A 110,981-nucleotide genomic window follows, 5' to 3' on the forward strand; every position below is an offset into this window, starting at 1 on the left:
CGCCCTTGCTGGTGCCGCCACGCATGTAGGTGGCGGGGATGCGGCATTGGGGGAGATGGGTCATGGGAGGCCGGGATTGGGGATTGGAGAATGGGGATTGGGTGGCAGAACGACGGCAGGGGCCATGGACGCTAGTGCGCTTGCGGTGCTGATGTTGCTTTCAACGCATCTCGATTTCCGACTCCCGATTCCCGGCTCTCAAGAAAATCCTGCGCAAACCGTTGCAGCACGCCGCCGGCCTCGTAGATCGACGCTTCTTCGGCGGTGTCCAGGCGGCAGGTGACCGGCACCTGCACCTGCTCGCCGTTGCGCCGATGGATCGCCAGCGTCAGCGTGGCACCCGGCGTGCGCTCGCCGACCACATCGAAGGTCTCGCTGCCGTCGATGCCCAGCGTCTTGCGATCGGTGCCGGGCCTGAACTCCAGCGGCAACACGCCCATGCCGATCAGATTGGTGCGATGGATCCGCTCGAAGCCTTCGGCCACGATCACCTCCACCCCGGCCAGACGCACGCCCTTGGCGGCCCAGTCGCGCGAGGAGCCCTGGCCGTAATCGGCACCGGCGATGATGATCAGCGGCTGCTTGCGCATCATGTAGGTTTCGATCGCCTCCCACATGCGCAGCACCTGCCCTTCCGGTTCCAGCCGCGCCAGCGAACCGGCGGTGACCTTTCCATCGATCACCGCCATTTCGTTGACCAGCTTGGGGTTGGCGAAAGTGGCGCGCTGCGCGGTGAGGTGGTCGCCGCGATGGGTGGCGTAGGAATTGAAGTCGTCTTCCGGCACGCCCATCTGCGCCAGGTACTGCCCGGCCGCGCTGCCGGCCAGGATCGCATTCGACGGCGACAGATGGTCGGTGGTGATGTTGTCGCCCAGCACCGCCAACGGGCGCAGGCCCTGCAAGCCGCGTGCACCGGCAAGCGCGCCTTCCCAGTACGGCGGGCGCCGGATGTAGGTGCTGGCCGGCCGCCAGTCGTACAACGGACTGACGCGGATGCCCTGCCCCACGCTGCGCTTGAACATCGGGTCGTAGACGCTGCGGAAGTGCTCCGGCTTGACGCTGCGCGCCACCACCGCATCGATCTCCGCATCGCTCGGCCACAGGTCCTTGAGCGTCACCGCCACGCCATCGGCATCCACGCCCAGCACATCCTTTTCGATATCGAAGCGCACCGTCCCGGCGATGGCATAGGCGATCACCAACGGCGGCGATGCCAGAAACGCCTGCTTCGCATACGGATGGATGCGCCCGTCGAAGTTACGGTTGCCCGACAACACTGCGGTGGCATACAGGTCACGGTCGATGATTTCCTGCTGGATCGCAGGATCCAGCGCGCCGCTCATGCCGTTACAGGTGGTGCAGGCAAACGCGACGATGCCAAAGCCCAGCTGTTCCAGCTCGCCCAGCAACCCGGCCTCTTCCAGGTACAACTGCACCGCCTTGGAGCCCGGCGCCAGCGAACTTTTCACCCAGGGTTTGCGCGTCAATCCGCGTGCATTCGCATTGCGCGCCAGCAAGCCCGCGGCAATGACATTGCGCGGGTTGGAGGTATTGGTGCAGGAGGTGATTGCCGCGATGATCACCGCACCATCGGGCATCTGGCCCGGCACCTCGTCCCAGACGCCGGCAATGCCGCGCTCGGCCAGTTCGCTGGTAGCCACGCGCTTGTGCGGATTGGACGGCCCGGCCATGTTGCGCACCACGCTCGACAGGTCGAACCGCAGCACGCGCTCGTATTGCGCAGTGACCAGGTCGTCCGCCCACAGGCCGGTGTGGCGCGCGTAGGTGTCCACCAAGGCGATCTGTGCGTCCTCGCGCCCGGTCAGGCGCAGGTAATCCAGCGTCTGCTGGTCGATATAGAACATCGCCGCGGTGGCGCCGAATTCCGGCGTCATGTTGGAGATGGTCGCGCGATCGCCGATGGTCAGCGCGCTGGCGCCGGCCCCATAGAACTCCAGATACGCACCGACCACGCGTTGCTGGCGCAGGAACTCGGTCAGGGCCAGCACGATGTCGGTGGCGGTGATGCCCGGCGCCGGCCGGCCCAGCAGTTCCACACCGATGATGTCGGGCAGGCGCATCCACGACGCGCGCCCCAGCATCACGTTTTCCGCTTCTAGCCCGCCCACGCCCACTGCGATGACACCCAGCGCATCCACATGCGGGGTGTGGCTGTCGGTGCCTACGCAGGTATCGGGAAACGCCACGCCATCGAGCGTGTAGATCACCGGCGACATCTTTTCCAGATTGATCTGATGCATGATCCCGTTGCCCGGCGGAATCACTTCCATGTTCTCGAACGCGCGCTTGGTCCATTCGATGAAGTGGAAGCGGTCGGCGTTGCGACGATCTTCCACGCTGCGATTCTTGGCGAAGGCCTGCTTGTCGAAGCCGGCGTATTCCACCGCCAGCGAGTGATCGACGATCAACTGCACCGGCACCACCGGGTTGACCTGCGCCGGGTCGCCACCCTGCTCGGCGATCGCATCGCGCAGCCCGGCCAGGTCGACCAGCGCGGTCTGCCCCAGGATGTCGTGACAGACCACACGCGCCGGAAACCACGGAAAATCCAGGTCGCGCCTGCGCTCGATCAGTTGCCGTAGGTAGGCCTCCAGCATCTGCGGCTCGGCGCGCCGCACCAGATTCTCCGCGTGCACACGTGCGGTGTACGGCAGCGTTGCGTAGGCGCCGGGTTGCAGCGCATCCACGGCGGCGCGTGCATCGAAGTAGTCCAACGAGGTGCCCGGCAGGGGCTTGCGGTACTGGCTGTTCATGGCTGGCGATATCGAAGCGGGCGGGGGTAGTTCGGGAATCGGGAATCGGGAATCGGGAATCGGGAATCGGATTCAGGATTTCAGGCGTGTGGGGGGATTGCCATCTCTCGTTGCGGTTGCCATCGTCTGATCGCCTTCGTTGGATGAAGGCGACCGTGGCGGATCAAGCCAACCGCTGGCGCGTCCTCAGGAGCGTTGATCCAGCGGTACGAAGACCTGATCTTCCGGGCCGGTGTAATTGGCCGAGGGACGAATGATCTTGCCGTCCATGCGTTGCTCGATGATGTGTGCGCTCCACCCGGCAGTACGCGCCAGCACGAACAGCGGCGTAAACATCGCCGTCGGCACGCCCATCATGTGGTAGCTGACCGCACTGAACCAATCCAGGTTCGGGAACATCTTCTTGATGTCCCACATCACCGTCTCCAGACGCTCTGCGATGTCGTACATCTTGCGGCTGCCCTGCTCGTCGGAGAGTTCGCGCGCCACCTCCTTGATCACATTGTTGCGCGGATCGGACACGGTATAGACCGGATGCCCGAAGCCGATCACCACTTCCTTGCGTTCCACACGCGCCTTGATGTCGGCCTCGGCCTCGTCCGGGGTGTCGTAGCGCTTCTGCACCTCGAAGGCCACTTCGTTGGCACCGCCGTGCTTGGGACCGCGCAACGCGCCGATGCCGCCGGCGATGGCGCTGTACATGTCGCTGCCGGTGCCGGCGATGACGCGGCTCGCAAACGTGGACGCGTTGAACTCGTGCTCGGCGTACAGGATCAGGCTGGTGTGCATCGCACGCACCCAGGACTCCTTCGGCGCGAATCCGTGCAGCAGATGCAGGAAGTGCCCACCGATCGAGTCGTCGTCGGTTTCCACCTCGATGCGCTTGCCGTTGTGGCTGTAGTGATACCAGTACAGCAGCATCGACCCCAGCGAGGCCATCAGCCTGTCGGCGATATCGCGCGCGCCAGGATGATTGTGGTCGTCCTTTTCCGGTTGCAGGCAACCCAGCACCGACACGCCGGTGCGCATCACATCCATCGGATGCGCCGACGGTGGCAGCTGCTCCAGTGCGGTCTTCACTGCCGCCGGCACGCCGCGCAGCGAACGCAGCTTGGCCTTGTAACCGCGCAGTTCGCCATTGTTGGGCAGTTTGCCGTGCACCAGCAGATAGGCAATTTCCTCGAACTCGCTGCTGGTGGCCAGATCCAGAATGTCGTAGCCGCGGTAATGCAGGTCGTTGCCGCTGCGACCCACCGTGCACAGCGCGGTGTTGCCCGCAGCAGTGCCGGACAGTGCGACGGATTTCTTCGGCTTGAAGCCGGGATTGACGGTGTCGTTCATGCGATGCGCTCCCAAACGGTGTCGTGTTGCGGTGTCACGGATGAAGTGGCCAAACCTGCACGCAGCAAGGCGCGATCATGCGCCTTTGCGTGCAAACAACGCGTCCAGGCGCTGCTCGTAGCCGTGGTAGCCGATGCGCTCGTACAGCTCTTCGCGCGTCTGCATGGTGTCCAGCACGGCCTGCTGATGACCATCGCGCCGAATCGCGGTGTACACCGCCTCGGCCGCCTTGTTGGCCGCGCGAAACGCCGACAGCGGAAACAGCTGGATCGCCACGCCGGCCTGCCCAAGCTGGTCGCGCGTAAACAGCGGCGTCTTGCCGAATTCGGTGATGTTGGCCAGCACCGGCACGCGCACTGCATCGACAAACCGCTTGTAGGTATCCAGGTCGTATGCGGCTTCGGCAAAGATGCCGTCGGCACCGGCTTCCACGCAGGCGATCGCGCGTTCGATCGCCGCATCCACGCCTTCCATCTGGATCGCATCGGTGCGCGCAATCAGGAAGAACGCCGCGTCGGTCTTGGCATCGGCCGCCGCCTTGACCCGATCCACCATTTCGGCCTGGCTGACGATCTCCTTGCCCGGCCGATGCCCGCACCGCTTGGCGCCGACCTGGTCTTCGATATGGCAGCCGGCCGCGCCGGCCTTGATCAACGACTTGATGGTGCGCTCGATATTGAATGCGCTCGGCCCGAAGCCGGTGTCCACGTCCACCAGCAGCGGCAACTCGCAGACATCGGTGATGCGGCGCACGTCGATCAGCACGTCTTCCAGCGTATTGATGCCCAGGTCCGGCAACCCCAACGAACCGGCCGCCACACCGCCGCCAGACAGGTAGATGGCCTGATAGCCGGCGCGCTGCGCCAGCAGCGCATGGTTGGCATTGATCGCGCCGATCACCTGCAGCGGCGATTCGGCAGCCAGCGCAGCGCGGAAGCGCATGCCGGCGGAAGCGGTGGGTGAGGACGTCATGGCGATTCCTGGGTTGGGATGCGAGACAAGGCGCAAATGGCATGCCAACGCCAAGTCTTTGATTCAGCTAGGCGAGACCAACTCGAATGTTGCAAACATGTAACGCAACGAGCAGGATGCAACATCACTGCAACGCGGCACCACAGATGCGCAGCCCCAGGTATACCGAGCCGATGGAGACCGCTCCACCCGTCATCTGGACCGTCAGCGTCTCTCGCCTGACCGGCCTGCTGGCCGATGTCATCCCCGAGTTCGACCAGCGCGCGCGCATCGAGCAGGTCAACCTCGGCTTTGCCGAGGCGGTGGAGGTCATCGGCCAGCGCCTGCGCCGCGAGCGTTGCGACGTACTGGTCGCCGGCGGCTCCAATGCCGCCTACCTGCGCAGCCGGCTCGCACTGCCGTTGGCGCCGATCCAGGCCACCGGGTTCGACCTGATGGAGGCGCTGGCACGCGCACGCCGCATCGCACCGCGCATCGGCGTGGTCACCCATGCCACGGATGTGCCCTCGTTCCGCGCGTTTCAGGACAGCTTCGATCTCGCCATCGAGCACCGCCGCTTCGTCACCGCCGAAGACGCGCGCGACTGCATTGCCGACCTGCGTGCCAGCGGCATCCAGGTCATCGTCGGCACCGGCATGGCGATCGATTTCGCCGAGCAGGCCGGCTTGCCCGGCGTGCTGCTGTATTCGGCAGATTCGGTACGCCTGGCGCTCGAACACGCCATCGCGCTGGGTACCGCACCCGGCAACGAGCGCGCCGCGAGTCGCACCACCACGCACCGGGTGCGGCGCACCGACGCATTGCTTGGCGAAGACGCCGCAATCGCGCACGTCCGCGATCTGGTGCAGCTGTACGCCCCACATCCGGGCACCGTGCTGATCAGCGGCGAGACCGGCACCGGCAAGGAGCTGGTCGCACGCCAGTTGCATGCCGGCAGCCGCCGTCGCGGCCGCTTCGTGGCCATCAACTGCGGCGCCATCAGCGAGTCGCTGCTGGAGGCGGAATTGTTCGGCTACAGCGACGGCGCCTTTACCGGCGCACGCCGCGGCGGCCATGTCGGCCTGATCGAGGCCGCGCAGGACGGCACGCTGTTTCTCGACGAAATCGGTGAACTGCCGATGCCACTGCAGACACGCCTGCTGCGCGTCCTGGAAGAGCGCGAAGTGCTGCGGGTCGGCGCCACCCTGCCGGTCGCCATCGACGTGCGCGTGGTCGCCGCCAGCCTGCAACCACTGCAGACATTGGTCGAGCAAGGGCGCTTCCGCCGCGACCTCTTCTATCGCCTGGCAGCGCTACGCATCGCCCTGCCGCCACTGCGCAACCGCCCCGACGAGATCGCCTCGTTGCTGGCGCATTACTTCCAGCAGCTCGGCAGCATGACTTCACCCCTGTCATCGACAGCGCTGCAGCGGCTGCAGCAGCACCCCTGGCCGGGCAACGTGCGCGAACTACGCAACCTGGTCGAACGCCTGTGCATCCACTGGAAGGCACAACCGCACCACAGCCTGGGGCTGGATCGATTGGAGAGCTGGGCGCCAGAGCTGTTCGACATGCACATCGCCGACAGCGTGGCGGCACCCGGACACACCGATCTTGCAACCTCGCGCATGCAACTCACCGAGACAGCAGTCCGCGTAGCGCTTGATCGCGCGAACGGCAATCGCGCCCTTGCCGCACAAGCACTCGGCGTCTCGCGTACGACGCTGTGGCGCTGGATGCAGACGCACGTATCGGCATCGCGCGCTTGAGATGCGGGTACGGCCTTGACCTTGCCCGCTCAGGTCGCAAGCCCAGACCTTGGTTGCGCGTCCTAGAACGCAAGACGCGCGGTCAGCGGCGACAGGTCATGCGATGCGTTCCACACGACGCGGCCGCTGCTGCGCTGCTGGTGTAATGCCGCCGCACCCGCAGCGCCGCTACCCAGCACTCGCCCGCCGCGCGAACGCGCAGCGATCACTTGACCCGCGTGTATTCGGTATCGCCCGTGCTCAAGTGCCCGCTCGCCCGGTCGATCGCGTAATTGACCGTGCCATCGGTGCTGGACACCTGCAGCACGCCCTTGTTCAAGATCGCCGGATGATTCCTCGTCTTGACGCCACCGCCGAGCAGCTCCGGCGCGGTATCGCGAATGATGAAGCTCTCGCCGTTGTGCTCGATGATGAGCACGTTCTTTTCCGATTTCATATTGACCCACCTGCCGACGTACTGCTCGCCGACATCGCGGGCACAACCAGTCAGCAACACCATCGCAACCAGAGCACTTCCAAGCAGCGCCTTCATCGCCACTCCTTCTTCAACGCGGGGGGACTGCAGGATGGCGATTCGTTCCCCAGCCTGCAACAAGCAGACGCAAGCGGATGAACACGGCTGTCAGCGACTTGAACAATTCCTTGGGTCAACATTGCCTGCAGTTGGCTCGGTCGGATATGCGCCAGATGCCCAAGGCGTCGCTAGACCCTGCAGGACAACAAAAAAGCCGGCGCATGGCCGGCTCTTCTTCTCGCGCTGAAACCTTTGCTGTTGCTGGGTCTCGATGGTGGGCGGTACAAGGTTCGAACTTGTGACCCTTGCCGTGTGAAGGCGTTGGAGGGGGTTGGAAACAGTGGGCATTGACCCGTAAGTGATTGATTGATTGTTCTATTGTGTTTCATGTTGTTCCACAACACACTGCGTTTTGCAGGACCGTTGCAGGACAGCCCGATAATGCCCCGAATTTCCCGCGAGTCGCTGACTCGAAAAACGGTCGATGCGGCCAAGCCCACTGGACGCCTTTACCGGCTCCGCGATGCCACTGTGCCCGGCCTGGTGCTGCGCGTGATGCCCACCGGTGCAAAGTCGTGGGCGATCCTCTGGGGCCGCGGTCAGGAACGGATCATCGCCGACTACCCCGTCACCACGCTGGAGGGCGCACGCGACGCTGCACGCCGGCTGCTGGCCGAGGTTGCCGACCACGGCGCGCCGCTGGCGGTGATCGAGTCCAGGCGTCCGGCCAGCGCCCGACCGGCGACGCTGCGCGAGTTCGTAGACGGTGCTTACCGACAATGGGTCAGGCATGAGCTCAAGCGCGGCGACGAAGCGGCCGACCGAATCCTGACGGTGTTCGCAGGCATCGCCGACACACCGCTGCTGGAGATCGATCGCAAGGCGGTCGAGGTGGTGATCACGGAGCGCCGGCGCGCCACCGTGCGCAAGACCACCGGCGCCAGCGCGGCAACCACCAATAGGGATCTGGCGGCGATCAAGGCTGCACTGACAAAGGCCGTTGAATGGGGCGCGCTGCCGGCGCATCCGCTCGATCGCCTGCGCGCTTCGAAGGTGACCAGCGGCGGCGTGGTGCGGTACCTCACGAGCGATGAGCGCTGCCGGCTCCGCCAGGCGCTGCAGGCGCGCGAGGAGGCCCGCCGAGCAGAGAGGGCTTCTGGTAACGCATGGCTGTCCAGCAGAGGCCGGGGGACGCGCGTTGTGTGGCCAACTGACGGCTACACCGATCACCTGATGCCGATGGTGCTGGTGGCGATGAACACCGGCCTGCGCCGCGGCGAGCTGTTCGGTCTGACCTGGCATGACGTCAACCTGGCGGCCCAGCGGCTCACGGTGACGGCCAAGAGCGCCAAATCGGGCAAGGTGCGGCACATCCCCCTCAACCACGAGGCGCACGCCGTGCTCGCGCGCTGGCAGGCCCAGGGCGCTGCATCCGGGCTGGTCTTCCCCAACTCCGCCGGCGGGCGATTCGACAACATCCAGACCAGCTGGGAGCGGCTGACCGAGGCCGCGAAGCTGGAGGCGTTTCGCTTCCACGACCTGCGGCACGACTTTGCATCGCAACTGGTGATGGCCGGCGTCGACCTCAACACCGTGCGCGAGCTGCTGGGCCACGCCGACATCAAGATGACCTTGCGCTATGCCCACCTGGCGCCGGACAAGCTGGCCGAGGCCGTGTCCAGGCTCTGACCGCATCCAACCGCCGGCGGCGGACGGACCGATACCGGGATTCCGGTATCGGGAAACCGGGAATCCCCGGTTTCCTCAGATTGAGGATTCCGGAGAGCATCAATGGATTGCGCCTAATTACGGAATATCCCGCAATTACCTGCGCCGCAGGTAAAGCCCTACGCAGGGAATCTCCACCACCGGTGGAATTTCCGCCGCTGGCGGGAATCTCCTCAATGTGAGGACATTCGGCGTGCAGGGCTTTTCCTCAACGTGAGGAAAAGGGTTCGTCCGCCATGGGCGGGTGGACGACCATCTGCCAACAGCGGTCCACCCTCAGATTGAGGACGAGCCTTACAGCCACTCAACTGCCGGAATTCCGGCAGTTCCTGCTTTGCCACCACCGGTGGAGAAGTCCGCTCAGGGTTCGAATCCGTGCATATCCGACGCACCCGCCAATGGCAGAGAAGACGGGATTACTCTCCAGCTGTTGACCGAGTTGCAGCAGCTTTCTGATAAGCAGCCAGCAGAGGCCCTTTGCTGGCAACGCCAAGGATGTCGCGAATAGGGGCCTGCGCCGGTTTTCCGCCTTTCGAAGTCACCGCAATCACCTGCTCCCGAATCTGATCCCAGTGTGCAAACACCGGTTTCCAGTAGAGGTTATCGAGCGCCTCGTGTGCGGCGTCATGCGCCATCGTGCGACCCAGCTCATCCTCAAGCGCACCCGCGTCTCGATAGTGGAAAACCGCCTCGCACGTCATTGCGTCCTCGAAACTGAGGAGCGTTGGCGCGCTCATGAACACACGAAAAAGATTCTGCGGCTCCGTCGGCTCACCCTCTACGCCGGCAAGGATGTCGCTGATCGTTGTGCCCTCGTTGTCCACACTGAAAGAACTAAGGCCGACCTGTAGAGCCCATTCCATGGCTTGGCTCAGCGAGCGGTGCTGTGCCTTGGCCAACAGTTCCAAGCCGTAAAGCAGTGAGGGGCGGAGCGTCAGGTTCACACGCTTCAGCTTTTCACCCTCAACACGAGGAGGACGCCCCCCTTTCGACTTCGCCACAACTTGCGATTTTTCGCTTGACATATCTGTACCCGGCTAGTTCAATGTGTTTCATGGGTTTGATACACACAAACCTACACAACATGAAACAGGAAGGAACTATGTCACAGCAGACCCCAGCAGTGAAGCTCAGCTACACCGTCGAACAGGCAATGGCCGTGACCGGAATGACGCGCTCTGCGTTTTACAAGGCAGTCAATAAAGCGGGGCTTGTGACATTCAAGCTCGGCAGCCGCCGGATGGTTTCAGCCCGCGCGCTGCAGCAATTCATCGAAGCGCAGGAAGCAGAGGCCACCCGTCGGAGCGTGGCATGAGCGGCCTGGCGCACACCTACCCGACCAGCGGCGAAGTGCAGGCGATCGGCGAGGCCCAGCAGGACGTGCAGCGACTGGAAACGCGCGCTGCGGAGTACGCAGAGGAGCCGGACACGCTGGTCGGCATCAACGAGGAGCTGAGCCGTGCACGCGCACGCCTTGCCCGTCTTCTGGCGCCCTGGAGGCACCCATGACCCCGCAAATAGAAACGGCCCGAGCGCGCCAACGCCAGAGCCGTAGAAGCAATGCCCGAACCCTAACGAGGAACGACCAAGCCATGGCCACAACTGTACATCATCCACGCGCTGCTGCAAGCGGCAGTCACCCCGCCCTGCTGTCAGGGAATACCTACGCGACCAGGCCGACGTGGCGCGACCCGATCGCCTGCGACTGCTGCAACCGCTCGATCGGCTATTTCGAGAGCAGCAAGTCAACGCGGCGGTTCGCGTTCGGCGAGCTGTGCTGGATCCTGTGCAAAGAGTGCGACCGCACCAGTGCCGAGGCCCATCCGGAGGGCGAGCCGCGCGAGTTGATCCTGGGCTGGATCCTGACGCGCGCTGGTCGGTTTGGGCAGCAGTTCCGCGAGGCCGTGCAGGCGCAGCTGGGGTGGCAGGCATGAGCACCCAAAAGCAGCGGTCCTACCGCGCAGCCCCCGGTATGCAATCGAACCTCGAATTCGCCCTGCGCTTCGCCCAGTGGATGCAGGCCCGTCGGCGGCAGGCGGCGATCAGCGACATGATGGAACGGTGGGGGATGAGCCGCGCCACGGCCTACCGCTACAAGGCCATCTATGACTCGGTGAACGGCGGTGATGCATGAGCGCCATCCTCATCGCGTTCCCGCCGGCGCGCATCGTCCGGCAGCACCCCTCCCCCGCCCCCAGCCGTGTGGACGCCATCGTGGCAGCGCTGGAGCGGCTAGCAAGCAATCCAAGTACCCGAATCGCCGGCCTGCTCGCGCAGCGCCTCTGACTGGCCCGGCCAGCACAAAGGACATCGACCAATGAGAACCGACAACGACACCTGCGTGCACCTCTCCGCGTGGGAGCTGAGCTCTCCCGCACATCGCGCGCTGGATCCTGTGGCCCGTGCACTGCTGGTGGAGCTGCGCGCGCTGAACAGGCCCGGCCACGCAAGCGAAGTGTTTCTGAGTGTGCGGCAGGCTCGGCAACGGCTTTGCGGCATCGGCCAGGCCAAGGTCCAAGCCGCGTTCAAAGCGCTGCGGGAGAACCGCTGGATTGAGTACGCAGATGCGGCCGGGCCGGGCACCGTCGGGCTACCCCGCAAGATTTGGCTGAGGAGCTTGCTGCCTGATGGATCTACAGAGCCCTACGCGGATCACGTCCCGGCGGGTATGTGATGGGAAGGCGGCGCAAGGAGAACAGGTGGGACGACATCAACGGGGGCTCCGCCTTCGTTATTCCCATGACGTTGCTGAGGCATCCGAACTACACGCGTCTGAGCCCATATGCGCACAAGTTGGTGCAGGACCTGGCGCGACAGTATTCCGGATTCAACAACGGATATCTGTGTGCGTCGTGGGCACTGATGCAGGACGCACATTGGAAATCCGAAAACACCGTGCGAAAGGCAGCGAAGGAACTGGAGCACTACCACATCATCGAACGTACCAAGCAAGGCGGTCGAAATCAGCCGAACCTATATGCATTCACGTGGCGTCGAATCGACTACAAGAAAGACAGGCCACTGGATCGATCCGCAACCGCGAAGCCTTCGGACAGCTGGAAAAACGAGCGGCCCGATTATGTGCGCAGCACGGGGAAACGGAAAACCGCGAAGGTCAAATCAGAAGAATTAGTACAGCGCCCCGTGCTGTTACGTGACGCAAAAGAAGCTGCTTGAAAAGTAAAAACAGTACAGCGCCCCGTGCTGAACGCTGCAGCGCCCCGTGCTGTAGTCAGGAATATGTGGCAGCGCCCCATGCGGTACGAATCAACGACTACAGCGCCCCGTGCTGCAGTCAGCTCACTTTTCGAGCCATTTAAACAGCGCCCCGTGCTGACCTTAAAAGTATTACCAAGCCGGTAGGCGGAATTTCGCGTCAGCGAGATGGTTTTGATTCACCGCTTTGCTTCGCTTTTCGGCGTAGCGGCGGCACCTGATCTAGGAGATTTCCATGAGTACTGAGGCACTGGCCTGGGCATTCGGCCAACTCACACCCAGCCCTGAATCCAAGCTGCTGCTGGTGCTGCTGGCAGACAGCGCAGACCCCGAAGGCCTGGTTCATTCGCCAGACCAGGATCGGCTGGCCACGTACTGCTGCACCGATGCGCTCGGCGTGCAATGCGCACTGGCAGAGCTTTACTCAACCGGCCTGGCAAGCAAGCGATGGAACGGCATTTGCCTGCCTGTGCCGCCGATGGACTACGGACGTAAGGCATTGCGGAGGCGAGCATGAGCACCAGCACACACACACCAGCTGACAGGGCCGCATGGTTGGACACAGCGACGCGCGCTGCACTGACGGCGCACCTGCAACGCACCGGCGCCAGCAGCGAGGCACGCGAGGAAGTTGCATCGCTGCCGATCGCCACGGTGCTGCTGAGGCTCCCGCGCGCTGCACGCTCGATCCTGGCCGCTGCCAGCCTGCTGCAGTACGGCGAACTCGCGCATCCCGGCCTCGCTGAGCCGCAGCCGATCCACTGGCGAGCACCGCGCCGCACCTCTAGCACCACCCAGCGCCACGCCGGCAAGGTCGCCGCGTGCGGGCCTGACAAATGACACGACACGAGGCTGAAGAGGCGCCGGCATGGAGCCGGCGCCACGGTCAACGGCTAGCGACACTCCGGAAGCGAAAGCAAATTGTCGGGCGTGTCGCGATCTGCGGTTGTGCGCAGGTATTTCCTGCCCGACGCAGCCTTTGCAACAACCACGTCAACCTCATGATTCCCAACCTTCGTGTAGAAATTCCATTTGCCCCCTTCAATTCCCGCGATTGCTTCATCGAGAGTGAGCGACCAGGGCCGACCGTCTGGGTTTGCGCCGCCGATGCTCGAAATCCGCTCATACGGGCTCTGCCGGTCGCTCTTGCGGATGCAGCTGATCTGAACTCGGTTTGCCATCTACCTACTCCTTGGTGCGCCGCAGACCCGATGTCCACGGTCACGAAAAATGTAGGCGTAGTGCGATCTGCGCGCTATCTCAATCAATTGTGCAGCGCACCGAGCAAGCAACAGAAGGCCTTCCATGACTGCTAGCAAACGGACACAAGCGCTACCGGTTTCACTGGATGCGCTGAGACGAACCCTTGAGGGCAGCGGCTGCTATGTCACCGTCGATGGGCGGGTGAACGAGGACACCGCGGCCCAGCTGATCCCGTGCAGCACGTCCTGCCTGCGCCGCTGGCGGGCTGAGGGCAAGGGGCCGCGGTGCTACCGGCCTGCGAAGACGCCGTGGTACTACCTGGCCGATGTGCTGGCCTGGATCGAATCGGGCGACCCGCTGCTGTGATTTGACCAAATCGTCAAATCGCTGGATCGGGGCGTCTGCTCGGCGCGGAGGGAACATGCGGGAAAACCCCGGATGTAGGCAAAGCCTTAGGGGAGCCTAATGCAACCCGCGCAGGCCAAATGCTATGCGCACCAGTGGTTTCGCGGTTCCACACGTCTGAATCCGCGCGGCTTGCCGCAGGCAGTTAGGCAGACCCTTAAGAGCGCCTAACGCGAATTGGCACACGCCAAGTGCGCATACCTGCTCACTCCTGCTCGGCGTCTGGCCGGCGGCGATGGTCGAATGACAGGCATCGGCAACAGCCGCCATCGGACCACCGCCATGCGCACCTACCGGATTGACCTGCCCAGCCTCGCTGCTGATGCACTGGAAGATGCTGCGCGCCTGGCCGGCGTCGGCCCCGATGAGGTGATCGTCGATGCGCTGCGCACGCTGCCGCTGTTTCAGCGTGCCCTGCAGGAGCGCCCGGAATCGACCCTGGGCGCCCTGATCCTCACCGGAAGCCATTCCCATGTCTGACCCGACCCCCACCCAGCCCACGGCCGTGCCAGAGGCACTGGTGAAGCTGGAACGGCTGCGCATCCGCAGCATCGCCCACTACGCGACGGCTCGCGCGCTGCGCGAACGTAGCAACGACTTGCGGCAGTCACGGCGCGACATCGACGCGCGACTGCTCGAACTCGGCGAGTCCTACCACGCCACCGACATGCGCGTCATGCAAGGCAGTGGTCGATTCACCGAAAGCGGCCCGGCTCGCGTGCAGCACATTGCCAGGGAGCGAGCAAAGCTCGAGCGCCAGCGCGACGGCATTGATGCCATTGCCAGGGTGATCGATGAGGCCATCGAGCAGAACAAGCAGGAGAGCGGCGACGCCGCAGCATTCCATGCAGCCGCCGACCACCTGAAACAGACGCTGGCCGATTGGGGCCTGTCGCCTAACTCCTGACCGGACCCACACCATGACGACCGATTACCGCGCCGACATCGCCCGCTTGCGGGAAACCATCGGCCAGCTCAAGGAACAGATCGAAAGCCTCGCTGACGGACTGTTGCCCAAGGAGCGCGCACTTGCCCGCATGGAGAGCTCGATCGAGACCGCCGCCGCGAAGGTCAGGACCAATGTTTATCCCTTCACCCGGCCCGATGACCGTGATCGCGTTGATCCCATCCCGCATGGGGCGGACGGTGTATTCGCTTACCTGTGCAGGATCGTGCCCGACGCGGTGCGCGCACACCTCACCGAGGAGCTGGAAGCTGTCTACGCCAAGGCACCGGTGCAGGCCGACGACAAGAAGCGGGCCAAGCTGGAGCGCGAGCTGCTCAAGGCAGAGCAGGATGAAGAGCGGCTGATCAGCGCCGCTGCTGAGCAAGGCGTGCGGATCAGCCGACGTGCGGACGTCAACCCAGCCGTGCTGCTGGGGCTGTGATGCACAGGGACCAGCGGGCGGTGTCCCCAACAACACCCGCAGCCCGGGCCAGCAACGCGCACGATCCATCGCACCTCGCGCTGGTGACCGGGCAATCATTCGGCGATGCCCGCCCTGACCGCTGGGCACGCACGCAACCTGAACGAGGCGGGGCAAACCTGAACGGATCTAGCGTACCTGAACGAGGCTCATCTCATTCAGCTTCAGCCGGGGTCCCTGGCGCATTGGCGGTCCCACCGGGGGGAATTCGGACCCCGGTGCGCGACAGTATTTCGGCCCCCAGGGATGCTCCACCACAGGTAGGCCGATTTGGCCTTTTCTCCCGGGGAAAAGTGGCATTTCGGCGCTGTACGCGCTGTACATCGAAGCCCGCGCAAGCCCGGTCGGCATGTACAGCGACGCAGCCTGTGACCGACACCGCGCAGAGCCACGCTCTGGCGGGAGAAACCTCGCCATGAAGACCACGCACTCTCCGTGCGCTACTGCCGAGCTGGCGGCCATCGTGGCCTGCGAGTTGAAGCCAGACCTGCAGATGGCATTGATCCGGCGCGGCCCGGTCAACGGCCAGACACCTGAGCAAGCGATTGGATACGCGACAAGCGTGCGCGATCTCTGCGCCTCCGCCGTGCCGGGGGATGACGCCTTGGCAGCCACCTACGTCGCGGCGAATACCTCGCTAGCCGAGGTCGAACGGCAACTGCAGAGCGTCAGCGTGCTGTCGATGGCTTTCGGGCTGGCGCGCGACTACGACCAACAAATAACCGTGCAGGAGGGCGAGCTCGTGAACGCCTGTCCCCTCGCCTATCGAGACCCATCCCACCGATGAAGGAGTTCTGATGGAGCTTTCAACCACACCAGGCCAGCTTGTAGTGACGCCGCACCCGGTGACGCTGGATGGTCAGCGGCACATCCCGATGGACCTCTGCCCTGGCGAACACCTGTGTGACTTTCTGAGCCGTCACGTGTCCGACTTGGACGAGGGCAAGTGGCTTGTCTCGATCGGCGGTCGCGAAGTGCCGCGTCACCTGTGGCCGCATGTCTTCCCGAAGGATGGCCAGGTCATCGAAGTGCGAGGGGATGTTGGCCAGAACGCGCTCTACATCATCGCGCAGGCGGCGCTGTTGTACTTCACGTTCGGATTTGGGACGGCGACAGCGGGCATGTGGGGCGCTGGGGCTATAGCAGGTGCGGCCGGCGGCGTTGCTGCAGCAGCGGCGTATGTAGCTGGCTCAGCAATTGGCGGGCGGCAAATCCAATGAGCATTTGCAACGTGTACATCACTCAGTACCAGGCACTGCTTGGTGTGGACACCAAGGCATTGCTGATCTCGCCCTCTGGCCGCACCCGGGCGACGGAGAAACACAAGGCCTTTCAAGTCGGAAGGAATTGCGTTGTCGCAGCTAGGGGAAACTGCGGACTTCTGCCGTACCTGCGAGATTCCTTACCCGCTCCCACTACGGTGCGCGGGATAGACGCATTGTTGCCTCGCTTGGCAGAAACATGTCAGGCGGCATGGCGGTCGTTCGAGTCATTCCGCATGAGCACACTGGAAGGGGCGGAGGTGCCGGAGCTTGCAGCAGGATGCGAAGTGACAGTTGTCGGATGGTCTGATGCGTTTCAACGCATGATGGCTGCGGTCGCGACGCTCTCCTACGCGGACGGTGTCTTCCAAATCGATGCGATCCCTGCCTCCTGCGCAGCACCTGGCATTTGGGCCAGTACCGAAATACCCGACATTTCAACCCCCGAGCTGATGCTTACTGCAATGCACCAGCAGGTAGGCACCATTCGCAGCACCAATCCAGCCGCGCAGGACGTAATTGGCGGCCGTGCCCGGATCTACCAACTGTCTCCGACAACGACGTCAGTCGTTCTGGAAGAATCGCTGGAACAGACGTTGAGTGAGGAGAGCGAGCCGTACGTCAGGCACGCGCGCACCTGATTTGGTTATCTATAAGGGCCAATTTGAAGCACCCATTCCCGCGACGACTGAGGCCCAGGCTCTAGCCCTGTCGCCAGCAGCACATGCATGGCAAGACGCCAAGTTAGCAAGCAGCGGGGCCGTGGACTTGTGCAAGCAGACAAGCGCGCAGCTGTGCGTTCAACGGGCCGGTGAACATGCATGCGCAGGCTCCGGTGCCAGTGGCGTACGGCGACGCCCGGACTGGCTCGGCTGCCGAAAACCTCACTTCGAGACCGACAATGGCTGAGTTCGAGGGAAGCTACCGCGCAGGTGGAATGGGCAGGCGCTTGCGCCTCCTGCCGCCGGTGGTGCAGGGGCCGAATGCTGCCCTGGTCAACTTGCCTACGGTGCTGGCGCGCGCGCGGCACTTTGCACGCAATGACCCGTGGGCTGTCAGCGCGCTCAACAAGAGCGTGTCGAATGGCATTGCCACTGGCATCCAGGCGAAGCCCCTGTGGGGTACCAAGGCGTTCAAGGCTGCGACGTCCAAGCTGTGGAAGCGGTGGATCAAGTACAGCGATGCCGACGGCGTGCTGGACTTCTACGGACAGCAGGCACTGGCGTGGCGGGAGTGGAAGGAAGCCGGCGAGGTGTTCGCACGGATCCGCTTCCGTCGTCCGACAGATGGGCTGCCGGTGCCAGTGCAGGTGCAGCTGGTGGAATCCGAGCAGTGCCCGCGCGGGTACTACTCAGTGGCCAGCAACGCCAATGTGATCCGCGAAGGCATCGAGTTCGATGCGATCGGCCGCCGCGTGGCGTACTGGATGTATCGCGAGCACCCGGGCGACCAGACGATGGTGCCGAACGGCCACGAGCTTGTGCGTGTGCCGGCAGAGCAAGTGATCCACCTCTACCGTCCGAACCGGGCCGGCGCGCTGCGCGGCGTGTCCGCATCGGCGGCGGTGCTGCTGCGCATGTTCAATCTCGACCGGCTCGATGACGCTGTGCTTGAGCGTCAGGCCATCGCCAACTTGTTCGCAGGGTTCTACAAGGTTCCCGAGGCACAAGAGGGTGAGCCCGGCGGCGCCACGCCCATGACGGATGACATGCAGACGGGCATGGATGCCGATGGCACGCCGCTCGCTGGCCTGGAGCCGGCGACGATGCAGGAGCTGCCACCGGGCTACGAGGTCCAGTTCTCGACGCCTCCCGGCGCCGGCACCGACTACGCCGAGTTCCTGCGCGGGCACCTGATGGCGATCGCCGCCGGGCACGACATTCCTTACGAGGTGCTCACCGGTGATCTGCGGAACGTCTCCGACCGCGCGCTGAGGCTGATCCTCAACGAGTTCCGCAGGGTGATCGAGTCGGACCAATGGCTCTACATGATCCCGATGTTCTGCCAGCGCGTCCGTGACGCATGGTTTGACCAGGCCGTGCTGGCCGGCCTGCTTGCCGTGCCCGGCTACGCGGACCAGCGCGACGAGGTGACGGAAACGCTATGGGTGCCCGAGGGCTGGCCCTGGAGCCACCCGGTGCAGGATGTGGGCGCAGAAAAGGCGGCCGTGCGCGCTGGCTTCAAGTCGCGCGACAAGGTGATCTTGGGTGCAGGCGAGGATCCCGAGCAGGTGGATACCGAGATCAAGGCGAGCAACGACCGCGCCGACGCGCTCGGGCTGGTGCTCGATAGCGATCCACGCCGCACAAACACATCCGGCGCCGAGCAGTCTGTCGACAATTCTGAGGACGTTAATCCATGAGACCACTCACCCTTACCGGCAAGGAGCCGGCCATCACCAGCAGCGAGATTGCCGAGCTGGTCGAGAAGCGGCACGACAACGTCAAGCGGACCATCGAGACGCTGGTGCAGCAGGGCGTAATCGTCCGTCCTCAAATGGCGGAGAAGGCCGGTTTCGATTCAATGGGCCGGTCGCGACCGGTCCGCGTGTTTCACTTCGCCGGCGAGCAAGGCATTCGCGACAGTCTGGTGGTGGTGGCGCAGCTGTCACCGGAGTTCACCGGCCGCCTCGTTGACCGCTGGCAGGAGCTGGAGCGCCGCGTCGCCGTGCCGGCCGACCCGCTGGTGCTGCTGTCGGACCCGGCCGCGCTGCGCGGCTTGCTGGCGAGCTACACGGCGCGCAGCGAGGACAAAGCTAGCTTTGATTTGAGTTATTTGCGTTCGCACGACCCTCAATAACTCGGCGCGCATAGCCTCCAACAAGGCCAGAAAAAATTATAGTAGTGAGGATCGTTTGCACCGTGTCCAGCTGCTTTTCCGCAAGGAACCAGAGCTCCTCAGGCATCAATAGGTGCCAAGACCAAAAAAGAATTCCAACTGTCACGAGACACGCTGTCAGGATCAAGAACCACTTCGCAAGGTCGTTCACGACCGCGCGGAGCGACTCCATCCTGTGGTGATCATTCTTGCGCTCGACCTTTTCCAGGTCGTCTTCATCAGCTAGGGCATTACTTTCTTGGGTTGCGAGTTCATCGTCTAGCCCAAGAGCAAGCGCCTCTAATTCAGCAAAATAGTCAGGCCCACCAACCCGAAGCCCGCCAGTATTCGCTGACGAGCCAGGGCCCTGAGGATCAATGCTCGAGGGTGGCGGCATCCTTGCCTCTCGCTGCTTTTGCCTTGTAGAACGTCTCGATCAGATCGTTCGGGATTGCCGCGTTTTTACCGGCACGCTTCCAGGTAATTTCCCAGGGTGTGTCAGGGCGGTGAGTCATCGCTGACAGCTGGATCCCTGTGAATTTCCCGTAGATATCCACAACTTGGTCGAGGATGTTCTTTTCTTCTTGCGTGAAATCAACACGCGGCGCCTGAATCGAACGCACAGGAAGGCTGCGATAGTGCTTCACCTCATGGTAAAGCGAAGGAATCACCGGACCATATTGCCAAGCAGCAACCTGCTCGTCGATCAACGGTTTACCCGTCAGTCCCAGCATCCAAGCGTGAGCGACGTATGTGAGCTTGATAAGTTGCATAGGCGTGACTTCGCCATCGCCCTGCTGGGCGCACCTATCAAGGATGTATTTAGCAACCGCAGTTGCTGGAGCGGACATGGCAGACCTCCTGGTCTACATAACGGCATTTCTGACTGAAAACTGTTGGCCGCATTACAGCCACGCGAATATCGCATGGCTTGGTCTCACCGTTTGAGAGATCGCGACACAAGCTATGTAAGCGCCATTGGGCGCCCCCTCAAGGTCTGCCGCTCGTTTCTTGCCACAGCCGTTCATTTTGCAGGACGCTTGCAGGACAACAAAAAAGCCGGCCCATGGCCGGCTCTTCTTCTCGCGCTGAAACCCTTGCTGCTGTTGGGTTTCGATGGTGGGCGGTACAAGGTTCGAACTTGTGACCCTTGCCGTGTGAAGGCAATGCTCTACCGCTGAGCTAACCGCCCGGTGACGCGAGCCGCACATTATAGGGCAGCTGTGGCGATCGTCAACAGGTTCATCCGCGACGGCATCGATGCGGTCCAACACGTCTCGTTCCGGTGGCTGGGCGCGGCGTCGTGACTCCCTGGCGGCGCCACTGTGGTCATCGATTCGGCGTCGTTCAAACGCCGGCGACGCCGCTTCGATGACCCGCTTCCGGCACGACGGCGATCGCGCGACTGCACCGCATCGGAACGCGTCACATCGTATGCGTCGGCTTGTCCGAGGTCGTCAGACCTGCCAGCAACATCTCGATCTTGTTGCGCACGCCCTCGCCTTCCGGGCCGTCCGGGAACTGCACGCCGATGCCGGCGGCGCGGTTGCCCTGCGCACCGGCCGGGGTGGTCCAGACAACCTTGCCGGCCACCGGCAGGCGCTCGCTGGAGTCCGGCAGGGTCAGCAGCAGGAAGACCTCGTCGCCGAGCATGTAGCGCTTGGGCGTGGGCACGAAGATGCCGCCGCCTTTCACGAACGGCATGTAGGCGCTGTAGAGCGCCGGCTTGTCCTTCAACGCCAGCGACAAAATGCCCTGGCGTGCATTCATTGCACTCATCGAGTTCCCCTAGAACGTGCCGGACGCTCTCCCTCGCGCCAGGCCAGCAACAGTTCCGTCACCGCCAGATCGGCGCGGACGGTGGTGCGCAGCAGGTCGCGGGTGCGATTGGCAGCGTCGAACCAGGTCGCCAGCTTGTGCAACCGCGATGGATCGGTCAAGCCGGCCGATGCCTGTGCCAGCGCAAGGTCCGCAGCGTGGCGCAGACGTTGGTCGGCCTGGCCGTCGTTGGTCCAGCGCTGCGCAACATCCACTGCGCTGGCGCGCCCGGCGGCGACCTGCTCCAGGTCCTGCGCCACCGCGCGGCGCACCGCCAGGCCATCCTCGCGCAGCCACTGCGCCGCGAGTCCCGGATGACCGCGTGCGGCATCCAGCGCTTCCTGTGCAGCGCGCTCGTCGACGCCTTGCGACAGCAGCCAGGCCAGCGCCTCGTGCGCGGGCGGCAGCTTGAATTCCAGACGCTGGCAGCGGCTACGGATGGTCGCCGGCAGGCGCGCCGGCTGCGCGCTGATCAGCCACAGGTAGCGCCCCGGCGAGGGTTCTTCCAGCGTCTTGAGCAAGGCGTTGCAGGCGGCGCGATTGATCGCATCGGCCGGGTCGACGATCACGATCTGGGCGATGCCGTACTGCGGGGTCAGCGAGAGTTTTTGCGAAATCTCGCGCACCTGCTCGATCACGATCTCGGTGCGCAGCTTGTCGCCGGTGCGGTTGGGAATGAACGAGATCAGCTGCAGATCCGGATGGGTTCCGGCGGCGATCAGCTGCCGGCTGCGCTGCGCCAGCGCCAGGTCCGGCGAGCTGGCCAGCACGTGCTCGGCCAGCGCCAGAGCGACCGCACGCTTGCCCAGGCCATCCGGCCCGCAGACCAGCAAGCCGTGTCCGAGCCGGCCGGCATCCAGCGCCGCCAGCGTCTGGTCGTAGACGCGCTGCTGCCAGGGTGAGAAGACAGTGGTCATGGAGTGGGCTCCGGTTGCGGCAGGCGACGGCGCTGCAGGTAACGCGCCACCGCGGCATTGTGCTCGGCCAGGGTGGCCGAGAACGCATGCGCGCCGGTGCCATCGCCGACCGCGACGAAATACAGCGCCTGGCCGGGCGCCGGACGCACCGCCGCCAGCAAGGCCTCACGGCCGGGCATGGCGATCGGGGTCGGGGTCAGCCCGGTGCGGGTATAGGTGTTGTACGGCGTATCGGTGGTCAGGTCGCGGCGGCGGATATTGCCGTCGTAACTGCTGCCGATGCCGTAGATCACGGTGGGGTCGGTCTGCAGCTTCATACCCAGCTGTAGGCGGCGCAGGAACACGCCGGCAATCAGCGGACGCTCGGAGCCCAGCGCGGTTTCCTTTTCGATGATCGAAGCCAGGATCAACGCCTGTTCCGGCGAGCCGAGCGGCAGATCGGGCGCGCGCTGCTCCCAGGCCTGCGCCAGCGCCTTGTCCATGGCCAGGTGGGCACGCTTGAGCACGTCCAGATCGCTTTCGCCGCGCTGGTAGAGATAGGTTTCCGGCAAAAAACGGCCTTCCGGGTGCTGATTGGCGAACCCCAGCCGCGCCATCAACGCCGCATCGTCCAGCGCGGCGATGGATTGCTGCAGCGGCGTGGCGGTGGCGATCGCGGCGCGCAGCTGGCGGAAGTTCCAGCCTTCCACGATGGTGAAGCGGTACTGGATCACCCGGCCCTGGCGCATGCGTTCGAGCAGCGCGCGCGGCGACAGCGCCGGCGCCAGCGCGTATTCGCCCACCTTGAGCTTGCCGGCCGCATCGACCTGGCGCGCGAGCAGTTGCCATTCCAGATCGGTGCCCTGCGCCACACCGGCGGCGCGCAATTTACGCAGCGTAGCCTTGAGCGAATCGCCGGGCGCGATCACCACGCTGGGCACGCTCGCGCTCACCGGTGTCTGGGCGAAGTGCAGGTAATGCCGCCACGCCACCAGTCCCGCAATCGCCAGCAGCGCCACGAGCAACAGGGCCGTGCCCAGCACGGCCAGACATCCACGTTTGCCAGTCACCGCCACACGCACCTCGTCATTGCCGCTGCACCGCGCAGGATACCGCGCGCCGGTGATGTCCCGTTGAAGCGCTCATGCCTGGTCGACGGCGCGCAGCACGCCGCGCGCCTTGGCGCGGGTCTCGTCCAGTTCGCGCTGCGGGTCCGAATCCACCACGATCCCGGCGCCGGTGCGGAAATGCACCCGGTCCCCGTCCGCCTCGGCGGTGCGGATCAGGATGTTCAGATCCATGTCGCCGTCGCGATTGAGCCAGCCGAATGCGCCGGTGTAGGCGCCACGCGCGGTGCGTTCGAGCTCGGCGATGATCTGCATGCAGCGCACCTTCGGGCAGCCGGTGATGGTGCCGCCGGGAAACACCGCGGCGATCGCCTGGCCCGGGGTGACGTCGGCGCGCAGACGGCCGCGCACATTGCTGACGATGTGGTGTACGTGCGCGTAGCTTTCCACGCCCATCAGCTCGTCCACTTCCACCGTCCCCGGCGCGCAGATGCGCCCCAGGTCGTTGCGTTCCAGGTCGATCAGCATGACATGCTCGGCACGTTCCTTCGGGTGGCCGACCAGCTCGCGGATGCGTGCGGCATCGTCGTCACCGGCAAAGCGCGCGCGGGTGCCGGCGATCGGGCGCGTCTGCACCACATCGCCCTGCACCGACACCAGCCGCTCGGGCGAGGAACTCACCACCGCGCGTCCTGCCGCGACGAACAGGCCGGCAAACGGGGCGGGATTGGCCGCGCGCAGGCGCGCATGCAACGCCGCCGGATCGACGGCAGCGGCAAACGCCGCATGCCAGGCGCGCGAGATATTGGCCTGGAACACATCGCCGGCGCGCAGATACTCGAGCACGCGCTCCACTGCATCGGTGAAGCGCTCCGGCGGGTCTTCGTCAACAGTCACCGGCCCGACCCAGCTGGGCAACGGCGGCAACGCGGCGCAGGCGGCAATGTCCTCGACGATGCGAGCCAGCAGATCCTCGCGGCCCGGCTCGGCCAACGCGATGCAGCGGCCTTGCACCCGGTCGCGCAATACCGCGGCAGGCGCGCGCACGGCCAGTGCGCTCGGCACGCCATCGCTGCGCGTGGGCAGCTGCAGAATCGGTTCGACCTGCGCGGCCAGCTCGTAATCCAGCAACACCGCCCAGCCGCCGCGAAACGGCCAGGGACTGGCCGCATCGTGCGGCACGCGCTCGGCCTGCCACGCCGCATCCAGCATTTGCAGAAATGCGCCGTCCAGCACGCGTCCATCGCCGTCGCGCGTGCGTCCATCGGCGTCCAGCCGCAGGCTTGCGCCTTCTGCCAGCAGCAACACATCCCAGCGACCGTGCGCGGTGCCGGAGGCGGTGGATTCGAGCAGTGCCGGATAACGCTGCGGCGCCAGCCGATGCAGCGCCAGCAGGTCGAGGTCGGCGTGCAGGGGTCTGGTGAGCGTCATCGGCCTGGTTGGGCGTGGGGTGCTAAGAGGCGCCGCCCTGCAAGGGAGGCAGGGCACGCCTGATGAGAGCGATCAGCTCGCGGAGCGACGTCCGGCCGCGTACACGCGTCCTGCGCGGCGTCCATGACCGGCGTGCACCGTGGACCGCGAAGCATTGTTCGCGGTCCACCAGCGCAGTGACGTCAGACGCGCTTGAACACCAGCGTGCCGTTGGTGCCGCCGAAGCCGAAGCCGTTGGACATCACCGCATCCACCTGCACCTCGCGCGCCACGTTCGGCACGTAATCCAGGTCGCAGCCTTCGCTGGGTTCTTCCAGATTGATGGTCGGCGGAATGATGCCGGTATGCAGCGCCATCACCGAGAAGATCGCTTCCACGCCGCCGGCCGCGCCGAGCAGGTGGCCGGTCATCGACTTGGTCGAGCTGACCATGGTCTTGTAGGCGTAGTCGCCCAGCGCGCGCTTCATCGCCAGGGTTTCGGCCAGATCGCCCAGCGGCGTGGAGGTGCCGTGCGCGTTGAGGTAGCCGATCTGCTCGGGATTGAGCTTGGCATCGCGCATCGCCGCGGCCATGCTGCGCGCCGCACCCTCGCCGTCTTCGCTGGGCGCGGTCATGTGGAACGCATCGGAGCTGGCGCCGAAGCCGACCAGTTCTGCATAGATGCGCGCGCCACGTGCCTTGGCGTGTTCGTACTCTTCCAGCACCAGTACGCCGGCACCGTCACCCAGCACGAAGCCGTCGCGCTGCTTGTCCCACGGACGCGAGGCGCCGGTCGGATCGTCGTTACGGGTGGACATGGCCTTCATCGCGCAGAAGCCGCCCACCGAACTCGGCGAGGAACCGCGCTCGGCGCCGCCGGCCAGCATCACGTCGGCATCGCCGTGCTGGATCATGCGCATCGCGGTGCCGATCGAATGGTTGGAGGTGGCGCAGGCCGATACGGCCGAGAAGGTCGGTCCTTTCAGGCCCTTGATCAGGCTCACCTGGCCCGGCAGCATGTTGATGATGGTGCTGGGCACATAGAACGGCGAAATCTTGCGCGCGCCGCCCTCATGGAATTTGATGGTCTGCTCTTCGATACCGAGCAGCCCGCCGATGCCGGAGCCGAGAATGGCGCCAACGCGTTCGGCGTTGCTGTCGTCGATTTCCAGCCCGGAATCGTCCAGCGCCATGAACGAGGCGCCGACACCGTAATGGATGAACGAATCCATCTTCTTGACGTCCTTGGCAGACACAAAAAGCGTGGGATCGAAATTCTTGATCTCGCCGGCGATCTTGGTGGTGAACTGCGAGGCATCGATCTGCGTGATCGGGCCGATGCCTGAGCGCCCGTGGATGATTCCATCCCAGCTGGTGACCAGATCATTGCCCAACGGCGACACCATGCCCATGCCGGTAACGACAACACGACGACTCATTGCAGATCTCCTCACCACGGACCGGACGGTGCTTGCGGTTTACGATTGACGCTGAAAAACACAGGGCCGCATCAGCGGCCCCATGGAATGTCTGACGCAGCAGCGGCTTGACGCACGCCGCCGCAGTCAGGAACAACGCATTAGCTCTTGACGTGAGCCTTGACGTAGTCGATCGCCTGCTGGACCGAGGTGATCTTCTCAGCCTCTTCGTCCGGGATCTCGCACTCGAACTCTTCTTCCAGCGCCATCACCAGCTCGACGGTGTCCAGCGAGTCGGCACCCAGGTCATCAACGAACGATGCGCTGGTGGTGACTTCTTCTTCCTTGACGCCGAGTTGTTCGACGACGATTTTCTTGACGCGTTCTTCGATGGTGCTCATTGGGGATATCGCTCCAGATGGAGTAGTGGTGGTACGAAAAAAACGCCATCGCCGCTGCGATGGCCGCGTTGGATAGTGTAGTGGAAGCGACCGAGCCTTGCATTGCATCACAACTCCCGGCCGATCAGCCACTTAGCGCCTCCCGGCACCGCACGCTTACGGCATGTACATGCCGCCGTTGACGTGCAAGGTCTCACCGGTGATGTAACCGGCGCTCGGGCCGGCCAGGAACGCCACCGCGTTGGCGATGTCGCCCGGTTGACCCAGGTGGCCCAGCGCGATCTGCTGCAGCAAGGCGGTCCTGGCCTCGTCCGGCAGCGCCTTGGTCATGTCGGTATCGATGAAGCCGGGCGCCACCACATTCACGGTGACCCCGCGCGAACCGATTTCCTTGGCCAGCGACTTGGAGAACGCGATAATGCCGGCCTTGGCCGCAGCGTAGTTGGTCTGGCCGGGATTGCCGGTCACGCCCACCACCGAAGCGATGTTGACGATGCGGCCCTTGCGCGCCTTCATCATGCCGCGCATCACCGCCTTGGAGGTGCGGAACACGCTGGTCAGGTTGGTGTCGATGATCGCCTGCCAGTCGTCGTCCTTCATCCGCATCAACAGGTTGTCGCGGGTGATGCCGGCGTTGTTGACCAGGATCGAGATCGCGCCGAACTCCTTGCCGATCGCATCGATCAGGCCATCGACCGCCGCAGCGTCGGTGACGTCGAGCTCACGGCCGTGGCCGCCCTGGGCACCCAGGCGCGCGCCGATCGCCGCAGCGCCGGAGGCCGAGGTGGCGGTGCCGATCACGGTGGCGCCTTGTGCGGCCAGCGTGTCGGCGATAGCCGCGCCGATCCCGCGACTGGCACCGGTGACGAGGGCGATCTCGCCCTGCAGAGGCTTGCTCATGAATGCTGTTCCTCGAATGGGGAGCTCGCGACCGCAGCCGCGAACGGTGAGGGCTGCCGGCAGCGCCGGCAGGTGCGTCGAATCAGTGCGTCCACGCCTCGAGCGCACCGGCGTAATCGGCAGGCGTGGCCAGCGGGCGGGCGTCCAGGCTCTTGTCGATGCGCTTGATCAGCCCGCTCAGCACCTTGCCGGGGCCGCATTCGGCGATCCGAGTGATGCCCTGGGCGGCCAGCGCCTGCACGCAGCCGGTCCACTGCACCGGCAGGTACAGCTGCTCGGCCAGCGCCTGGCGGATCGCCTCGCTGCCGGTGTGCACGCGCGCATCGACGTTCTGCACTACCGGAATCTGCGGGGCGTGCCAGCTCAGCCCGGCCATCGCTTCGGCGAGCTGGTTGGCGGCATCGCGCATCAACGGGGTATGCGAAGGCACGCTCACCGCCAGCTTGACCGCCTTGCGCACGCCGCGCTCGGCCAGCAAGGCCAGCGCGCGATCCACCGCCGCCGCATCGCCGCCGATCACGATCTGACCGGGCGAGTTGAAATTGGCCGGCACCACCACCTGGCTGCCCGCCGCCTCGGCACAGACCTCCAGCACCAGCGCATCCTCGGCGCCCAGCACCGCCGCCATCGCACCGACGCCGGCCGGCGCGGCCGCCTGCATGAACTGGCCGCGCAGCCGCACCAGGTGCGCACCGTCGTGCAGCGACAGGGCGCCGGCTGCGACCAGCGCGGTGTACTCGCCTAGGCTGTGCCCGGCCAGGACCGCCGGGCGCTGCCCGCGCTGCGCATTCCACAGTCGCCACACCGCCACGCCCGCGGCCAGCAAGGCCGGCTGGGTGTACTCGGTGCGGTTGAGCATCTCTTCCGGGCCGCCCTGGGACAGGGCCCACAGGTCGACGCCGGCGCCTTCGGAGGCTTCGGCGAAGGTTTCGCGGATCTGCGGATGCAGCTCGGACAATTCGGCCAGCATCCCTAAGGACTGCGAGCCCTGGCCGGGGAACACGACGGCGAGAGTGGATTCGGTCACGCGTTGCTGCCTACAAAAATCGAGCCGGGATGATACGTGCGAAATCGCCCCGGCGTCTGTACTGCCGCGTATGCAAGGCCCGGCCAGTGCGAGCACCGGCGCGCACGCAGCACGGCGTTGGGCAGGTCCATTGCGCCATTGGCGAGCCAGTCCACGCGAATCACCAGCACCAGCACCACGGCCAGGGAGGTCGCCGCGTGGATGGCCAGGATGGCCCGCGCCGCGCCCCGGCCGAGCGCCCCAGGCGACCGGAGAACTGCGCAAACCGCTGCAATCGTCGGTCACCGGATGCGCATGCGCCGCCACCGCCGGGCCGGCCGCATCGCTGGCGCGCGTCATCAACCGTTGTCGCTGAGCGCCCGGGCTGCCTGCCCGTAACCGACCACGTGCGGCATATTCACCGCTAGCGCCTGCAGTTCGCCGAGCGGCGCGCTTCCTGATCGCGCGCGGCATCGCCCTCACGGTGCGGCGGTGGACGCAAGGCGTCCAGGCCCCGGCGGCGGGCGAAGAAGTTGAGCGCTCCGAGCGAGACCGCCCGGCTGGCGCGGCGGCACTGCCTCAGCCAGATGCGCTGTCCGGCGATGACGATGGGTTCTGCCATGACGGAGGGGTCCTGCCACTGCCAGGCATCGCAGACCGACGCGGCGCTGCCTGCCGGACTCAGTAGCGCAGCAGCGCCGAGCCCCAGGTAAATCCACCACCGAACGCTTCCAGCAGCAGCAGTTGCCCCCGCTGCACGCGGCCGGAGCGAACCGCTTCGTCCAGCGCCAGCGGTACCGAGGCCGAGGAGGTATTGCCGTGGCGATCCACGGTGACGACCACCTGCTCCATCGGCAGATCCAGCCGCTTGGCGGTGGCTTCGATGATGCGCAAGTTGGCCTGATGCGGGATCAGCCAGTCCAGGTCATGCTTGTCGTAGCCATTGGCGGCCAGAGCTTCGTCGACCACCGAATCCAGTGCCTTGACCGCGTACTTGAACACGTCGTTGCCCTTCATCAGCAACGCACCGCCACCGTTCTTGCCTTCGCCGAAGCCCACCGACACGCCGACCGGATCCCACAGCAGCTCCTTCTTGCTGCCATCGGCATGCAGATGGGTGCTGAGGATGCCGGTCTCTTCGTCGGCCTTGAGCACGACCGCGCCCGCGCCATCGCCGAACAGCACGCAGGTGGTGCGGTCGGTCCAGTCGACGATGCGGGTCAGGGTTTCTGCGCCAACTACCAGGACGGTCTTGGCGTCGCCGCTGCGCACGAACTTGTCGGCCACGCTGAGCGCATAGACGAAGCCCGAGCAGGCAGCGTTGACGTCCATCGCACCGCACCCGACATTGCCCAGCCGCGCCTGCAACAGGCACCCGGTCGATGGGAAGATCAGGTCCGGAGTCGTGGTCCCGACGACGATCAGATCGAGCTCGTCGGCGGTGACGCCGGCCGCTTCCATGGCTTTCAGCGAGGCGAAATACGCCAGGTCGCTGGTGGTCTGGTCGTCGGCGACGATGTGACGCTCTCGGATACCAGTGCGCGAGTAGATCCATTCATCGCTGGTGTCGACGATCTTGGACATATCGTCGTTGGTCAACACCTTTTCGGGCAAATAGCTACCCGTGCCCGCGATTCTGGAATAGATCCGCTTGCTCATACTGTTCCCTGTTGCAAGAGCCGCGGTGATCGGCGGCTCCGGAAGAAGCGAGAGTCACCCGGCGGCGTCGAACGCGCCGGGTGCCACGAATCAATCTTCTTGAACGGCCGACGACTTGGTCGCAATCACCTTCTTGCCACGGTAGTAACCGTCGGCGGTGATGTGGTGGCGCAGATGGATCTCGCCGCTGGTCGGGTCGGTCGACAGCTGCTTGGCGGTCAGGGCATCGTGCGAACGGCGCTGGCCGCGACGCGACGGGGTAACTCGGGATTTCTGCACAGCCATGGGATTGCTCCAACTTAAGTTCGATAACTGGTCTGTCGAGTCGAACAGGACGCTTCACGCCCGCGCCGACCTGTCTTTCCGCCCTTCACAGCGGCGGTTACTGTTTTTTGAACGCTGCCAGCGCCGCGAACGGACTGGCCTTGTCTTGCTCTTCCTGGGTCGGAACCCACTCGGCCTCGACGGCTTCGCTACCCGGCGCCATCGGCACCACCGGTATCGACAGGACCAGTTCGTCCTCGACCAGATCCGTGGCCCGCAGCATGCCATCTTCAGGCACCAGCAAGGCCTCGTACTCGGCCGGCAACGCAGCTTCATCGGCTTCGTCGCGGATTAGACCAAGACGCTGCCTGATCTGCACCGGATATAGAAAACGCTGCAGGCTGCGCTGGCAGGCCAGCGGGAGCTCGACGTCGACACTGAGTTCGACATAGGCAACCTTCAGCAGGTCGTCATGATCGAACTGGAGCGAATAGACACACTCGCCCTCGGTATCGACCAAGCTGCCTTGCAGGCGGGTCATCGCAGAGAGCGGGATGCGGCCATCGAAGCGCCTGCGCGCTGCGACCATCCGCCAAGCATCCAGCATTTCGGGTACGTTCGCGGACATAAGCCGCAGAATGTTAAAGATCCGCCGACGCCCTGTCAAATCCCCCTATTCACGCGCTTGGCACAGCGCCAAGGCTGGCAGACTTCCCTGCCCGACGTCCTGTATAGCGCCCCCATGATGCCACGCCTGATTCTTGCCTCCACCTCTGTCTATCGGCGCGAGTTGCTCGGCCGGCTGCGCCTGGATTTCACCACCTCCCGACCGGAGGTCGACGAGCAGGCGCAGCCCGGGGAGCGCCCGGACGCGCTGGCCAGTCGGCTGGCTGCCGAAAAGGCGGCGGCAGTGGCTGCGCACGCGCCCGACGCCTGGGTGATCGGTTCGGACCAGGTGGCCGACCTGGACGGTCAGGCCCTGGGCAAACCAGGCACGCTGGAGCGGGCGCATGCGCAGTTGACCGCGATGTCCGGCCGCGTGGTGCGCTTCCATACGGCGGTAAGCCTGGTCGGCCCTGGACGCACCGCGCACGCGCTGGACCTGACCGAGGTGCAGTTGCGCCCCCTGACGCCAGCCGAGATCGACCGCTACCTGGCCGTCGAGCCAGCACTGGATTGTGCCGGCAGCTTCAAATGCGAGGGCTTTGGGATCAGCCTGTTCGACGCCATTGGCTCGCAGGACCCCACCGCACTGGTCGGTCTGCCGCTGATCGCGCTGGCACGGCTGCTGCGGCAGGCGGGGTTCGAGATTCCGTAAGAGTTGCAGTGCGGCCAGGAGTGGAGACCGCGCACGCACGGAAACGATCGGGCACGAGCAAAACTCCCCAATCCCCAATCCCTGCATCCAGGCACGCAGCCCTAATCGGGCCGAGTCAACTCACAGAACTGATACGGATAATCGGCCTGCCCCACGTGCGAGGACAGCGTACGGCAACGCGCAGGATCCAGCGTCAGCCCGTACGTGGCCAGGCGCTGCTGCGCGGCCTCGCGCACGGCACGGTCTGCGGCGGCGATGTCCAGCGCCCTGCCCCTGGCAACGTGGAGCACGCAGCGGCCCGGCTGCGATGCATCCAGCTCGGCGCGCAGGCCGCGCGCGATCAACCAGCGCAGGCGCGTGCATTGTGGTTGCACGCTCCACCCCAGCTGCTGCGCCCAGCGATTCATCCGGTCGATCCGCAGCTGCTGCTTGTCGCGCGCCGCGCCCAGCATGGCGTAGAGCTGCGGCCGCTCGGCAATCAGCGTGCGCACGCGCTGCCGGTACTGGTCGGTCTCGGCGATATTCGTCGCCACCCCGATATACCGTGCCTGCCGCGGAAGCAGCGGCACCCGCCAGGATTGCGGCTCGTCGCCGACCAGCAACACCGTGGAGGCGGCAGGATCGTCCATCACCGGTTGCTGCACCTGGAAGCTGTCGCGCGCCCAGGCCTCGTGCCCCCAATCCTTCCACCCGGCCACGGCGACCAGGGCGCATAGCCCGATCAACCAGGCCGCCTTGCGATCGGCGTGTGCGGCGAATGCGTGCCGGCATACGATCCAGAGCACCAACGGCGCAAGCAACTCCAGCACCACCAGATAGCGATGGATGCTGAAAATGGCCTGCCACAGCGCGTAAGCAACGCCGAAGAACACCAGCAGGACGGCGGCCGAGCGATCCAGCCCGACGCGCCGCACTGGCCGGCGCAGCAGCGTGCGTCCTGCAGCGAGCAGCGTCACCGCATACAGCACTGCCCAACCGGCCTGCACCAGACCGAGATCGCCGATACGCTGCGGCTTGAAGGTAAACAGCAGCGGCCAGATCAGCTGCTCGCCGAGATTGCGCGGCAACCACCGCACATCGGCGACCGATACGGGCTGCGCGAGCGCCGATTTGAAGACTCCGTTGAACTGCGGAAACAGCGGATTGCCCAGGTGCTGCCAGACCTGCCAATACCAGGGCCCGGCCACCAGCACCAACACCAGCGCCGCGACACCGGAAAGCACGCCAAGACCCAGCACGCGTGAGCGCAGCCGCCCGCCATCGCACAGGACCGCCGGCACCAGCGCCAACGCGTAGAGTGCATTGGTGAGCTTGAGCGAGACGGCCAGGCCGATCAGTGCGCCGGCAATGGCCCATCGATGCACGGCGTGCGCGCCCTGCCGCGCCCGCGCCTGGGCCGACAACACCAGCGCCAACGCCGCCAACACCGGGAGCGCGCTGGCGGTATCGCCCATGGTGCCGCCAAGCTCGGACAGAAACACCGCGCTGCACATGCCGGCCACTGCAAACAGCGGCGCCCACTGCGCGCGCCGCGCTTGCCCGGCCAGTACGCGCCATGCCACTGCCGCCACCGGAACGCACACCAGAGCATGCAAGCCGCCCAGCAGCAGCCCGGCCACCGGCCCGGGAAGCTGCAGCATCAGCCAGGCATGCAGCACATCGAGCAATGGGCTGAAGTAACTCTGCATCTGCGCCGGCGCCAGATCCACGCCCAGCCGGTCGTGCGCCCAGGCATCGCCGATGTAGAGGTGGTAGTTGCGCAGATCCCAGTTGGCGTCCTGGCCCAGCCCAAGCGAGAGCAGCGCGCCCAGTAGCACGACCGCCGCCACCGCCGCGGCGATCTGGCGGGGCGAATGAAAGCCGAAATGGCGATCGGCCCAGTGCAACAGCCGCTGTCGCCGGCCCACCGGCGTCGATGTCGCGATCGCTGCCATCAGCGGGCGGCTCCAGGCGCACGCGCAGCGACAACAGTGGCGACGCCCGGCTCGGCCAGATACGCCAGATGCTTGGCCTCGACGCGTCCGCGCGTGACCGTGTCCAGGATCAGCCCGCACGCCAGCAGCAGGAAACCCAGCAGCATCAGCGCCACGCACAGGATCGCGGTGGGGAACCGCGGCACCAGCCCGGTCTGGAAATAGGTTTCGAACAGCGGAATCGCCAGCACGATCGACAACATGGCGCTGAGCACAAAGCCGATGGAGAAGAACAACAGCGGCCGCTCGGCCTTGAACAACTTGGCGATGGTGGTGAGGATGCGCCAGCCATCGCGCCAGGTATTCAACTTGCTTTGCGAGCCCTCCGGGCGCACGCCGTAGGCGGTTTCGACCTCGGCCACCGGCATGCGCAACTGCAATGCGTGCACGGCCAGTTCGGTTTCGGTTTCGAATCCCCGCGCATGCGCTGCGAAGGATTTGACATAGCGCCGCGAGAACACGCGATAGCCGGACAGCATGTCGTCGAAACTGCGACCGAACAGCAGCCCTGCGCAACGCGTCAGCAACACGTTGCCGATGCGATGGCCGGGCCGATACGCAGCCTGTTGCCGATCGCGGCGCGCGCCGACCACCATGTCCAGTCGCTCGTCGATCAGCTTGCGCACCAGCGCCGGTGCGGCGGCCGCATCGTACGTGGCATCGCCATCGACTAGCAGATAGATGTCCGCGTCCACATCGGCAAATCCACGCCGCACCACATTGCCCTTGCCCTGCAGCGCCACGCGGCTCACCTGCGCGCCGGCCGCCAAGGCGATCGCCGCGGTGGCATCGCTGGAATTGTTGTCCAGCACATGGATCGCCGCGCCCGGCAAGGCGCCGGCAAACGCAGCGACCACCGAGGCGACCGTCGCCGCCTCGTTATGGCAGGGCACCAGCACGGCGATTCGGATCCCGGGCACAGGGGCGGGAGGGGCAACAGTCATGGCGTCGGTCATTGCGTGATCTAAGGCGCGGAAACGGTGATGGGCTGTTCCCACCAGTCCTCGACGCTGCCGTCGTGGCCATGCAGGCGCAGTCCCAGCCAATGCGTGCCCGGCGGCAGCGCATGCGTGTCGAAGGTGGCGTTGAAACCGACGTTGGGGTGCTGCGGGTCGGTGGAGATCTTCCAGTACGGGCGCACATCCAGCGGCGCGCCGTACGCGGCCTGCGCGACCGGACGCCCGTCCAGCAGCAGCTCCACCTGCGACAGCCCGACGCCGTCCTTGAATGCCCAGCCGCGCACCTGCACCTGCCCAGCCACGCGCACGTCCGGCAGCGGCGTATCGATCCAGGCCATCGCCGGGGCGATGCACGGCCCGGGCTGGCGTTGCGCCGGCAGCGCGAACAGCAGGAAGCGCTGGTAGCCGTGATCGGTGGAGACCACGGTGGGCGGCGGCAACGGCCCGACCATCTCGCAGATGGCGTGATAGCGCTTCAACAGGTCGCGATAACGCTGATCGCTGGGCGAGAGCACCAGCAGCCGCAGCCCGTTGCGCGTGCCGTCGCTGAGCAGCCCCCACTGCTGCAGCTGGGCGCTGCGCCCGTGCTTGTCGTTCAACTCCGCGCGCAGCACTTCCACATTGGCATCGTGCAGTTGAAAGCCCAGCTCGGCACCGACCTTGAAGTTTTCCGCCAGCACGCGCGTGCCCGGCGGCATCTGCGCGAGCTGGATCTTGACCGCGCGCGCCAGATCCTTCCATCCGGCGAAGTTGCGCGGATAGTATTTTTCGCCGGCCGCATGCGCGCGAATCGACGGCACCGACACGGCCAGGTAATAGCCGTACGCACCCAGGGTGCCAAGCAGCGCAATCGCCCAGGCCGCGCGACGCAGCGTATGCGGCCAACGCATCAGGATCACCGGCACCGCCACCAGCAAGGCCAGGTAGCCCGGCAGCGGCCAATGGAAGCTGATCCGCTCAGCATCGCTGAAGAAGCCGAGCACGAAGATCGCCACGGTCGAAATCCCGCCCAGCAGGCCGAAATACCGCCATTGCGCACGCGAACCGCCACCGGCACGCGTGCCGGCCAGGCCGACCTTGAGCATCGCCCAGGCCAGCAGTGGGGTCACCAGTACCGCCTGTATCAGCAAGAACCACAGCCCGGTGATCTGAAAGCGCCATGGATGCCGATCGACCAGCTGGAAGCGCAGCCCGGCCTCGTCATGCTCGGTGTTCCAGAACAGCAGCGGCAGCCAGCTCACCGCGCCCACCGTCAGCGCCATCCAGATGCGCGGGTCGCGCATGACCGTGCGGCCCTGCGGAATGCACAGCAGCGCGATGCAACCCACCCCGATCACCCCGGCAAAACGGTAGTGACTGAGCGCGCCGATCACCAGGCCGATGGCGAGCTCGAGCGCGCTGGTGGCATCGACCTCGCGCAGCAGTCGCGCGCCGGCATCCATGCACAACACCGCCGCCAGCGCCATCGGCACATCCGGCACCGCCAGGATGCCGAGCGTGGCCGACAGCGGCATCAGCAAGCTCAGGCTGCCGGCCTGCCAGCCCAGCGTGGAGCCGAACCAGCGCGTGGCGATATGCGCGATCAACCAGGGAATCAGCGCGGCAATGGCCAGAAACGGCAGGCGCAGGGCCAGCAGATGATGTCCGCCCAGTTCCACGCCCAGCCGCGCCAGCCAGGCGGTCATGCCCGGCAGATCGGAATACGCGCCGGCCAGATGCTGGCCTTCCTGCCAGTAGAACGCCTCGTCGACGAACAGCTGCAGCCGCGCGGCGATCAACAGCTTGACGGCCGTCGCCAGTGTCCACAGGATCACGAAGGTGCGATGTGCGCGTTGGTCCCCTTGCATTGCCCTGTGCACTCTTCTTTCACCTACGGAGTTGTGATGTCGACACCGCTGCGTTCCACGGAAATGCTAACCGATGCGCTGCGCCAATCGCTGCGGCACGCACAAGACCAGGTCAATTCGCTGCTGCTGGGCAAGGCGCAGGAAGTGCGCCTGGCGTTCGTGGCACTGCTGTCCGGCGGCCATCTGCTGATCGAAGACCTGCCCGGCCTGGGCAAGACCACCCTCGCCCATGCGATGGCCTCCAGCCTGGGGCTGGGCTTCCAGCGCGTGCAGTTCACCTCCGACCTGCTGCCGGCAGACGTGCTAGGCGTGTCGGTCTACGACGCCGCCTCGCGCCAGTTCCAGTTCCATCCCGGCCCGGTGTTCACCAACGTGCTGCTGGCCGACGAAATCAACCGCGCGCCGCCGCGCACGCAAAGCTCGCTGCTGGAGGCCATGGCCGAGCAGCAGGTCACGCTCGATGGCGTCACCCATGCGTTGCCGGAGCCGTTCTTCGTGATCGCCACGCAGAACCCGGTCGATCTGTCCGGCACCTTCCCGCTGCCGGATTCGCAACTGGATCGCTTCCTGCTGCGGCTCAGCCTGGGCTACCCCAGCGCCGACGCCGAGCGCGCGTTGCTGTCGGGCGTGGATCGGCGCGAACTGATCGCCCAGGCCGCACCGCAGCTCAGCGACGCCGACGTGGTGGCGCTGCGCACGGTGGTGGGCCAGATCCATACCAGCGATGCACTGATCGGCTATGTGCAGGCCTTGCTGCTGCGCAGCCGCCAGCACGCCGGAGTGCGCGTGGGGCTGTCGCCGCGTGCCGGCATCGCGCTGCTGCGTGCGGCCAAGGCCTATGCGCTGCTGCTCGGGCGCGAGCACGTGCTGCCGGAAGACGTGCAGGCGTTGTTCGTGGCGGTGGCCGGGCACCGGCTGGTGCCGGAAGCCGAATCCTCGTCCGGGCCGGCGCTGGCCAAGGCGCTGCTGCACAGCGTGCCGGTGGACTGACCCAGGTGCGTGCGCACGTGCGCGGCATTGCCCGCCGACTCAGCCTGCTGGCGCGTCCGCGGGGCGCGGAGGCCTTGCCGATCGTGCTGGATCGGCGGCGCATCTACGTGCTGCCGACGCGCTTCGGGCTGTTCGTCACCGCCTTGCTGCTGGCGATGCTGCTGGGCGCATTGAACTACAACAACAACCCGGCCCTGCTGCTGGCGCTGTTGCTGGCCACCGCCGGGATTGCCAGCAGCATCATGGCGCACCTGCAGTTGTCGGCGCTGCGCGTCGAGGCGGTCTCGGCCGAACCGGTGGTGGCCGGCGAGCCGCTGCGCATGCGGGTGTCGCTGGCACGTCGCGACGCCCGCGTGCGGCGTGGGCTGCGCCTGGATCACCTGGACAGCAGCGGCTTCTGTGCGTTGCGCGAGCACGACATGGCAGAGGTCGACCTGCCGGTGCCCACCGCGCGGCGCGGCTGGCAGGACATCGAACGCATCCGCCTGTCCAGCACCCAGCCGCTGGGGCTGGTGCGCGCCTGGTCGTGGGTCTGGCCGGAAACGCCGCTGCTGGCCTATCCCAGGCCCGAGGAACAGGGGCCGGCGTTGCCCGAGGGCGCCGGCTCGCCCAACCAGACCCGCCTGCATCCGCAGGGCGAGGAGTTGCACCAACTGCGTCCGTATCGCGCCGGCGATGCACCACGCACGATCTCCTGGAAGCACTCGGCGCGCCGCGACAGCCTGCTGGTACGCGAATACGAGCAACCGCTGGGCATCGAAGTCACGCTGGACTGGCGCACGCTCAATGCGCTGCCGTACGAGCGCCGCATCGCGCGGCTTGCCCGCTGGGTCAACCTGGCCGAGCGCGACGGCCGGCGCTACCGGTTGCTGCTGCCGGGCCAGCCACCGCTGGGGCCTGCGCAAGGTCCGGCGCACCATCATCTGTGTCTGCGCGCCCTGGCCCTGCTTCCCCATGACTGAGCCATCCGTCCCGATCACCCAGGCCAGCCGCGGCTGGGTGCTGGTCGCCAGTTGGCTGGCACTGGCGCCGTTGCTGTTGCAGCTGCCCGGCCTGCTCGCCGGCACCATTGCCGTGGCCGCCGTGCTGGTCGGCGTGCTGAGCTGGCGCGGCACCGTGATGGCACCGGTGCGGCTGTTGCTGGTGGTGGCGATGCTGGGCGCGGTGTACTGGCAGATCGGCATGCGCTTCGGCCGCGATACCGGCTGCGCGGTGCTGGCCGCGATGCTGGCGATCAAGGCCTCCGAGCTGCGCACCTTGCGCGATGCGCGCAGCCTGCTCGGCTTTGCGTTGTTCGCCCCGTTCGCGGCGTTTCTGCTCGACCAGGGGCCGGCGACGATGGGGCTGGCGCTGCTGGCGGTGGTGAGTGCACTGCTGAGCATGCAGCGGCTGGCCGACGAGGAACACCGCACCGCCACGCCTGCGCTGCGGATGCAGTTGCGCGGCATCGGCAAGCTGGTCGCCATCGGCGTGCCGCTGGCCCTGGCCACGTTCTGGCTGCTGCCGCGCCTGAGTTCCCCGCTATGGGGCGTGCCCGAGCGCGCGCTGTCGCGGCCGGGCCTGTCGGACAACATGTCGCCGGGCGAGTGGATCGACCTGATGGCCGACGACAGCCCGGCGCTGCGCGTGCAGTTCAGCGGCAAGGCGCCACCGCCGCAGCAACGCTACTGGCGCGGGCCTGTGATGTGGGACTTCGATGGCCGTACCTGGCAGCGCGCGCGCTGGACCGGCCGCGGCCAACCCGCCTCGGTCACCGCCGGGCCGCAGCGCTATCGCTATCGCCTGGACTACGAGCCCACCGATCGTCGCCAACTGGTGTCGCTGGACCTGCCCACGCAAGCGGTGGCCAATGCCGAGCTGTCGCCCGACTACGAACTGTTCGCACAGCGGCCATTGAGTGCGTTGACCCGCTGGGAGCTGCAATCGGCGCCACCGTCACGCTTCGACACCGACCTGCCGGACCAGTTGCGCAAGCGCGCCCTCGCGCTGCCGCCGGGCTTCAATCCACGTACGCTCGCGCTGGCGCAGCAATGGCGCGCGGAAGCGGGCAGCAACGACGATGCCGTGGTGCAGCGCGCGCTGCAGTGGATCACCCGCGACTTCGCCTACACGCTGGATACCCCGCTGCTCGGCCGCAACAGCGTCGACGAATTCCTGTTCCAGCAGAAGGCCGGGTTCTGCGAGCACTTCAGCTCTTCGTTCGTGGTGCTGATGCGCGCGGCCGGCATCCCGGCGCGCGTGGTCACCGGTTATGCCGGCGGCACCTACAACGGCTTCGGCAATTACTGGGTGGTGCGGCGCATGGATGCGCATGCCTGGACCGAAGTCTGGCTGGCCGGGCGCGGCTGGGTGCGGGTGGACCCCACCGCCGCGGTGGCGCCGGAACGCATCTACGACACGCTGGAAGACCGCGTGCAGGTCGGTGCAGGCAACAATTTCGCCCAGCTCGGCATGTGGGCCAGCCTGGGCCAGGTCAGCGACCTGCTGCGCCGCGGCTGGAACGATCTGGTGCTGTCCTTCGATGCCGACCGCCAGCAGCGGCTGCTGCAACCCTTCGGCATCGATCGCCTGGACAGCGGACAGTTGGTCCTCATCTTCGGCGTGTTTGCGCTCAGCGCGCTGGCGTGGATGGGCTGGCTGCTGGCGCGCGGCGAGCGCGAGCGCGACCCGCTGCTGCGCGCCTGGCATCGCCTGGGCCGCCGCTACGGCAAGCTCGGCCTGGCCCGCGAACCGCACGAACCGGCGATCGCCTGGGCGCAACGTGTCGCCCGTTCACACCCGAATCCGGCATTGTTGGCGCTCAGCCAACGTTTCGCTGCCGCGCGCTACGCTGGCGCTGATTTGGACAGCGCCTCACTCCTCAAAGATCTGCAGCAGCATCGCCCGCGAACCGGAGCTTCCTCATGAGTACCCGCTTTCTTCTTCCCATCGTCGCCGTGCTCGGGCTCGCCGCCTGTGCCACCGCGCCCAAGCCGCTGCAGGGTCAGTTCCCTACGGTCAGTCCGAGTGATTCCACCGCCAGCACCCAGGTCGGCACGTCGGTGCGCTGGGGCGGCAAGATCATCCAGACCAAGCCCGGCCAGGGCCAGACCTGCTTCGAGCTGATCTCGCGTCCGCTCAACGCCAGCGGCCGTCCGGACCGCAACGCCGTGGACGCCAGCGATGGCCGTTTCCTGGCCTGCCGCTCGGGCTTCTACGATCCGGCGGTGTTCGAGCCCGGCCGCGAAGTGACCTTCATCGGCAAGATCGAAGGCTACGAAACCACCAAGATCGGCGAGTACGACTACAAGCTGCCCAAGGTCAATGCCGACGTGGTCTACCTGTGGCCGGTCGTGCGCGAGGTGGATGTGGTGCCGGCCTACCCGTACGGCCCGTGGGGCGACCCGTGGGGCCCGCGCTGGGGCGGCGGCTGGGGCTGGGGCCGCGGCTGGTGGTAATCGACCGCTGAGTCAGTGACACGCAAAAACGCCGCTCGCAGGGAGCGACGTTTTTTTTATGCGATGCGGCGGCTCGAACAGGCGCTGATGCGCCGGATCGCGCAACCAGGTCAGGGCGTGCCGAACCGTCCCAGCGGCGCACCGGCCAGCAGATGCAGATGGATATGGAACACCGTCTGGCCGGCATGCGCGCGGCAGTTCATCACGATGCGATAGCCGTCCTGCGCCAGCCCCTGCTCGCGTGCGTACGCCGCGGCAGCAAGTGCGAGCTTGCCCACCAACAGCGCCTGCTCGGGCGGCACATCGTCCAGCGTGGGAATGGCATGCTGCTTGGGAATGAACAGCACGTGCACCGGCGCCTGCGGTGCGATGTCCTGAAAACCCAGCACCTCATCGTCTTCATAGACGATGTTGGCCGGAATTTCGCGACGAATGATCTTGCCGAAAATGGTGTCAGTCATGGGTGGGGAATCGGGAGTCGGGAATCGCAAGAGATTACCGCGCGCGCCACTGCTTTTCGCTTCTCCGATTCCCGATTCCCAATCCCGATTCCCGGCGCTCAAAGCACCTCACCCCGGGTGCCGAAGGCATGCGACAAGGTGCCGCGATCGACGTATTCCAGCTCGCCGCCCAACGGCATGCCCTGCGCGAGCCGGCTCGGGCGCACCCCATGCTGGCGGGCAAGCTGCGCCAGGTAATGCGCGGTCGCCTCCCCTTCCACGGTGGCATTGGTGGCGATGATCATTTCGGTGACTTCACCGGCGGCCAGACGCTCGCCGAGCCGGTCCAGCCCCAGCTCGCGCGGGCCGATGCCGTCCAGCGGCGACAGCCGGCCCTGCAGGATGAAGTACAGCCCGCGGTAGCCGGTGGCGTGTTCGATCGCCAGGCGATCGGCCGGCGATTCCACCACGCACAGCTGCTGCCGGTCGCGGCTGCTGCTGGCACAGATCGCGCAGATCTCCGCCTCGGTGAAGTCGCGGCACTGCACGCAATGGCCAACCTTTTCCACCGCATTGGCCAACGCCGCAGCCAGGCGACGCCCACCCTCGCGCTCGCGTTCGAGCACGTGGTAGGCCATGCGCTGGGCCGATTTCTGGCCCACACCCGGCAACACCCGGAAGGCCTCGATCAGTTGTTCGAGAAGAGAGGACATTGGGTCGGGAATCGGGAATCGGGATTGGGGAATCGCAAAAGCTAAAGACAATCTCGCTCTTACGATTCCCGATTCCCTACTCCCGATTCCCCGCCTCTCAGAATGGCAACTTCATGCCCGGGGGCAGTTGCATGCCGGCGGTGGCCGAACCCATGCGGTCCTTGGATTCGGCGTCGATCTTGTTGGAGGCGTCGTTGAAGGCGGCGGCGATCAGGTCCTCGGCCATTTCCTGGTCGGAGAGGATGCTCGGGTCGATACGGACCTTGCGGCACTCCTTGGCGCCGGTCAGCGTCACGCTGACCATGCCGCCGCCGGCGGTGCCGGTGACTTCCAGCTTGGCCAGTTCTTCCTGGGCGCGCTGCAGGTTTTCCTGCATCTTCTGCGCCTGCTGCATCAATTGGGCAATGTTCCCACGCATGTGTCGTTACTCGTCGTAAGGGCGGATGGAATCGGGGACGACCCGCGCGCCCTGCTGCTGAATCAGCTGCTGCACGTTCGGGTCGTTCATGAACGCTGTTTCGGCCGCGCTCTGGCGCTCGCCTTTCTGGCGACTGGCCCGCTCGTGCAGGGTCTCGACATCGGCATTGCCGGTTTCGATGACGATGCGCGGCGTATTTCCCAACTCGGGCGCGAGAGCCTGCGCGAGGTTGGCGATGGAACGCTCGGAATTGAGGTATTCGAAGCCCGGCGCCAGCGCCAGGCGCAGCACGCCGTCGCGATGGCCGATGAAGGCGGCATTGGCGGCGAGCTGTCGCGAGGGACCGTTCAAGCCGCTGCGGGTGACCAGATCCAGCCATTGCTCGGCATCGGCGATGTGGCCGTCGTCGAGCAGGGGCGACGGGTCGGTTGCCAGTGGCGGTACTGAGGGTGCGGCAACCGATGGTATCGCCGTCACCGCCGCTGAAGGTGCAGGTGCAGGTGCCGCAACGGCTGCGGAAACTGCCACGGCAGCTTCGGGCACGCCCGCAGCGGGCAACGCCGCGTCGACCGCTGCGGGCGGCGCCATCGCCGCTTCCGGCGCTAGCGTGGGCGTCGCCGCAGCGACGGGGGCAGCGTTGGCGCGCACCGGCGCATCGTCCATCGCCCAGGGCGGCGTGTCGTCACCGCGCGCGGAAGCTGTCGACGGGTGGCTACCGGTCGATGCTTCCGCAGCGGGCAACACCACGACAGGCGCTGGTGGGGCCGCAACCGGTGCCGGTGGGGCGGCCACAGCCACGGCCGCCTTCAGCTCGGCCGGCTGCGCCGCAATTGCGGGCGCGGGTGCGGCTGCCACCGGTGCAGCGGCTTGCATGCCAGGTCCCACAGAATGCGCACGACTGCCAGCACTGGCGCCACGTCCATCGTCGCTGCCGCCAGCCGGCACTGCCGCCGCTGGGCGGAAGGCCAGCATGCGCAGCACCGCCATCTCGAAACCGGCGCGCGGGCTCGGCGCCAGATACAGATCGCGACGGCCGTTGAGCGCCATCTGGTACCACAGCTGCACCACTTCCGGCCGCAGCTGCGCGGCATAGGCAGTCGGGTCGATGCCATCGCCGACGAATGCCACCGACGGCACCAACTGCTGCACCTGGATGCGGTGCATGGCCTCGGCCAGCGCCTCCAGCACGCCGCTCCAGTCGGGCGAGAATTCGGCCAGCGCGGCGACCACCTGCATCAGGCGCGCACCATCGCCGTCGGCCAGCGCCTGCAGCATCGCCCCGACCTGGGTGCGGTCGACCGTGCCGAGCATGGTGCGCACCACGTCCTCGCGCAGCGCACCGCCGGCATAGGCGATGGCCTGATCGAGCAGCGACAGACCGTCGCGCAGCGACCCGTCTGCCGCCTTGGACAGCTGCACGATCGCCGATGGATCGGATTCGATCTGCTCGGCGGCCAGGATCCGGGTCATCTGGCCCTGGATCTGGTCCTCGTCCAGCCGCTTGAGGTTGAACTGCAGGCAGCGCGACAGCACGGTCACCGGCAGCTTCTGCGGGTCGGTAGTGGCCAGCAGGAACTTCACGTGCTCGGGCGGCTCTTCCAGCGTCTTCAGCAGCGCATTGAACGCCGCCTTGGAAAGCATGTGCACTTCGTCGATCAGATAGACCTTGAACTTGCCACGCGAGGGCATGTACTGCGCGTTCTCGATCACCTCGCGCACATCGTCCACGCCGGTGTTGGATGCGGCGTCGATTTCCAGCAGGTCGATATAGCGGCCGGCATCGATATCCAGGCAGGCCGGGCACTGGCCGCACGGATCGGCACTGGTGCCGGTCTCGCAGTTCAGCGATTTGGCGAAAATGCGCGCAATCGTGGTCTTGCCCACGCCACGGGTGCCGGTGAACAGAAATGCGTGGTGCACACGCCCACTGTCGAGCGCGTTACTGAGCGCGCGGACCACGTGTTCCTGGCCTACGAGTTCGGCAAAACGCTTCGGGCGCCACTTGCGGGCGAGAACGAGATAAGACATCGGGCAACCAGCTTCCTCTGAACCGATATTGTGCCATGGCGCGTCAAGTTGATCGTTCAGCGGCCGTGGTGCCTCAGCGCCGCCACGGACCGGGGACTGCCGGGCAGCGCCGATGGCGGGCCAGACACCTGCGCTGGAACCGTCGTGCCGGACCGGCCGATCCTTTACCTTGTTAATGGCGCCCGCGGCGGCTAGAATCCCGCTCCTGCCGACGACCCGGTCGCACGGCAGGTACGGAGAGGTGTCCGAGTGGTTGAAGGAGCACGCCTGGAAAGTGTGTAAGCGTCTAAACCGCGCTTCGGGGGTTCGAATCCCCCTCTCTCCGCCAGTTTCATGATCCTGCAATGCGATTGCATGGATTCAGGGTCACGCCAGTGACCCACGTCTTATGGTGGCCCCGTCGGTCCCTCGCGACGCTAGATCGAAAATCCCGCCAGGGCCGGAAGGCAGCAACGGTATCGATTGATGCGGGCGCCGAGGTCAACCGGCGGGGGCACCACCCTCACCCGCAGACTGATGGCGTATCGACAGATGCCGCGCGCACTCGGTGCGCAATGCAGGCGATGCGCAACCGCCAATCAGACGCGGCGCTTTGCGCCACGCTCAAAGCTGACCGGTCATTGCAAAGGCTGCGCACGGCCTGAACAGGCGCGCAGCGTCAGGCCTTCTTCAGCGCGGTCAACGGGCAGGGACACCACCTTGATCTCTTGAATTCACGCATCGCACGCTCCGCGAGCAGCGCTACTGCGTCTGCGATGCGGGATGCAGCCAGCCCGCATCGCCGTCCAGGTAATGCTCGTGCTTCCAGATCGGCACCCGCGCCTTGACCTCGTCGATGATGAAACGACAGGCATCGAATGCGGCGCCGCGATGCGCTGCGCTGACACCGACCCACACCGCCATGTCGCCGATACGCAGCTCGCCTACGCGGTGCGCGCAGTAGGCGTTGACGATGGCGAACCGACTCATCGCCTCATCGAGCACACGCTGGCCTTCGGCCTGTGCAAGTGCGGCGTAGGCTTCGTAGCGCAGCCCGGCCACGCTGCGGCCTTCGTTGTGATTGCGTACCCAGCCTTCGAAACTGGCAAACGCACCGGCATGCGGGTGCTCCAGCGCCGCACGCAAGCTGTCGACGGGCAATGGCACATCCGAAAGCGCAAACAGGGCAGTGGTCTGTTCGCGCACGCTCAACCTCCCGATACCGGCGGAATAAACACGATTTCACTGCCATCGCGTACTCCATCCTCCCAGCGCGCGAACGCGCCATCCACCGCCACGCGCAGCTGCGCCGGCGTCCAGCGCAGGCCGTGGCGCGTATTGAGTTCGGCATACAGCGCGCGCAGGTCCTGCGCCTGCGATTGCACCTGCTCGCTGGCAATGCCTGCCGCCTCACGCAAACTGGCGAAATACAGCACCGTCACGGTCGTGCTCATTGTTTTGCGCCGATATCGCGCCTGCCACCGCGCTTGGACACCAACCTGGTCGGGCCGATGCTCATGCTGTGCGACAACGCCTTGCACATGTCGTAGACCGTCAAGGCCGCCACGCTGGCGCCGGTGAGCGCCTCCATTTCCACACCGGTGCGATGCACGCAGCGCACCGTGCAACTGATGTCCAGCATCTGCTCGCCCGCCCAGTCGATTTCAAAGCGGCAGGCATCGATCGGCAACGGATGGCAGAACGGAATCAACTCATGCGTGCGCTTGACCGCCATGGTGCCGGCGATCACTGCGGTCTCCACGATGCCGCCCTTGGCGCTACGCAGCCCATTGGCGCGCAACTGGGCGGCCACAGCGGCCGGAAAACGCACCCGGCTTTGGGCGGTGGCGCTGCGCGCGGTGACCGCTTTGTCCGAGACATCCACCATGGTGGGCAGTCCAGAATCGTCCAGGTGGGTCAGGCGTGCGGAACGGGATTTTGCAGGCATGGGAAAGGACACGATGACAGACGCTCAGGATGCGGCATTCTCGGTGAACGGCGTGCCTGGATGGAACAGCAGTGCCTTACCCGCCAATCAAGAACATTTCCACCGGCTTGCCACGGCGCGGCGTCGATGCGCGCACCTCGCTGTAGCGGTCGCCACGCACGCTCCAGCGCGCACGCAGATGCCCGGACAATCCATGCTCGCCTTCGGCCAAGGCCGGCTTGAGGTCGTGGCCCTGGCTGGCGAACAGGCAGGTGTACAACTGCCCGTCGGCCGACACGCGTGCGCGCTGACAATCGCCGCAGAACGGCATGCTGACCGAACTGACAAAACCCAGCTCGCCCGCTCCATCGGCAAATGCATGCCGCTGGGCCACTTCGCCGGTGTAATTGGCATCCAGCGGCATCAATGGCCAGCGCGCGTGGATACGCTCGTGCAGCTGCGCGGAGGTCACCACCGCATCGGCCGTCCAGCCATTGCAGCTGCCCACATCCATGAATTCGATGAAGCGCAGCACGTGGCCGGTGCCACGGAAGTGCTCTACCAGGGGCAGCACCTGATCTTCGTTGACGCCCCGCTGCACCACGCAGTTGATCTTCAGGTGCTGGAAGCCGGCCTGCTCGGCGGCGGCGATGCCGGCCAGCACCTGCGCGATCTCGCCGCGGTCGCCGCTCATGCGTCTGAACAGCTGCGGATCCAGGGCATCCATGCTCACGGTGATCCGGCGCAGCCCGGCCTGGCGCAGCGCCACCGCCTGACGCGCGAGCAAGGTGCCGTTGGTGGTCAGCGCCAGATCCTCGATGCCTTCGATTACGGTCAGGCGCGCAATCAGGCTGGGCAGATCGCGACGCAACAGCGGCTCGCCACCGGTCAGGCGCACCTTGGTGACGCCGACCGAGACGAAGGCCCGCACCAACGTTTCCAGCTGATCGAAACTCAGGCGCTGCTGCGCATCGAATCCGTAATCGTCAGGGATACGATCGGCCGGCATGCAGTAACCGCAGCGGAAGTTGCAGGCTTCGATGACCGACAGGCGCAGGTCGCGCAGTGGCCGGCCATAGCGGTCCTGCATCGGCGCGGCCGCCAGATTCGGCGACAGCAAGGCGCCCATCAGGGCACCATGGCGGCTGTCGGCTCGGCCAACGGCAGATGTTGACCGGGCACGGCCACGCGATGGCCGCGTGCGCGGAGCACGTCGCCGTCGGCGTCGCTGGCGTAGTGATACAGCAGCATGCGGCTCAACAGGTCCTGCGGATATTCCCGCTCCAAGTCGTCCACCCCAGTATGCGACGGGTTGCCGTGAACGCCGCAGTCATGCGCGATGAGCTCGCTGGCATCGGCGTAGCGGGCCAGCACTTCAGGGATCGGCCGGGTATCGCCACTCCAGACCAGCGCCCCCTTCAGTCGCAGCCCGTAGGCGGTCTCCGGCCAATGGTGGCGCGCCGGGAACACTTCCAGCCGCACACCGTCGTGCCAGAACGCGTCGCCGACCGGCACCAGCTGGAACGCGTCCCAGAAGTTTGCGCCGCCCTCGGCCAGCACATTGGGGTAGTCGGCGATTCGCCGCTGCAGCAACGGCACCACCGGCGCCGGCACGTACAGGCGCGTGCGCCCGCGCCGTTCTGAGAAATAGCTGCCCACGAACAGCCGCTCGAGCCCGCCCACATGGTCCAGATGCACGTGGGTGATGAAGACCGCCTGCGGCAGATGACCGTACTGGGCCTGGTAGGCAGTCAAGCCTTCGCTGCCGCAATCGATGGTCAGCCACGGCGCGCCGGCGCGCTCGATGGTGGCCATCGGCGAACCGAGCGCCACCGCCGACGCATTGCCGACCCCTTGCACACGCAACGCCCAGTTCATCAGTAGCCCCGGCCCCAGGCCAGTTCGTAAGCGCGGTGCAGGCGTTCGTAATCCTTGTCGACCTCTTCGCGGCTGCGGTTGCCGCGCAACTTCAGCAGCGAGCGGTGCAGCCGCTTGAGATTGCGTTCGCGCCAGCGCGTGGCCGGAATGCGCAACACGCCGCGGTCGAAATCGATCAACCAGCCATGCCCGCCGGCATCGAACAGGATGTTGTGCGCATTGAGATCGGCATGATCCAGGCCGGCGCGATGAAAACGCGCGATCAGCCGCCCGGTTTCTTCCCACGGCGCACCGCGCCCGGCGACCTGCGCATGATCGGCGAGCGAGCGCACGTTCTCCAGGCGTTCCATCAACAACGCAGCGCGATAGCTCAGCCCCTCGCGCAAGTAACAGGCCGCCAACGGACGCGGCACCGGCAACTTGCGCTTGAGCAGTTCGCGCATCAGCCGGAACTCGGCAAAGCTGCGCGTGCGCCCAGCCCCTTTCCACAGATAGTGATCGCGACTCACGCGCGCGGCCATGCCGCCGCGCAGGTACTGCCGCAACACGCTACGACCGAACGGCGCATCCACCAACCACGCCCCGCCACGCCCGCCTTCGTCGACCGGCCGTGCCCTGTCGCCCCAGCGCTGCGGCGAAAACAGCGCCGCATCGGCTTGCCGCAGCCGTTCGCGGTCGAACAGAATGGCGCCATAGCCGCGGCCTTCGCGGTACGGCGTCAGCGCTTCAGTGGCGTCGAAAGAAACCATCCATCGAGTCTAACAACACCATGGCTTCTACGCCCGCCTCGTTATGCCTGCTGCGCCTGTCCGCCCTGGGTGACGTCACCCATGTGGTGCCGCTGGTGCGCACCCTGCAGGCGGGGTTTCCGGAAAGCCAGCTGCATTGGATCATCGACAAGGCCGGACTGAAACTGCTCGACGGCCTGCCCGGCGTGCAGTTCCATGCCTATGACAAGCGCACCGGCGTGGCCGGCATGCGCGCGCTGCGCCAGTCATTGGCGCCATTGGGTCGCTTCGATGCGCTGCTGCAGATGCAGGTGGCCCTGCGCGCGAACGTGCTGTCGGCATTCGTGCCGGCGCGGCGGCGGATCGGCTATGACCGCAGCCGCTCCAAGGACCTGCACGGCCTGTTCGTCAACGAGCGCATCGCCGACCGCCCCGGCATCCACGTGCTCGACGCCATCGGCAGCTTTGCGCAGCCGCTCGGCCTGACCCAGACCCAGGTGCACTGGGACTTGCCGGTCCCCGACGAGTCCCATCGCTGGGCACGCGCACAATGGGACGACGACGGCCGCCCGGTGCTGATGATCTCGCCATGTTCCAGTCACGCACGCCGCAACTGGTATCCCGACCGCCATGCCGCGCTGGCCGACCATGCCGCGGCTCAAGGCTGGCGGATCGTGCTGTGCGGTGGCCGCAGCGAGCTGGAACGCAGCACCGCCGATGCCATCGTCGCGGCCGCGCGCGCGCCGGTGCTGGATCTTGTCGGCAAGGACACGCTCAAGCAACTCCCCGCTCTGCTCGCCCGCGCCGATCTGGTGGTCACCCCCGATTCCGGACCGATGCACATCGCCAACGCGATGGGCACCAAGGTGCTCGGCCTGCACGCGGCCAGCAATCCACTGCGCAGCGGCCCGTACTCGGACGTGCGCTACTGTGTGGACCGTTACGACGCGGCCGCCCGTAAATACCTGCGCAAACCCGCCGACCAGCTGAAATGGGGCGCCAAGATCGAGTTCGACCAGGTGATGGCGCTGATCACCGTGGACGATGCGATTGCCGCATTCGAGCGTTATCGCAGCGATCATCCACACTAAGCATTGGTGAGGGATAGGCGCTAGAACAGGCGTTCAACCGCTGCGCAGCTGCGTGCTGCGCCATGGCTCAATCCCCAGAACAGCCAGGAAACAAGAGCGAAACACCGCCGACTCACGCGCGCGGCAGCCAACCACCGCGGCGCCAGCTGATTCAAGGTCGGGCGACACACCAGGATGCGCCGCTCACACACCGATCCCCCACTCAGTTACGCAGACCTGCAGTCAGCGACTCTCAGACGCCGGTAGCGCGATAGTCCTGATACGACTTCTCTTCCACGTACGACGAACCCAGCGCCAGATTGATCTCTTTCTTGATGCGCGCGCGCTCGTCGTTTTCGATATAGACGCTGCGCGCCAGCTGCACGAAGCTGTCGTCGAAGGTCTGCGCCTGTTCCTTGAGGCGGATGTCGTCCTCGATCACCCATAGCCGTTCGTTGACGGCCTTGAGCGCAGCACGCAGACGCACGATGTCGTGGCCGGCGGCCGGATGCGCCATCCAGCTGGTCTCCAGCGCGGACAGTTCGCTGCGCACGTTGGCCAGCTTGGCCGGGTCGCTCATGCGCTCGGACTTGATCTGCAGGATCGCGATCTTGTCGAGCAGCTCACCAAAGGACACGGGCACCAGGATCTCGGACATGACAGGCCTCCAACGGATAAGGGGCGGATTGTAACCAGCGCACCAGCGGGCGGCGGCGACACATAAACAAAAGCCCCCTTGCGGGGGCTGATGCGAATCTGGCGGAGAGGGGGGATTCACTCGGCACTCCGTGCCTTCGCCCTACGGGCGGCTTCGCCGTGCAGACAGCGATGCTGTCTGTCGAACCCGGGGCTTCTCACCCCCCAATGCCGCCGGCGAAACTCACGCGGCACTGGCACAACTGCTCGCCTCAATCTGGCGGAGAGGGGGGGATTCGAACCCCCGAGGCGCTATAAACGCCTGCCTGATTTCGAGTCAGGTACATTCAACCGCTCTGCCACCTCTCCAGATGGTCCCCGGTGTCCCGGGGCCGTGCATCATACGGGCACGGGCGCCAAGCCACAAGCGGCCCGGGCCGGCATCGCCGGCACGATCGAAGGTCCGGGCGTGAACCCGCCCTGCGGCATCGGCGATCGGCGTGTTGCTGCGGGCCGGCCGCCCCGCGATGATGGTCACGCACCTCCTTCCTTGGCGACCCGCCCCCATGCTCGAATTCGGACACCTTACCCATGTCGGTCTGCGCCGTGACCTCAATGAGGACACGTACTACGGCGACAGCGAGCTGGGGCTGTGGCTGGTGGCCGATGGCATGGGCGGGCACGCCTGCGGCGAAGTGGCCAGCGCCCTGGCGCGCGAAACCATCGTGCGCGAGGTGCGCGCAGGCACCCCGCTGGCCCAGGCGGTACGCATCGCCGACGAAGAGATCATCAAGACCTCGCGCCGCTGCAACGACACCCTGCCGATGGGCACCACCGTCGTCGCTGCGCGCGTGCTGGGCCAGCGCTTCGAAGTGGCATGGGTCGGCGACAGCCGCGCCTACCTGTGGCGCGACGGGCGGCTGGCGCAGCTGAGCCAGGACCATAGCTACGTGCAGGAACTCATCGCCCAGGGCACGCTGACCAGCGAGCAGGCGCGTGCGCATCCGCATCGCAACGTGGTGACCCAGGCGCTGGGCGTCACCGATCCGGTCCACCTCAATGTCGCCACCATGCAGGGCGAGCTCAAATCCGGCATGCAGCTGCTGCTGTGCAGCGACGGCCTCACCGAGGAAGTCGACGATGCCGCGATCGCCGCGACCCTGTCGCAGGCCGACTGCAGCGCGCAGGAATGTGTCGAATGCCTGGTCGCCGCCGCACTCGATGGCGGCGGCTCGGACAACATCACCGCGATATTGGTGCGCAGCTACTGAAAGCAGCCAATCGACGCGTAACGAGCGCCGGCGGGCGGTGAGTGCACTCGACTGGTCCTTGCCCGCCCACCGTCGCGGGACCTTACGCGGCATGGATGGCGCGTAAGAGCCTACACGCACGTACTTGCGGCGTGTCCTGCGAGGGTGGGTGGGCAAGGACCCCGCAGCCAGGCCGCAGATCACCGGCCTGCGGCCAAGAGCAAGATCATCGCGCTCCGCAATAGACCGGATTGAAGGAGCTGTTAGCCGCGCCAAGCGCGGACATCAAATCTGCATGGCAGTCATCCTGTGCGCGCTACTCGCGCCCAGAACCGCCAGCCTTCAGCGGCGCACTGCACTCCCACACATCGCCACGCCGCGCCGCGCGACAGCCGGACACCAGTTGCCGAAAGCCGCACTACCCGGCAGCAGCCACCTCTTCGACCGGCGCATCCCACAACGCGCGCCCGGCCTTCTTGCGCAGGTACGCCAGGCGCGCCTCGTGCGCCTGTGACTCCGACGCGGTTACCACCACCCGTGCGCGCGGCAACAGCAGCGCCGGATCGAAGGTGATCATGCCCTCGCCATGCTCGCTGCGCTGGCCGGTATCGGCGCTGGCAAAGCCGATCTCTTCCTGGCCCGAGGTCAGCGCGATATACACATCGGCCAGGATCTGCGCGTCGAGCAAGGCGCCATGCAATTGGCGATGCGAGTTGTCCACGCCCAGGCGCTTGCACAAGGCATCCAGCGAGTTGCGCTGCCCCGGGTAGCGCTCGCGCGCCATCATCAGGGTATCCACCACGGTGGCGCGCTCGACGATGCGGCCGTAGTTGTCGCCCAGCAGCGACAGCTCGTTGTCCAGGAATCCCAGATCGAAAGCGGCGTTGTGGATGATCAGCTCCGCGCCGTCGATGTAGGCCAGGAACTCCTCGACCACATCGGCAAACAGCGGCTTGTCGGCCAGGAACTCCAGGGTCAATCCGGTCACTTCCTGCGCACCCGGTTCGAAATCGCAATCGGGCTTCAGGTAGCGATGGAAGTTGTTGCCGCTCGGGCGCCGCTCCAGCAGCTCCACCGCACCGATTTCGACGACGCGGTTGCCCTTGCGCCATTCCAGGCCGGTGGTTTCGGTATCGAGAATGATCTGACGCATGAATCCTCTTGCTGATTGCTTATGCGGTTGCGCTGCCAGCGCGCTGGGCGATGGCCTGATTGCGGGCGAGCACGTCGACACGCTCGTTGTCCGGGTCGCCATTGTGGCCTTTCACCCAACGCCAATCGATGCTGTGGCGTTGCGTGGCCGCATGCAGCCGCTCCCACAGTTCACGGTTCTTGACCGGGTCACCGCCGGCGGTTTTCCAACCGCGGCGCACCCAACCGGACATCCACTCGGTAATGCCCTGGCGCACGTATTGCGAGTCGGTATGCAGCACGATCTGGCATGGCTCGGTGAGCGTTTCCAGCGCCATGATCGCCGCCATCAGTTCCATGCGGTTGTTGGTGGATGTGGCTTCGCCGCCGGACAATTCCTTTTCGCGGCCGTTGTAACGCAACAGGGCCGCCCAGCCGCCCGGCCCGGGATTGCCGAGGCAGGAGCCGTCGGTATGTACTTCAATGGATTTCATCAGCTTCTGGTATTTGGAAAGTGGTCGGTCATCAGATCGTGGCCACGGGCTGCGGCCAGCGCGAGGGCATCGCGATCGGGGTCGGCCCGATCGAAGCGGCGGCGCGCTTTTCCACTTCGAGCAGATACACCGCGCGCCAGGGGGTGCGATCGGTGCCGGTGGCGGCACGCCCGGTGCGCCAGACCGGCCCCAGATAGCGTTCGGTCTCCACGCATTGCAGCCCTGCACGCTGCGCCAGCAGCCGCCAGCGATCCGGCCGCAACGCCACCGGGCCACGCCGCGCCCAGCGGAAACGATACGGGCTCAGCGGATTGAGCGTGAACAGCCATAGTCGGCCGCCGGGCATCAGCAGCCGCTCGCATTCGGCCAGGAATTCCGCCGCGCCGCCCACCACCGCGTGCTGCACCACGATGGCCTGCAGGCTTTCGGTCGGCAACGGAAACGGCATGGCGCAGCGCGCGTCGCCCGCAAAGCGGCCGGCGCTGCGACACAACCGCAGCCCACGCCCCTGCAGGAGCTCGCGCGGCGGCAGCTCGGGCGTTGGCGTCAGCCACAACCAGGGCTGCGACGGACGTGTCTGCAACGCAGCAAGTGCCAGTTTGCGCTCCAGCAGGAGCAGGCTGCGCCCCGCACCCGTTTCAAACCAGGATGAGACGCCAGCTTGACGGGAGAATGGCGTGGCAGGCATGGTCCCAATTCTATGCGACTGACCGCCCTGCCCGCATTCGACGACAACTACATCTGGGCGCTGGTCGCCAGCGATGGCCGTGCAGTCATCGTCGATCCCGGTCAGGCCGAGCCGGTGTTCGCCGCCGCAGAGCGCGAAGGCTTCAGTCCCAGTGCCGTCCTGCTGACCCACCACCATGCCGACCACATTGGCGGCGTGGCAGCGCTGCAGCAGCGTTGGCCGGACCTTGCGCTATACGGTCCGGCCGACGAGCGCATCCCCGCAGACGCCCGCCAAGTGGGCCAGGGTGAGCGCTTGAGCCTGCTTGGTAGCGGCTTCGAGGTGCTGGAGGTGCCCGGCCATACCCGCAGTCACATCGCCTTTGTCACCGACCACCATCTGTTCAGCGGTGATACCCTGTTCAGCCTAGGCTGTGGGCGGATGTTCGAAGGTACCGCTCCTCAGATGTTCGACTCGTTGCAGCGCCTGGCTTCCCTGCCTGGCGAAACGCTTGTGTGTTGCGGCCACGAATACACCCTGGCCAACGCGGCCTTTGCGCTGCACGTCGATCCCACCAACGCTGCCTTGCAGCGCCGTCAACAGGAAGCCCAGGCCATGCGTCATGCAGCCCGTCCTACCCTGCCGATTTCGCTCAAGAGTGAACTGGCCACCAATCCGTTTTTACGCACCAGCAGTCCCGCAGTCCGCGCCGCCGTGGCATCGCGAGCAACCGGCGCACTTTCCTCTGAGGTTGACGTTTTCGCCGAACTTCGGCGCTGGAAAGACGAATTTCGCGCATGAGGCGCCTGCTTCTGGCAGTGCTGACCGCGTCAGTGGTCATTGCACCCGCAGCCGCATCGTCCAACGACGCAAGCCGCTACAAACCCGCAGAAAGTTCGATCACCCAGACCGCCGCACCCCAGGTGCGCAATGGTCGAGAGATCTTTTCGTTGTTTCTGGAAGGCCGCGCCGACCCCGGCTGCGACAGCGAACACAGCGATACACGCTGGGAACAACATTTTTCGCGCGCGCCGGCTCGCCTGGCGGACGACGCACAGGATGTGTTGCCGCTGTTCGGCTACGTGGTCGATGAATTGCGCGAAGCCGACATGCCGACCGAATTTGCGCTGATTCCATTCGTCGAAAGCGGCTATCGACCAGGAGCCCGCAATGGCAGCGGCCCCGCCGGCCTCTGGCAGTTCATCGCAACCACTGCCCGCAACCACCATGTGCCGGTTGGCGCGCAATACGACGGCCGCCTCTCGGCAGTGGACTCCACGACGGCGGCGGTGCGTTATCTGAAGACGTTGTACGGCATGTTCGGAGGCGATTGGCGCCTGGCCCTGATGGCCTACAACGCTGGGGAGTATCGGGTGCTGCAGGCCATGCGCAGTGCCGGCATGAACGCGCAGAACGCTCGCCCGTCCGAATTGCCCGGCATGTCCAAGGTCACCTATGAGTACGTGGAAAAGCTGCACGCGCTCGCCTGCGTGCTCGACCATGCGCAGCAGCAAGGCAACTTGCTGACCTCGCTCGATCGCCCTGTCTCGGTACTCACCGAACATGCGTTGCCGGTCGGCACCAGCCTCAACGCCTTTGCAGGACAGCGCGCCATCGAGCCGCAACTGCTGGCCCGGCTGAATCCGGCGCTGGCCGGCGCGCGCGCCGCACCACGCGGCGTGCACGTACTCGCCCCGATCGCGCCCGCGCAGCCAGGTGCAACAGGCAGCGTGGCCGCCTCCGCCGAGACGGGCGGCATCGCCGACGTCGAAGCGGCCGCTCCCACGCTCGTTGCCGCCGCGGCGACGAAGGCATCCAAGTCACAGGCGCGCACGACACATACGGTGCGCAACGGCGAATCCGCGTGGGCCATCGCACGCCGCTACGGCGTCACGGTCACGACACTGCTGGCCAGCAATGGCCTGGACAGGCGCGCCGTGCTAAAGCCCGGCATGGTGTTGTCGTTCGACGACACGCCCTGACGTAAGCCACCTGCCCCAGGCCATGTTCCGGTCCGCCGCCCCTGCGGCGGCGCCTTCCGTTGCCCGATGCTGCGCAATGGCGCGCTGCGCAGAAGGCCGGATGCGAAAAGAGCGGATGCGCACGACGTCAGATCGGCTTCCGCAGGCATCCGCAGTGCCTGGCCCACGCGACCGCAGACGCGCTGCGCTAGCAGCCGGGACGTCCGGATGCTTTGCAAAAGACGCTGGCACCCGCCCACGGCATCGGCCAACGAAAAAGCCCGGTTACCCGGGCTCTTTCTCCACCAGTCGAACAGCAACTGTTACAGCTGCGCTTCTTCGATCTGGATCTTGTAGCGCTTGCGCATTTCCTTGACGTACGCCTGCGCCGCGTTGTTGCCGTCGATCTGGCTCAGCTGCTCGCGCAGCATGGTCTGCTGCTCGGCCGGCATCTGCTTCAGATCGCCCGGAATCGCCTTGCTGATGACGAACACCGCAAAGCGCCCGCCATCCAGCTCCACCTTGCCCACCGACGGCTTGCCTTCGGCCGGGCGCGGCGCGCTGAAGATGGCGCGGTTTGCCGCCGGTGTCGGAATCGGCGCGGTACGCGGCAAGCCCGGGATCGGCTGCACCTGCAATTTCTCGCTGGCGGCCAGCGCCTGCAGGGTCTCGCCTTTCTGCACACGTGCCAGCAATGCGTCGGCAGCCGCCGCGGCGGCCTTCTCGGTGCGGTCCGCGCGGACCGCGACGATCACCTTCTCGCGCACCTTGTCCAACGGCAGGGCCGCCTCGGCGGTGTGATTGGTTACACGCAACACCACACTGTGGTTCGGCGCGATGGTGATCGGATCGCTCACCGTGCCGTCCTGCACCAGCGTTTCGGAGAATGCCGAACGCAGCACCGCCGGATTGGCCGCGATCCCGCTGGCATCGGCGCGCGAGAACGGGCCCAGCGTCTGCAACGGCAGGCCGACCTGCTTGGCTGCCGGCTCCAGTGCGGTGGGGTTCTTGTAGACCTGGTCCACCAGCTTGCCGCTCACATCCGTAAACGCCTTGTCGGCATCGGCCTTGAGCTGCTCGGCGGCAAGCTGATCGCGCACCTGCTCGAACGACTTGCCCTGGCCGCCCTTGACCTCGCGCAGCTGGATCACGTGGTAACCGAACTCGCTCTTGATCGGGCCGACCACCTCGCCTGCCTTCATCGCGAACAAGGCGTCTTCGAACGGCTTGACCATCGTGCCCTTCTCGACCCACCCAAGATCGCCACCGGCGCCCTTGGAACCGGGATCCTGCGAATTGGCCTTGGCCAACGCGGCGAAATCGGCGCCCGGCTGCTTGGCCTCCGCAGCCAGCTTGGCCGCTTTTTCCTCGGCGGCTTTCTGCGCGGCAGGATCGCTACCAGCGCTGATCAGGATGTGCGATGCCAGACGCTGATCCGGCTCGACAAAACGCGCCTTCTCTTCGTCGTAGCGCTTGCGCAGCGTCGCCTCGTCAGCGGCGGTTGCCGGCGGCAACTTGGCGGCATCGAGCTCGACATACTCGATCGTCACCGTCTCCGGTTGACGGAAATCCTGGGCATGCCCGTCGTACCACTGCTTGATCTGCGCATCGCTGACCGGCGCGGTATCGGCGGCCGGTGGCGGCAGCATTGCCAGCTCCACATCGCGCGTTTCGCCCATCAGCTTGAGCAAGCGCTCGAACTCGGCCTTGGTTGCAAAGCCCGACTCGGCAATTGCCTGCGGAATCACCGACTGCTGCAAGCTGTCTCGCACCAGCGCATCGAACTGCGCCGGCGTGCGCGGCGGCGTGCCTTGCGCAAGTGCAGCGCGATACTGGTCGGGACTGAATTTGCCGTCGACCTGGAACGCCTGAATGCCGGCGATGTAGTCGCGCACCGTCGCATCGCCGATCACGATGCCGGCATCTTCGGCACCCAGACGCACGACTTGCTCGTCGACCAACTGGTCGAGCACCTGCAATTTGTTTTCGCGGGATTCGAACGTGCGCGGATCGAAATTCTCGCCCTGGCGCTGCCGTTCCTGCATGCGCGCCTGCTCGAAGCGGGCGCGGAAATCCTGCGTGCTGATTTCATGGTGCTGCCACAGCAGCGACACCGGCCACCACGACGGTGCCGATTTCCACCACGTCGGTGGCGCCTGCACCTTGGCCACGTTATTGGCGCCAATGCCGCCGAGGTAGCTGTTGTCGATGACGAACAGGAACGGAATCATCAGCAACCCCAGGATGGCGGTAGCGATCCAGCCTGACGTCTTGTCGCGAAGTTTCTGCAGCATTGGCAAATCACGGCCTGTGGGCGAGCCGCGCAGTGTAACGCGCCTGACGCCGGGCACCCAGCCCAATCCCGCACCGCATCGGGTTCGGCATGGCTTTCGGCGCACAATTGCCGCCATAGCGGCCAAAAAAAAAGCCCCCGGCACGGAGCCGAGGGCTGTGTACAACTGGCGGAGCGGACGGGACTCGAACCCGCGACCTCCGGCGTGACAGGCCAGCATTCTAACCAGCTGAACTACCGCTCCGCTTTAAACTTGGACTGCTGCTTCCCCACCACTTCCGCACTGCGAATGCGGTGGAGAAAACGAAGCCCCCAATCGCTCAGGGGCTTCGGTATAACTGGCGGAGCGGACGGGACTCGAACCCGCGACCTCCGGCGTGACAGGCCAGCATTCTAACCAGCTGAACTACCGCTCCGCGCTTGAAACATGTGCCTGGTGCTTAATGGTGGGTGCTGAGGGTTTCGAACCCCCGACCCTCTCCGTGTAAGGGAGACGCTCTACCGCTGAGCTAAGCACCCTAGCGAGTCGATTAGTTTACTGCATCCTTCAGGGCTTTGCCAGCCTTGAATGCAGGATTCTTCGAAGCAGCGATCTTGATGCTGTCGCCCGTCTTCGGATTGCGGCCGGTACGCTCAGCGCGCGCGCGGACCTGGAAGGTGCCAAAGCCAACGAGGGTGACGGCATCGCCCTTCTTCAGCGCCTTGGTGATTTCGCTCACAACCGCGTCAACAGCACGGCCGGCCTCAGCCTTGGAGATGTCAGCGGCAGCGGCAACGCCATCGATCAATTCGGTTTTATTCATTCTTGAAACTCCCTTTGCGGCAGATGCCGCGGAATCGACAATCGGCGCTCTTGCCGTTAGCGAAGAACCCGACACAAGTGGTATCGCATGACGCATCACAATTTGCCGCGCCCACGAGTCGTGCATTTATACCAGCGCCCCCAACAGCACGCAAGCCAAAACCCAATAACGACGCGGGTTTTGGCTTGTTTTGCCTGGGTTTAGACAAACGGTTTCAGTGCTTGACGCGGGTGCCCGGAGTAGTACGCGACTTGCCGCGGACCGCAACCCGCGACGCGGTCTTGCGGGCCTTTTCCTTGCCCGCCTTTTTCGGCGCCAGCGGTCGTTCCAATGCGAGATCCAGCACTTCGTCGATCCACTTGACTGGCACGATCTTCAGATCGCGCGTGACGTTGGCAGGGATGTCGGCAAGGTCCTTGCGGTTCTCGTCGGGGATCAGCACGGTGCGAATGCCACCGCGCAGCGCTGCCAGCAACTTCTCCTTCAGGCCGCCGATCGCCGACACGCGACCACGCAAGGTGATCTCGCCGGTCATCGCCACGTCGGCGCGGATCGGCACCTTGGTCAACACCGACACCAGCGAGGTCACCATCGCGATACCGGCGCTCGGGCCATCCTTCGGTGTCGCGCCATCGGGCACATGCACGTGCACATCCTGCTTCTGCAGGAAATCCACATCGATGCCGAGTCGCTCGGCGCGCGAACGCACCACCGACAAGGCGGCCGATGCCGATTCCTTCATGACGTTGCCGAGCTGACCGGTCAGGATCAGGTTGCCCTTGCCCGGCACCAGCGTGGACTCGACCTGCAGCAGCTCGCCGCCGACTTCGGTCCAGGCCAGGCCGGTGACCAGGCCGATTTCGTTTTCTTCTTCGGCACGGCCGAAATCGAAGCGACGCACGCCCAGATACTTGTCGAGGTTCTTCGCGTTGACCGCGACCAGCGCCTTGGGCTTGCCCTTCTTGGCGACCACCTTCTTGGCATCCGGCTGCGGGCCGGCAAGCGCGATTTCCTTGACCACCTTGCGGCAGATCTTGGCGACTTCGCGCTCCAGGTTACGCACGCCCGATTCACGCGTGTAGTACCGCACGATGTCCTGGATCGCATCGCTGCCGATCTCGATCTCTTCCGGCTTCAGGCCGTTGGCCTTGATCTGCTTGGGCACCAGGTAACGCATGGCGATGTTGAGTTTCTCATCCTCGGTGTACCCGGGGATGCGGATGACTTCCATGCGGTCCAGCAACGGACCCGGAATATTGAGCGAGTTGGAGGTGGCGACGAACATCACCTCCGACAGGTCCAGGTCCACTTCCAGGTAGTGGTCGTTGAAGGAGTTGTTCTGCTCCGGATCGAGCACTTCCAGCAGCGCCGACGACGGGTCGCCACGGAAGTCCATCGACATCTTGTCGATCTCGTCGAGCAGGAACAGCGGGTTCTTGCTGCCGACCTTGTTGAGGTTTTGCACCAGGCGGCCCGGCATCGAACCGACATAGGTGCGGCGATGGCCGCGAATCTCGGCCTCGTCGCGGATACCGCCCAGGCTCATGCGCACGAACTTGCGGTTGGTCGCCTTGGCGATCGACTGGCCGAGCGAGGTCTTGCCCACGCCCGGCGGCCCGACCAGGCACAGGATCGGCCCCTTCATCTGCTTCACGCGCGACTGTACGGCCAGGTACTCGAGGATGCGCTCCTTGACCTTGTCCAGGCCGTAGTGATCGGCATCCAGCGTGTCCTCTGCGGCCTTCAGATCCTTGCGGACCTTGGTGCGCTTTTTCCACGGCACGCCCAGCAGCCAGTCCAGATAATTGCGTACCACGGCTGCCTCGGCGGACATCGGCGACATCTGCTTGAGCTTGTTGAGCTCGGCCTTGGCCTTGGTCTCGACCGGCTTGGGCATACCCGCCTCGGCGATCTTGCGCGCCAGTTCTTCCAGCTCGCCCGGTGCATCGTCCAGATCGCCCAACTCCTTCTGGATCGCCTTCATCTGCTCGTTGAGGTAGTACTCGCGCTGGCTCTTTTCCATCTGCGACTTGACGCGGCCGCGGATGCGCTTTTCCAGCTGCTGCACATCGATCTCGCCGTCCACCAGCCCGACCAGCAGCTCCAGCCGCTCGCCGATCTCGGTGATTTCCAGCAGGCGCTGCTTGTCGGCCAGGCGCACGCCGATGTGCGCGGCGATGGTGTCGGCCAGACGGCCCGGCTCGTCGATGCCGGCCAGGGTTTGCAGCAACTCCGGCGGAAGCTTGCGGTTGGTCTTGACGTACTGCTCAAACAGCGACATCAGCGAACGCGCGATGGCCTCCACTTCGCGTGGCTCGCGCGCGTCGCTGGCTTCGATCTCGATGCCATGTCCCTGCAGCGCGCCATCCAGCTCGACGACCTTGTCGACAGTGACCCGCGACAGACCTTCGACCAGCACCTTGATGGTGCCGTCGGGCAACTTGAGCAATTGCAGCACCTGCGCGAGCGTGCCGACGGTATAGAGGTCGCTGGCGGTCGGGTCGTCGGTTTCGGCCGACTTCTGCGCGACCAGCAGGATGCGCTTGTCCGCTTCCATGGCTTTTTCCAACGCGCGCATCGACTTGTCACGGCCGACGAACAGCGGAATCACCATATGCGGAAACACCACCACGTCGCGCAGCGGCAACACCGGCAGATCGAGAACTTCTGGTTGGGACTGGGCCATGGGGCGCTCCGCAGGAATGGGGGTTTGCGGCATAAAAAAAGCCGATGGCCCCGTTATGGGGCCATCGGCGAAGTGTTGCAAGTAGCGTTTGGAAACCCTTTATCCGCGAGCGAGGCCGTGGCCCGGCGCAGCGGCATCGGGGCCTCAATCGCCGGAGGCGGCCTTGGCCGGAGCCGGTTGCGCCTGGTAGATCAGATACGGCTCGGATTTGTGCTCGATCACCGACTCATCGACCACCACCTTGCTGACGTTTTCCTGCGAGGGAAGCTCGTACATCGTGTCCAGCAGCACCGATTCGACGATGGTGCGCAAACCACGCGCGCCGGTCTTGCGCTTGAGCGCCTTCTTGGCGATTGCAGACAGGGCGTCGGGACGGAACTCCAGCTCCACGCCTTCCATGTCGAACAGCTTCTTGAACTGCTTGGTGATGGCGTTCTTGGGCTCGGTCAGGATCTTGATCAGCGCCGGCTCGTCCAGTTCCTCGAGCGTGGCGACCACCGGCAGACGGCCGACGAACTCGGGGATCAGGCCGAACTTGATCAGGTCCTCCGGCTCGACCTCGGCCAGGATCTTGCCGACTTCCTGCTTGCGCTCGCTGCTCTTGACCTTGGCACCGAAGCCGATGCCGCCGGCATCGTTGGAACGCTGCTGAATCACCTTGTCCAGGCCGGCGAAGGCGCCGCCGCAGATGAACAGGATGTTCTTGGTGTCCACCTGCAGGAATTCCTGCTGCGGATGCTTGCGCCCGCCCTGCGGCGGTACCGAGGCCACCGTGCCTTCGATCAGCTTCAGCAGCGCCTGCTGCACGCCTTCGCCGGACACATCGCGGGTGATCGACGGGTTCTCGCTCTTGCGCGAGATCTTGTCGATCTCATCGATGTAGACGATGCCCTGCTGCGCTTTTTCGACATCGTAATCGCACTTCTGCAGCAGCTTCTGGATGATGTTTTCCACATCCTCGCCGACATAACCTGCCTCGGTCAGGGTGGTGGCATCGGCGATCGTGAACGGCACGTTGAGCAGGCGTGCCAGCGTTTCGGCCAGCAGCGTCTTGCCCGAGCCGGTCGGGCCGACCAGCAGGATGTTGGATTTCGCCAGCTCGACGTCATCGTTCTTGCTGCGACTCTCGATACGCTTGTAGTGGTTGTACACCGCCACGGCGAGCGTCCGCTTGGCGCGCAACTGCCCGATCACGTATTGATCCAGCACCTCGAGAATCTCGCGCGGCTTGGGCAGACTGGAGCGGGCCGACTGCGCCTTCTCCTCGAGTTCCTCGCGGATGATGTCGTTGCACAACTCAACGCACTCATCGCAGATGAATACGCTGGGACCGGCAATCAGCTTACGGACTTCGTGCTGACTCTTACCGCAAAACGAGCAGTAGAGAATCTTGTTGCTGTCGCCGGAACGACCTTGGCGGTCTTCGCTCATGCTTCTGTTACCCAGTTACCCCACCCGATGCACGGGGGTTCGATTTCGAGAATAGCACAGGGTCGGGAGGACATCCGCCCAGCCCGACCCTGCCGGTTTTTCCTGCAATTTCAGCAATCTGGCGATCAAGATGGCTGGATCGACTCTTCCGGACGACGTTCCAGCACCTGATCGACCAGACCGTAGGCTTGCGCATCGACCGCACTCTTGAAGTTGTCGCGCTCGGTGTCGCGCGCGATCGTTTCCAGGGATTGCCCGGTGTGCTTGGCCAGGATCTCGTTCAAGCGCGAACGCAAGGTCAGGATCTCGCGCGCATGGATATCGATATCGGTGGCCTGGCCCTGGAAGCCGCCCAGCGGCTGGTGGATCATCACGCGCGAATTGGGCAGCGCATAGCGCTTGCCGGCCGCACCCGATGCCAGCAACAACGCGCCCATCGAGGCCGCCTGGCCGACGCAGATGGTGCTCACGTCCGGCTTGATGTACTGCATGGTGTCGTAGATGGCCATGCCGGCGGTGACCACGCCGCCTGGCGAATTGATGTAGATGCTGATGTCCTTCTCGGGGTTATCCGCTTCCAGGAACAGCAGCTGGGCCACGATGACGTTGGCCATGTGGTCGTCGATCGGACCGACCAGGAAGATCAGACGCTCCTTCAGCAGACGCGAGTAGATGTCATACGCACGCTCGCCGCGGCTGGTCTGTTCGACCACCATCGGCACCAGGTTCAGGGCTTTGGTCACAATGCTCATCAGTCTTCCTGTAATGGCAGCGGCTTGCGCCGATGCCCGGGTTTGACATCCGCATCCCAGCCATCGGGATGCGGGTTGGTGTCTCGCGATCGCTTACCTTAGACCCGAATGGCGTCCTGGAACGACAGCGACTGCTCGGTGTGCTGGGCGCGCTCGGCGATCCAGTCGATCACCTGCTCTTCCATGACACGGCTCTGCAGTCCACTCATCAGTTGGGGGTCGTTGCGGTACATCTCAATGACCTGTTCCGGCTCTTCGTAGGTCGAGGCGATCAGACGCAGCGTTTCGCTGACGCGCTTGGATTCCAGGCGCAGCTCGTTGCGACGGGCCACCTCCCCCACCAGCAGCCCGACCAGCACGCGCTTGGCAGCCGCATCCATGAAACCCTGATGGGCATCGGCCGGAATCTCGCCCGGGTTGCGGCCGCTGCGGCGGACCTGCTCGACCTGCTGCGCCAGCATCGAACGGGCCTCGTTCTCGACCAGACGCGGCGGCATTTCAACGTGCGCATAGGCGGCGATCAGCTGCTCGCCCACTTCGCGACGCAGGCGGTTCATCAGCGCGCCCTTGAGCTCGCGCTCCAGGTTGGTGCGGATGTCGGCCCGGAACTGCTCGGCGTCCCCACTCTTCACCCCGAAGCTCTTGATGAACTCCTTGTCCACCACCGGCAACACCGGCTCGGAGACCTCGACGGCCTTGACGTGCACCTGCACGGTCTTGCCGGCCAGCTGCGGCACGCGCCACTCGGCCGGGAAGTCGATTGTCAGGGTCTTGTCCTCGCCCTTGGCCAGACCTTCCAGGCCCTTTTCGATCTGGTCGAACATCACGCCCGAGCCCAGCACGCTGCTGCCGGTCTCCACGCCTTCGGCGGGCAGACGCTCGTCGCCGGCCTGCGACCAGGTCTCCAGTGCCACCAGGTCACCGACCTGCGCGCCGCGCTCGACCGGGTTCCAGGTGCGGCGCTGCAGACGCAGGTTCTCGATCATCTGGTCGATGTCGGCGTCGGTCACTTCGGCGGCATGACGCACCACCGACAGCGTGGCCACGTCGATATCACCGAAATCCGGCACCACTTCGAAGGTGGCGACAAAGTCGAAATCGCTCTCACCCTGGTCGATGCGCGGGTTGCCGGCCAGGCGCAGCGAATGCTCGCGCACCGCCGAATCGAAGGTCTCGCGCAGCAGGCCTTCCATCGCCTCGGCACGCACCTGCTGGCCAAAGCGCTGCTCGATGACCTTGGTAGGCACCTTGCCGGGGCGGAAACCCTTGATGCGCGTGGTCCGCGCAAGTTCGCGCAGGCGGCCACCGACATGGGTCTCCAGGCGATCCTGCGGCAGGGTGAAGGTCAGGCGGCGTTCCAGATTGCCGGTGGATTCGATCGATGCTTGCATGTTGACTCCTGCCACCGACTGCACAAGCGTCGGCACGAGATGGAAGATGCGGGTTGACGGATGGCGGGAAAGCCGCCGAGCCTTGTAGTTTCGCCGATAACGGCGGCCGCTGCCAGCGGAACACGCGTCACTGCACCGCGCGATGGAAAGACCCCAGGCCTGTGCTGGAATGGCCGGAACACGCACGGCCACACTGCATTGGTGCGAAAGGGGGGACTCGAACCCCCACGCCTTACGGCGTCAGAACCTAAATCTGGTGCGTCTACCAATTCCGCCACTTTCGCGATACTGCAGTTCCCCGTCCATTGTTGCAGGGATACCGGGAAAGAAAAAGCATCGCGCGAGCGATGGCGCCGCCGAATGTGGTCGCGGCTCGCGTGCTGCACGCGTGCGCGGGCAGCATGATGGTGGTCGGCCCTGACTCGGGCACACTTGAAGGTAAATACATTCATCAAGCGACTGGGTGAACGCTAGCGTCCCTTACGCGCACTTTGCTGGCGCTGGACAACGCTGTTTCGCTAAAATTCCGTTAACAACAGTGAGGGCAGTCATCGCGATGAGAGATCGGTATCGGCAGACCGTGGCCCTGTCACGCGACTGCATCAAGGAGATCGACCTCGACGGGCGGATTACCGCAATCAACGTCAATGGCCTGGCCGAATTGGGCGCCAGCCATCAGGATCAGTTGATCGCGCGGCCATGGCGCGATCTATGGCCACCGGAGGCGGGCGAACTGGTGGAGACGGCGATCGCCGGCTCCCGTGCCGGTTCGATTCAGCAATTCGAAGCCGCCAGCGTGAACTTCGCCGGCGTGCGCCAGATCTGGCAGGTCGTCACCAGTCCGCTGTTCGATGCACTTGGCAAGGTCGAAGCGATCCTGGCGGTGAGCAGGAACATCTCCGACCGCCGGGCGCTGGAGACCGCCTTTCACACGCTGGATTCCACCCTGACCGCAGAGCGCGCATTTTCCAGTGGCGCGCTGCGGCTGGCGCGCGCGCGCGAACAGTCGCTGTCGACCGAACTGCACAGCCTGCGCGACCTGCAAGAGCGCATCGAAGGCGATCTGGACATTGCGCGCGCCGCGCAGAGCGCTGCCGAAAAGATCTCCGAACAGGCGCAAAAAGGCGAAGCGGTGGGACAACTGCTGGCCGGCGTCGTGCACGATTTGAACAACGTGCTGCAGGCAGCAACCTCGGCCATCGAGCTGGTGGTACAGCGCGCCAGGATCGATGCGCACGACACCAAGCTGTTGAGCGTGGGCGCCGCCGCGCTTAAGCATGGCTCGGTCATGGCACAGCGCCTGGTCGGGTTTTCGCGGCAGTATCCGTACAGCCCGGAACCGGTGGATCTGGCCGCCCTGACCCAACAGCTCGGCCCGTTGCTCGAACAGGTGCTCGGCGCAGATCTGCAATTGCAGCTGCGCACGGGCGAAGGCGGATGCTGCTCAATGGTGGATCGCCACACGGTGGAACGCGCCATCTTGAACCTGGTGATCAACTCACGCGATGCCTGCCAACGTGGCGGCGTCATCCGCGTGGAGACGGGCGACGCCGTGGTCGCTGAAGAACAGGCCAAGCTGACCAGGCCGGCCGGGCGCTATGTCACCATCGCCGTGGCCGACGACGGGCATGGCATGGATGCACACGTGCAGGCGCACCTGTTCGAAGCGTATTTCACCACCAAGGATGCCGACAAAGGCGCGGGGCTGGGGCTGGCACAGGTGTATAGCGCGGTCCGTCAGGCAGGTGGCTTTGTCGAAGTGACATCGGCGCCCGGCCAGGGCGCGCGCTTTACGCTGGCATTTCCACGCATCCAGCAACGCCCAGCGCCCGCACCCGCTGCGTCGACGTAAGCGACCACGGCAGTAGGTGCCCGCAGCCGAGCAGGCACGGCGCATCGCCATCGGACGTATACAAAGCGCCATCCAACGCCGCAAAGAACATCTTCCTGCACATGCTGATGGACGCTGCCTGGCGACCGGTCACCCGGCGTGGGGCGACACTGCCAGGCGCGACCACATCAGCCAGACAAGCACAGCGCAGGCGCCACCTGCCGCCAGCCCACACTGCAGCAGCATCAGCATCACCGCGCGATCGGACATCATCGACCAGCCGCCGATGATCGCCAGCAGCAGCACCATCACCCCGGCCGAGAGCAGGCCACCCAACGCACCGATAGCAATGTGGGCCATCGGGTTGGGCCGGCGTCCGCGATACAGCCAGGCGCAGGTGCGCGCACATAGCCACCCCGCAGCAGCGCAGGCAATCACCGGCAACACCAGGCCGTACGACCAAGCAACCACCGACAACGCGGTCTGCAGATCGAACCGAGCCCACCGCACAAGGCCCAGCAGCCCGCCGATCGGAGGACCGACGATTGCGAAGAGGCCGACCTGCCGCAGGATCGAATGCCGCAACGCTCCAGACACATCAGTGCTCATTCGCATTCGCTCATCCGGGCGGCCGCCAGTGGCGATTGCGCGCATGCCGCAGGCAAGACATCGCGCCAGGCCCGGACGAACACCGCGCTCGCGCAGTCGCCGACCGAGACGACAGCGAAGCTGCAACCAATTGCTTGCGCCATCTCTTTATCCTCAGCACAAAAAGAAAAGCACCTAGGCGAATGCCTAAGTGCTTTTGTTTGGTGGGCCGTCAAGGATTCGAACCTTGGACCTATTGATTAAGAGTCAACTGCTCTACCAACTGAGCTAACGGCCCTGAAACTGGTCGCACATTGTATGCGCGTTTTTGCTTCGTTGCAACACCCCGCGATGCATCGGGTCCAACTTTTCCTGCAATCAGTGGGGTGGCTGAGGGGACTCGAACCCCCGACATCTGGAATCACAATCCAGTACTCTAACCAGCTGAGCTACAGCCACCACTGAAACCTACTTCCTACCGCCCCGCCGATGGCGCGCCCGACAGGACTCGAACCTGTAACCGCCGGCTTAGAAGGCCGGTGCTCTATCCGGTTGAGCTACGGGCGCCCGGACCGAACTTCGCATTCCCACGCCGCCAAGAGGCTCGGAATGGTCGGGGTAGAGGGATTCGAACCCCCGACATCCTGCTCCCAAAGCAGGCGCGCTACCAGACTGCGCTATACCCCGGCGGGACCTTTCCATCCCGAAGGCTGGAAAGGTCGGCTATTTTGGGAATGATTGGCCTTGCTGTCAATCACTCTGTGTAAATCGGACGATCCGGTATCCTCGCGGCATCGCTCGCCAAGTCGGCAGGCATCTATATTTCATGGAGAACACGCATGCGTAGCGGCAATCCCGCCCTTCGGGAATCCACCTTCCTCGACCTGGGTTCCGGCTCGGTGGTCACGCGCGACGGTCAGGCGATGACCCTCAACGGCACCGTCAACAAGACCGGACTGCTGTTGCTGATGGCGGTGGTCACCGCCGCTTTTGCCTGGTCGCAGTCGATCGGGGCCGACGGCGTTCCCTTGCCTGCCGCGCGCCTCTACATGATTGCCGGCGCGATCGGTGGGCTGGTGTTTGCGCTGGCGACCAGCTTCAAGCCGACCTGGGCTCCGGTCACCGCGCCGTTATACGCGCTGGTGGAAGGCTTTTTCCTGGGCTCGATCTCGGCGGTCTACGAGGCGCGCTTCAATGGCATCGTGTTCCAGGCGGTACTGTTGACCTTCGGCACCATGTTCGCTTTGCTGTTCGCCTATCGCAGCGGCATGATCAAGGCCACCGAGAACTTCAAGCTGGGCGTGGTGGCGGCCACCGGCGGCATCGCGCTGGTGTATCTGGCGACCATCGTGCTGGGCTTGTTCGGCGTGCGCATTCCCTTCATCCACGACTCGGGCCTGATCGGGATCGGCTTCAGTCTGTTCGTGGTGGTGGTGGCGGCACTGAACCTGGTGCTGGACTTCGACTTCATCGAGAGCGGCGTGGAACAGGGCGCTCCCAAGCACATGGAGTGGTACGGCGCGTTCGGCCTGATGGTGACGCTGGTGTGGCTGTACATCGAATTCCTGCGCTTGCTGTCGAAGCTGCAGTCGCGTAATTGAGCGGGGAATCGAGCGTCGGGATTGGGGATTCGTAAGAGCGGTTCCCTCGAACATCCGGATTTCGAGCAGAAGAAAGGGCGCCTGGGCGCCCTTTCTTTTTTTACTGTCGCCGTGTCGCTCAGAGGCGGCTGGCGATGGCCTTGGCGAAGCCCATGGTGTTGCCGGTGCCGCCCAGGTCGGGGGTCAGCGAATCCTTGGCTTCCAGGGTGGCCACGATCGCTTCGCGCAGGCGCTCGGCGTTCTGCGGCTGACCGATGTGGTCCAGCATCTGCGCGGCACCCAGCAGCAGCGCGCACGGGTTGGCCTTGCCCTGCCCTGCGATGTCCGGCGCCGAGCCGTGCACGGCCTCGAAGATCGCCGCGTCCACACCGATGTTGGCGCCCGGGGCCAGGCCCAGGCCGCCGACCAGACCGGCGCACAGGTCGGAGATGATGTCGCCGAACAGGTTGGTGGTCACGATGATGTCGAACTGCTCAGGACGCATCACCAGCTGCATGCAGGTGTTGTCGACGATCATTTCCTGGAATTCGATTTCCGGGTACTGCGTGGCCACATCGCGTGCCACCTTCAGGAACAGGCCCGAGGTCGACTTGATGATGTTGGCCTTGTGCACCGCGGTGACCTTCTTGCGGCCGGTGGCGCGCGCCAGGTCGAAGGCGTAGCGCACGATGCGCTCGGAGCCCTTGCGGGTGACGCGGGCGCCGGAGAACGCGGTCTCGCCGTCCTCGGACACGGTCTGGCCTTCGCTCAGGTAGGCGCCTTCGGTGTTCTCACGCACCGTGATCAGGTCCACGCCATCGGCGAAACGCGACTTGGTGTTGGGGAACGACTTGGCCGGACGCACGTTGGCGTACAGGTCGAACTTGCGACGCATGGCGACGTTGATCGAGCTGAAGCCCTCGCCGACCGGGGTGGTCAGCGGGCTTTTCAGGGCCACCTTGTTCTTGGTGATCGAGGCCAGGGTGGACTCGGGCAGCAGATCGCCGTGCTTCTCCAGCGCGACCAGGCCAGCGTCGGCGTACTCGTAGGTCAGGCCAGCCTGCAGCGCGTCGAGCACGAACAGCGTGGCATCCATGATCTCCGGGCCGATACCGTCGCCGCGGATGACCGTGATTGTCTGCGTCATAACGTTGGGTTTCCGAACTTGAAGGGGGGAGCGCCAGCCGCAGTACCCGGCAGAGCGGCGCAAGGAGGTTTCACAGGCAATTATGCCCGATGCCGGTGAAGGCGCCCAAACCGACCTTGGTCTAAGAGGCTACAGCTGCGCACGACGGCCATTCGGTGCAGCGAACGGCGGCAGAAACGGGCGCGCGTACCAGCGCATGCGGGCATAACTTCAGTGCAGATGCCCTGAAAGCACCGGCCCCTAGCCAGCGGCCGGTGCCGAAATCGGACCGCCCAAGGCAACGCCGCCAACAAAAAGCGGCACGCCCACCCCGCCCGCCGTTACGAATCCCGAATCACCACTCCCCACTCCCGCCCCAATCACCCGTGCGCGTGCTGCTCCGGTGCCGGCGCGCCGTCCTCGAGCTGGTCGAGGAAGTCGACCGCGCGGCGCAGATGCGGGATGACGATGGAGCCGCCAACCACCAGGCCGACCGAGAAGGTTTCGAAGAATTCCTCGCGCGTCACGCCGGCGTCCTTGCACTGGGCGACGTGATAGCTGATGCAGTCGTCGCAGCGCAGCACCATCGAGGCAACCAGACCGAGCAGTTCCTTGGTCTTCACGTCGAGCGCGCCGGCCTGGTAAGTCTGGTTGTCCAACGCGAAGAACCGGCGCACCACCTGGTTCGGCTCGGCCAGGATGCGCTGGTTCATGCGCTGGCGAAATTCGGTGAACTCGCGCAGCCGGTCGTCGCTGCCGTTGCCGGTCTCGCTCATGCCTGGCCGCCTGTAGCGCCGGCCAGCAGCGGTTCGAGCTTGCCGGCACGGTGCATCGCCATCATGTCGTCGTAGCCGCCCACATGGACGTCGCCGACGAAGATCTGCGGCACGCTGGTGCGCTTGGCCAGCGCGACCATCTTGTTGCGCTCGGCCGGGTCCAGGTCGATGCGCACCTCGGTCCAGGTCCGGCCCTTGCTCTTGAGGAAGTTCTTGGCCGCCACGCAGTACGGGCAGATCGCGGAGGAATACAGGGTGATCTGCGGGCCGCTGGCCGCGTCCTGCACGTTGGTGTCTTGGCTCACGGGAAACTCCGTGGTTGGTCTGAGGTCTGACAATGGTACCGGGCGACTGGAATTTCCATGTCGTCACCGCAACACTGTGAATTAACCGATGATTCACGCCATCGCGCCGTGCTGCCCGCATGCTCCGCGCACCACCTGGGAGTTCCACTTGCGCCTGCTACCGCTCGCCACCGCCCTCACGCTGGCCGTTGCCATGGGGGTGGCACCCGCGCAGGAAAACCGCCTGCCCGACATCGGCTCGTCAGCCGGCGAGCTGCTGACACCGGCGCGCCAGGCCGAGTACGGCAAGATGATGCTGGCCGAGTTGCGCAATTACGACTACGTGCTGGACGACCCGCTGATCACCGACTGGCTGCAGACCATGGGCACCCGGCTGGGTGCCAACAGCGACCAGCCGCAGCAGCCGTTTACGTTTTTCATGCTGCGCGACCGCCAGATCAATGCCTTCGCCACGCTGGGCGGGTATATCGCGGTCAATGCCGGGCTGGTGTTGACCGCCGAGCGCGAGGACGAGGTGGCTGCGGTGCTGTCGCACGAAATCGCCCACGTCACCCAGCAGCATGTGCTGCGCGGGGTGGAACGGGCGCAGCGCGACCAGATCCCGATCCTGCTCGGCATGCTGGCAGCGGTGGTCGCCGCGCAACAGGCCGGCGGCAATTCCAGGGGCGATGCCACCATGGCCGGCATCACCAGCGCGATGGGGCTGATGCAGCAGCGCCAGATCGACTACACCCGCTCCAACGAATCCGAGGCCGACCGGCTGGGCATCCGCACGCTGGTGCGCAGCGGCTACGACGTGGATGCGATGGCCGGTTTCTTCGAGCGCATGTCGGTGGCGATGCGCGCCAACGAGGGCGGCTACAGCGCGCCGGACTTTCTGCAGACCCACCCGGTCACGGTCACCCGCATCAGCGAGGCCAAGGCGCGCGCCGAGCAGATGAAGAAGAACACCGTGGTGCTGACCACCTCGGTGCCGGGCGGCACGCGCCAGGAACGGGTGGACCCGGCCGACCCGTCGCTGTCCGAACCGTTGAGCCGCAACGGCAACGCGCTGCTGCCGTATGCGCTGCGGCTGCCGGTGGATGCGCTGAGCCGCGGCGGCGACCAGCAGAACTTCGACTGGGCCAAGGAGCGCCTGCGCGTGCTCAGCGCGGCCACGCCGGATGCGGCCATCCGCGAATACGAGACCCTGCGCCGCAGTGCCAAGCACGGCCTGACCGATGCCCAGCGCTACGGACTGGCACTGGCGCGCCTGCGCAACAGCGGCGGCCGGCCGGGCGAGCCGGTGGCCGAACTGACCAGCCTGCTGGAAGCGCACCCGGACAACCTGTGGCTGACGCTGGGGCTGAGCGAGGCGCAGGCGCGGGTGGGCCAGCGCGAGGTGGCCAATGCGCGTTTCGACGCGCTGCTCAAGCAATTGCCGAACAACCGCGCGGTGGCGCTGACCTATGCCGGCGCGCTCAACGAGCAGGCCGGCAAGGAGTCCGGCCAGCGCGCGCGCCAGGTACTGGAGCCGTTACTGCATCGCAGTAGCGAAGACCCCTTGTTGCAACAGACCTACGCCCGCGCCTGCGAGCTGTCCGGCGACCATCTGCGCGCCAGCGAGGCGTACGCCGAATCTGCGTACTTGAATGGACGCCCGGAACAGGCGCTGATCCAGCTGGAAGCGTTGAAGAAGAAAGATCTCGACTATGTGACACGGGCGCGGGTGGATGCACGCATCGCGGCGATCACCCCGACCGTGCTGGAGCTGCGCCGGCAAGGCATCCGCGACCCGGATCTGTCGACGCGCTAGCGCATGTGACGGTCGGCGCAGTGGTCATTTCAGCGTACGCCAAAGCGTTCAGCACTGCACGGGTGGCTGGCACAGGCCGCTTTGGTCGCGGTCGCCGCCGTCGGGGATGTCACATTGGAGTCACAAAACCGTAGTCTACTGGCGATCAACCAAAGCCAGACGGTAAGCCCCGCGTGCAAAAACGCATTCTGATCGTCGACGACGAACCCGCGATTCGCGATATGGTGGCATTCGCGCTGCGCAAAGGGGAATTCGAACCCATCCACGCCGGCGATGCCCGCGAGGCGCAGACCGCCATCGCCGACCGCGTGCCGGACCTGATCCTGCTGGACTGGATGCTGCCAGGCACCAGCGGGCTGGACCTGGCGCGGCGCTGGCGCAAGGAACAGCTGACCCGCGAGATTCCGATCATCATGCTGACCGCGCGCGGCGAAGAGAACGACCGCGTCGGTGGCCTGGAAGCCGGGGTCGACGATTACGTGGTCAAGCCGTTCTCGGCGCGTGAGTTGCTGGCGCGCATCCGTGCGGTGATGCGCCGCACCCGCGAGGACGACGAAGACGGCAGCGTGGCGGTGGGACGCCTGCGCATCGACGGCGCTGCGCACCGGGTGTTTGCCGGCGACGCGCCGGTGCCGATCGGCCCGACCGAATACCGCCTGCTGCACTTTTTCATGACACATCCCGAACGCGTGTATACGCGCACCCAGCTGCTGGATCATGTCTGGGGCGGCAGCGTGTATGTGGAGGAGCGCACCATCGACGTGCACATCCGCCGCCTGCGCAAGACGCTGGAGCCGTTCGGTCTGGAAAACATGGTGCAGACCGTGCGTGGCTCGGGCTACCGTTTCTCTTCGGCAACCTAGTGGTTGCCGCACGGCCGGTCGGTCATAGGGCCGGCCGGTTCGCACGCCTACCTGACGCTCCGTGGTAACGCCTTCCATGCCTCGACATATCCGTTCCGCCTGGCTCAAGACGCTCGGCACTCTCGCGCTGTTGCTGGGCGCTGCCGTGCTGGTCGGCGTGCTGATCGGGCATGTGTGGATGGCGTTGACGCTGACCGCCCTGGGGGCGCTGGCCTGGCATTACTGGCGGCTGCGTCAGGTGCTGCGGCGCCTGACCGCGCGCCAGCGCGCCGAGCCGGCCGCCGGAATCGGCGCATGGAACGAACTGGATCGCCTGCTCTATCGCAGCCAGGCCGAAATGCGTGGGCGCAAGCGTCGCCTGATCGAGATGCTGCGCACCTACCGCGCCGCCGCACAGGCGCTACCGGACGCGGTGGTGGTGGTGGATCGCAACAGCCAGCGCGTGCAGTGGTTCAACCGGGCCGCAGGCGGACTGCTGGGCCTGCATCATCCTGGCGACATGGGCGTGTCGGTTGTGGAGCGGTTGCAGCCGTTGCCGTTGGCGCACTGGCTGGCGGCCGGCCGGAATGCCGAACCCATGCTCGACGCCGCCTCGCCTGTGGATCCGGATCTGCGCCTGAATCTGCGCCTGATCCCCTACTCCGACGACTACTGGCTGCTGGTGGCACGCGATGTCAGCAAGCTGCTGCGGCTGGAGCAGGTACGCCGCGACTTCGTGGCCAACGTCTCCCACGAACTGCGTACGCCACTGACGGTGGTGCACGGCTATCTGGACATGCTCGACCCGGAAGACTTTCCCGATTCCGGCCCGATGCTCGCCGAGATGCGCAAGCAATCGCAGCGCATGGCCCAGCTGGTCGAAGACCTGCTGACGCTGTCGCGGCTGGAATCGCAGGAAGAACTCGGCGAGGAACACGTGGCGATGGCGCCGATGCTGTCGACGCTGCGCCGCGAGGCCGAAGCGCACAGCCAGGGCCGCCACACCGTGGAAGTGTTCGACGAGGCCGGCGTGGACCTGCTCGGCTCCAACAAGGAACTGCATAGCGCCTTTTCCAACCTGGTCACCAACGCGGTGCGCTACACCCCCGGCGGCGGCACGGTGACGATCCGCTTCGTGCGCGAGGGCGATGGCGCGGCACTGGCGGTGCGCGACACCGGCTACGGCATTCCCGCCTCGCATCTGCCGCGCATCACCGAGCGCTTCTATCGCGTGTCCAGCAGCCGCTCGCGCGAGAGCGGCGGCACCGGGCTGGGGTTGTCGATCGTCAAGCACATCCTGGGACTGCACCAGGCGCGTCTGGAAATCGAAAGCGAGGTCGGACGCGGTAGCGAATTCTCATGCCATTTTGTCGCTGCGCGCATCGTGCAGCGCGATCAGTCCCTGCCACTGTCACGTTCGGCGTGATATGTAAGGGGTGCGCGCCGCACTGCGGTGCGATGCGCGCGCACACGACGCGCTGCATTGCCTGCGCTGCACCTGGCGCGCTGCCATGCCGCACACCATCTCCGTCTTGATGACCGACTCCAATGGGCCACGCCAAAGAACTGCACGACGTCACACCTTCCGAGGATATCGCCACCGATCCGTTGCGCGATCCGGCGCTGTACATCAACCGGGAACTGTCGCAGCTGGACTTCAATTTCCGGGTGCTGGCGCAGGCATTGGACGAGCAGGTGCCATTGCTGGAACGGCTGCGGTTCCTGTGCATTTCCTGTACCAACCTGGATGAATTCTTCGAGATCCGCGCGGCCACCGTGCGGCATGCGCAGGAGTTCGGCCTGCCGCCGGCGCCGGATGGCCTGAGCCCGACCGCCATCCTCAACGCGGTGCACGACCGCGCCGCCAAGCTGGTCGAACAGCAGTACCACGCATGGAATGAAGTGCTGCGCCCGGCGATGGAAGATGCCGGCGTGGCGGTGCTCAGCCGCACGGCGTGGACCTCACGTCAGAAACGCTGGCTGCGGGCGTACTTCCGCAACGAGATCATGCCGGTGCTGTCGCCGCTGGGCCTGGACCCGGCGCATCCGTTTCCGAAGATCCTCAACAAGACCTTGAACATCGTGGTGGTGCTGGAGGGCCAGGACGCATTCGGCCGTGCCGGTCATCTGGCCATCGTGCGTGCGCCGCGTTCGTTGCCGCGCATCATCCAGCTGCCGGCGAGCCTGTCGCCGGAGGGTACGCAAGGCTTCGTGTTCCTCTCCTCGGTGCTGTCCGAGTTCGTCGACGAACTGTTCCCCGGCATGCAGGTCAAGGGCTCGTATCAGTTCCGCGTCACCCGCAATTCCGAGCTGGTGGTGGACGAGGAAGAAGTGGAGAACCTGGCGCTGGCCTTGCGCGATGAACTGGTCACCCGCGGCTATCGCCCGGCAGTGCGTCTGGAGATCGCGCACGACTGCCCGGCGCCGATCATGCGCACCCTGCTGCAGAACTTCGGCCTGAACGAAAACGCGGTGTATCGCATCGTCGGGCCGGTCAACCTGAGCCGCGTCACCCAGGTCTACGATCTGGTGCAGCGCCCGGAGCTGAAGTATCCGTTGTTCAACCCGCGCACCTTGCGCGACAACGACGGCATCTTCGAGATCGTCAACAAGGGCGATGTGCTGTTGCATCACCCCTTCGATGCGTTCACTGCGGTGCTGGACGTGATCCGTCAGGCCGCGGTCGACCCGAACGTGCTGGCGATCAAGCAGACGCTGTACCGCACCGGCAAGGACTCGCTGATCGTCGATGCACTGATCCTGGCCGCGCGCAACGGCAAGGACGTCACCGTGGTGGTGGAGTTGCGCGCGCGCTTCGACGAGGAGGCCAACCTGGGCCTGGCCGACAAGCTGCAGGAAGCCGGCGTGCAGGTGGTGTACGGCGTGGTCGGCTTCAAGACGCACGCCAAGATGCTGCTGATCGTGCGCCGCGAGGGACGCAAGCTCAAGCGCTACGTGCATCTGGGTACGGGCAACTACCACAGCGGCACCGCACGCCTGTACACCGACATCAGCCTGATTACCGCGGATGTGGAAATCGGCAACGATGTGCACATGCTGTTCCAGCAATTGTCCGGGCTCGCCCCGCGCATGAAACTGGAACAGTTGCTGCAGTCGCCCTTTACTCTGCACGCCGGCGTGTTGAAGCGGATCGAGCGCGAAACGCGGCTGGCCCGCAACGGCCGCCCGGGCCGCATCATCGCCAAGATGAATGCCCTCAACGAGCCGCAAGTCGTGCGTGCGCTGTATACCGCCTCGCAGGCCGGTGTGCAGATCGACCTGATCGTGCGCGGCGCCTGCACGCTGCGGCCGGGCGTGCCCGGCGTATCCGACACTATCCGCGTGCGCTCGATCGTGGGGCGTTTTCTGGAACATAGCCGCGTCTACTGGTTCGGCAACGATGGCGCGGCAGAGTTGTACTGCGCCAGCGCCGATTGGCTGGAACGCAACCTGCTGCGGCGCGTGGAGACCTGCTTCCCGATCCTGGACCCGGATCTGGCCAAGCGCGTCTATCGCGAAGTGCTGCAGAACTACCTGGACGACAACGTCAACGCCTGGGAGCTGGATGCCGACGGCGTCTATCACAAGCGCTTACCCGGCCCCGGGGAGCCGGCGCATTCGGCGCAGATGACCTTGCTCGAGCGGATCTGAAAGCGGCGTGGGCGCGGCCCCTCACGGGGCCAACGGCCCATCGGCTACCATGCGCCCATGCCAATGCCCTCCCCCACGGTCCCGCCCCTGCGCGATGGCGATTTCCTCGCCGCCATCGACTTAGGATCCAACAGCTTCCACATGGTCATCGCGCGCTACCTGATGGGTCAGCTGCGCGTGGTCGATCGCCTGCGCGAAACCGTGCGCATGGCCGACGGCCTGGATGGCAAGGGTGGCATCTCCAATGAAGCGCGCCAGCGTGCGCTCGAATGCCTGGCGCGCTTCGGCCAGCGCATCCGGGACGTGCCGTCGTTGCGCGTGCGCGCGCTGGCCACCAACACGGTGCGTCAGCTGCGCTCGCCGCAGGCGTTTCTGATGCCGGCCGAAACCGCGCTCGGGCATGCGATCGAGGTGGTCAGCGGACGCGAGGAAGCGCGCCTGATCTATCTTGGCGTGGCACATGCGCAACCGCCCAAACCCGACCAACGCCGGTTGGTGATCGACATCGGCGGCGGCTCGACCGAGTTCATCATCGGCCGTGGGTTCCAGACCCTGGAACGCGAATCCCTGCAGGCCGGCTGCATCGCCAGCACGCGACGCTTTTTCCCCGGCGGCAAGCTGTCGAAGAAGAAATGGAAGGATGCGCTGACCGAGATCGGCGCCGAGTTCCAGCAGTTCGCCAATCAGTACAAGGCACTGGGCTGGCATGAGGCAATCGGTTCGTCCGGCACGCACAAGGCCATCGGCGAGATCTGTGCGGCGATGAAGCTCACTAAGGGCGCGATCACTGCCGAGGCGTTGCCGGCGCTGCGCGAGGAACTGCTCAAGGCCAAGCGCATCGAAGACATCCAGCTACCTGGCCTGGCCGCCGAACGGCGGCCGATCATCGCCGGCGGCATTCTGGTGCTGGAAGCGGCGTTCCAGGCCCTGGGGCTGGAGAAGCTGATGGTCAGCAAGGCGGCGATGCGCGAAGGCATCCTCTACGACATGCTCGGCCGCGGCGGCGAGAACGACCCGCGCGACAGCTCGGTGGCCTCGCTGGTGCAGCGCTACGGTATCGACGAAGTGCAGGCGCAGCGCGTGGAAGCCACTGCCTGCCGCCTGTTCGATCAGGTCTGCGAATCCTGGCAACTGGATGGCGACGATGCGCAGGTGCTGCGCCGCGCTGCCCGCCTGCACGAGCTGGGCCTGATCATCGCGCACAGTCAGTATCACGTGCACGGCAGCTACATCCTGGAGCATTCGGATATCGCAGGTTTCTCGCGGCAGGAGCAGCAGGTGCTGGCATCGCTGGTGCGCACGCACCGGCGCAATGTGCCCAAGACCGCGTTCGAGGCGCTGCCCGATCGCCTGCTGCTGCCAACCCGACGCAAGGCCGCACTGCTGCGGCTGGCGGTGCTGCTGCATCGCGCGCATGAGTCCGACCCGATTCCGACCCTGGAACTCACCGCCGATGACGCACGCCTGTCATTGATCCTGTCGCAAAACTGGATCGACTCGCGCCCGCTGCTGCGCGCCGACCTGATCGGCGAAGTCGAAAGCATGGCCGGGCTGGGAATCGCGTTCAAACCGTTTGTGACCTGAGGCCTGCGGCCTCAGACGGGATTCGGGAATGGGGATTCGGGAATAGTCGACCACGGAGCTCTGAGAAGTTCTGACTGGTGGCGATTGCGCTAAACGAGTGCAGCACGCTGCCTTTGCGATTCCCCATTCCCCATTCCCCATTCCCGGCTCCACTGTCACCGCCGCGACTTGTGCGCGCAACATCCATGCCATCGCCCTCCCGGAAGCTAGCGAAAACCGGAGAACGGGCATGCGCTACGCGATCGTTACCGAAACCTATCCGCCCGAAGTCAACGGTGTAGCGCTGACCGTGCATGGGCTGGAAACCGGCCTGCGCGCACGCGGACACCAGGTGGACGTGGTGCGTCCACGGCAGAGCAGCGATACCGACGCGGCCACTGCCCTGCTGGTGCGCGGCGCGTCACTGCCGCGCTACCCGGGACTGAAGTTCGGGTTGCCGGCAACGCAACGTCTCCTCCGTCATTGGGCAGGCTCGCAACCGGATGCGGTCTATGTGGCCACGGAAGGCCCCTTGGGCTGGTCGGCGATGCGTGCGGCACGCCGGCTGGGCATTCCAGTCGCCACCGGCTTCCATACGCGCTTTGACGAGTACCTGCCCGACTACGGTGCCGCCTGGCTGCAGGGCACTGCGTTGCGCTGGATGCGCCGCTTCCACAATCAGGCCGAAGCCACCCTGGTGCCTACCCGCGAGCTGCAGCAGTTTCTGCGTGACGGCGGTTTCGAGCGGGTGCAATTGCTGGCGCGCGCGGTGGACAGCCAGCAGTTCGATCCGGCTCGACGCGATCCGGCCTTGCGTGCCGACTGGGGCATCGAAGGCGAAGGCTTCGCCGCGATCTACGTCGGACGCATCGCCAACGAAAAGAATCTGCCGCTGGCGATTCGCGCCTTCCGCAAGCTGCAGCAGATCCGCCCGAAGGCACGCTTCGCCTGGGTGGGCGATGGCCCGGCACGCGAAAGGATCGCGCACGAGAATCCGGATTTCATCTTCTGCGGCATCCAGCGCGGCGAGGCGCTGGCGCGCCACTTCGCCAGCGGCGATCTGTTTCTGTTCCCCAGCCGCAGCGAGACCTTCGGCAACGTGACCCTGGAGGCGATGGCCAGCGGTGTGGCCACCGTGGCCTTCGACTACGGCGCCGCACGCGAGTATCTGCGCAGCGGCCACAGCGGTGCGGCAGTGGACAACGACGAGGCGTTCGTCCAGGCCGCCGTCGCACTCACCGACGACGATGCGATGCGCCAGCGCCTGGGTGCGGCGGCCGCGCAGGCAATGAAGAAACTGCATCCGGACAATGTGGTCTCCGACTTCGAGGCCTTGCTGATGGGCATCACTGCGGCACGGGGGCGTTATGTCGGCAACGCGGCTTGAACTTCTGCGCGGTCGCGAAGCGCGCTGGTGCCGGCGCGCCAACCACTGGTGCCGCCGCCACCCGGTGCGGCGCGCGTTTGCCACCATCAGCCGGCTCGGCGACGGCATGTTCTGGTACGGCCTGATGGGCTTGCTGGTGCTGCTCGACGGCATGGACGGCGTGCGTGCATCTGCGCACATGGCCGCCACCGGCGTGCTGGCGTTGACCTTGTACAAAGCGCTCAAGCGCTGGACGCGGCGGCCACGCCCGTATGCGGCCGACGTGCGCATCCGCGCCTGGGTGGCGCCGCTGGACGAGTTCAGTTTTCCGTCCGGCCACACGCTGCACGCGGTGTCCTTCAGCATCGTGGCACTGGCCTACTACCCGTGCTTGGCGCCCCTGCTGGTGCCGTTTTCGGCCGGCGTGGCGCTGTCGCGCGTGGTGCTGGGCCTGCACTATCCCAGCGATGTGCTGGCTGCCACGGCGATCGGCGTAGTGCTGGCCAGTCTGTCGCTGTGGGGATTGCCGGTACTGCTTGGCTAAAGAGTGAGCGCTGCCACCGCCGAGTTACCCTGACCAGGCAGATGACCCCTCGTCACCGTAGCTGGCCGCTCGCTCCGCGATGCAACGCTCCACCGATTCCCGATTCCCGATTCCCGATTCCCGTCCCGCGCTCCCGCCGTACAATGGCGCAATGACGACACTGTTCATCTCCGACCTGCATCTGGATCCGGCCCGGCCGGCGATCACCGAGCTGTTTCTGGACTTCCTGCGCACGCAGGTGCCCGGTAGCGACGCGCTCTACATCCTCGGCGATCTGTTTGAAGCCTGGATCGGCGATGACACGCCATCGACCGCTGCCGATGCGGTGGCCGTGGCGCTGCATGCGGTGGCCGATAGCGGCGTGCCGGTGTACTTCATGCCGGGCAACCGCGACTTCCTGGTTGGCCAGGCGTATGCACAACGTGCGGGCTTGCGCATCCTGCCCGACCCCACCGTGGTCGATTTGTACGGGCATCCGACCTTGCTGATGCATGGCGATCTGCTGTGCACCGACGACACCGCCTACCAGGCGTTCCGTGCGCAGACGCGCGATCCGGTCTTTCAGGCGCAGTTCCTGGCGCAACCGCTAGCTGCGCGGGTGGCCTTCGCGCAACAGGCACGCGCTGCCAGCCAGGCGCGTCATGCAGAACTCAAGCAGGGCGACCAATCGCGCTTCGAGACCGTCACCGATGTCACCCCGGCCGAGGTGGAAACCACCTTCGAGCGGTATGGCCTGGACCGCCTGATCCATGGCCACACCCATCGCCCTGCGATCCACACCCTTCAGGCCGGTGGCCAGACCTGCACACGCATCGTGCTGGGCGACTGGTACGAACAAGGCTCGGTATTGCATGTGGATGCCGACGGCGTGTCGCTGGAGCAGTTGCCGCTTTAACGTGGCTGTCAGCAGCTAGCGAGCGGCGCCCGCCGGGCACAGGCTGCTCGCTCGGAACCAGTCTGCGGGCGGCAGACGCGATGGGCATCGGCCGCGCCGTCTGCAAGTGAGCGCTGTGGTTTCGAGATCAGGCCTGCGCACGCTCGGTGTGCTGCTTACCCGTGCAGGAATGCAGATGGATGCGTCGACGCGCTGTCGGCAAGACTGATCGCGCCAGCCTGCTGGTACGCAACCGCACGGTCCATGCAGTATCCAGAAGCATCACTGCATGCTGCGCGCATGCTCGGCGTAGTCGACAAAGTCGGCGTTGACCACGTCGTACCAGAACACCGTGCCATCGGCCTGCACGCGGAAACGATCGCGCACCGGGCTGGTCTGCGGGTCGCCGGGGCACTCGTTGCCATGCCGCTCGTGCACCGCGAATTCGAATGCATCCGGCGTCGGCGCAGCGTCGTCTTCGGCGATGATACTGAGGCAGTTGTCCGGATAGAAATGGTCGCCCTGCAAGCGGGTTTCCAGCACATGCAGCGCGCGAGCCCGGGCATCGTTGCCGGTCGCCGCTGCCGGTGCGGACACGGCCGGTTTGGGTACCGAAGGGGCTGGGTCGGCAGGTTGCTGTTTGCAACCGGCGACCGCCAGCGCGGCCAGGCACAGCGCCGCATAACGCAGGGACTTGGACATGGATGCTCCGCTCCGCAGGACACGCCGGCGGCTGCCGGCAATGCCTCTAGTCTGCGCGATCACGGCGCCTGCGTGTAGCGGTAATGGCCCGGCACCTGCGGTGCCGGGCCGACAGCGGAACGATCGGCTTGGTACTCAGCGGAAGCCGGCGATGGTGGCCTTGGTGTTGACCAGCACGCGCTGATTGTCGGCGGTGCTGGCATTGCCCATGGGCACGCCGTTGTAGCTGATGTTGGGGTTGGACCAGTAGTTCAGGCGCGGGCAGCTGCTGCTGCAGTCGTAGGCCATGATGGTGCGCCAGCTGTTGCCGTAGCGATAACCGTGCCCGTAGGCATACGGCGAGGTGCTCGGGTCGTTGGTGGCGTCGTGCCGGGCGCTCTGCAGATGGCCGATTTCATGCGCGAAGCTGTAGTAGCCGGTGGCGCAGTCCCAGTACACCGAGGCAAACGCGGTCGCCGCGGTGGAGCCGATGCCCGATGCCAGGCCGCAGTAACTGCTGTTGTCCAACACGATCACGCCCACATCGGCGGTGTAGGTGTTGCGACTGGTGTGGATGCTGTCCATGTAACCGTCGTTGGTCACGCGGAAGCGCTGCAGATCGGTGGTGAAATTGCCGGTTTCGCTGTAGCTGGTGGTCTCGTAGCGCGCCAGCTGCAAGGTGATGCCGACGTTGCTGTTGACGTAGCCCTGGTTGGCCTCGGCCACTGCCAGTTGCACCAGCGACTGCATGTTGCCGCCGTATGCGGTCACTGCCTGATTGGTGGCGACCACCAGCACCCGGATGGTCGCCGGGCTGCCCGACGACGCGGCGGCCGCGGTGACGCGCCCGTCGCTGGGCATGTCGATCTTCGGCAGCAGGCTGTATTCGGCCGGGTGCTCCTGCGGCAGGCGGCTTTCTTCCACCTGCACCAGCACATGGCGGCCATCGGCGAGCGGGCGTAGCCGATACAGCTTGCCGGCGTAACGAATGGTGCCGGTGACGGTGTCGCCGCTGCGCACCAGGATGGCCGAGTTCAGCGGATCCACGCCCGACAGCGTACGTGCGCGGGTGCCGGCGCGCGGGCCGAGGTTGCCGTACCACACGCTGTCGCCGCCTTCCAGCGCATCGACCTTGGCCTGGGTGGCGGTGATGGTCTGGCCGTCCAGCTGCAGTTCCAGCAACTTTTCCGAAGCGGTGACGGCGTCGGCGTCCAGCTGGACCACCTGCGCGTTGGCGGTGGACGGTGCGCTGAGCAGGCGCTGCAACGAGGGTTCGGCGGCCGCGGTGGCGCTCGCGCTGCGGCTCAGCGCAGGGCCGGATTGATACAGCGGCTTGCCGGCAGCGGCGGCCGAACCGGCCAGACACATGGCGATCAGACCCACCGTGGTGCACATCGACTTGGACTTCATCGTCTCTCTCTCCTTAGACATGGAAGCAACGGATGTGAAACACCGGGCCCCTGCCCCCGGGACGCCATTAAGGCGCGCCTGGCCGTACCGATTGCAAGTCGTTACAAAAGAAAATTACAGTTCTGTGATGTCGGCCGTGAATGGATGGGATTTCGGCAGCTGTGCCGGAGGACCCAGCGCACAGTCCGGTGGGCCAAGGCGCGTTGCCGCGCAGGTGGCCTGTCACGTGTTGTCGGCATCCGAGCGCGGGCACGACGTCATCACGACGGGCAGCGATGCACGTCGATCCAGCGCGCTGCGATCGTTCCGCCACGCACTGAGCTCATCGCTCACGCGCGACGCTGCGAATGCGCATCACCCAGCGTGGCGTCGGTACTGGCCGATTCGATCTGCACGCAAGCGGCGATCGAAAAATCGTGCACTGCGGCCTGCCCACGCATCCACCACCGGCCGCTTAGCCGGCCTGCTCCACCAGATCGGCCAGTTCGTCCTCATCGAAACCGGCAAGCAGCCGCGCCTGCAGATTGAACGGCCCATGCAGGTAACCACCGGCATATTCGTGCAGCAGTGCCTTGAAGCGCGCGCGCGGCTCGATGCCGGCCTGCGCGCAATACCAGCGGTACCAGCGCGAGCCGGCGGCCACATGCGCCACTTCTTCGCGCAGGATGGTGTCCAGCACCTCGGCCGTGGCGGTATCGCCGAGCGAGCGCAGCTTGACGATCATCGCCGGTGTCACATCCAGGCCACGCGCTTCCAGCACGCGCGGCACCAGCGCCATGCGTGCCAGACCATCGTGCGCGGTCTTCTCGCACATTTCCCACAGGCCGTTGTGCGCGGCGAAGTCGCCGTAGTCGTGGTCGTGCGCGTGCAATCGTGCGCGCAGCAGCATGAAATGGCGCGATTCGTCGTCGGCCACGCCAACCCAGTCAGCATAGAATGCCGCCGGCAGCCCACGGAAGCGATACACCGCATCCCAGGCCAGATCGATGGCGTTGAGCTCGATATGCGCGATGGCGTGGATAAAGGCGGCGCGGCCTTCCGGATTGCCCAGCCCACGCCGCGGCACCTGCCGCGGATGCACCAGCACTGGCCTTGCAGGTCGGCCAGGCATGCGGATCGGCTCCGGGGGCGCCGCCTGCGGCGGTGGCAACGGCAACGTGCCGGCACGGAACGCGGCCGCATGTCGCTGCGTCAACGCGACCTTCTCCAGCGGATCGGCCGCTTGGAGGCAGGCGTATGCGGCTTGCAGAAGATCCATCGGGTCCATTACTCCGTTCGTTGCGGTAGCCGCAAGATCGACACCTGGCGCCTGCAGATACAACGCTGATCAAGACCACCACGCAGCCGTCGCAGGTGCGGTCTGGGACCAACCGGCGGCTGGCGCCACTATCGAACCAGCGCAGCGCACCCGCTTGTCGATCGGCGGCACCCAAATCGCGCGATCGCCACGCAGGTACTCCTGCGTGGCACAGCGGGCTCTAGGCCACGTCTGGGTCGCGCCGAGCTGCAGCGCTACCGCACAGCCTCACGCGCGGCGACGCTTCTTGGCATCGTCCGAGCGCAATTGCTGGATGCGTTCGAAATAGCCCGGTTCGATGCCGGTGATGTACTCGCCGTTGAAGCACGAGGAATCGAACTGCTGGATGTCCGGGTTGCCTTCGCGCACGGCCACTTCCAGGTCTTCCAGATCCTGGTAGATCAGCCAGTCGCAGCCCAAAAATTCCTGGATTTCCAGCTCGCTGCGGCCATGGGCGATGAGTTCTTCGGCCGCCGGCATGTCGATGCCGTAGATATTGGGATAACGCACCGGCGGCGCGGCCGAGGCCAGATACACCTTGCGCGCGCCGGCATCGCGCGCCATCTGCACGATCTGCCGGCTGGTGGTGCCGCGCACGATCGAATCGTCGACCAGCAGCACCACGCGGTTGCGGAATTCCAGGTGGATCGGATTGAGCTTGCGCCGCACCGATTTCTGCCGCTCGCCCTGCCCCGGCATGATGAAGGTCCGGCCCACGTAGCGATTCTTGACGAAGCCCTCGCGGTACTTCACCCCGAGCACGTTGGACATCTCCAGCGCCACATCGCGCGAGGTGTCCGGGATCGGAATGATGGTGTCGATATCATGGTCCGGGCGCAGCCGCAGGATCTTCTCGCCCAGTTTCAGACCCATGCGCATGCGCGCCTTGTGCACCGAGATGTTGTCGATCATCGAATCGGGACGCGCAAAGTACACGTACTCGAAGATGCACGGCGCGTTCATGGTCGGCGCGGCGCAGACTTCCGAAAACAGCTCGCCGCGCGCGGTGATCACCATCGCCTCGCCGGGACGCACGTCGCGCACGCGCTGGTAGCCGAGGATGTCCAGCGCGGCCGATTCGGAGGAGACGATGTACTCGGTGCCTTCGGCGTGCTCGCGCTTGCCCAGTACCAGCGGACGGATGCCGTGTGGGTCGCGGAAGGCCACCAGGCCCAGGCCCAGCACCACGCTGACCACCGCATAGCCGCCCTTGCAGCGGCGGTGCACGCCGGCCACCGCGCGGATCGCCGCCTCGGGGGTGAGCATGCGCTGCGCGTCCAGCTCGTAGGCGAACACGTTCAGCAGCACTTCGCTGTCCGAATCGGTGTTGATGTTGCGTCGGTCCGCCTCGAACACCTGCTGGCGCAAGGCCTCGGTGTTGATCAGGTTGCCGTTGTGCGCCAGCGCGATGCCGTAGGGCGAGTTGACGTAGAACGGCTGCGCCTCGTCCATGCCTTCCGAGCCGGCGGTCGGATAGCGGCAATGCGCGATGCCGACACGGCCTTCCAGCACCGCCATCTTTTTTTCGTCGAAGACATCGCGCACCAGCCCGTTGGCCTTTTGCACGCGCAGGCGCGTGCCGTCTGCGGTGGCGATACCTGCGGCGTCCTGCCCACGATGCTGCAGGACGGTCAGGCCGTCATACAGCTGCCCGGCGACGTTCTGGTTGCCGACAATACCGACGATGCCACACATGGTGCGCGTTCTCCGCTACGGCTTGCGCCGTTACTGTGAAGGGGGCCGTGCCTGGCCTTGGGACTCGACCCGGGCTGGGTCGCTTTCTCCGCCGCGAACCTGCGCCGGATCGATATTGGCCGGCATCGCCTGCGCCGGATTGCGTCCGTCGCTGGCGGCTTTACCGGGTTGCCCGAGCGCACGCGTGATGGTGTCGCTCAGACCGGACCCGGACAGCGCCTTGCCCAGGTCCGTATTATCGCCTGCCGAGGGCAACTTCCCCAACTCCGTTGGCAAGTTGCCAAGTTCCATCGATGGCATGTCCATCGACGGCATCCGCCAGGCTGGCAGTTGCGCCCGCATCCAGCTCGCCCCCGGCGACAGCATCGGCATCAGCATCGACTGGCGCCAGGACGGCTCGCGCGGCAGCGGCGTGAAGCTCATCAGCAGCACCAGCACACTGGCCAGAAAGCCGCCGCGCACCAGGCCCAGGCCGAACCCGAGCATGCGGTCCATCCCGCCCAGACGCACCGCGTCCACGCCAGCGCGGATCACCATGCCGGTCACCGCCACGGTGATCAGCACGCCGACGAACACCATCGCGTAGCCGCCAAACGATTCGGTGGCCGACGGGTGCTTGCCGTCGGCAATCCAGCCCGCGGCCGGGCCGCCGAACTGGAACGTCGCCCAGCCTGCCAGCAACCACGACAGCGTGCCGACCACGATCGCGACAAACCCGCGCAGCAAGCCCAACAGGGCCGACACCAGGATGATGACGCCCAGCACCATGTCGATCATTGCCCACTTCTCCGCGCGGCAGTCGTGCCGCTGGTCCAACCTGGCTTGGTGTTCATTGCGCTCCCCTCCATGGGCGTGAGGCGATCAGGAAATCCGCTCGCCGCTGGCGATACCACGCAAGCGGCGATCAGGCGTGCAGCGGACGGGCCGCACTGCGCGCAGCGGACCGACCGTCATGCCGATCTCCAGCATGCACCGCGCCCGCCCGATGACGGCGCGGTGGTTTACGGATGCGGACGCACCATGCCGGAAATGCCGACCTTGGCCGCCACCTGCGCACGCAACTGTTCGGCATCGCTGCGGTTGGCTACCGGGCCGACACGCACGCGGTTGAGAGCGCCCTTGTCGGTACGCACCTGCTCGACAAAGGCGCTGAAGCCGGCGGCGCGCACGCGGTCGCGCAAGGCGTCGGCGTCTTCGGCGCGACCGAAGGCGCCCAACTGCACCGCAAAGCCGACCGAACTGGCCGCAGGGGCGGCCGGCGCGGCAGGTGCCGCGACGGCTGGCTTGGCCGGCTCGGGCTTGGCAGGCTCCGTTTTCGCCGCCTCCGGCTTGGCCGGTGCAGGCGTGGGCGCTTCGGCCGGCTTGGGCGTGGCGGCCACCGGTTTGGCCGGCTCCGGTGGCAGGCTCTCGGTCCTGGTCGGGGCGGCGGTGCTGGCGGCGGCCACGCTGCTGTTGGGCTTGGCGGCCGGCGCCGGCGCCGGTGTGCTGGCTGCAGGCGCTGGCGCGGCGGCGTTGGCATCCAGCGTCACCACCTGGGCATTGACGTCGCTGCGCACTTTCACTGCCTGCAGGCGCGCCGATTCGGCCTGCGCCTGGTCGACATACGGCCCCACGCGCACGCGCCAGGCCGGGCGGCCGTTGATCTGGGTTTTTTCGCTGAAACCGGGCAGCTGCGCCTGCTTGAGCCGCGCCAGCACCGCGTCGGCGTCGGCGCTGGTGGCGTAGGCGCCGAAGTTGACCGCGTAGTTGCCGGCCGCCACCTCAGGCGCCGACGGCGCGCTGGACGGGTTGGCCAGGTCGGCCGCATCCGGGTTGTCCTGCACCGCAGCCGGCGCCGAGGCGGCGCCGCGCATGCCCAGCGCGCCGCCGGCCGGCGCATCGCCCGGGGTGACCAGCGGCAATTCGCGGGTTTCGAACTCGCCATTGGCCGGTGCGGCAGGTGCCTCCAGCGGCACATCGGCCACGCCGCTCGACGGCGCAGGGCCCTTGACCAGCATCGGCAGGAAGATCACGGCAAGCGCCACCAGGACGATGGCGCCAATCAGTCGCTGTTTCAGAGCAGTATCCACGTAAAGAGACGAGAGGCGGCGTGGCGGGATGCCGCGGCGATTATAAGGCCGCAGCCGGGCTACCGACCCGGGTGGACTGAACGAAGTGCGTTTAGCGCGTCGGCAACGGTCTGAAACGAGCCGAACACCAGCACCCGATCGCCGGGTGAGGCCTGCGCCAGCACCGCGCGCAGTGCGCCCGCCACATCGCCATGGCAGGCCGCCTGCGCTGCGGCACTGCCCCGCAGACGCGCCTGCAGGGCCTGCGCCGACTGCCCACGTGCGCCATCCAGCCCGGCCAGGGTCCAATGGTCGACCTGCGCGGCCACCGCCTCCACCACGCCCAGCACATCCTTGTCCGCCAGTGCGGCGTAGATCGCATGGGTGCTGCCGGTGTGCGCCTGCGCGCCGAGTGCATCGGCCAGCGCGCGCGCGGCCTGCGGGTTGTGGCCGACATCCAGCAGCACCTGCACGCCATCGATGTCGCTGCGCTGCAGGCGCCCGGCCACCCGTGCATTGGCAATGCCCTGCGCCCAGGCGGCCTCGGGCAGGTCCACCGGCAAGGCCTGCAACGCGGCGATCGCCGCGGCGGCGTTGGCCAGCTGCACCGGCGCCTGCAAGGCCGGCATCGGCAACTCCAAGGTCACCGCGACATCGCGCCAGCGCCACTGCGGCGCGTCCGGGTGCTGCGCCTCGATCGGCTCGAAGAAGTAATCGCTGCCGGCGCGGATCGCATTGGCGCCCACCTGGTAGGCCCGCCGCAACACGCTCGACGGTGGGTCGATTTCGCCCAGCACCACCGGCTTCCAGGCGCGGATGATGCCGGCCTTCTCGGTGCCGATCGCCTCGCGGTCTTCGCCCAGCCAATCGGTGTGGTCGATGTCCACGGTGGTGATCACCGCCACATCCGAATCAATGAGGTTGACCGCATCCAGGCGCCCGCCCAGGCCGATTTCCAGCACCGCCAGATCCAGCCCGGAGCGCTGCAGCAGCCACAGCGCCGCCAGCGTGCCATATTCGAAATACGTCAGTGCGGTCTGGCCACGCGCCGCCTCGACGGCGGCAAAGGCGTCCACCAGTTGCGCGTCGCCGGCCTCGTTGCCGTCGATGCGCACGCGCTCGTTGTAGCGCAGCAGATGCGGCGAGGTGTAGCTGCCCACCTTCCAGCCGGCGGCCTGCGCGATCGCCTCGATAAAGGCCACGGTGGAGCCTTTGCCATTGGTGCCGCCTACGACAATGACATGCCTGGCTGGCGCTTCAATCTGCAACCGCGCAGCGACCTCGCGCACGCGCTCCAGGCCCATGGCGATGTTCTGCGGATGCTGCTGCTCGATGTAGGCGAGCCAGTCGGAGAGGGAGTCGGTCGCGTTCACGGTCAGGGCTATGCGAGAAGAACCGCATTATCGCCGTTTGCCGGCGTGCAGCGCACATCACCAGGCATGCCTGAAGATCGCGCGCCATCACGTGAATCGACAGGGTGCGCGCGCCTCAGCGAACAACTGGGGAGCGCTGTCGCCCGCATTCAAGGGACATCGGAAATGGACGCAATGCGCATGCCCAACACCGAGCGTTGACCGCGCAACAGCACCGAGACACGCTGCTCGGGATGACGCCGATACAGCGCTTCGTCGATGCACAGATGGCCCGGGAAACGATGCGCGAGCGGCCCGCCACTCAAGCGGTATTTGCACGCCCGCGCGTTGGGCATGGAGGTGGTCTGCATGACATGCGTTTGTTCGAAATCGACGCCGACGACGCGGGTGTAGACCCAGGGCCCGCCTCTGGCCAGCACCAGCCAGCACAGCAATCCCAAGAGCGGCGGCGCCAGGCAGAGCGCCAGCATGGTGTTGAACAGCTGCTTGCCGACGACCGCCTTCCACCCGCCGATGCGATAGGCCGGCGCGACGATCAACACCGTCAATCCGCTTCCCGCCAGCAACATCGGCGCTATCCAGGCCCGACCGGACAGGAAGGGTGCGGGAATGAAGTCGGAGAACGCGCCCAGCGCCAACAGGCCAGACACACTGCCCAACGCAGCGTACCGAAGCGCTTTGGGCCACTTGGCAATCGTGCCGATATGACGGACCACAGCCTCATCCAGCGTCCGTGCCGAGCGTTGCCTTACAGCGCCCGATGCTTGGCTTCACCGAAAAACGGCGTGTGGTGCGCGCAGTCGTTGAGCCGCACCACTTCCAGGTGATCCACGTCCTCGCCTTCGAGCAGGTTGAGCGTGGTCGGCGCCTGCCGGAAGGTCCACAGCCGGGACAGCGGCAGGCCCAGGATCTTGCACAGGATCACGCGGTTGACCGCATCGTGCGCGACCACCAGCAAGGTGTCGTCGGCGCCCAGGCCATCGGCCGCGCGCGCCAGGCCGCGCCAGCTGCGATCCAGCACCTGACGCAGGGATTCGCCGCCGGGCATCAGCACGGTATCGGGCTCGTCGCGCCAGGCGCGCAGACGTGCCGGATCCTTGTCGTTGATCTCGCTGGCCAGCAGGCCTTCCCATTCGCCGTGGGCGATTTCCTGCAGGTCCGCATCGGTCTGCAGCAGGCGTTCGCGGTCGTTGCCCAGCGCCAGCCTGGCGGTGGCCTGCGCACGCGACAGCGGCGACGCCACCGCGCGGGTGATCTGCAACGACTGCAGCCGCGCGCCGAGCGCGGCGGCCTGGCCTTCGCCGACCGGCGACAGCGGGATATCGATCTGGCCCTGGTAACGGCCTTCGGCGTTCCACGGCGTCTCGCCGTGACGGGCAAGCAGGATGCGCATGCGCGAGAGATTCCTTGGGGGAAGGGGCCGACTCGCCGCAGCGAAACGGGAGCGCATGATAACCCCTCCCGCTGCGGTGCCGGCTGCCCGCGTCAGCGCACCCGGAAGTTCCTGCAACAGCTGCGCCGGAGCGACTTCCGTCATGACCCAGCGCAAATACCGGCTATCCGAGGCGCTCATGCGCGTCATCGCAGGATCGAAGACCCAGCTGCTGCTTACCGACTCCCAGCTGCCGTCGAAGGCCAGGCCGACCCGCCTGCCCTGCGCGTCCATCACTGGCCGGCGCCGGCTCAGGCGCGCCCGAATGCCGGATCGCTGCGGCTGGGCCTGCCTGTTTCCAGATGCCCGGCCAGGCGGCGGCGGAATGCGGCTCCCGGTTGTTCCAGCACCACGTCGTACCAGTGATCACTGGCAGCAAGCGCCAGACGCACGGTCTGACGTTGACCTGCGGCCAGATGCAACGACCGCACGGCCGGATCTGCGTAGTCCAGCGCGCGCAGCTGCAGGGTGCACGGCTGCTGCCCGGCGTTGCCAATTTCAAGCACCAGCACGTCGCCATCCTGCCGCGCCTCCAACCACGGCGCTGCCGATTGCGTCCCGGCTGCAGCGAGGTCGCCAGCGAATTCGCGCAGGAAGCCATTGGGTCCATGCACGCTCAACGCATAGGCGCCGTCATGCGCAGCGCCGGCCGGCACATCGTCGAGCCGGGTGCCGGGCAACACGGTGTAGTACCACGGGCCGCCGCTGGCAGCGCTGGTGTAGACATTGAACGCGGCCGCCGCGGCGCCGCTGTTGACGAACTGCAGCTGCACGCCGCTTTCGTCCTGCACGCGCGCATGCACGTGCAAGGCATACGGCAGCGCGCGTGCCGGACGTTGTCCCGGCTCCTGTCGCGGCATGCTGGGCCGGGCCGGCGGCACCGGTAGCGGCTTGCTGCGCACCGCAGCGGTGCGCGCGCGGTAGTCGTCGACCGACGGCAATGCGCTCAGTGCCGAATCGTCCGGCTTGCGGAAATCGAACACGCTGGTCAGATCGCCACTGACGGCGCGACGCCACGGGCTGATGTTGGGTTCGGCCACACCGAAGCGACGTTCCAGCAAGCGCAGCACCGAGGTGTGATCGAACACCTGCGAATTGACCCAGCCACCGCGCGTCCAGGGCGAGATCACCAGCATCGGCACGCGGATGCCCAAGCCCATCGGCACGCCCTCGTAGACCTCCCCGCGCGTATCGACATTGCTGCGCCCCATGCGCGCGTCCAGGGCCGGCAGCGCTGCGGGCACGTGATCGAAGAAGCCGTCGTTCTCGTCGTAGTTGATGATCAACGCGGTCTTCGCCCACACCTGCGGATTGGCGGTGAGCGCGTCGATCAAGCGCGCCACCAGCGATTCGCCGTAGGCCGGCGGCGCTTCCGGATGTTCGCAGTACGCGGTGGGCGGCACGATCCAGGACACCTGCGGCAAGCGATCGGCCTGCACATCGGCGGCGATTGCGGCGATCAGATGCTCGGCCTGCGTGGTGGCGGCATTGTCTGCAGTGGACCCGGGCACGCAGGCACGTGCGCGTCGATAACGTTCGTCGCTAGGGTGCAGATCGCGGTAGTGCGAAAAATACGCCAGCGAGTTGCAGCCGAAGTTGTCGTACTCCTGGTACACGCGCCAGTCCACGCCTGCGGCCTGCAGGCGTTGCGCATAGGTGGTCCAGTCCATCGCGGCATAGCCGGGCTTGTCGCGCGCCATGTCGGCGGTCCAGTTGCCATCGTCGGCATTGGTCACCGCCTGCGCGCCGAGATTGCCCACGCTCGGGCCGCTGGTGCCGGTGAACAGGTACATGCGATTGGGATTGGTCGGCCCGTGCAGCGAACAGAAATAGCCATCGCAAATGGTGAACGCATCGGCCAGCGCGTGGTAGTACGGGATGTCGTGACGCTGGAAATACCCCATCGTCAATTCGCCCTTGTACGGCACCCAGGCGTCGTACTCGGCCCAGCGCGCCGGGTCCTGCCCGTGGCCGGCTTTCCACGAATGATCCAGGCTCTTGATCAACGGCGCGCAGGTGTCTTGCGAATTAAAAGCGAACGGCAGCAGGCGACGCCCGTCTGCGGCCGGCTGGCTCCATACCGGGTGACCGTCGCGCAGCTGCAACGGACGCGGATCGCCGAAGCCACGCACGCCGCGCAGCGCACCGAAGTAATGATCGAAGGAGCGGTTTTCCTGCATCAGGATCACCACGTGTTCGATGTCGCGCAGCGTGCCGGTGCGCGAGTTGGCCGGCAGCGCGAGTGCGCGGCCGATCGAGGACGGCATGGCGCCGGCGGCAGTGAGCGCGGCGACGCGCTTGAGGAAATCGCGGCGCGAGGGGGAGGACGTCATGGCTATGGGACCTGCAGGAAACACATGTATATCGCCGCGCAGTGCGGCCGGGTACCACACGTATAGCGGGCAAGCACGACAGTTTTGCGACAGCCACCGTCATCAATGTTTCATACGTCGTTGACACCCTGCGTCGCGAAACGCCGGTCCTGCACCGTGCGTTGCCCTCAGCCGTGCTCGAACAGGATTCCCCCATGACTTCCGCTCGCCGTTTCCGTGTCACTCCGCTGGCGCTTGCCCTGGCCGCGATGCTTCCCGTCATCGCCTCTGCCGCCACACCGGCGGCCGACCCGGTTGCCGGTGCAGACGCGCCGGTAGCCGATGCCCCGGTCACCGCGGCCGATGCCGCCACCAATGCCACCCAGCTGGATGCGATCAACGTGGTGTCGCAAGGCAGCACCCGCCAGGTCCAGCGCATCAGCCGGCAGGACATCGAGCAGCTGACACCGGGCAGCAGCGCCTTCAAGGCAGTGGAAAAGCTGCCGGGCGTGCAGTTCCAGTCGGCCGATCCGTTCGGCACCTACGAGTGGTCCACGCAGGTGACCCTGCATGGCTTCGATCAGAGCCGCCTGGGTTACACGCTTGATGGCATTCCGCTCGGCAACATGAGCTACGGCGTCACCAACGGCCTGCATATCACCCGCGCCATCATTTCGGAAAACCTCGGCTCGGTGGAAATCGCGCAAGGCGCCGGCGCGCTCGGCACTGCATCCAACACCAATCTCGGCGGCACCATGCAGTTCTACTCGGCCGACCCGCAGACCACGCCCGGCCTGCGCCTGGTGCAGACGGTCGGCAGCGATGCCACGCGCCGCACCTTCGTGCGCGGCGACACTGGCGATCGCAACGGCCTGTCGGCGTACCTGTCCTATGCCAATGCCAGTACCGACAAATGGAAAGGCTTCGGCGACCAGCAGTCCGAACAGGCCAACCTCAAGACCGTCTACCAGTGGGGCGACGGCAACCGTCTGAGCCTGTTCGTGGATACCTCGCGGCGCAAGGAGTACGACTACATGGACCTGTCGTTAACCAGCCAGCGCGCGCTGGGCTGGGACTACGACTATCTGCAGCCGGATTGGGCCACCGCGGTACAGATGGCGCGTGCGTATCAGAACACCGGCGCCACCAGCGGCGTGGCCAACGGCTATCCGCAATCGCTGGCCGGGCTGCCCGACGATTACAGCTGGCTCGATGCCAGCTACTACGCCGGCGGCGGCCTGCGCCGCGACAACCTTGCCGGGCTGTCGGGCACGTTCGTGTTCGGCGGCGCCACCCTGGATGCCACCGGCTACTACCACGGCAATCGTGGCGAAGGTCAGTGGGTAACGCCGTATGTACCGACGTCTGCGCAGGTTCCGCTGTCCATGCGCACCACCGACTACGGCCTGGATCGTTACGGCGGCACCAGCGCACTGAAGTGGTCGTGGGGCAACCACGATCTGGAAGCGGGCCTGTGGGCGGAAAACGCACGCACCACGCAGCAGCGCAACTACTTTGCGCTCGGCAACGAGGGCTACACCTCGCTGTACGACGTGTACGAAGTGCAGACCCCGTTCCGTCGCGATTTCCTGCAGCGCTATACCACCCAGACCCGCATGCTGTACCTGCAGGACACCGTGCGCCTGCTCGACGATCGACTGACCCTCAACTACGGCGCAAAGGCGCTCAGCACCACCACGCGCGCACAGTCGCTGCTGCCGACCACCGCACTGGCGCAGGGCCGTATCCGTGCCGAGGACAACTTCCTGCCGCAGGTCGGCGTGAACTACAAGCTGGACGAGCGCCAGGACCTGTACGCCTCCTACAGCAAGAACATCGCCGCCTTCGGCTTCACTCCGTTCGGCACCTCGCAGGCCGCCTTCGATCGCAGCCGTTCCACGCTGGAACCGGAACAGTCGCAGACCGTGCAGGTGGGTTACCGCGTGCAGGATGCGCAGTTCCAGCTCTCGGCCGACGCCTACTTCACCAAGTTCTCCAACCGCTTGTTGACCACTTCGCCGTGCACCGCGGTGCAGACCTGCGCGGCGATCCTGAGCAATGTCGGCGCCGTGCATAGCGCGGGTGCCGACCTGGCCTTGATGTGGCGCCCGCTGGAAGGCCTGAGCTGGTTGAACTCATTGTCGTGGAACCGCTCGCGTTATCGGGACGATTACCTCAACAACGGCGTGGTCGCCACCTCCGGCAAGGACGTGGTCGGCATCCCCGCGTTGATGTTCTCCTCCAGCGCCAGCTACCAGCTCGGCAACCTGCGCCTGGATCTGGACGGCAAGTACGTCGACAAGCGCTACATCACCTTCCTCAACGATTCGCAGGTGCCCTCGTACTGGCTGTTCAATGCGGGCGCGCGTTACGACTTCGGTCGCGTGAGCGGGGTGGCCGACGTGGCGCTGGCGCTCAACATCACCAACCTCACCGACAAGCGCTATTTCGCCAGCACCGGCACCAACGGCTACGTCGCCTCCGATCCGGATGGCTACAACCAGACCATGGTGGTCGGCGCACCGCGGCAGACCTTCATGAGTCTGGACGTGAAGTTCTAATTCGCTGGCGCCCTTTGCCTCTCCCCGGGACGGGAAGGCACGGCTTGCGCGCCACCGGCACGCGCCTTAGAGCGCCCCGCTGCCAGAGCGGGCAGGGGCGCGGAGCGGGGGTTTTGAGGGTGAGGGTGACGCCGACGATTCACCCTGGCGACGCGTGGCGACGCGCTTGCCGTCGCAGGCGGTGACAGATCTCGAGGCGCCCTTCATCCGGCGCTTTGCGCCACCTTCGCCTCGTGAAGAGGCCAATGTCCCGGAGGGAGAAGGAAGATCAAAGCCCCTCTCCCTTCGGGAGAGGGGTTGGGGTGAGGGTACGGTGCGAAGCTCTTGTGTATTCCAACCGCACGAGGCGTCGCTCGCCCCCCGCATCCGGCGTTGCGCGCCATCTTCTTCCGATGGGAGACGGGCGGCACCGGCCCTAACCCGCCATGATCCGTGTCGGCCAACACCGCCATTCCCGCACCGCCGCATGGCACCGACCTCGCGCCGCATATAATCGGCGCCTTACTTTCACTCAGCAGGTCCCGCCAGATGGCGCAGACGATGAAGGCGCTGGTCAAGCGCGAAGCGAACAAGGGCATCTGGCTGGAACAGGTCGCCGTCCCCAGCCCCGGCCCCAACGAGGTGCTGATCAAGCTGGAAAAGACCGCAATCTGCGGCACCGATCTGCATATCTACCTGTGGGACGAATGGAGCCAGCGCACCATCAAGCCCGGCCTGACCATCGGCCATGAGTTCGTCGGCCGCGTGGCCGAGCTCGGTTCGGCGGTGACCGGCTACCAGGTCGGCCAGCGCGTGTCGGCCGAAGGCCACATCGTCTGCGGGCATTGCCGCAACTGCCGCGGCGGCCGCCCGCACCTGTGCCCGAACACGGTCGGCATCGGCGTCAACGTCAACGGCGCCTTCGCCGAATACATGGTGATGCCGGCCAGCAACCTGTGGCCGATCCCCGACCAGATTCCCTCCGAACTGGCCGCGTTCTTCGACCCTTACGGCAACGCTGCGCATTGCGCGCTGGAATTCGACGTGATCGGCGAGGACGTGCTGATCACCGGCGCCGGCCCGATCGGCATCATTGCAGCTGGCATCTGCAAGCACATCGGTGCGCGCAATGTGGTGGTTACCGACGTCAACGACTTCCGCCTCAAGCTGGCGGCCGACATGGGCGCCACGCGCGTGGTCAACGTATCCAAGACCTCGCTCAAGGAAGTGATGGCCGACCTGCACATGGAAGGCTTCGACGTGGGCCTGGAAATGAGCGGCAATCCGCGCGCCTTCAATGACATGCTCGACTGCATGTACCACGGCGGCAAGATCGCCATGCTCGGCATCATGCCGCGCGGCGCCGGTTGCGACTGGGACAAGATCATCTTCAAGGGCCTCACCGTGCAGGGCATCTACGGCCGCAAGATGTACGAGACCTGGTACAAGATGACGCAACTGGTGCTATCGGGCTTCCCGCTGCACAAGGTGCTGACCCATCAATTGCCGATCGACGACTTCCAGAAGGGCTTCGACCTGATGGAAGAAGGCAAGGCCGGCAAGGTCGTGTTGAGCTGGAACTGATCGGCCAATGCGTTTCAACACAAAAGGCGCCGCAAGGCGCCTTTTGCATGTCCATCTTCAGAGCGCAGCTGACGCAACAGGCAAAGCTCACTGGTCGAGCGCGCGGCGCACTTGCCACACTCGGGACACGCCGTGAATCCGTTCCTGGAGGCTTCGTGGCGGCATCCATGCCGCCAAGGGTCCCGCAACCGGCAAGGACACCGACCGAGAGTTGGTGGGTTGCTGCTTGAAAGCTTGTCCGTCGATCCGCTTGCATTAGAAACACGACTGGACGCGGCGTTATCCGAGCAGCGGACGTTGTGCCTGCTCGCACCATACACACCGACCATCTCGACGGGCCCTTGTCAGCCTACCGTCGCGGGGCCATACGCGGCATGGATGCCGCGTAAGAGCCTACATGGACGTACTTGCGCTCGCTGGTGTCGTAATAGCCCACGCTCAAGCCCCTGCGGACCGAAGGCCTTGCCACCATTCACGCCGAAGTCGTTGTAGTCATATCTATCTCACTCAACGAGAAGGTATAGACGCCAGCTCCGCACGGGATTTGCTACGGCCAAGCGCATCGCTGCCAATCCGAATCATCAATCCCAGCCTCAATCAGGCCGGGAACACGCCAAAATGTCGCGCGGCCAGCAACAACTGCTGCCCGGGCTGAAAGCTCCCCGCCGATGCCGGCAGCTCCACTTCTATTTCATTACCAGCCGGCTCCAGCGTTGCGCGCAGACGCAGACGCGCACCGCTGCGCTGCGACCAGGCCACCGTGGCCGGCCATCCAGCGTCGTCCGGCACCAGATCTTCCGGCCGCACGTAGACCTCTACCGGGCCGGCCGCCAGCGCGGTGTCGACTGCCGGCAAGGCATGCCCGGCGACCTGGATCTGGCCTTGCGCCAACACACCGGGAATGCGGTTCACCGCACCCACGAACGAATACACGAACGGCGAGGCCGGCTTGTCGTAGATCATCGCCGGCGTGTCGAGCTGCTCGATACGGCCACGGTTGAGGATCGCCACCCGGTCGGCCAGCTCCAGCGCCTCTTCCTGGTCGTGGGTGACGAACACCGTGGTCAGGCCGGTCCGTTCGTGCAGCTCGCGTAGCCAGCGGCGCAGGTCGCGGCGCACCTGCGCATCCAGCGCACCGAACGGCTCGTCCAGCAGCAGCACGCGCGGCTCGATCGCCAGCGCGCGCGCCAGCGCCACGCGCTGCCGCTGACCGCCGGACAGCTGGGTGGGATAGCGCTGCTCCAGACCCTGCAACTGCACCAACGCAAGCAGCTCCTCCACACGTGCGCGGATACGCGCTTCGGCCCAGCGCTCGGGACCGCGTCGCACCCGCAGGCCGAAGGCGATGTTCTCGAACACGTCCATATGCTTGAACAGCGCGTAGTGCTGAAACACGAAGCCGACCCGGCGCGACTGCACGCTCATGCGGGTGGCGTCTTCGTCGCCGAACAGCACCTGCCCGCCATCGGCATGCTCCAGCCCGGCCATGATCCGCAGCAAGGTGGTTTTGCCCGAACCGGACGGCCCCAGCAAGGCCAGCAACTCGCCCTGACGCACGTCCAGGGTGATGTCGTCCAACGCGGTGAACGTATCGAACTGCTTGCGCAGGCGGTGGATGCGGATGCCCATGTTCACCTCAATGTCGGTGGTTGGCGGCAAGCGAATCGCCGTGCCGCCATTCCAGATACGTCTTCAGCGCCAGCGTCAGCAGCGCGGTCAGCGCCAGCAACGAGGCACACGCGAACGCGGCGCTGTAGGCGTATTCGTTGTAGAGAATTTCCACGTGCAAGGGCAGCGTGTTGGTACGCCCGCGGATATGCCCGGACACCACCGACACTGCACCAAACTCGCCCATCGCACGTGCCGCGCACAGCAACACGCCGTACAGCAGGCCCCAGCGGATGTTCGGCAAGGTCACCCGCCAGAACATCTGCCAGCCGTTGGCGCCCAGGCTCAATGCGGCCAGTTCTTCATCGCTGCCCTGCTGTTCCATCAACGGCATCAACTCGCGCGCGATGAACGGGAACGTGACGAAAGTCGTCGCCAGCACGATGCCGGGCAACGCAAACACGATGCGCGGCAGCTGGATCAGCATCTCGCCAAAGAACGGCAACTGCAGCCGCCAGCCTTCGTCGATCAACGGCCATGCCCAGCCACTGCGGCCGAAGATCAGCACGAAGATCAGACCCGCCACCACCGGCGATACCGAGAACGGCAGGTCGATCAGGCTGATCAGCAAGCGTTTGCCGGGAAATCGATGCTTGCTGACGGCCCACGCCGCCGCCACGCCGAACACCAGATTCAGCGGCAGCACGATGGCAGTGACGATCAAGGTCAGCTTGATCGCCGACAACGCGTCCGGGTCGACGATCGCGCGCAGGAAGGTGTCCCAGCCACCGCGCAGCGCCTCGGCGAACACCAGCACCAACGGCAGCAACAAAAACGCCAGCAGAAACAGCAGCGCCCCCGCAATCATCAACCACTGCACCCAACGCGGCTCGTTGGTGGCCGACTCGGTGATGCGGCGCGCCTGTTCGGTCATCTGGCGGGTGTGCAACATGGCGGGCAGCGGCGAAACAGCATCGTTCATGCAGTCCTCCGTTGATAACGCAGCAGGCGTGCCTGCAGCGTATTGACCACCAGCAGGATCACGAACGACAGCAGCAGCATCGCCGCGGCAATCGCGGTGGCACCGGCGTAGTCGAACTCTTCCAGCCGGATGGTGATCAGCAGCGGCGCGATCTCGGTGGAATTGGGCAGGTTGCCGGCAATGAAGATCACCGAACCGTACTCGCCAACCCCACGCGCGAACGCCAGCGCAAATCCGGTCAGGACCGCCGGCCACAGTCCCGGCAGCACCACCCGCCACACGGTCTGCCAACGCGACGCGCCCAGCGTGGCGGCGGCCGCTTCCAGCTCGCGTTCGCTCTCGGCCAGCACCGGCTGCACCACCCGCACCACGAACGGCAACCCCACGAAGACCAGCGCCAGCACGATGCCCAACTGGGTGTAGGCGACCTTGATGCCGATCGCCTCCAGCCAACGCCCGACCCAGCCGTTGCCGCCGTACAGCGCGGTCAGCGCGATGCCGGCCACCGCAGTCGGCAACGCGAACGGCAGATCGATTACCGCATCGAACAGGCGCTTGCCCGGGAAGCTGTAGCGCACGAACACCCATGCCACCCCGGTGCCCATCACCGCATTGAAGGCGCCGGCCGCAAATGCGGTGCCGAAGCTCACCCGCAGCGCCGACAGCACGCGCGGCTCGCTCCATACCCGCCACAGGCCGTCCCAGCCCAATCCGCTGGTCTTGATGAAGACGCCCAGCAGCGGGATCAGCACGACCAATCCCAGCCAGGTCAGCGTGATTCCAAGACTCAAGCCCAGCCCCGGCATCACGCGTCGGCGCGGTGACGGCGCTTGGTGGGGTGCAACCGACATCGGCATTGCCTACTTTTTTGCCTGGATCTGATCGAATACGCCGCCGTCGGCGAAGTGTTCCTGCTGCGCCTTGTCCCATGACCCGAACGCATCCTGGATGGTTACCAGCTTGATGTCCGGGAACCTTGCCAGATCGGCAGGGTCGGCAAATTCCGGATGACGCGGGCGATAGAAATGCTTGGCCGCCAGCTTCTGCCCCTGCGGCGCGTACAGGTAGCGCAGATAGGCCTCGGCCACCTCGCGGGTGCCGTGCTTGTCGACGTTCTTGTCGACCAGCGCCACCGACGGCTCGGCCAGGATCGACAGCTTGGGCACCACGATTTCGAACTTGTCCTTGCCCAGCTCTTCGCGTGCCAGCAGCGCCTCGTTTTCCCAGGCCAGCAACACATCGCCGATGCCACGTTGCACGAACGTGGTGGTGGCGCCGCGCGCACCGGTATCCAGCACCGGCACGTTGCGGAACAGCGCCTGCATGTAGCGCATGATGCGCTCGCGGTCGCCCTTGAAGATGTGGTCGGCATAGGCCCAGGCGGCCAGGTAATTCCAGCGCGCGCCACCGGAGGTCTTGGGGTTGGGCGTCACCACCGCCACGCCGGAGCGCAGCAGGTCCGGCCAATCGTGGATGTTCTTCGGGTTGCCCTTGCGCACCAGGAACACGATCGTCGAGGTGTAAGGCGCGCTGTTGTCGGGCAGGCGCTTTTCCCAGTCGCTGTCGATCAGCTTGGCTTTTTCGGCGATCGCATCGACGTCGTAGGCCAGCGCCAGCGTGACCACATCGGCCTCGATGCCGTCGATCACCGCACGTGCCTGTTTGCCGGAGCCGCCGTGCGAGGTCTCTACCGTGACGGTGTCCTGCGGATGCTGCTGCTTCCACTGCGCGGCAAACGCGTTGTTGTAGTCGCGGTAGAACTCGCGGGTGGGATCGTAACTGACATTGAGCAGGCCGATGTCGCGCGCGCCTGCCGGGCCGGCCAGGACCAGCAGGCTGCACAACACAGTCGCCATAAGACGGAAGCGGGGGTGGGTCACAGCAATCTCCAGACCGTTGGGGCGCAGCTGAACAGCAAGCATGCCATGCTGCGCAGCGGCACGCAGGCGGTGAAATGACATCAAGGCCGCACCTTATGCCGATTTTGCATGACGTAGTGGTATGCCACCGTGATCGTTAAAATCATGCGTCTCCTGCCACTGCGACCGCCATGACCAACGCTCCCGCTGCGCTGACTGCCCATTACGCCGCCGAACTGGAAACCATCCAGGCCCAGGGCCTGTTCAAGTCCGAGCGCATCATCACCGGCCCGCAGTCGGCCCGGATCACCATGGCCGATGGCCGCAGCGTGCTCAACTTCTGCGCCAACAACTATCTGGGCCTGGCCGACCACCCGGACATCATCCAGGCCGCCAAGGACGCGCTGGACACGCACGGCTTCGGCATGGCCTCGGTGCGCTTCATCTGCGGCACCCAGGACCTGCACAAGCAGCTAGAGCGCACTATTGCCGACTTCTTCGGCACCGAGGACACCATCCTCTACGCGGCCTGTTTCGATGCCAACGGCGGCCTGTTCGAACCGCTGCTCGGCGAAGCGGACGCGATCATTTCCGACGCGCTCAACCACGCCTCGATCATCGACGGCGTTCGCCTGTGCAAGGCCAAGCGCTTCCGCTACGCCAACTGCGACATGGCCGACCTGGAAGCGCAGCTGCAGGCGGCCGATGCGGCCGGCTGCAAGACCAAGCTGATCACCAGCGACGGCGTGTTCTCGATGGACGGCTTCATCGCCCCGCTGGACGAGATCACCGCCCTCGCCCGCAAATACAATGCGCTGGTGCATATCGACGAATGCCATGCCACCGGCTTTCTCGGCGCCACCGGCCGCGGCTCGGCCGAGGTCAAGGGCGTGCTGGACCAGATCGACATCATCACCGGCACGCTGGGCAAGGCGATGGGCGGCGCACTGGGCGGTTTCACCACCGCCAAGCGCGAAGTCATCGAACTGCTGCGCCAGCGCTCGCGTCCCTACCTGTTTTCCAACTCGCTGCCGCCGCACGTGGTGGCCGCCGGCATCAAGGCCTTCGAGATGCTGGAAGCCGCCGGCGATCTGCGTACGCACCTGGTCGACAACACCCGCTACTTCCGCGCGCGCATGACCGCCGCCGGCTTCGACCTCAAGCCCGGCGTGCATCCGATCAGCCCGGTGATGCTCTACGACGCGCCGCTGGCGCAAAAATTCGCCAAGCGGCTGCTGGAAGAAGGCATCTACGCGATCGGCTTCTTCTTCCCGGTGGTGCCCAAGGGCCAGGCGCGCATCCGTACCCAGATCAGCGCCGCGCACACCCGCGAGCAGCTGGATCAGGCGATCGACGCGTTCATCAAGATCGGGCGCGAACTCGACGTGATCCAGCACTGATGCGCACGGCGCTGCGCCAACGGCTGCTGCTGGCGGCGCAGACCGACACCCAGGCGCAGCTGTTGGACGGCAACTGGGAAACCCGCTGCCTGCATTGCCGTCGGCGCCTGCAGCTGCGCGCCGATGGCGAGCCGCACGGGCATACCACGCTGGAACACGTGGTCCCGCAGGCCTGGTTCGGCCGTCGCGCGGCGACGGCCCTGTGCGCGCTGGTCGGCGACGATGCGAATGCGGCGCGCAATCTCGCCCTGGCCTGTGCCGGCTGCAATCACGCCAAGGGTCGGCACCACGATGCCAACGGTGCCGGCGACGCCCGCGCCGTCGAGGTGGTCAGCGCCTTGCTCAGCGCGCGCTTGGCGCGCTGGCGGGAGCCACCGTCAGCGCACTGACTTCCTCTGGGCTGAGCATCCGCCACGTCCCCTTGCCCAGCTCGCCCATCGCCAGCGACCCGATCGCCACCCGCACCAGCCGCAGCACACCGATCTCCACCGCGGCCAACAAGCGGCGAATCTGTCGATTGCGGCCTTCGTCCAGCACGATCTCCAGCCACGCATTGCGCTCGCCTTCGCGCAGCACTCCGACCCGCTTGGCGCGCAGCAGCACGCCCTCGCCCTCCGGATCGGGGTCGACCATGCCGGCCTGCAGCTGCGCCAGTTGCGCAGCGCTCGGGCGGCAATCGATCTGCACGTGATAGGTCTTGTCTGGCCCGGTCGCCGGGTCGGTCACTGCCGCCGCCCATTGCGGGTCGTTGCTGAAGAGCAGCAGGCCTTCGCTGGCCTTGTCCAAGCGCCCGACCGGGGCGATCCACGGCAAGCCGGCACCATCGAAGCAGCGATACACCGTGTCCCTGCCCTGCTCGTCGCGTGCGGTGGTGACCACGCCGCGCGGCTTGTTGAGCATCAGATAGCACCGCGCCGGCCCGGCCAACGGCTGCCCATCGACACGGATGGCGGACTGCTGATCGGCACGGATCGGATACTCGGGATCGTGCACCACACGTGCCGCCACGCTGACCCGCCCGTCGGCGATCCAGCGCGCCGCTTCGGTACGCGAACACACGCCCAGTTTGGACAGCACGCGCGCCAGCCCATGGCGTGGCGCGGTGGTTGCCACGGTCGTAGCGGAGACGCGCGACGGGCCCGCCGGACCACGCGTGCGCTGCCGGGACGTCGCCGGCGCAGGCCGCCGGGTCATGCCGTCCCGACCGCGCCGCTTACTTGTTTTCGACCGACTTGGCGTCGGCCGCAGGCGTTGCAGTTGCCGCAGCAGCCGGCGCCGGCGCCGCCACCGGACGCGCCTTGACCACACGCACGCCACGCGCCTTCATCCAGGCGTCGAATTCTTCGGCGGTCATGCGCTTGCCGTTCTGGCTCATGTCAAAGCGCCACGGGGTGTTGTCGAATGCGGTGGTGGCCTTGTAGGCAGCCGGATCGTTCGGATTGACGGTGCCACCGGGCGGAATAACCTTGGCCAGATCCTGGCAGCCTTCCACGCGCAGACGCAGCAACACGCGGTCCACCGACTGCTCAGTGGTATAGGGCTGTGCCAGCACGCCGGTGGGCATGCCCAGCTGCACGCTACGGGTGTAGAACTCGGCGGCTGCCGGCGCAATGACGGTAGCGGGCAACGGCAGTGGCTGGGACACCGTGCTGCCGGCGCAGTTCGGAGCGGCGTAGGCGGCGGGAATCAAGGCGAGACAGAGCAATCCTGCCGTGGCAGTACGCAGCATCGGGTTCTTCCAGTTATGAGTGTGGTGTTGACGCGGCGAGTGTAGGCAGCGATGAACGCCGTTTCAACCGGCACCGCGCTTGTATGGCAACACAGACAGCATTGGCACCGTCCAGGCGCCGGTTTTCGGTTCCCACAAAGACAAAACCCGGCGCGAGGCCGGGTTCTGTATGCAGCAGCTAGCGGTCCAATTAGTTCTGGACGTTCAGCTCGGTACGACGGTTCTTCGCACGGCCTTCCGGATTGTCGGAACCATCCGGGTTGGCGTTCGGAGCAATCGGACGGCTCTCGCCGTAGCCGATCGGACCAACCAGACGCGACGCATCGACGCCGTTCTTGGTCAGGTAGTCGTACACGGTGGTCGCACGACGCTCGGACAGCTTCTGGTTATACGCGTCGGTACCCTTCGAGTCGGTGTGACCGGCAACCTCGACCTTCAGGTCGGGGTAACGCTTCAGGATCTCGGTCGCTTCGCTCAGGATCGAGACGGCGTCCGGACGCAGGGTCGACTTGTTGAAGTCGAAGTTCACGCCCTTCAGGTCGATCGACACAGGCACCGGGCAACCGTCCGGACCGATGGTCTGGCCAGGCTGCGAAGCCGGGCACTTGTCGTCGCAGTTGTTGACGCCGTCACCGTCGTCATCCAGGTCTGCGCAGCTCGGAGCAACCGGAGCCGGAGCCGGCGGCGGAGCGGTCGACGGAGCCGGTCCCAGCGGGATCACGACGCCGACCGAAGCCAGCACGTCGCCGAACCAGTCTTCCTGCGGAGCAGCGACGCTCTGGTCGTTGAAGTCAGCGCGGTAGGCCAACTCGGCACGCACGGCGACGCGCTTGTCGAAGGTGGTCTGCAGACCGACACCAGCCTTGGCGGCAAAGTTGCCGTCCTTCTGCTGGCCCGGCGAAACCGGGTTCGGGGTGGCGTCGAACTCTTCTTCCGAACGCTGATAGCCCAGACCGAACAGCAGGTAGGGGTTCCAGCCGCGGCCTTCCTGGATGAAGTGGCGACGCAGGTCGAACGAGATGCCGTACTGGCTCCAGTTCTGATCCTGGTTGGCATCGAAGTTCGGGTTCTGATAGTTCAGCTCGCCGTCGATCGACCAGTTCGGGCTAACGAACTTGCCCAGGCCCAGGGTGACGAACGGGGCGTCATTGGTCAGACGATCGCTGTCCTGGAAGTTGAAGCCAGCGCCACCGGTCAGGTACCAACGGTCATCGAACTCCTGCGCGGAAGCAGCCTGGGCAACCGCCAGACCACCGAGCAACGCGGCAGTGAGAATTTTCTTGTTCATGTGTATACAGCTCCTTCTTTGGGAGATAAAACCGATAGAGGCGTTGTTCTTGGTAAAGATGCTCGTCACATCCAGAGCCATCGGGGCGCAGATTAAGCCGGCCTTAGTGAAGATCGCGTTAACGGTCATATAACATGTGAAAGCAATCACCAGGGCCAGCAATGCCGTTCAATACTACGTATACAGTTTCATGAAGGAAAGGACCGGGCACTCAGTTTGCATATCTGGCCTGCATGAACCGCAGCCCAATTAAGTGAGTTGAATACGACGGCGGGTCGACTCCGGCGGCGGACTGCGCAGCGACGCAAAAACCACATTGGTGAACGCCAGGCCCCGTGCGAGCTGAATTAGGAGGGGTGTGGTTGCAACGTGACGTCTGCACAACGCACCCTGAACTCCCCATATGGAGCGACCAGATGAAAGCTGTCGTCATCACCCGCCATCTTCCGATCGACGATCCCGCCGCCCTGCTTGACATGGAACTTCCGGCCCCGTCGGCTCCCTCCGGATATGACTTGTTGGTGCGTGTCGAGGCGATCTCGGTCAATCCGGTCGACACCAAGGTGCGCGCCCCCAAGCCGCAAACGCTGGATGCGCCGAAGATCCTGGGCTATGACGCGGCCGGAGTCATCGAAGCGGTAGGTCCCGATGTCACCGCGTTCGCGGTCGGCGATGAGGTGTATTACGCGGGCGATATCGGACGACCTGGCAGCAATGCGCAGTATCAGTTGGTCGATGCGCGCATCGCAGGCTGCAAGCCCACCTCGCTCAGCTTCGCCCAGGCAGCGGCCCTGCCGCTGACCACGTTGACCGCGTGGGAGCTGCTGTTCCATCGCATGCCGTTCTCTTTCGACGGCGCACGCAATCGCGGCAGGCACGTACTGATCATCGGTGGCGCGGGCGGCGTGGGTTCGATCGCCATCCAGCTGGCGCGGCATGCCGGCTTCAGCGTGATCGCCACGGCCTCGCGACCGGAAACCATCGAATGGGTGCGGCAGATGGGCGCCCAGCATGTCATCGACCATCACCAGCCGTTGCATCCGCAGTTGCAGGCCCTGGGGATGCAGAACGTGGACGTAGCGCTCAACCTGGCCGACACCGACCGCTACTGGGAGCAGTTGGGTGAGATCCTGGCACCGCAGGGGCATGTCGGCTTGATCGTGGAGCCGCGTGGCCCGCTGTCGATCGGCGATCCCTACAAATCAAAATGCATCGGCATCCATTGGGAACTGATGTTTACCCGCGCCCGCTACGCAACCGAGGACATGGTCGAGCAGCACCGCATTCTCAACCGCGCCGCCAGCCTGATCGATGCGGGCGAGTTGCGCACCACGCATACCGAGACACTGTCGCCCATCGATGCGCACCAATTGCGCGAGGCACATCGACGCCTGGAAAGCGGCAGCACGATCGGCAAGTTGGTACTGGCGGGGTGGTGATGGGCGTTACCGCTTGAGTTCGGCTGCTGCATGGGGCACCGGCCTGTTGGCCCGCACATACGCCACTGATCAGGGCGTCGGCAAGCGCCGGATCGAGCGTCAGCCATCCAGAAGCCCCCGATGGGCGTCTTCTTGGCGTGGCTGGTCGGGTTTAGCAGGTGTGGAGCGCCTCAGCTGGTGCGCGGCCCAGAGCGCAAGCCAGCCGCCCCGACCTCCCCGGCCCCACGCTGCCGATAGCGGCGGCGCGGCGTCAAGACTTGCCGTCACGCCCGTTTGCCTGCATCGTGCGCACTCCGTACGCCAGCGTATCTTGCCATGTCGCCCGCCACCGGCCCGTCTGTCTCGTCCTACCCGCACCTGTTCGCACCGCTCGATCTGGGCTTCACGCAACTGCGCAACCGCGTCCTGATGGGCTCGATGCACACCGGTCTGGAAGACCGTGCGCGCGATTTCCCCAAATTGGCCGTGTATTTCGCCGAGCGCGCTGCCGGCGGGGTCGGTTTGATCGTCACCGGCGGTTTTTCGCCGAACGTGGTGGGTTGGCTCAAGCCGTTCGGCGGCAAGCTGTCGTGGCCGTGGGAAGTGCGCCCGCATCGTCAGGTCACCCAGGCGGTACATGCGCACGGCGCCAAGATCTGCCTGCAGCTGCTGCATGCCGGGCGCTACGCCTATCATCCGCTGTCGGTGGCGCCGTCCAGACTCAAGGCGCCGATCAATCCGTTCACCCCACGCGCGCTATCGGCACGTGCGGTGGACCGGCAGATCGCAGCCTACGCGCGTGCGGCGCGGCTGGCGCGCGACGCCGGCTACGACGGGGTGGAGGTGATGGGATCGGAAGGCTATCTGATCAACGAATTCACCGCTGCGCGTACCAACCAGCGCAGCGATGCCTGGGGTGGCGATGCGGCCAAGCGCATGCGCTTTGCGGTGGAGATCGTGCGACGCATCCGTGAGGCCTGCGGGCCGGACTTCATCATCATCTACCGGCTGTCGCTGGTGGACCTGGTCGAGGACGGCAACCATTGGCAGGACATCCTGACGCAGGCGCAGGCAATCGAGGCGGCTGGCGCGACCATCATCAATTCCGGCATCGGCTGGCACGAAGCACGCATCCCGACCATCGCCACCTCGGTACCGCGCGCGGCATTTGCCGGTGTGACCGCCAAGCTCAAGCCGCACCTGCGCATTCCGGTGGTGGCCACCAACCGCATCAACATGCCCGAAGTGGCCGAACGCATCCTGGCCGACGGCGCGGCCGACATGGTGTCGCTGGCGCGCCCGCTGCTGGCCGACCCGCAGTGGGCCAACAAGGCCCGCACCGGCCAGTCGCATGCCATCAACACCTGCATCGCCTGCAATCAAGCCTGCCTGGACCATGTGTTCGACAACAAGCTGGCGAGCTGCCTGGTCAACCCACGCGCTGCGCACGAAACCGAACTGATCTATGCACCGACTGCCAACCCCAGGCGCATTGCGGTGGTCGGTGCCGGCCCGGCCGGCCTGGCGTGCGCGACGGTGGCCGCCGAGCGCGGTCATCGCGTCACCTTGTTCGATGCAGGCCATGCAATCGGCGGGCAATTCAACGTCGCCAGGCGCATCCCGGGCAAGGAGGAATTCAACGAGACGCTGCGCTACTTCGGTCACCGCATCGACGCGACCGGGGTGCAGCTGCGCCTGAATACCCATGTAGAAGCGGCAGACCTGAAAGACTTCGACGAGATCGTGCTGGCCACCGGCATCGAGCCGCGCAAGGTGGACTTCCCCGGCGCCGATCACCCGATGGTCGTGAGTTATCTGGACGTGGTGCTGGGCCGCCATGTCGCTGCCGACAGGGTCGCGATCATCGGGGCCGGCGGGATCGGCTTCGATGTCGGCGAATTTCTCGTGCACACAGGGCCATCGCCGTCGCTGGACCCTGCACGCTGGATGGCCGAATGGGGCGTGGACCCCAGCTTCGAGACAGCTGGCGCATTGGCCAGACCGCAGCCCGAGGGCCCAACCCGTCAGGTCTGGCTGC

At 65.6% G+C, this 110,981-nt stretch carries 109 protein-coding genes, 11 tRNA genes, 1 other RNA gene and 1 pseudogene (2 of these 122 running past the window's edge); 47 read left to right on the top strand and 75 right to left on the bottom strand.

Going from position 1 to position 110,981, the window contains the following annotated elements; genetic code table 11:
* From prpF to prpB, 4 genes are all read right to left on the bottom strand, one after another.
* Positions 1-64 carry the 5' end (the start) of a 2-methylaconitate cis-trans isomerase PrpF gene (gene prpF, locus FHT09_RS07970; protein ID WP_104604466.1) on the bottom strand. 1,136 nt of this gene lie to the left of the window's left edge, so only the first 64 of its 1,200 coding nucleotides appear in the window; its start codon is at positions 62-64; its stop codon lies off the left edge, out of view.
* Positions 65-131: 67 nt separating this feature from the next.
* Complete coding sequence (gene acnD / locus FHT09_RS07975) at positions 132-2,774, bottom strand: Fe/S-dependent 2-methylisocitrate dehydratase AcnD (protein WP_104604464.1); 2,643 nt, start codon at positions 2,772-2,774, stop codon at positions 132-134.
* A gap of 186 nt (positions 2,775-2,960) precedes the next feature.
* Positions 2,961-4,115 (bottom strand): 2-methylcitrate synthase, encoded by a 1,155-nt coding sequence (gene prpC / locus FHT09_RS07980; protein WP_104604462.1) that lies wholly within the window; start codon positions 4,113-4,115, stop codon positions 2,961-2,963.
* Between the two features lie 75 nt (positions 4,116-4,190).
* Positions 4,191-5,087, bottom strand: coding sequence for a methylisocitrate lyase (gene prpB / locus FHT09_RS07985; RefSeq protein WP_104604460.1), 897 nt, complete (start codon positions 5,085-5,087; stop codon positions 4,191-4,193).
* Positions 5,088-5,233: 146 nt separating this feature from the next.
* Between prpB and prpR the strand changes: the two genes are divergently transcribed.
* Complete coding sequence (prpR, locus tag FHT09_RS07990) at positions 5,234-6,835, top strand: propionate catabolism operon regulatory protein PrpR (RefSeq protein ID WP_104604458.1); 1,602 nt, start codon at positions 5,234-5,236, stop codon at positions 6,833-6,835.
* 205 nt (positions 6,836-7,040) lie between these two features.
* Here the strand turns inward: prpR and FHT09_RS07995 are convergent, their stop codons facing one another.
* A complete protein-coding gene (locus tag FHT09_RS07995; RefSeq protein ID WP_104604455.1) occupies positions 7,041-7,367 on the bottom strand; it encodes a hypothetical protein in 327 nt (108 codons plus the stop codon).
* Positions 7,368-7,790: 423 nt separating this feature from the next.
* Here FHT09_RS07995 and FHT09_RS08000 point away from each other — a divergent pair, with 423 nt between their 5' ends.
* Positions 7,791-9,038, top strand: a complete 1,248-nt coding sequence (locus FHT09_RS08000) for a site-specific integrase (protein WP_181141197.1) — start codon at positions 7,791-7,793, stop codon at positions 9,036-9,038.
* Positions 9,039-9,493: 455 nt separating this feature from the next.
* Here FHT09_RS08000 and FHT09_RS08005 read toward each other — a convergent pair whose 3' ends face one another.
* Positions 9,494-10,102: a hypothetical protein gene (locus FHT09_RS08005; RefSeq protein ID WP_146096423.1), complete on the bottom strand. Its 609-nt coding sequence runs from the start codon at positions 10,100-10,102 to the stop codon at positions 9,494-9,496.
* 77 nt (positions 10,103-10,179) lie between these two features.
* On the opposite strand from FHT09_RS08005, the gene FHT09_RS08010 reads away from it, so the two are divergent.
* From FHT09_RS08010 to FHT09_RS08050, 9 genes are all read left to right on the top strand, one after another.
* Positions 10,180-10,392 (top strand): helix-turn-helix domain-containing protein, encoded by a 213-nt coding sequence (locus FHT09_RS08010; RefSeq protein ID WP_146096422.1) that lies wholly within the window; start codon positions 10,180-10,182, stop codon positions 10,390-10,392.
* Complete coding sequence (locus FHT09_RS08015) at positions 10,389-10,586, top strand: hypothetical protein (RefSeq protein ID WP_104604447.1); 198 nt, start codon at positions 10,389-10,391, stop codon at positions 10,584-10,586. The genes FHT09_RS08010 and FHT09_RS08015 overlap by 4 nt, the downstream gene beginning before the upstream one ends.
* 83 nt (positions 10,587-10,669) lie before the next feature.
* The gene (locus tag FHT09_RS08020; protein WP_104604445.1) at positions 10,670-11,011 is read left to right on the top strand and encodes a hypothetical protein; all 342 of its coding nucleotides are present in this window, start codon (positions 10,670-10,672) and stop codon (positions 11,009-11,011) included.
* Positions 11,008-11,211, top strand: a complete 204-nt coding sequence (locus FHT09_RS08025) for a hypothetical protein (protein ID WP_146096421.1) — start codon at positions 11,008-11,010, stop codon at positions 11,209-11,211. Before FHT09_RS08020 ends, FHT09_RS08025 begins: the two co-directional genes overlap by 4 nt.
* The gene (locus tag FHT09_RS08030; protein ID WP_181141196.1) at positions 11,208-11,363 is read left to right on the top strand and encodes a hypothetical protein; all 156 of its coding nucleotides are present in this window, start codon (positions 11,208-11,210) and stop codon (positions 11,361-11,363) included. Before FHT09_RS08025 ends, FHT09_RS08030 begins: the two co-directional genes overlap by 4 nt.
* Before the next feature lie 31 nt (positions 11,364-11,394).
* On the top strand, positions 11,395-11,751 hold the full coding sequence (locus FHT09_RS08035) for a hypothetical protein (RefSeq protein WP_104604443.1): 357 nt from the start codon (positions 11,395-11,397) through the stop codon (positions 11,749-11,751).
* A 65-nt stretch (positions 11,752-11,816) separates the two neighbouring features.
* Complete coding sequence (locus tag FHT09_RS08040; protein ID WP_104604441.1) at positions 11,817-12,254, top strand: hypothetical protein; 438 nt, start codon at positions 11,817-11,819, stop codon at positions 12,252-12,254.
* Between the two features lie 274 nt (positions 12,255-12,528).
* Positions 12,529-12,810, top strand: coding sequence for a hypothetical protein (locus tag FHT09_RS08045; protein ID WP_104604439.1), 282 nt, complete (start codon positions 12,529-12,531; stop codon positions 12,808-12,810).
* The gene (locus FHT09_RS08050; RefSeq protein WP_146096420.1) at positions 12,807-13,133 is read left to right on the top strand and encodes a hypothetical protein; all 327 of its coding nucleotides are present in this window, start codon (positions 12,807-12,809) and stop codon (positions 13,131-13,133) included. The genes FHT09_RS08045 and FHT09_RS08050 overlap by 4 nt, the downstream gene beginning before the upstream one ends.
* Before the next feature lie 53 nt (positions 13,134-13,186).
* On the opposite strand, the gene FHT09_RS08055 is transcribed toward FHT09_RS08050, so the two are convergent.
* Positions 13,187-13,474: a DUF3892 domain-containing protein gene (locus FHT09_RS08055; RefSeq protein ID WP_104604435.1), complete on the bottom strand. Its 288-nt coding sequence runs from the start codon at positions 13,472-13,474 to the stop codon at positions 13,187-13,189.
* 124 nt (positions 13,475-13,598) lie between these two features.
* Between FHT09_RS08055 and FHT09_RS08060 the strand changes: the two genes are divergently transcribed.
* The 9 genes from FHT09_RS08060 (at position 13,599) to FHT09_RS08100 (ending at position 19,389) form a co-directional block, all read left to right on the top strand.
* Positions 13,599-13,862 (top strand): hypothetical protein, encoded by a 264-nt coding sequence (locus tag FHT09_RS08060; RefSeq protein WP_184416907.1) that lies wholly within the window; start codon positions 13,599-13,601, stop codon positions 13,860-13,862.
* 282 nt (positions 13,863-14,144) lie between these two features.
* A complete protein-coding gene (locus tag FHT09_RS08065) occupies positions 14,145-14,381 on the top strand; it encodes a hypothetical protein (protein WP_258077155.1) in 237 nt (78 codons plus the stop codon).
* Positions 14,374-14,808 (top strand): hypothetical protein, encoded by a 435-nt coding sequence (locus FHT09_RS08070; RefSeq protein ID WP_104604429.1) that lies wholly within the window; start codon positions 14,374-14,376, stop codon positions 14,806-14,808. Before FHT09_RS08065 ends, FHT09_RS08070 begins: the two co-directional genes overlap by 8 nt.
* 13 nt (positions 14,809-14,821) lie before the next feature.
* Positions 14,822-15,289 (top strand): hypothetical protein, encoded by a 468-nt coding sequence (locus tag FHT09_RS08075; RefSeq protein ID WP_104604427.1) that lies wholly within the window; start codon positions 14,822-14,824, stop codon positions 15,287-15,289.
* A 454-nt stretch (positions 15,290-15,743) separates the two neighbouring features.
* On the top strand, positions 15,744-16,115 hold the full coding sequence (locus tag FHT09_RS08080) for a hypothetical protein (RefSeq protein ID WP_258077154.1): 372 nt from the start codon (positions 15,744-15,746) through the stop codon (positions 16,113-16,115).
* A gap of 10 nt (positions 16,116-16,125) precedes the next feature.
* Positions 16,126-16,548 carry a hypothetical protein gene (locus tag FHT09_RS08085; protein WP_258077153.1) on the top strand — a complete coding sequence of 141 codons (423 nt, stop codon included), beginning with the start codon at positions 16,126-16,128 and terminating at the stop codon, positions 16,546-16,548.
* Positions 16,549-16,826: 278 nt separating this feature from the next.
* The gene (locus FHT09_RS08090) at positions 16,827-17,231 is read left to right on the top strand and encodes a hypothetical protein (RefSeq protein WP_146096419.1); all 405 of its coding nucleotides are present in this window, start codon (positions 16,827-16,829) and stop codon (positions 17,229-17,231) included.
* Between the two features lie 260 nt (positions 17,232-17,491).
* On the top strand, positions 17,492-18,952 hold the full coding sequence (locus FHT09_RS08095; protein WP_104604423.1) for a phage portal protein: 1,461 nt from the start codon (positions 17,492-17,494) through the stop codon (positions 18,950-18,952).
* Positions 18,949-19,389 carry a Rha family transcriptional regulator gene (locus FHT09_RS08100; protein ID WP_104604421.1) on the top strand — a complete coding sequence of 147 codons (441 nt, stop codon included), beginning with the start codon at positions 18,949-18,951 and terminating at the stop codon, positions 19,387-19,389. Before FHT09_RS08095 ends, FHT09_RS08100 begins: the two co-directional genes overlap by 4 nt.
* Positions 19,390-19,781: 392 nt before the next feature.
* Here FHT09_RS08100 and FHT09_RS08105 read toward each other — a convergent pair whose 3' ends face one another.
* From FHT09_RS08105 to FHT09_RS08170, 14 genes are all read right to left on the bottom strand, one after another.
* Positions 19,782-20,258 (bottom strand): type II toxin-antitoxin system antitoxin SocA domain-containing protein, encoded by a 477-nt coding sequence (locus FHT09_RS08105; protein WP_104604419.1) that lies wholly within the window; start codon positions 20,256-20,258, stop codon positions 19,782-19,784.
* A 266-nt stretch (positions 20,259-20,524) separates the two neighbouring features.
* Positions 20,525-20,599, bottom strand: a tRNA-Val gene (locus tag FHT09_RS08110).
* 233 nt (positions 20,600-20,832) lie between these two features.
* Positions 20,833-21,186 (bottom strand): PilZ domain-containing protein, encoded by a 354-nt coding sequence (locus FHT09_RS08115; protein WP_024938459.1) that lies wholly within the window; start codon positions 21,184-21,186, stop codon positions 20,833-20,835.
* A complete protein-coding gene (locus FHT09_RS08120; RefSeq protein WP_104604417.1) occupies positions 21,183-22,142 on the bottom strand; it encodes a DNA polymerase III subunit delta' in 960 nt (319 codons plus the stop codon). Before FHT09_RS08120 ends, FHT09_RS08115 begins: the two co-directional genes overlap by 4 nt.
* A complete protein-coding gene (gene mltG / locus FHT09_RS08125) occupies positions 22,139-23,203 on the bottom strand; it encodes an endolytic transglycosylase MltG (RefSeq protein ID WP_184416909.1) in 1,065 nt (354 codons plus the stop codon). The genes FHT09_RS08120 and mltG overlap by 4 nt, the downstream gene beginning before the upstream one ends.
* Positions 23,204-23,263: 60 nt before the next feature.
* On the bottom strand, positions 23,264-24,619 hold the full coding sequence (locus FHT09_RS08130) for an aminodeoxychorismate synthase component I (RefSeq protein ID WP_104604413.1): 1,356 nt from the start codon (positions 24,617-24,619) through the stop codon (positions 23,264-23,266).
* 182 nt (positions 24,620-24,801) lie between these two features.
* The gene (fabF, locus tag FHT09_RS08135; protein WP_104604410.1) at positions 24,802-26,037 is read right to left on the bottom strand and encodes a beta-ketoacyl-ACP synthase II; all 1,236 of its coding nucleotides are present in this window, start codon (positions 26,035-26,037) and stop codon (positions 24,802-24,804) included.
* Between the two features lie 140 nt (positions 26,038-26,177).
* Complete coding sequence (gene acpP, locus FHT09_RS08140; protein ID WP_002814322.1) at positions 26,178-26,417, bottom strand: acyl carrier protein; 240 nt, start codon at positions 26,415-26,417, stop codon at positions 26,178-26,180.
* Between the two features lie 156 nt (positions 26,418-26,573).
* Positions 26,574-27,317 (bottom strand): 3-oxoacyl-ACP reductase FabG, encoded by a 744-nt coding sequence (gene fabG, locus FHT09_RS08145; protein ID WP_104604408.1) that lies wholly within the window; start codon positions 27,315-27,317, stop codon positions 26,574-26,576.
* An 82-nt stretch (positions 27,318-27,399) separates the two neighbouring features.
* Positions 27,400-28,344, bottom strand: coding sequence for an ACP S-malonyltransferase (gene fabD / locus FHT09_RS08150; RefSeq protein WP_104604406.1), 945 nt, complete (start codon positions 28,342-28,344; stop codon positions 27,400-27,402).
* Positions 28,345-28,747: 403 nt separating this feature from the next.
* A complete protein-coding gene (locus FHT09_RS20230; protein ID WP_258077151.1) occupies positions 28,748-28,945 on the bottom strand; it encodes a hypothetical protein in 198 nt (65 codons plus the stop codon).
* A gap of 59 nt (positions 28,946-29,004) precedes the next feature.
* On the bottom strand, positions 29,005-29,982 hold the full coding sequence (locus tag FHT09_RS08160) for a beta-ketoacyl-ACP synthase III (protein ID WP_104604404.1): 978 nt from the start codon (positions 29,980-29,982) through the stop codon (positions 29,005-29,007).
* A 90-nt stretch (positions 29,983-30,072) separates the two neighbouring features.
* Positions 30,073-30,267: a 50S ribosomal protein L32 gene (rpmF, locus tag FHT09_RS08165; RefSeq protein ID WP_003483870.1), complete on the bottom strand. Its 195-nt coding sequence runs from the start codon at positions 30,265-30,267 to the stop codon at positions 30,073-30,075.
* Between the two features lie 97 nt (positions 30,268-30,364).
* Positions 30,365-30,874, bottom strand: a complete 510-nt coding sequence (locus tag FHT09_RS08170) for a YceD family protein (RefSeq protein ID WP_104538349.1) — start codon at positions 30,872-30,874, stop codon at positions 30,365-30,367.
* Between the two features lie 114 nt (positions 30,875-30,988).
* Between FHT09_RS08170 and FHT09_RS08175 the strand changes: the two genes are divergently transcribed.
* Positions 30,989-31,564 (top strand): Maf family nucleotide pyrophosphatase, encoded by a 576-nt coding sequence (locus FHT09_RS08175; protein ID WP_184416911.1) that lies wholly within the window; start codon positions 30,989-30,991, stop codon positions 31,562-31,564.
* Positions 31,565-31,665: 101 nt separating this feature from the next.
* Here FHT09_RS08175 and FHT09_RS08180 read toward each other — a convergent pair whose 3' ends face one another.
* From FHT09_RS08180 to FHT09_RS08190, 3 genes are read right to left on the bottom strand one after another with little or no spacing between them, the layout of a single operon-like run.
* Positions 31,666-33,498, bottom strand: coding sequence for a hypothetical protein (locus FHT09_RS08180; RefSeq protein WP_104604402.1), 1,833 nt, complete (start codon positions 33,496-33,498; stop codon positions 31,666-31,668).
* A complete protein-coding gene (locus FHT09_RS08185; protein WP_104604594.1) occupies positions 33,498-34,481 on the bottom strand; it encodes a glycosyltransferase in 984 nt (327 codons plus the stop codon). The genes FHT09_RS08180 and FHT09_RS08185 overlap by 1 nt, the downstream gene beginning before the upstream one ends.
* Positions 34,482-34,501: 20 nt before the next feature.
* Positions 34,502-36,343 (bottom strand): glycosyltransferase family 39 protein, encoded by a 1,842-nt coding sequence (locus tag FHT09_RS08190; protein WP_104604400.1) that lies wholly within the window; start codon positions 36,341-36,343, stop codon positions 34,502-34,504.
* A 36-nt stretch (positions 36,344-36,379) separates the two neighbouring features.
* On the opposite strand from FHT09_RS08190, the gene FHT09_RS08195 reads away from it, so the two are divergent.
* From FHT09_RS08195 to FHT09_RS08210, 4 genes are read left to right on the top strand one after another with little or no spacing between them, the layout of a single operon-like run.
* Complete coding sequence (locus tag FHT09_RS08195) at positions 36,380-37,333, top strand: MoxR family ATPase (RefSeq protein ID WP_104604398.1); 954 nt, start codon at positions 36,380-36,382, stop codon at positions 37,331-37,333.
* 5 nt (positions 37,334-37,338) lie between these two features.
* Entirely contained in the window at positions 37,339-38,295 is a 957-nt protein-coding gene (locus FHT09_RS08200; RefSeq protein WP_104604396.1) for a DUF58 domain-containing protein, read from the top strand.
* Positions 38,288-40,240: a DUF3488 and transglutaminase-like domain-containing protein gene (locus FHT09_RS08205; protein WP_104604394.1), complete on the top strand. Its 1,953-nt coding sequence runs from the start codon at positions 38,288-38,290 to the stop codon at positions 40,238-40,240. Before FHT09_RS08200 ends, FHT09_RS08205 begins: the two co-directional genes overlap by 8 nt.
* Positions 40,237-40,770 carry a Slp family lipoprotein gene (locus FHT09_RS08210; protein WP_104604392.1) on the top strand — a complete coding sequence of 178 codons (534 nt, stop codon included), beginning with the start codon at positions 40,237-40,239 and terminating at the stop codon, positions 40,768-40,770. Before FHT09_RS08205 ends, FHT09_RS08210 begins: the two co-directional genes overlap by 4 nt.
* A gap of 110 nt (positions 40,771-40,880) precedes the next feature.
* Here the strand turns inward: FHT09_RS08210 and FHT09_RS08215 are convergent, their stop codons facing one another.
* The 4 genes from FHT09_RS08215 to dnaX all read right to left on the bottom strand — a co-directional run bounded on the left by FHT09_RS08215 (position 40,881) and on the right by dnaX (position 44,369).
* A complete protein-coding gene (locus FHT09_RS08215; protein ID WP_104604390.1) occupies positions 40,881-41,231 on the bottom strand; it encodes a histidine triad nucleotide-binding protein in 351 nt (116 codons plus the stop codon).
* A 98-nt stretch (positions 41,232-41,329) separates the two neighbouring features.
* Positions 41,330-41,923, bottom strand: a complete 594-nt coding sequence (recR, locus tag FHT09_RS08220; RefSeq protein ID WP_104604388.1) for a recombination mediator RecR — start codon at positions 41,921-41,923, stop codon at positions 41,330-41,332.
* Positions 41,924-42,020: 97 nt separating this feature from the next.
* A complete protein-coding gene (locus FHT09_RS08225) occupies positions 42,021-42,341 on the bottom strand; it encodes a YbaB/EbfC family nucleoid-associated protein (RefSeq protein ID WP_005913896.1) in 321 nt (106 codons plus the stop codon).
* Positions 42,342-42,347: 6 nt separating this feature from the next.
* A complete protein-coding gene (gene dnaX, locus FHT09_RS08230; protein WP_104604386.1) occupies positions 42,348-44,369 on the bottom strand; it encodes a DNA polymerase III subunit gamma/tau in 2,022 nt (673 codons plus the stop codon).
* Positions 44,370-44,604: 235 nt separating this feature from the next.
* Between dnaX and FHT09_RS08235 the strand changes: the two genes are divergently transcribed.
* Both FHT09_RS08235 and ffs read left to right on the top strand, forming a co-directional pair.
* Positions 44,605-44,697 (top strand) — tRNA-Ser (locus FHT09_RS08235).
* Positions 44,698-44,766: 69 nt separating this feature from the next.
* An RNA gene (gene ffs / locus FHT09_RS08240) (signal recognition particle sRNA small type) lies at positions 44,767-44,863 on the top strand.
* 247 nt (positions 44,864-45,110) lie between these two features.
* On the opposite strand, the gene FHT09_RS08245 is transcribed toward ffs, so the two are convergent.
* The 6 genes from FHT09_RS08245 to FHT09_RS08270 form a co-directional block, all read right to left on the bottom strand.
* Entirely contained in the window at positions 45,111-45,560 is a 450-nt protein-coding gene (locus tag FHT09_RS08245; protein ID WP_104604384.1) for a molybdenum cofactor biosynthesis protein MoaE, read from the bottom strand.
* Positions 45,557-45,802, bottom strand: coding sequence for a MoaD/ThiS family protein (locus tag FHT09_RS08250; protein WP_104604382.1), 246 nt, complete (start codon positions 45,800-45,802; stop codon positions 45,557-45,559). The genes FHT09_RS08245 and FHT09_RS08250 overlap by 4 nt, the downstream gene beginning before the upstream one ends.
* On the bottom strand, positions 45,799-46,296 hold the full coding sequence (gene moaC, locus FHT09_RS08255) for a cyclic pyranopterin monophosphate synthase MoaC (RefSeq protein WP_104538364.1): 498 nt from the start codon (positions 46,294-46,296) through the stop codon (positions 45,799-45,801). The genes FHT09_RS08250 and moaC overlap by 4 nt, the downstream gene beginning before the upstream one ends.
* Before the next feature lie 76 nt (positions 46,297-46,372).
* Positions 46,373-47,404, bottom strand: a complete 1,032-nt coding sequence (gene moaA / locus FHT09_RS08260) for a GTP 3',8-cyclase MoaA (protein WP_184416913.1) — start codon at positions 47,402-47,404, stop codon at positions 46,373-46,375.
* Positions 47,404-48,153, bottom strand: coding sequence for an MBL fold metallo-hydrolase (locus FHT09_RS08265; protein WP_104604380.1), 750 nt, complete (start codon positions 48,151-48,153; stop codon positions 47,404-47,406). Before FHT09_RS08265 ends, moaA begins: the two co-directional genes overlap by 1 nt.
* Complete coding sequence (locus tag FHT09_RS08270; protein ID WP_104604378.1) at positions 48,153-48,902, bottom strand: 3-deoxy-D-manno-octulosonic acid kinase; 750 nt, start codon at positions 48,900-48,902, stop codon at positions 48,153-48,155. Before FHT09_RS08270 ends, FHT09_RS08265 begins: the two co-directional genes overlap by 1 nt.
* Positions 48,903-48,922: 20 nt before the next feature.
* On the opposite strand from FHT09_RS08270, the gene FHT09_RS08275 reads away from it, so the two are divergent.
* On the top strand, positions 48,923-49,972 hold the full coding sequence (locus FHT09_RS08275) for a glycosyltransferase family 9 protein (protein WP_104604376.1): 1,050 nt from the start codon (positions 48,923-48,925) through the stop codon (positions 49,970-49,972).
* A gap of 232 nt (positions 49,973-50,204) precedes the next feature.
* On the opposite strand, the gene FHT09_RS08280 is transcribed toward FHT09_RS08275, so the two are convergent.
* Positions 50,205-50,609 carry a DUF6165 family protein gene (locus tag FHT09_RS08280; protein ID WP_104604374.1) on the bottom strand — a complete coding sequence of 135 codons (405 nt, stop codon included), beginning with the start codon at positions 50,607-50,609 and terminating at the stop codon, positions 50,205-50,207.
* A 256-nt stretch (positions 50,610-50,865) separates the two neighbouring features.
* Positions 50,866-50,956 (bottom strand) — tRNA-Ser (locus FHT09_RS08285).
* 197 nt (positions 50,957-51,153) lie between these two features.
* Between FHT09_RS08285 and FHT09_RS08290 the strand changes: the two genes are divergently transcribed.
* Positions 51,154-51,858, top strand: coding sequence for a PP2C family serine/threonine-protein phosphatase (locus FHT09_RS08290; RefSeq protein WP_024938430.1), 705 nt, complete (start codon positions 51,154-51,156; stop codon positions 51,856-51,858).
* A gap of 397 nt (positions 51,859-52,255) precedes the next feature.
* On the opposite strand, the gene dnaQ is transcribed toward FHT09_RS08290, so the two are convergent.
* From dnaQ to FHT09_RS08305, 3 genes are read right to left on the bottom strand one after another with little or no spacing between them, the layout of a single operon-like run.
* Entirely contained in the window at positions 52,256-52,990 is a 735-nt protein-coding gene (dnaQ, locus tag FHT09_RS08295; RefSeq protein ID WP_024938429.1) for a DNA polymerase III subunit epsilon, read from the bottom strand.
* A gap of 19 nt (positions 52,991-53,009) precedes the next feature.
* Positions 53,010-53,462: a ribonuclease HI gene (rnhA, locus tag FHT09_RS08300; RefSeq protein WP_104538831.1), complete on the bottom strand. Its 453-nt coding sequence runs from the start codon at positions 53,460-53,462 to the stop codon at positions 53,010-53,012.
* Between the two features lie 31 nt (positions 53,463-53,493).
* On the bottom strand, positions 53,494-54,150 hold the full coding sequence (locus tag FHT09_RS08305) for a hypothetical protein (protein ID WP_104604372.1): 657 nt from the start codon (positions 54,148-54,150) through the stop codon (positions 53,494-53,496).
* 12 nt (positions 54,151-54,162) lie between these two features.
* Here FHT09_RS08305 and gloB point away from each other — a divergent pair, with 12 nt between their 5' ends.
* The gene (gene gloB, locus FHT09_RS08310) at positions 54,163-54,930 is read left to right on the top strand and encodes a hydroxyacylglutathione hydrolase (protein WP_104604370.1); all 768 of its coding nucleotides are present in this window, start codon (positions 54,163-54,165) and stop codon (positions 54,928-54,930) included.
* Entirely contained in the window at positions 54,927-56,111 is a 1,185-nt protein-coding gene (locus FHT09_RS08315; RefSeq protein ID WP_104604368.1) for a lytic transglycosylase domain-containing protein, read from the top strand. The genes gloB and FHT09_RS08315 overlap by 4 nt, the downstream gene beginning before the upstream one ends.
* Before the next feature lie 302 nt (positions 56,112-56,413).
* On the opposite strand, the gene FHT09_RS08320 is transcribed toward FHT09_RS08315, so the two are convergent.
* The 10 genes from FHT09_RS08320 to FHT09_RS08365 form a co-directional block, all read right to left on the bottom strand.
* Complete coding sequence (locus tag FHT09_RS08320) at positions 56,414-58,384, bottom strand: peptidyl-prolyl cis-trans isomerase (RefSeq protein ID WP_146096417.1); 1,971 nt, start codon at positions 58,382-58,384, stop codon at positions 56,414-56,416.
* Positions 58,385-58,550: 166 nt separating this feature from the next.
* Positions 58,551-58,627 (bottom strand) — tRNA-Asp (locus FHT09_RS08325).
* 95 nt (positions 58,628-58,722) lie between these two features.
* Positions 58,723-58,799 (bottom strand) — tRNA-Asp (locus FHT09_RS08330).
* A gap of 28 nt (positions 58,800-58,827) precedes the next feature.
* Positions 58,828-58,902: transfer RNA gene (locus tag FHT09_RS08335), tRNA-Val, on the bottom strand.
* 11 nt (positions 58,903-58,913) lie between these two features.
* Positions 58,914-59,186 carry an HU family DNA-binding protein gene (locus tag FHT09_RS08340; RefSeq protein ID WP_024938423.1) on the bottom strand — a complete coding sequence of 91 codons (273 nt, stop codon included), beginning with the start codon at positions 59,184-59,186 and terminating at the stop codon, positions 58,914-58,916.
* A gap of 214 nt (positions 59,187-59,400) precedes the next feature.
* Positions 59,401-61,872, bottom strand: a complete 2,472-nt coding sequence (gene lon, locus FHT09_RS08345; RefSeq protein ID WP_104604364.1) for an endopeptidase La — start codon at positions 61,870-61,872, stop codon at positions 59,401-59,403.
* Between the two features lie 144 nt (positions 61,873-62,016).
* Positions 62,017-63,303 (bottom strand): ATP-dependent Clp protease ATP-binding subunit ClpX, encoded by a 1,287-nt coding sequence (gene clpX / locus FHT09_RS08350; RefSeq protein WP_003483788.1) that lies wholly within the window; start codon positions 63,301-63,303, stop codon positions 62,017-62,019.
* A 125-nt stretch (positions 63,304-63,428) separates the two neighbouring features.
* Entirely contained in the window at positions 63,429-64,055 is a 627-nt protein-coding gene (gene clpP / locus FHT09_RS08355; RefSeq protein WP_002806026.1) for an ATP-dependent Clp endopeptidase proteolytic subunit ClpP, read from the bottom strand.
* 98 nt (positions 64,056-64,153) lie between these two features.
* Entirely contained in the window at positions 64,154-65,446 is a 1,293-nt protein-coding gene (tig, locus tag FHT09_RS08360) for a trigger factor (protein ID WP_104604592.1), read from the bottom strand.
* A 199-nt stretch (positions 65,447-65,645) separates the two neighbouring features.
* Positions 65,646-65,730 (bottom strand) — tRNA-Leu (locus FHT09_RS08365).
* 272 nt (positions 65,731-66,002) lie between these two features.
* On the opposite strand from FHT09_RS08365, the gene FHT09_RS08370 reads away from it, so the two are divergent.
* A complete protein-coding gene (locus FHT09_RS08370) occupies positions 66,003-67,298 on the top strand; it encodes a PAS domain-containing sensor histidine kinase (protein ID WP_104604362.1) in 1,296 nt (431 codons plus the stop codon).
* Positions 67,299-67,427: 129 nt separating this feature from the next.
* On the opposite strand, the gene FHT09_RS08375 is transcribed toward FHT09_RS08370, so the two are convergent.
* The 5 genes from FHT09_RS08375 to FHT09_RS08395 form a co-directional block, all read right to left on the bottom strand.
* On the bottom strand, positions 67,428-67,886 hold the full coding sequence (locus tag FHT09_RS08375) for a hypothetical protein (protein WP_258077149.1): 459 nt from the start codon (positions 67,884-67,886) through the stop codon (positions 67,428-67,430).
* Positions 67,887-68,087: 201 nt separating this feature from the next.
* Positions 68,088-68,163 (bottom strand) — tRNA-Lys (locus FHT09_RS08380).
* Between the two features lie 84 nt (positions 68,164-68,247).
* Positions 68,248-68,324, bottom strand: a tRNA-His gene (locus FHT09_RS08385).
* 31 nt (positions 68,325-68,355) lie between these two features.
* A tRNA-Arg gene (locus tag FHT09_RS08390) sits at positions 68,356-68,432 on the bottom strand.
* Between the two features lie 43 nt (positions 68,433-68,475).
* Positions 68,476-68,552, bottom strand: a tRNA-Pro gene (locus tag FHT09_RS08395).
* Between the two features lie 152 nt (positions 68,553-68,704).
* Between FHT09_RS08395 and FHT09_RS08400 the strand changes: the two genes are divergently transcribed.
* Positions 68,705-69,466 carry a Bax inhibitor-1/YccA family protein gene (locus FHT09_RS08400; protein ID WP_104604358.1) on the top strand — a complete coding sequence of 254 codons (762 nt, stop codon included), beginning with the start codon at positions 68,705-68,707 and terminating at the stop codon, positions 69,464-69,466.
* Positions 69,467-69,584: 118 nt separating this feature from the next.
* Here the strand turns inward: FHT09_RS08400 and FHT09_RS08405 are convergent, their stop codons facing one another.
* The 3 genes from FHT09_RS08405 to grxC all read right to left on the bottom strand — a co-directional run bounded on the left by FHT09_RS08405 (position 69,585) and on the right by grxC (position 71,652).
* Complete coding sequence (locus tag FHT09_RS08405; RefSeq protein WP_005998180.1) at positions 69,585-70,592, bottom strand: isocitrate dehydrogenase; 1,008 nt, start codon at positions 70,590-70,592, stop codon at positions 69,585-69,587.
* 359 nt (positions 70,593-70,951) lie between these two features.
* A complete protein-coding gene (locus FHT09_RS08410) occupies positions 70,952-71,347 on the bottom strand; it encodes a carboxymuconolactone decarboxylase family protein (protein ID WP_104604356.1) in 396 nt (131 codons plus the stop codon).
* Positions 71,344-71,652 carry a glutaredoxin 3 gene (gene grxC / locus FHT09_RS08415; protein ID WP_104604354.1) on the bottom strand — a complete coding sequence of 103 codons (309 nt, stop codon included), beginning with the start codon at positions 71,650-71,652 and terminating at the stop codon, positions 71,344-71,346. Before grxC ends, FHT09_RS08410 begins: the two co-directional genes overlap by 4 nt.
* An 88-nt stretch (positions 71,653-71,740) precedes the next feature.
* Between grxC and FHT09_RS08420 the strand changes: the two genes are divergently transcribed.
* The 8 genes from FHT09_RS08420 to lpxH all read left to right on the top strand — a co-directional run bounded on the left by FHT09_RS08420 (position 71,741) and on the right by lpxH (position 82,308).
* On the top strand, positions 71,741-73,447 hold the full coding sequence (locus FHT09_RS08420; RefSeq protein ID WP_184416915.1) for a M48 family metalloprotease: 1,707 nt from the start codon (positions 71,741-71,743) through the stop codon (positions 73,445-73,447).
* Between the two features lie 173 nt (positions 73,448-73,620).
* Positions 73,621-74,310, top strand: a complete 690-nt coding sequence (phoB, locus tag FHT09_RS08425; RefSeq protein WP_002806631.1) for a phosphate regulon transcriptional regulator PhoB — start codon at positions 73,621-73,623, stop codon at positions 74,308-74,310.
* Positions 74,311-74,386: 76 nt separating this feature from the next.
* Positions 74,387-75,715: a phosphate regulon sensor histidine kinase PhoR gene (gene phoR / locus FHT09_RS08430; RefSeq protein WP_181141194.1), complete on the top strand. Its 1,329-nt coding sequence runs from the start codon at positions 74,387-74,389 to the stop codon at positions 75,713-75,715.
* A gap of 122 nt (positions 75,716-75,837) precedes the next feature.
* Positions 75,838-77,940, top strand: coding sequence for a polyphosphate kinase 1 (gene ppk1 / locus FHT09_RS08435; protein WP_104604350.1), 2,103 nt, complete (start codon positions 75,838-75,840; stop codon positions 77,938-77,940).
* 63 nt (positions 77,941-78,003) lie between these two features.
* Positions 78,004-79,524, top strand: coding sequence for an exopolyphosphatase (gene ppx, locus FHT09_RS08440; RefSeq protein WP_181141205.1), 1,521 nt, complete (start codon positions 78,004-78,006; stop codon positions 79,522-79,524).
* 229 nt (positions 79,525-79,753) lie between these two features.
* Complete coding sequence (locus tag FHT09_RS08445) at positions 79,754-80,890, top strand: glycosyltransferase family 1 protein (RefSeq protein ID WP_104604346.1); 1,137 nt, start codon at positions 79,754-79,756, stop codon at positions 80,888-80,890.
* Positions 80,871-81,413 carry a phosphatase PAP2 family protein gene (locus FHT09_RS08450; protein ID WP_104604344.1) on the top strand — a complete coding sequence of 181 codons (543 nt, stop codon included), beginning with the start codon at positions 80,871-80,873 and terminating at the stop codon, positions 81,411-81,413. The genes FHT09_RS08445 and FHT09_RS08450 overlap by 20 nt, the downstream gene beginning before the upstream one ends.
* 151 nt (positions 81,414-81,564) lie before the next feature.
* The gene (lpxH, locus tag FHT09_RS08455; RefSeq protein ID WP_104604342.1) at positions 81,565-82,308 is read left to right on the top strand and encodes a UDP-2,3-diacylglucosamine diphosphatase; all 744 of its coding nucleotides are present in this window, start codon (positions 81,565-81,567) and stop codon (positions 82,306-82,308) included.
* Positions 82,309-82,569: 261 nt separating this feature from the next.
* On the opposite strand, the gene FHT09_RS08460 is transcribed toward lpxH, so the two are convergent.
* From FHT09_RS08460 to FHT09_RS08505, 11 genes and pseudogenes are all read right to left on the bottom strand, one after another.
* The gene (locus FHT09_RS08460; protein ID WP_104604340.1) at positions 82,570-82,989 is read right to left on the bottom strand and encodes a hypothetical protein; all 420 of its coding nucleotides are present in this window, start codon (positions 82,987-82,989) and stop codon (positions 82,570-82,572) included.
* A gap of 135 nt (positions 82,990-83,124) precedes the next feature.
* Positions 83,125-84,378 carry a zinc-dependent metalloprotease gene (locus FHT09_RS08465; RefSeq protein WP_104604338.1) on the bottom strand — a complete coding sequence of 418 codons (1,254 nt, stop codon included), beginning with the start codon at positions 84,376-84,378 and terminating at the stop codon, positions 83,125-83,127.
* A 454-nt stretch (positions 84,379-84,832) separates the two neighbouring features.
* On the bottom strand, positions 84,833-85,636 hold the full coding sequence (locus FHT09_RS08470) for a ferritin-like domain-containing protein (protein WP_104604588.1): 804 nt from the start codon (positions 85,634-85,636) through the stop codon (positions 84,833-84,835).
* 267 nt (positions 85,637-85,903) lie between these two features.
* Positions 85,904-87,370, bottom strand: coding sequence for an amidophosphoribosyltransferase (gene purF / locus FHT09_RS08475; RefSeq protein WP_104604336.1), 1,467 nt, complete (start codon positions 87,368-87,370; stop codon positions 85,904-85,906).
* Between the two features lie 30 nt (positions 87,371-87,400).
* Positions 87,401-88,147, bottom strand: coding sequence for a CvpA family protein (locus FHT09_RS08480; RefSeq protein WP_104604334.1), 747 nt, complete (start codon positions 88,145-88,147; stop codon positions 87,401-87,403).
* 224 nt (positions 88,148-88,371) lie between these two features.
* Positions 88,372-89,439 (bottom strand): SPOR domain-containing protein, encoded by a 1,068-nt coding sequence (locus tag FHT09_RS08485; RefSeq protein WP_184416917.1) that lies wholly within the window; start codon positions 89,437-89,439, stop codon positions 88,372-88,374.
* A 59-nt stretch (positions 89,440-89,498) separates the two neighbouring features.
* Positions 89,499-90,791, bottom strand: a complete 1,293-nt coding sequence (gene folC / locus FHT09_RS08490; protein WP_104604332.1) for a bifunctional tetrahydrofolate synthase/dihydrofolate synthase — start codon at positions 90,789-90,791, stop codon at positions 89,499-89,501.
* 149 nt (positions 90,792-90,940) lie between these two features.
* Complete coding sequence (locus tag FHT09_RS08495; protein ID WP_258077148.1) at positions 90,941-91,429, bottom strand: hypothetical protein; 489 nt, start codon at positions 91,427-91,429, stop codon at positions 90,941-90,943.
* A 110-nt stretch (positions 91,430-91,539) separates the two neighbouring features.
* Entirely contained in the window at positions 91,540-92,184 is a 645-nt protein-coding gene (locus FHT09_RS08500) for a histidine phosphatase family protein (protein WP_219842980.1), read from the bottom strand.
* 105 nt (positions 92,185-92,289) lie between these two features.
* A pseudogene (locus tag FHT09_RS20090) lies at positions 92,290-92,463 on the bottom strand (S46 family peptidase); the annotation flags it as partial.
* 11 nt (positions 92,464-92,474) lie between these two features.
* Positions 92,475-94,556 (bottom strand): phospholipase C, phosphocholine-specific, encoded by a 2,082-nt coding sequence (locus tag FHT09_RS08505; protein WP_104604326.1) that lies wholly within the window; start codon positions 94,554-94,556, stop codon positions 92,475-92,477.
* A 194-nt stretch (positions 94,557-94,750) separates the two neighbouring features.
* On the opposite strand from FHT09_RS08505, the gene FHT09_RS08510 reads away from it, so the two are divergent.
* Together FHT09_RS08510 and tdh are read left to right on the top strand one after the other, a co-directional pair.
* Entirely contained in the window at positions 94,751-97,096 is a 2,346-nt protein-coding gene (locus tag FHT09_RS08510) for a TonB-dependent receptor (RefSeq protein WP_104604324.1), read from the top strand.
* A gap of 528 nt (positions 97,097-97,624) precedes the next feature.
* The gene (tdh, locus tag FHT09_RS08515) at positions 97,625-98,659 is read left to right on the top strand and encodes an L-threonine 3-dehydrogenase (RefSeq protein ID WP_172641694.1); all 1,035 of its coding nucleotides are present in this window, start codon (positions 97,625-97,627) and stop codon (positions 98,657-98,659) included.
* A 597-nt stretch (positions 98,660-99,256) separates the two neighbouring features.
* On the opposite strand, the gene FHT09_RS08520 is transcribed toward tdh, so the two are convergent.
* Genes FHT09_RS08520 through FHT09_RS08535 form a run of 4 tightly spaced genes read right to left on the bottom strand, consistent with a single transcriptional unit; the run spans position 99,257 to position 103,210 of the window.
* Positions 99,257-100,288, bottom strand: coding sequence for a sulfate/molybdate ABC transporter ATP-binding protein (locus FHT09_RS08520; protein ID WP_104604586.1), 1,032 nt, complete (start codon positions 100,286-100,288; stop codon positions 99,257-99,259).
* Positions 100,289-100,295: 7 nt separating this feature from the next.
* Positions 100,296-101,249 carry a sulfate ABC transporter permease subunit CysW gene (gene cysW / locus FHT09_RS08525; protein ID WP_104604322.1) on the bottom strand — a complete coding sequence of 318 codons (954 nt, stop codon included), beginning with the start codon at positions 101,247-101,249 and terminating at the stop codon, positions 100,296-100,298.
* Positions 101,246-102,106, bottom strand: a complete 861-nt coding sequence (gene cysT, locus FHT09_RS08530; RefSeq protein ID WP_104604320.1) for a sulfate ABC transporter permease subunit CysT — start codon at positions 102,104-102,106, stop codon at positions 101,246-101,248. The genes cysW and cysT overlap by 4 nt, the downstream gene beginning before the upstream one ends.
* Positions 102,107-102,109: 3 nt before the next feature.
* Positions 102,110-103,210, bottom strand: coding sequence for a sulfate ABC transporter substrate-binding protein (locus tag FHT09_RS08535; RefSeq protein WP_104538400.1), 1,101 nt, complete (start codon positions 103,208-103,210; stop codon positions 102,110-102,112).
* A gap of 89 nt (positions 103,211-103,299) precedes the next feature.
* On the opposite strand from FHT09_RS08535, the gene kbl reads away from it, so the two are divergent.
* Entirely contained in the window at positions 103,300-104,508 is a 1,209-nt protein-coding gene (gene kbl, locus FHT09_RS08540; RefSeq protein ID WP_104604318.1) for a glycine C-acetyltransferase, read from the top strand.
* The gene (locus FHT09_RS08545) at positions 104,508-104,897 is read left to right on the top strand and encodes an HNH endonuclease (RefSeq protein ID WP_104604316.1); all 390 of its coding nucleotides are present in this window, start codon (positions 104,508-104,510) and stop codon (positions 104,895-104,897) included. Before kbl ends, FHT09_RS08545 begins: the two co-directional genes overlap by 1 nt.
* Here the strand turns inward: FHT09_RS08545 and FHT09_RS08550 are convergent.
* The 3 genes from FHT09_RS08550 to FHT09_RS08560 form a co-directional block, all read right to left on the bottom strand.
* The gene (locus FHT09_RS08550) at positions 104,851-105,702 is read right to left on the bottom strand and encodes a pseudouridine synthase (RefSeq protein ID WP_104604314.1); all 852 of its coding nucleotides are present in this window, start codon (positions 105,700-105,702) and stop codon (positions 104,851-104,853) included. The two genes, FHT09_RS08545 and FHT09_RS08550, sit on opposite strands and share 47 nt — an antisense overlap.
* A gap of 19 nt (positions 105,703-105,721) precedes the next feature.
* Positions 105,722-106,237, bottom strand: coding sequence for a hypothetical protein (locus FHT09_RS08555; protein WP_024938551.1), 516 nt, complete (start codon positions 106,235-106,237; stop codon positions 105,722-105,724).
* Positions 106,238-106,427: 190 nt separating this feature from the next.
* The gene (locus tag FHT09_RS08560; protein ID WP_104604312.1) at positions 106,428-107,525 is read right to left on the bottom strand and encodes an OmpA family protein; all 1,098 of its coding nucleotides are present in this window, start codon (positions 107,523-107,525) and stop codon (positions 106,428-106,430) included.
* 416 nt (positions 107,526-107,941) lie between these two features.
* On the opposite strand from FHT09_RS08560, the gene FHT09_RS08565 reads away from it, so the two are divergent.
* The gene (locus tag FHT09_RS08565; protein ID WP_104604310.1) at positions 107,942-108,964 is read left to right on the top strand and encodes a zinc-binding alcohol dehydrogenase family protein; all 1,023 of its coding nucleotides are present in this window, start codon (positions 107,942-107,944) and stop codon (positions 108,962-108,964) included.
* A gap of 315 nt (positions 108,965-109,279) precedes the next feature.
* On the top strand, positions 109,280-110,981 hold the 5' portion of the coding sequence (locus FHT09_RS08570) for an NADPH-dependent 2,4-dienoyl-CoA reductase (protein WP_104604308.1). Its footprint extends 338 nt past the window's final position; only the first 1,702 of its 2,040 coding nucleotides appear in the window; the start codon lies at positions 109,280-109,282; its stop codon lies beyond the right edge, outside the window.

The organism is Xanthomonas sp. CFBP 8152 (assembly GCF_014199025.1).
Taxonomy (GTDB): Bacteria; Pseudomonadota; Gammaproteobacteria; order Xanthomonadales; family Xanthomonadaceae; genus Xanthomonas; species Xanthomonas arboricola_B.

What these genes read in the sequence shown, in the direction of transcription:
- FHT09_RS20230 (WP_258077151.1), bottom strand. Translation starts at nt 28,945, where the DNA reads ATGGCAGAACCCATCGTCATCGCCGGACAGCGCATCTGGCTGAGGCAG.
- FHT09_RS08105 (WP_104604419.1), bottom strand. Translation starts at nt 20,258, where the DNA reads ATGTCCGCTCCAGCAACTGCGGTTGCTAAATACATCCTTGATAGGTGC.
- FHT09_RS08550 (WP_104604314.1), bottom strand. Translation starts at nt 105,702, where the DNA reads ATGACCCGGCGGCCTGCGCCGGCGACGTCCCGGCAGCGCACGCGTGGT.
- FHT09_RS08280 (WP_104604374.1), bottom strand. Translation starts at nt 50,609, where the DNA reads ATGTCCGAGATCCTGGTGCCCGTGTCCTTTGGTGAGCTGCTCGACAAG.
- FHT09_RS08115 (WP_024938459.1), bottom strand. Translation starts at nt 21,186, where the DNA reads ATGAGTGCAATGAATGCACGCCAGGGCATTTTGTCGCTGGCGTTGAAG.
- FHT09_RS08185 (WP_104604594.1), bottom strand. Translation starts at nt 34,481, where the DNA reads ATGACTGTTGCCCCTCCCGCCCCTGTGCCCGGGATCCGAATCGCCGTG.
- FHT09_RS08545 (WP_104604316.1), top strand. Translation starts at nt 104,508, where the DNA reads ATGCGCACGGCGCTGCGCCAACGGCTGCTGCTGGCGGCGCAGACCGAC.
- fabG (WP_104604408.1), bottom strand. Translation starts at nt 27,317, where the DNA reads ATGAGCAAGCCTCTGCAGGGCGAGATCGCCCTCGTCACCGGTGCCAGT.
- FHT09_RS08290 (WP_024938430.1), top strand. Translation starts at nt 51,154, where the DNA reads ATGCTCGAATTCGGACACCTTACCCATGTCGGTCTGCGCCGTGACCTC.
- FHT09_RS08190 (WP_104604400.1), bottom strand. Translation starts at nt 36,343, where the DNA reads ATGCAAGGGGACCAACGCGCACATCGCACCTTCGTGATCCTGTGGACA.
- FHT09_RS08420 (WP_184416915.1), top strand. Translation starts at nt 71,741, where the DNA reads ATGATTCACGCCATCGCGCCGTGCTGCCCGCATGCTCCGCGCACCACC.
- FHT09_RS08095 (WP_104604423.1), top strand. Translation starts at nt 17,492, where the DNA reads ATGGCTGAGTTCGAGGGAAGCTACCGCGCAGGTGGAATGGGCAGGCGC.
- phoR (WP_181141194.1), top strand. Translation starts at nt 74,387, where the DNA reads ATGCCTCGACATATCCGTTCCGCCTGGCTCAAGACGCTCGGCACTCTC.
- FHT09_RS08045 (WP_104604439.1), top strand. Translation starts at nt 12,529, where the DNA reads ATGAGTACTGAGGCACTGGCCTGGGCATTCGGCCAACTCACACCCAGC.
- prpC (WP_104604462.1), bottom strand. Translation starts at nt 4,115, where the DNA reads ATGAACGACACCGTCAATCCCGGCTTCAAGCCGAAGAAATCCGTCGCA.
- FHT09_RS08210 (WP_104604392.1), top strand. Translation starts at nt 40,237, where the DNA reads ATGAGTACCCGCTTTCTTCTTCCCATCGTCGCCGTGCTCGGGCTCGCC.
- FHT09_RS08460 (WP_104604340.1), bottom strand. Translation starts at nt 82,989, where the DNA reads ATGTCCAAGTCCCTGCGTTATGCGGCGCTGTGCCTGGCCGCGCTGGCG.
- fabF (WP_104604410.1), bottom strand. Translation starts at nt 26,037, where the DNA reads ATGAGTCGTCGTGTTGTCGTTACCGGCATGGGCATGGTGTCGCCGTTG.
- prpR (WP_104604458.1), top strand. Translation starts at nt 5,234, where the DNA reads ATGCGCAGCCCCAGGTATACCGAGCCGATGGAGACCGCTCCACCCGTC.
- FHT09_RS08315 (WP_104604368.1), top strand. Translation starts at nt 54,927, where the DNA reads ATGAGGCGCCTGCTTCTGGCAGTGCTGACCGCGTCAGTGGTCATTGCA.
- FHT09_RS08480 (WP_104604334.1), bottom strand. Translation starts at nt 88,147, where the DNA reads ATGATCGACATGGTGCTGGGCGTCATCATCCTGGTGTCGGCCCTGTTG.
- FHT09_RS08075 (WP_104604427.1), top strand. Translation starts at nt 14,822, where the DNA reads ATGACGACCGATTACCGCGCCGACATCGCCCGCTTGCGGGAAACCATC.
- FHT09_RS08100 (WP_104604421.1), top strand. Translation starts at nt 18,949, where the DNA reads ATGAGACCACTCACCCTTACCGGCAAGGAGCCGGCCATCACCAGCAGC.
- FHT09_RS08035 (WP_104604443.1), top strand. Translation starts at nt 11,395, where the DNA reads ATGAGAACCGACAACGACACCTGCGTGCACCTCTCCGCGTGGGAGCTG.
- tig (WP_104604592.1), bottom strand. Translation starts at nt 65,446, where the DNA reads ATGCAAGCATCGATCGAATCCACCGGCAATCTGGAACGCCGCCTGACC.
- FHT09_RS08085 (WP_258077153.1), top strand. Translation starts at nt 16,126, where the DNA reads ATGGAGCTTTCAACCACACCAGGCCAGCTTGTAGTGACGCCGCACCCG.
- FHT09_RS08050 (WP_146096420.1), top strand. Translation starts at nt 12,807, where the DNA reads ATGAGCACCAGCACACACACACCAGCTGACAGGGCCGCATGGTTGGAC.
- lpxH (WP_104604342.1), top strand. Translation starts at nt 81,565, where the DNA reads ATGACGACACTGTTCATCTCCGACCTGCATCTGGATCCGGCCCGGCCG.
- FHT09_RS08060 (WP_184416907.1), top strand. Translation starts at nt 13,599, where the DNA reads ATGACTGCTAGCAAACGGACACAAGCGCTACCGGTTTCACTGGATGCG.
- FHT09_RS08505 (WP_104604326.1), bottom strand. Translation starts at nt 94,556, where the DNA reads ATGACGTCCTCCCCCTCGCGCCGCGATTTCCTCAAGCGCGTCGCCGCG.
- cysT (WP_104604320.1), bottom strand. Translation starts at nt 102,106, where the DNA reads ATGCCGATGTCGGTTGCACCCCACCAAGCGCCGTCACCGCGCCGACGC.
- FHT09_RS08250 (WP_104604382.1), bottom strand. Translation starts at nt 45,802, where the DNA reads ATGAGCACGACCGTGACGGTGCTGTATTTCGCCAGTTTGCGTGAGGCG.
- FHT09_RS08005 (WP_146096423.1), bottom strand. Translation starts at nt 10,102, where the DNA reads ATGTCAAGCGAAAAATCGCAAGTTGTGGCGAAGTCGAAAGGGGGGCGT.
- FHT09_RS08450 (WP_104604344.1), top strand. Translation starts at nt 80,871, where the DNA reads ATGTCGGCAACGCGGCTTGAACTTCTGCGCGGTCGCGAAGCGCGCTGG.
- dnaQ (WP_024938429.1), bottom strand. Translation starts at nt 52,990, where the DNA reads ATGCGTCAGATCATTCTCGATACCGAAACCACCGGCCTGGAATGGCGC.
- FHT09_RS08055 (WP_104604435.1), bottom strand. Translation starts at nt 13,474, where the DNA reads ATGGCAAACCGAGTTCAGATCAGCTGCATCCGCAAGAGCGACCGGCAG.
- FHT09_RS08000 (WP_181141197.1), top strand. Translation starts at nt 7,791, where the DNA reads ATGCCCCGAATTTCCCGCGAGTCGCTGACTCGAAAAACGGTCGATGCG.
- prpB (WP_104604460.1), bottom strand. Translation starts at nt 5,087, where the DNA reads ATGACGTCCTCACCCACCGCTTCCGCCGGCATGCGCTTCCGCGCTGCG.
- FHT09_RS08120 (WP_104604417.1), bottom strand. Translation starts at nt 22,142, where the DNA reads ATGACCACTGTCTTCTCACCCTGGCAGCAGCGCGTCTACGACCAGACG.
- FHT09_RS08130 (WP_104604413.1), bottom strand. Translation starts at nt 24,619, where the DNA reads ATGACGCTCACCAGACCCCTGCACGCCGACCTCGACCTGCTGGCGCTG.
- FHT09_RS08565 (WP_104604310.1), top strand. Translation starts at nt 107,942, where the DNA reads ATGAAAGCTGTCGTCATCACCCGCCATCTTCCGATCGACGATCCCGCC.
- acpP (WP_002814322.1), bottom strand. Translation starts at nt 26,417, where the DNA reads ATGAGCACCATCGAAGAACGCGTCAAGAAAATCGTCGTCGAACAACTC.
- FHT09_RS08410 (WP_104604356.1), bottom strand. Translation starts at nt 71,347, where the DNA reads ATGAGCGAGACCGGCAACGGCAGCGACGACCGGCTGCGCGAGTTCACC.
- FHT09_RS08225 (WP_005913896.1), bottom strand. Translation starts at nt 42,341, where the DNA reads ATGCGTGGGAACATTGCCCAATTGATGCAGCAGGCGCAGAAGATGCAG.
- FHT09_RS08320 (WP_146096417.1), bottom strand. Translation starts at nt 58,384, where the DNA reads ATGCTGCAGAAACTTCGCGACAAGACGTCAGGCTGGATCGCTACCGCC.
- lon (WP_104604364.1), bottom strand. Translation starts at nt 61,872, where the DNA reads ATGGCCCAGTCCCAACCAGAAGTTCTCGATCTGCCGGTGTTGCCGCTG.
- FHT09_RS08265 (WP_104604380.1), bottom strand. Translation starts at nt 48,153, where the DNA reads ATGAACTGGGCGTTGCGTGTGCAAGGGGTCGGCAATGCGTCGGCGGTG.
- FHT09_RS08065 (WP_258077155.1), top strand. Translation starts at nt 14,145, where the DNA reads ATGACAGGCATCGGCAACAGCCGCCATCGGACCACCGCCATGCGCACC.
- FHT09_RS08470 (WP_104604588.1), bottom strand. Translation starts at nt 85,636, where the DNA reads ATGGATCTTCTGCAAGCCGCATACGCCTGCCTCCAAGCGGCCGATCCG.
- purF (WP_104604336.1), bottom strand. Translation starts at nt 87,370, where the DNA reads ATGTGTGGCATCGTCGGTATTGTCGGCAACCAGAACGTCGCCGGGCAG.
- FHT09_RS08555 (WP_024938551.1), bottom strand. Translation starts at nt 106,237, where the DNA reads ATGCTGCGTACTGCCACGGCAGGATTGCTCTGTCTCGCCTTGATTCCC.
- cysW (WP_104604322.1), bottom strand. Translation starts at nt 101,249, where the DNA reads ATGAACGATGCTGTTTCGCCGCTGCCCGCCATGTTGCACACCCGCCAG.
- FHT09_RS08015 (WP_104604447.1), top strand. Translation starts at nt 10,389, where the DNA reads ATGAGCGGCCTGGCGCACACCTACCCGACCAGCGGCGAAGTGCAGGCG.
- FHT09_RS08370 (WP_104604362.1), top strand. Translation starts at nt 66,003, where the DNA reads ATGAGAGATCGGTATCGGCAGACCGTGGCCCTGTCACGCGACTGCATC.
- tdh (WP_172641694.1), top strand. Translation starts at nt 97,625, where the DNA reads ATGGCGCAGACGATGAAGGCGCTGGTCAAGCGCGAAGCGAACAAGGGC.
- clpP (WP_002806026.1), bottom strand. Translation starts at nt 64,055, where the DNA reads ATGAGCATTGTGACCAAAGCCCTGAACCTGGTGCCGATGGTGGTCGAA.
- FHT09_RS08090 (WP_146096419.1), top strand. Translation starts at nt 16,827, where the DNA reads ATGAGCACACTGGAAGGGGCGGAGGTGCCGGAGCTTGCAGCAGGATGC.
- FHT09_RS08070 (WP_104604429.1), top strand. Translation starts at nt 14,374, where the DNA reads ATGTCTGACCCGACCCCCACCCAGCCCACGGCCGTGCCAGAGGCACTG.
- gloB (WP_104604370.1), top strand. Translation starts at nt 54,163, where the DNA reads ATGCGACTGACCGCCCTGCCCGCATTCGACGACAACTACATCTGGGCG.
- FHT09_RS08465 (WP_104604338.1), bottom strand. Translation starts at nt 84,378, where the DNA reads ATGAAGTCCAAGTCGATGTGCACCACGGTGGGTCTGATCGCCATGTGT.
- FHT09_RS08215 (WP_104604390.1), bottom strand. Translation starts at nt 41,231, where the DNA reads ATGACTGACACCATTTTCGGCAAGATCATTCGTCGCGAAATTCCGGCC.
- FHT09_RS08375 (WP_258077149.1), bottom strand. Translation starts at nt 67,886, where the DNA reads ATGAGCACTGATGTGTCTGGAGCGTTGCGGCATTCGATCCTGCGGCAG.
- FHT09_RS08305 (WP_104604372.1), bottom strand. Translation starts at nt 54,150, where the DNA reads ATGCCTGCCACGCCATTCTCCCGTCAAGCTGGCGTCTCATCCTGGTTT.
- FHT09_RS08010 (WP_146096422.1), top strand. Translation starts at nt 10,180, where the DNA reads ATGTCACAGCAGACCCCAGCAGTGAAGCTCAGCTACACCGTCGAACAG.
- FHT09_RS07995 (WP_104604455.1), bottom strand. Translation starts at nt 7,367, where the DNA reads ATGAAGGCGCTGCTTGGAAGTGCTCTGGTTGCGATGGTGTTGCTGACT.
- FHT09_RS08205 (WP_104604394.1), top strand. Translation starts at nt 38,288, where the DNA reads ATGACTGAGCCATCCGTCCCGATCACCCAGGCCAGCCGCGGCTGGGTG.
- FHT09_RS08445 (WP_104604346.1), top strand. Translation starts at nt 79,754, where the DNA reads ATGCGCTACGCGATCGTTACCGAAACCTATCCGCCCGAAGTCAACGGT.
- FHT09_RS08180 (WP_104604402.1), bottom strand. Translation starts at nt 33,498, where the DNA reads ATGGCAGCGATCGCGACATCGACGCCGGTGGGCCGGCGACAGCGGCTG.
- FHT09_RS08275 (WP_104604376.1), top strand. Translation starts at nt 48,923, where the DNA reads ATGGCTTCTACGCCCGCCTCGTTATGCCTGCTGCGCCTGTCCGCCCTG.
- FHT09_RS08030 (WP_181141196.1), top strand. Translation starts at nt 11,208, where the DNA reads ATGAGCGCCATCCTCATCGCGTTCCCGCCGGCGCGCATCGTCCGGCAG.
- FHT09_RS08040 (WP_104604441.1), top strand. Translation starts at nt 11,817, where the DNA reads ATGACGTTGCTGAGGCATCCGAACTACACGCGTCTGAGCCCATATGCG.
- ppx (WP_181141205.1), top strand. Translation starts at nt 78,004, where the DNA reads ATGCCCTCCCCCACGGTCCCGCCCCTGCGCGATGGCGATTTCCTCGCC.
- FHT09_RS08020 (WP_104604445.1), top strand. Translation starts at nt 10,670, where the DNA reads ATGGCCACAACTGTACATCATCCACGCGCTGCTGCAAGCGGCAGTCAC.
- recR (WP_104604388.1), bottom strand. Translation starts at nt 41,923, where the DNA reads ATGTCCTCTCTTCTCGAACAACTGATCGAGGCCTTCCGGGTGTTGCCG.
- acnD (WP_104604464.1), bottom strand. Translation starts at nt 2,774, where the DNA reads ATGAACAGCCAGTACCGCAAGCCCCTGCCGGGCACCTCGTTGGACTAC.
- FHT09_RS08170 (WP_104538349.1), bottom strand. Translation starts at nt 30,874, where the DNA reads ATGTCCGCGAACGTACCCGAAATGCTGGATGCTTGGCGGATGGTCGCA.
- FHT09_RS08270 (WP_104604378.1), bottom strand. Translation starts at nt 48,902, where the DNA reads ATGGTTTCTTTCGACGCCACTGAAGCGCTGACGCCGTACCGCGAAGGC.
- FHT09_RS08510 (WP_104604324.1), top strand. Translation starts at nt 94,751, where the DNA reads ATGACTTCCGCTCGCCGTTTCCGTGTCACTCCGCTGGCGCTTGCCCTG.
- kbl (WP_104604318.1), top strand. Translation starts at nt 103,300, where the DNA reads ATGACCAACGCTCCCGCTGCGCTGACTGCCCATTACGCCGCCGAACTG.
- moaC (WP_104538364.1), bottom strand. Translation starts at nt 46,296, where the DNA reads ATGCCTGCAAAATCCCGTTCCGCACGCCTGACCCACCTGGACGATTCT.
- FHT09_RS08160 (WP_104604404.1), bottom strand. Translation starts at nt 29,982, where the DNA reads ATGAGCAAGCGGATCTATTCCAGAATCGCGGGCACGGGTAGCTATTTG.
- FHT09_RS08025 (WP_146096421.1), top strand. Translation starts at nt 11,008, where the DNA reads ATGAGCACCCAAAAGCAGCGGTCCTACCGCGCAGCCCCCGGTATGCAA.
- FHT09_RS08560 (WP_104604312.1), bottom strand. Translation starts at nt 107,525, where the DNA reads ATGAACAAGAAAATTCTCACTGCCGCGTTGCTCGGTGGTCTGGCGGTT.
- ppk1 (WP_104604350.1), top strand. Translation starts at nt 75,838, where the DNA reads ATGGGCCACGCCAAAGAACTGCACGACGTCACACCTTCCGAGGATATC.
- FHT09_RS08520 (WP_104604586.1), bottom strand. Translation starts at nt 100,288, where the DNA reads ATGGGCATCCGCATCCACCGCCTGCGCAAGCAGTTCGATACGTTCACC.
- rnhA (WP_104538831.1), bottom strand. Translation starts at nt 53,462, where the DNA reads ATGAAATCCATTGAAGTACATACCGACGGCTCCTGCCTCGGCAATCCC.
- FHT09_RS08535 (WP_104538400.1), bottom strand. Translation starts at nt 103,210, where the DNA reads ATGTCATTTCACCGCCTGCGTGCCGCTGCGCAGCATGGCATGCTTGCT.
- moaA (WP_184416913.1), bottom strand. Translation starts at nt 47,404, where the DNA reads ATGGGCGCCTTGCTGTCGCCGAATCTGGCGGCCGCGCCGATGCAGGAC.
- FHT09_RS08080 (WP_258077154.1), top strand. Translation starts at nt 15,744, where the DNA reads ATGAAGACCACGCACTCTCCGTGCGCTACTGCCGAGCTGGCGGCCATC.
- dnaX (WP_104604386.1), bottom strand. Translation starts at nt 44,369, where the DNA reads ATGTCTTATCTCGTTCTCGCCCGCAAGTGGCGCCCGAAGCGTTTTGCC.
- FHT09_RS08175 (WP_184416911.1), top strand. Translation starts at nt 30,989, where the DNA reads ATGATGCCACGCCTGATTCTTGCCTCCACCTCTGTCTATCGGCGCGAG.
- FHT09_RS08500 (WP_219842980.1), bottom strand. Translation starts at nt 92,184, where the DNA reads ATGCGCATCCTGCTTGCCCGTCACGGCGAGACGCCGTGGAACGCCGAA.
- FHT09_RS08340 (WP_024938423.1), bottom strand. Translation starts at nt 59,186, where the DNA reads ATGAATAAAACCGAATTGATCGATGGCGTTGCCGCTGCCGCTGACATC.
- FHT09_RS08400 (WP_104604358.1), top strand. Translation starts at nt 68,705, where the DNA reads ATGCGTAGCGGCAATCCCGCCCTTCGGGAATCCACCTTCCTCGACCTG.
- FHT09_RS08405 (WP_005998180.1), bottom strand. Translation starts at nt 70,592, where the DNA reads ATGACGCAGACAATCACGGTCATCCGCGGCGACGGTATCGGCCCGGAG.
- clpX (WP_003483788.1), bottom strand. Translation starts at nt 63,303, where the DNA reads ATGAGCGAAGACCGCCAAGGTCGTTCCGGCGACAGCAACAAGATTCTC.
- FHT09_RS08195 (WP_104604398.1), top strand. Translation starts at nt 36,380, where the DNA reads ATGTCGACACCGCTGCGTTCCACGGAAATGCTAACCGATGCGCTGCGC.
- rpmF (WP_003483870.1), bottom strand. Translation starts at nt 30,267, where the DNA reads ATGGCTGTGCAGAAATCCCGAGTTACCCCGTCGCGTCGCGGCCAGCGC.